Consider the following 112345-nt stretch of genomic DNA (forward strand, 5'->3'; position numbering starts at 1 on the left):
ATGGAATCGTGCCCGCCATCAGCATGGAACGCTGCCCGCGATCGCATGGAACGCCGCCCGCCATCGGCTGGAACAGCGCCCGCCATCAGCGTGGAATCGTGCCCGTCATCGGGTGGAATACGCACGAATCCATATTTTCCTCTTGCGGTTGAGTGAACAGTTCACTGGGGTGCGGGGCCCGGGGTCCATTCGCGAATGCAGGCAGCGCAACGGCAGAGTCTGTGCCCCGTCGCGTCACGGTCGTGTAGGACGGGGCCGATAGCGGTGTGGGACTTCGTGAAGTGCCCCCTTATTACACTTTCGGCCATGAACAGCCCCCACGGTCCGCGCTTCGTGCCGGCGACGCCATGAAGCTCGAGACCCCGCCTTCCGTCGCCACGCCCGCCGAGGCCACATGGGTGGAAGGCGAGCTCGTTCGCAGCCTGATGCGGACGCAGCGCACGACGCAGGCCATCGGCGCGGTGCTCATCCCGCTGATCGTGGGCGTGCTCTGGGACAAGCGCGCCTGGCCGCTGTTGCTGGGCTGGGCCGCGCTGGCGGTCGCGGCGGCCATCGGGCGGCTGTGGGCCTTGCACGTGTACTCGCGCGAGGTGCAGCGCCGCGGCGCCGTGGAGCATGTCGCGTTCTTCGGCAAGTGGCGGCACGTCTGGACGGTCAGCGCGTTCGTCTGGGGCCTGGCCACGTTCCTGTACTTCGACCGCTCCTCGCTCTCCAACCAGTTCATCTGCTGGCTCATGATGGCGGGGCTCGCGATGTTCTCCATCAACAGCCTGTCGAGCCACCTGCGCACGATGCAGGGCTACCTGAACACGCTGGCCGTCACGGCGCTGGCGGTGATGGGCTGGCGCATCGTGGTCGAGCTTGGCCTGCAGGGTCCCACCTACCACTGGTGGATCGTCGCGCTGCTCGTGATCTTCTGGCTGGTGCTGCGGCAGGCGGGCATGCGGCTGCACGTCACGCACCGCAAGAACTACGAGCTGCAGTACCGCAACAACCAGCTCATCGAATCGCTGACGCGCCAGACCCAGGCGGCGCTCGACGCGGTGGAAATCAAGAACCGCTTTCTCGCGAGCGCGGCGCACGACATCCGCCAGCCGGTGCATGCGCTCGGCCTCTACGCCGACTGGCTCGGCGCCGAGCCCGAGCTGGTCCACGAGATTGCGCCGAAGATCGTGGAGTCGACGAAGGCCGTGAACCGATTGTTCGATTCGCTGTTCGACCTTGCGCGGCTCGACTCCGGCAAGATCAAGCTCAACATCGCGGTGGTCGACCTGCAGCGGCTGATGCACGAACTGGAGGTGCAGTACCGGCCGCTTGCCGAGGCGAAGGGCTTGCGGCTGCGCATGCATGTGCGGCCCGGCACCGTCGTGTCCGACCCCATCCTGCTGCATCGCGTGGTGGGCAACCTCATCTCGAACGCGATCAAGTACACGCAGCACGGCGGCGTGCTGGTCGGCACGCGCTTCACGCACGGGGCGCGGCGCATCGAGGTGTGGGACACGGGGCTGGGCATCGCACCCGTGCACCAGCGCGAGATCTTCCGCGAGTTCTACAAGGTCCCGACGCACCCCGGCACCGAAGACGGCTTCGGGCTCGGCCTCTACATCGTGGCGCGTCTCACGCAGATCCTCGGCCACCCCTTGTCGCTGGCGTCGCGGCCGGGGCGGGGGACGGTGTTCCGGCTGGAGCTGCAGCCCACCGACCCGGTGGCGGCGGCCGAGCGGGCGGTGGCTTCGGTGGCGCAGATGGTGGCGCGGTAGGCGGGCAGCGACCCGCGAAGCGCCGAGGATCTACGCGTTCGTCTCCAGGTGCGGCTGCGCGTCCTCCTCGACGATTTCAGGTTTCCAGCCTCGGCGGGATTCCTGCACGACGATGCGCTGCTTGACGAGGCGCTCGACGGTGCAAAGCCGCTCGACGGCCTGGCGAATCGTCGCGTCGCCGTCGGCGTGTGCCAGGTAGATGAGCCGAACCAGCTTGTTGGCCCACTTCGGGACCTTGCCGGTTTTCTCCCAACGGGCAACGGACTGGGCGTCCGAGCCGATCATCTTTCCGAGCGCAGGCTGGGAAAGCAGCATGGCGGACCGCAGGTACCGAAACTCGACGCCCGACAGCAGCGCCGGCTTCTTGGTCAGCGCCAGGCAGATCGCGCGCGTCAGGCCATCGATGTCGTGGACTGCCACGCCGTCGCCATGCGGCGTCTTGCGCAGCGCGTAGCCGTTGGCGAGCCAGACATTCTTCAGGCCTCCATCGGTGTAGTGGTACATCGTCAATCTCCATTCACGTCAATGACGGTCACGATCGTGAGGTCCGGCGCGGGGTGTTCCACGTAGACGACGACAACGACTTGAATACCCGCAACGAAACGGGTCATCGAGCAGCGCAGCCCGGTCGCCCGCATCTCGGGCTCGGGCGGTCGGCTGAGGATGCCTTGCCGGAGAACGTCGAGCGCCATCGCCCGTGTGACTTTGCGCTGGCGCATTCGTTGCTCGGAATGCGGGAGCCAGACGATGTTCGACGTGTCGCCGGCGCAGGACCGGATGTGCCGCTCGAGCTGCCGGAGAGAGGGTTGCGCCACTGAGCGAATCCTATCATTTTGATAGGTCTCCGCATACAGTCCTGGAGCCCCTGCAAAGCCTCCATGCGCCGTGCATGGCGAACGCGGCCAAGAAAGAATCGGGCCGGGAGCGGAAAGGACGCCGCGCGGCAGGAGCGGGTCCCGACGACGCCACGACGGCGCCGGCTCTCGAAGGCTCAGCTCGCCAGCAAGCCGTGCGTGCGCGCGAAGTGGATCGTCTGCGTGCGGCTCTTCACGCCCAGGCGGCGGAAGAGGCGCCACAGGTGGACCTTGACCGTGTGCTCGCTGATGCCCAGCTCGTCCGCGATCTCGCGGTTGGAGAGGCCGCGGTCGAGCATGACGATCAGCTGCTTCTGGCGCTTCGAGAGCTTGTTGTCGGTCGGGGCGAGTTCCTCGAACTTGCCGTCGGCCGTCATCAGCGCGCGCAGGGCGTTGCCGATTTCGAGCGCGCCGGACGACTTCTCGATGTAGATGTCGGCGCCGGCCTCGATGCACTGCTCCTCGGCGTCGGCCGCGGGCGAGGCGGACAGGACCGCGAGCGGGGACTCGGGAAAGCGCTTCTTCAGCTCGATCACGCCCGAGGTGCCCGTGGTGTCGGGCAGTTTCAGGTCGAGGCAGATCAGGTCGGGCATGCCGTGCTGCTTGACGGCGTTTTCGATACCGCCCATGCGGTCGAGCTCAACCACGTTGGCGCCCGGGCGCATGCGGCGCAGCAGCATGACCACGGCCTCGCGCATGAGGGGGTGGTCGTCGATGACGTAAAGTGTCATGTTCTTGGGGGATCCATCCATGGGTCGAGGATAACGCCGTTCGCAACGACGTCGAATGCTCTACATCCCGAGGTTAGTCTCCACCTGTCAGCATCTGTAAGCCTTGCGAGGCTTCAGCAAGCAAAGTCGAATCCAAAGGTTCAAGCATCACCTCGGAGTGTAGCGAACTCGGGCTAGCCTTGAGGCGCGCGATCGTTTCGCCGGCTTCGCGCGGCGTGCCGAAAGCCTTGCTCTGGAGCAACACTTTCCCCTGAGGATCGACGAACTTGAAGTAGAACCGGCCGTCCGCCTCGCGGTACTGCTTGAACGAGGGCAGCGCCGTCTTCGCCGCTTTCGCCTTGCCGGCCGCAGCCGGCAGGGTGGCCAGGTTGCGCAGGCCGACCGCCTGCCGCAGCTCGCCCATGAACGGCGTGGCGCGCGTGCGCGCCTTCTCCGCGCCGGCGCGCAGGATCTGTTCCAGTTCCTGCGGATGCGCGACCAGATGCTCGTACTTCTCGCGCATGGGCCCGATCTCGGCGTCGATGCGCTCGAAGAGAAGCTGCTTGGCGTCGCTCCACGCGATGCCGTCGGCATACGCCTGCCGCAGCTTGCGCGTGTCGTCCTCGGAGGCGAAGGCCTGGTAGATCTGGAACAGCGCGGAGCCTTCGGTGTCCTTGGGCTCGCCGGGCGCGCGGGAGTCGGTGACGATCGAGAAGATCTGCTTCCTCACCTGCTCGCGCGGGCCGAACAGCGCGATGACGTTGTCGTAGCTCTTGCTCATCTTGCGGCCGTCGAGGCCGGGCAGCAGCGCCACGCTCTCGTCGACCTGCGCCTCGGGCAGTACGAGGTGTTCGCCGTACAGATGGTTGAAGCTCGCCGCCATGTCGCGCGCCATCTCGATGTGCTGCACCTGGTCGCGGCCCACCGGGATCTTGTGCGACTTGAACATCAGGATGTCCGCGGCCATCAGCACGGGGTACATGAAGAGGCCGGCGGTCACGTCGGTATCGACGTCGACCGAGGCGGCGGTGTTCTTGTCCACCTGCGCCTTGTACGCATGCGCGCGATTGAGCACGCCCTTGCCCGTGACGCAGGTGAGCAGCCAGGTGAGCTCGGGGATTTCGGGGATGTCGGACTGGCGATAGAAGAACACCCGGTCCGGATCGAGCCCCGCCGCAAGCCAGCAGGCCGCGATCTCGAGCGTGGAGCGCTGGATGCGCGCGGGCTCGTCGCACTTGATGAGCGCGTGGTAGTCCGCGAGGAAGTAGAAGTTCTCGGCGCCCGCGCGGCGGCTCGCCTGAACGGCGGGCCGGATCGCGCCGACGTAGTTGCCGAGATGCGGCGTACCGGTCGTGGTGATGCCGGTGAGGAAGCGGACGACTTGCGGTGCGGTGGCGCTCATGTCACGAGAAGAGGAATTGCAGCGGCGCGAGCAGCAGGCGCAGCACCCGGTAGCCGAGTTCGATGAGGGGGCGCAGCCAGTACGTCCCGACGACGCCGACCAGCACCAGGCCGAGCACGATGAAGAAGCCCCAGGGTTCGATGCGGCCGAACGAATAGGCCAGCCGCGGCGGCAGCAGGCCGGCGAGGATGCGGCCGCCGTCGAGCGGCGGCAGGGGGAACAGGTTGAACGCCCACATGACGAGGTTGACCAGCACGCCGGCCTTCGCCATGTCGAGGAAGAAGCGTTCGTTCACGCCGAAGCCCACGAGCGCCGCGAACGCGATCGCCCAAAGGATGGCCTGGATGAAGTTCGAAGCCGGCCCCGCGAGCGCGACCCAGATCATGTCGCGCCGCGGCTTGCGCAGGCGCGAGAAGTCGACCGGCACCGGCTTCGCATAGCCGAAGAGGAATGCGCCGGAGGTCGCGAAGTACAGCATCAGCGGCATGAGGATCGTGCCGAGCGGGTCGATGTGCTTGAGCGGGTTGAGCGTGACGCGGCCGAGCGACCAGGCGGTGTTGTCGCCCAGGTACCGCGCGACGTAGCCGTGCGCCGCCTCGTGGACCGTGATCGCGAAGAGCACGGGCAGCGCGTAGATCAGGACGGTCTGGATGAGGTTGTTGAAGTCCACGGCCGATTGTCTCAGGTCGACCGCTTCGGCCTCGGGGCGCTCACAAACCCAGCGCCGCCCAGTCGCCGCGGCCTTGCCGCACCAGCACGGCGTCGCCGCCCGCGCCCATCGGCGTGAGGTCGATCACCGTGGTGGGCTCGTCGGGGCAGGGGCCGGAGCCGATCACGCCCGCCAGCTGGTTCTGGAAGCGGTTGCGGATCTCCTCGGGGTCGTTCAGCGGCTCGGTGTCGCCGTGGGGATCGATCAGCGTCGTGGCGAGCAGGGGCTCGCCGTGGATCGCGAGCAGTTCCTGCAGGATGCGGTGGTCGGGCACCCGCAGGCCGATGGTCTTGCGCTGCGGATGGCTCACGCGCCGCGGCACTTCGCGCGTCGCTTCCAGGATGAACGTGTAGGGGCCCGGCGTCGCGGACTTGAGCAGTCGGTACTGCTTGTTGTCCACGCGCGCGTAGTTCGCGAGTTCGCTCAGGTCGCGGCACAGCAGCGTGAGGTGGTGCTTCTCGTCCACCTTGCGGATCTGCCGCAGGCGGTCGGCAGCGGCCTTGTCGTCGAGGTGGCAGGCGACCGCGTAGCTGGAGTCGGTGGGCACCGCGAGCACGCCGCCCTTCTGGAGGAGCGCGGCGGCCTGCTTCAGCAGGCGCGGCTGCGGGTTGTCGGGGTGGAGTTCGAAGTACTGCGCCATGGTCGTCCGATCGGGTCAGGCCCGTTCCCGCACGGTGAGCCACGCGCTCGCCGCGCCGCAGGCCGCGATGAGCACGATGCCCGCGACCGACGGCACGTCGGGCACGTGCCCGAAGATCAGGAAGCCGCCGAGCATGCCGAACCCGATCTGGCTGTACATGAACGGCGTGAGGGTGGAAGCCGGCGCGCGGTGGTAGGCCAGGATCAGGAAGAAGTGGCCGATGGCCGCGGCCGCGCCCATGAAGCACAGCAGCGCCCACAGGCGCCAGTCGGGCAGCCACTGCCACACGAAGGGCAGCGCGATGGCCGAGACGATGGTGCCCACCCAGCCCGTGTACAGGTGCATCGTCACCGGGTCCTCGGTGCGCGCGAGCCGGGTCGTGACGATGTGGAAGAATGCGTTGGACAAGACCACGCACAGCGGCAGAAGGCTCGCCGCGGTGAAAGCCTCGTCGCCGGGACGGATGATCAGCAGCGCGCCGGCGAAGCCGCCGGCCACCAGCGTCCAGCGCAGCGGCGACACGCGCTCCTTCAGCACCGTGGCGGCGAGGAAGGTGATGAACAGCGGCGAGATCATCACGATGGCCGTGAACTCGCCAACGGGCATGTACCGCAGGCTGGTGAATGCGACGAAGCTGCTCGTGAGCAGAAGCAGCCCGCGCAGCAGCTGCAGCGGCAACTGCCGCGTGCGCCACACCGCGAAGCCGCGCACCGGCATGACCGCGACTGTCGTTGCGATGGCCTGGAAGGCATAGCGGAACCATAGCGCCATCAGCAGCGGCACGGCGGCGCTGATGTACTTCGTGGTGGTGTCGAGCGTCGAGAAGCACGCGCATGCCGCGATCGCCAGCGCGATGCCGGCCAGTGCCTTGCCCGGCTTCACCGGATGCGATCGGCCAGCAGCTCCCACACCGGCGTGAGTTCGCCCGGCAGGTAGGGCAGCTGGCCGAGGTCGGTATGGCTCTCGTCGGGGCTGTGGAAGTCGCTGCCGCGCGAGGCGGCCAGGCCGAACTCCTTGGCCACGTCGGCGTACTTCACGTACTCGGCGGGGGTGTGGCTGCCGGTCACGACCTCCACGCCGCGCCCGCCGTGCGCCTTGAACTCGGAAAACAGCGCGTACTCCTCGTTCGCGGTGAACTTGTAGCGGGCCGGGTGCGCGATGACGGCCAGCCCGCCCGCATCGGCGATCCAGCGCACGGCGTCGCCGAGCGAGGCCCAGCGGTGCGGCACGAAGCCCGGCTTGCCGTCGGTGAGGTAGTGGCGAAAGACTTCGTTGGTGTCCTTGCACACGCCCGCCTCGACCAGGTAGCGGCCGAAGTGCGTGCGCGAGATCAGCTCGGGGTTGCCCACGTACTTCAGCGCGCCCTCGTAGGCGCCCTGGATGCCCACCTTCGCCAGCCCCTCGGCGATCTCGAGCGCGCGCGCCCCGCGTCCGCCTCGCGTTCGCACGAGGCCGCGTTGCATGTCCTCGTCGTCCGGGTCGAAGCCGAGCCCGACGATGTGGACCGTCTCGCCCGCGAAGGTGACCGAGATCTCGGTGCCGGTGAGGTATTTCATGCCGTTCGCGCGCGCGGCCGCGGCGGCGCGGTGCTGGCCGCCGATCTCGTCGTGGTCGGTCAGCGCCCACAGCTCGACGCCGTTGGCGGCCGCGCGGGCCGCCAGGTCCTCGGGCACGAGCGTGCCGTCGGAGACCACCGAATGGCAATGGAGGTCGGCGTTCAGGATGGACACCGGTCGATTCTAGGGCGCGGTGCGTGTCCATGCAGGGCAAGGGACAAGGGCCTCCGGCGGCGCCGGGTCAGCTGATCGCGCCGGCTTCCTTGCGAATGTCGCGCTCGGTGGTGAGCGCGACCTCGATGCAGACCTTGAGCCCGTCCACCAGTTCGTCGAGGCGCATCGAGGGCTGGCCCTGCTCGGGCAGCCAGGGCACGTGGATCAGGCCGCCGCGCGTGTCGCGCAGCGCGGGCTCGCTGGCGAGCTCGTGCATGAGGCCGTAGAACACCTGGTTGCAGACGAAAGTGCCCGCCGTCTGGGACACCTCGCCGTTGATGCCGCGCTCGAGCAGCGCCTTGAGCATCGCCTTGATGGGCAGCTTGGTGAAATAGCCGTCGGGTCCGCCCGGGATGACCGGCGTGTCGATGGGCCGGGCGCCCAGGTTGTCGGCGATGCGGGCGTCGTTCACGTTGATCGCGATGCGCTCGAGCGACACCGCGGCGCGGCCCGCCGCCTGTCCGGTGGCGATGACGAGCGTCGGACGATGCCTTCGCAACAAATCGCGCAACACTTGCAGGGATTGGACGAAAACGGTGGGAAGCTGAGCGCCGACGATCCGGTGGCCGAGAATGCTCTGGCCGTGAAGGGCTTGCACCGCTTGCCAGCTGGGGTTGACGTCGGCGCCTCCGAAGGGGTCGAATCCCGTCACCAGCACGCAGCGTTCCACGGGATTTGCCATGGGCGGACTTTAAATCATCAGGAGAAGAGCATGCGGTGGGAAGGCAATCGGCAATCAAACAACGTCGAGGACATGCGCAGCGGCGGGGGCGGAGGCGGCGGCTTCGGCCTCGGCGGGCGCAGCATCGGCATCGGCACCATCGTGCTGGCCCTGGTGGGCGGCGCCATCTTCGGCGTCAATCCGCTCACGATCCTCGGCATCCTGACCGGCGGGGGGGGCGCCCACCGTCCAGCAGCAGGGCCCGGCGCAGGCGCCGCCCGCCAACGACCCGATGGCGAGATTCGTCTCCACCGTGCTGGCCGACACCGAAGACGTGTGGAAGCAGCAATTCAGCCAGGGCGGCGCGACCTACCGCGACCCGAAGCTCGTGCTCTTCCGCGGCGCGGTCGGCACGGCGTGCGGCACCGGCCAGTCCGCCATGGGTCCGTTCTACTGCCCGGCCGACGAGAAGGTCTACATCGACCTGAACTTCTACGAGACGCTCAAGACCCGGATGGGCGCGCCCGGCGACTTCGCGCAGGCGTACGTGATCGCGCACGAGGTGGGCCACCATGTGCAGAACCAGCTGGGCATCACGCAGAAGGTGGAGCAGTACCGTGCGCGCGGCAATGGCCAGGCCAACGAGATGAGCGTGCGGCTCGAGCTGCAGGCCGACTGTTTTGCCGGCGTGTGGGCGCACCATGCGCAGAACCAGCGCCAGATCCTGGAGCAGGGCGACATCGAGGAAGCGATGAACGCCGCCGCGAAGATCGGCGACGATGCGCTGCAGAAGAACGCGGGCCGCGCGGTCGTGCCCGAGAGCTTCACGCACGGCAGCAGCGCCCAGCGCCAGCGGTGGTTCGCCACGGGAATGAAGACGGGCAGCGTGAAGTCCTGCGACACGTTCAGCGCGCGGACTCTCTGAGGCCGTCGTCCCCGCCGCCGCGGGGACGACGCACCCTTGCGGCACGGTTCCTGCGGGGATGCGACAATCGCCGGTTGATCTATGACCGCATCCCTTCCCAACCCTCCGGTGGCTGAGCCGCTGGCGTTCTCGAAGCTCTCCCTGGCCGAACCGCTGTCGCGGGCGGTTGCCGAGATGGGTTACGAGTCCATGACCCCCATCCAGGCCCAGGCGATCCCCGTGGTGCTCGCCGGCCGCGACGTGATGGGCGCAGCGCAGACCGGCACCGGCAAGACCGCGGCGTTCACGCTGCCCCTGCTGCAGCGCATGCTCAAGCACGAGAACGCCTCGACCTCGCCCGCGCGGCACCCGGTGCGCGCCCTCGTCCTGCTGCCCACCCGCGAGCTGGCCGACCAGGTGGCGCAGCAGGTGAAGCTCTATGCGAAGTACACCAACCTGCGCAGCGCGGTGGTGTTCGGCGGCATGGACATGAAGCCGCAGACGGCCGAACTCAAGCGCGGCGTCGAGGTGCTGGTCGCGACGCCGGGGCGCCTGCTCGATCACATCGAGGCCAAGAACGCGGTGCTCAACCAGGTCGAATACGTGGTGCTCGACGAGGCCGACCGCATGCTCGACATCGGTTTCCTGCCCGACCTGCAGCGCATCCTGTCGTACCTGCCCAAGCAGCGCACCACGCTGCTGTTCTCCGCGACCTTCTCGCCCGAGATCAAGCGGCTGGCCAACAGCTACCTCCAGGACCCGGTGACGATCGAGGTGGCGCGGCCCAACACGACCGCGTCGACGGTGGAGCAGCATTTCTTCAGCGTGCCCGAGGACGACAAGCGCCGCGCGCTGAAGCAGATCATCCGCCAGCGCGGCCTCTCGCAAGCCTTCGTCTTCGTCAACAGCAAGCTCGGTTGCGCGCGGCTCGCGCGCACGCTGGAGCGCGAGGGCCTGCGCGCCGTGGCGATGCACGGCGACAAGAGCCAGGACGAGCGGCTGAAGGCGCTCGACGCGTTCAAGCGCGGCGAGATGGACCTGCTGGTCGCGACCGACGTCGCCGCGCGCGGCCTCGACATCAAAGACGTGCCGGCGGTCTTCAACTACGACGTGCCGTTCAACGCCGAGGACTATGTCCACCGCATCGGCCGCACCGGCCGCGCGGGCGCGTCGGGCCTGGCGGTGACGCTGGTCGGCGGCTCCAACGACGCGCGCCTCGTGGCCGACATCGAGAAGCTGCTGCGCCGCAAGATCGAGATCGAGCCGGTGGAGTTCGACGACGACCGGCCGCGTGGCCGCATCAACGACGGCCGCCGCACCTGGCGCGAACGCGGCGAGACGGGCGACCCGCGCGATGCGCTCGACGCCGTGCCGCCGCGGCAGGGACGCGAGGGTGGCCGCGAGGGATATCGCGACGCGAATCGCGACTACCGCCCGCCGGCCGCGCCGCGCGATCCGTTCTTCGACAAGCCCTACGAGGCGCCGCAGACCGAAGCGCCGCCCGCGTGGGAGTCCGCGCAGAAGCCGGCCCGCGTGTCGGCGAACATCAAGACGAAGCGCAAGGTGGCGGCACTGTTCAAGGCGGATTGAAAAAAGCCCGGCTTCCGGATTCAGTCGCCGGGCGCCTGCGCCTGCTCGCACTCGACCTGCACGAGTTCGCCGCTCTCCAGGCACACGGCGCTCAGGCAGCCGCCCCATACGCATCCCGTGTCCAGTGAAAGCAGGTCCGGCCGGCGCAGGTAGCCGAGTTGCGACCAGTGCCCGAATGCGATCGGCACGCCCTCGGTCCTGCGCCCCGGCACGTCGAACCACGGCATGAACCCCGGCGGCGCCGCATCGCGTCCGCCGCTCGCCTTCAGCTCCATCGTTCCGTCCGCCGCGCAGAAGCGCAGCCGGGTGAGGGCGTTCACGATCACTCGCAGCCGTGCCGCGCCCGTCAGCGAATCGTCCCACCGCGCAGGCTCGTTGCCGTACATGGTCGACAGGAAGTCGCGCAGGTGCGGGCCGCGCAGCACGGCCTCGACCTCGGCCGCCAGCGCCAGGGTTTTCGCACGATCCCACTGCGGCAGCGCGCCGCCGTGCAGGAGCAGCCAGCGCCCCGCCTCGGCCGCCATCGGCCGGTGGCGCAGCCAGTCGAGCATCGCGTCGCGGTCGGGCGCATCCAGCAGCGCATCGAGCGTGTCGTTGCGATGCGGCGCGCGGTATCCGTGCGCCACCGCGAGCAGGCTCAGGTCGTGATTGCCGAGCAGGCACACGGCCGATGCGCCGTAGCCCATGAGGCGGCGCAGCACCCCCGCGGAGTCGGGCCCGCGGTTCACCAGGTCGCCGAGCAGATGAAGCGTGTCGCGGCTGGGTGAGAAGTCCACGCGCGACAGCAGCCGCGCCAGCGGCGCATCGCAGCCTTGCACGTCGCCGATCAGATAGGTCGCCATGCGCAGCAGTCTATCGGGGACCTTCGCGGGGGCGGCGGGCGCGGCGCGGTCGGGTACAGTGCAGCCATCCCCCACTCCCGCCCTCCATGGATTTCCTGCTGATCGCGCTGCTGACGCTGCTCAACGGCCTGTTCGCCATGTCGGAGATGGCACTCGCTTCCAGCCGCAAGGCGCGCCTCGCCGCCATGGCCGAGGGCGGCGACAAGGGCGCGCAGGCCGCGCTCGCGCTGATGGAGCATCCGACCACGTTCCTGTCGACGGTGCAGGTCGGCATCACCTCCATCGGCATGCTCAACGGCATCGTGGGCGAGGCCGCGTTCAGCGACGACCTCGCGGCATGGCTCATGGAAGTGGGCCTCGGCGAGAAGGCCGCGCCGATCGTCGCGACGACCATCGTCGTCGTCTGCATCACCTACGTCACCATCATCTTCGGCGAGCTCGTCCCCAAGCGGATCGGCCAGCTGTATCCCGAAGTGGTGTCCCGCTGGGCCGCCAAGCCCATGGGCTGGGTCGCCCGGGGCGCGGGGCCGTTCGTGACGCTGCTGTCGGCGTCGACGCGCGCCGTGCTGAAGGTGCTCGCCATCGACACCACCACGCCGCGCGGCATGACCGAGGAGGAGATCGTCCACAGCCTCGAGGAGGGCGTGGACGCGGGCGTGATCGAACAGCACGAGCACCAGATGGTGCGCAACGTCTTCCACCTCGACGACCGCGCGCTCACCTCCATGATGGTGCCGCGCTCGGACCTCAACTGGTTCGACGTCAGTTTCACGGTGGCCGAATGCCTGCAGCGCGCCGGCCAGGGCGAGGCGCACTCGTGGTATCCCGTCTGCCGCAACTCGCTCGACGACGTGGTGGGCGTCGTGAGCGTCGCGAAACTGCTGTCGCTCGGCCCCGGCGGCGCGGCGGGGCCGGTGGAGCCGCACGTGCAACCGGCGACCTTCGTGCCCGAGACCCTGTCCGGGATGGAGCTGCTGGAGCAGTTCCGCCTGCGCGCGGCGCGCATGGTCTTCGTGGTCGACGAATACGGGGTGGTGCAGGGGCTGATGACGCCGCACGACCTGCTGGAGGCCATCACGGGCGAACTGAGTCCGGGCGCGCACCTGGAAGCCTGGGCGACGCCGCGGCCGGACGGCTCGTGGCTGCTCGATGGCGTGATGCCCGTGTCGGAGCTGAAGGCGCGGCTCGCCATCCGGGACTTGCCCGAAGAGGACAAGGGGCGGTACAACACGCTCGCGGGCCTGTTGCTGGCCGTGAGCGGGCGGCTGCCCCAGGTGGGCGAGCGTATCGACTGCGGCGACTGGCAGTTCGAGGTGGTGGACCTCGACGGCAAGCGCATCGACAAGGTGCTGGCGGCGCCGGTCGCCAAGGGCGGCGACTGACGGATCCGGACGAGATCGACGACGAGGACGAGGACGAGGAGCGAAGCGGATGTCGGAGAACATGTACTACGAGAAACCGGTGCTGCTCGATCGCGACAAGCACCGCAGGCGCCGCGTGCGGCCGAGCGACAGTTTCGCGTTCGCCGCCAAGGCGAATTCGCTGTACGTCGCGGGCGTGGAGTTCAACGAGGCGTGCAAGGAGTACGCGATCGTCTTCACGCGCAGCGGCAGCCGCATCCTGCCGGTCGTGATGCTCGGGCTGCGCGCCCGGGAGAACCTGTACGTGGACGATGCGGGCGCCTGGTTGGGCCGCTACATCCCGGCATTCGTGCGCCGCTATCCCTTCGTCCTCGCGGAGTTGCCGGGCCAGTCGCTGGGCGTCTGCATCGACGAGGGTTTCAAGGGCCTGAACGACAAGGAGGGCGAGGCGCTGTTCGACGAGAAGGGCGCGAACACGCCGTTCCTGCAGAACGCGCTCGACTTCCTGCAGCAGTACCAGCGCGAATACCTGCGCACCGAGAACTTCTGCCAGCGGCTGGAGCAGTCGGGCCTGCTCACCGAGATGAACGCGCGCGCGGACCTCACCGACGGGCGCACGTTCACGGTGGGCAGCCTGCTCGTCGTCGACGAGAAGAAGCTGCTGGCCCTGCCGGACGCGACGGCCCTGTCGCTGTTCCGTTCGGGCGAGCTCCACCTGATCTCGATGCATCTCGCGTCGCTGTCGAACATGCGCGTGCTGGTGGATCGCATCTCGGCGCGGCAGGCGATTCCTATCGACCCGGCGCCGAAGCCGCCGCGGGCGAAGAAGGCGCCGGCATGAGGCGCCGCACCCACCGCCTGAGCTTGCGTGCGTCTTCCCCGCGCGTCCTCAGGCTGCCGGCGTCCAGCAGGACGAGCGCCACCGGGCGCCCCGCCGCGCGCGTGAGCATGCCCAGGCACTGGCCCGCCTCCACGATGTAGCCGGTTTTCTGCAGGGCGATCGGCCAGCCGGCATGGCGGACGAGCCGGTTGGAGTTGACGTACTGCAGGCGCTGGCCGCCCAGCGCCGCCACGTGCTGCCGCGTCGTCGAATAGGCGCCGAGCAGGGGATAGGCCGACGCCGCGAGGACCAGCGTCGCCACGTCGCGCCCCGTCGCGCGGTTGCCGTTCGACAGTCCGGTCGGGTCGACGAAGCGGCTGTCCCGCATGCCGAGCTGGGCGGCCTTCCGGTTCATGGTCGCGACGAAGGCGTCCATGCCGCCGGGGAACGTGCGCGCGAGCGCATGCGCGGCCCGGTTCTCGCTCGACATCAGCGCGAGGCGCAAGGCCTGCGAGCGTGTCAGGGTCGTGCCGACGCGCAGCCGCGAACGGCTGTGGCGAAGGGTGTCGATGTCGGCGGCATCGATGCGGATCCGCTCGGTCATCGGCACTTGCGAATCGATCAGCACCATGCCCGTCAGCAGTTTCGTGAGCGAGGCGATCGGAAGGATCGCGTGCTCGTTGCGCGCATACAGCACCTCGCGCGACTGCGCGTCGATCGCGACCGCGACGCTCGCCGTCAGGCGCAACGGGTTCGGCGCGGTGTGCAGCCCCGCGCGCCGCGCGAAGGACAGGTCGGTGTTCGCGCTCGCGAGCCGGGGCTCGTAGCCCATGGGGCCGCGCGGGGGTTCTTCGGGCGTGTCCGGATCGTCGTGCGCGAGGGCGCTCGCCGTTCGCGCCGGCACGGAGCCTGCGGGGGCGGTCGGGGGCGTCGCTGTCGAAGGATCGCCTTTCCAGTTTTCGGCCGGTACCCGGAACCAGGCGGCCACCGCCAGCGCGACGAGAAGCGGAACGAGAAAACGGAGCCGAAGCCGCGATGTATTCATGCAGGGACAAAGTGGCGTTCGACGGCCCCGCATCGCAAGGGTTCTGCGTCTCGGGGTCCGCCCTTACGCGGCGCCCCCCGGCCCTGAGGCCAGCGCGTAAGGGCGAACCCTTGGGCCGCGCCGGCATCGGTCGGATTGCGGAGTCGCGCTGTCAAACTGCTTGCTGTGTTGTCCGAGTGACCCTCAAGGTGATTTCCGTGAGCCCCAATCCCGCTTCCCTTCGCATTGCCGCCATTGCGCTCGTGCTCGGCTCGCTCGTCGCGTGCGCCAGCAAGCCCGTGGAGCCGTCCGCCCCGGCCGTGGACGCCACGGCCCGCTCGACCGTGGCCCCGTCCGCGCCCGCGACGGCGCAAAGCGCGGTCGCACCCGTGCGCGCGGCGCCGCCCGCGGCAAGCGCGGCCGCGCCCGTGTCGGCTTCGCGCATCGTGTACTTCGACTACGACAGCGCGACGATCCGCGCCGAGTTCCAGGCCGCGCTCGATGCGCACGCCCGCTGGCTCGCCACGCACCGCGACCGCCGCGTCACGATCGCGGGCCACACCGACGAGCGGGGCGGCCGCGAGTACAACCTCGCGCTCGGCAGCCAGCGCGCCGATGCCGTGCGCCGCGCGCTCCAGCTGCTCGGCGTGCAGTCCGCCCAGATCGAGACCATCAGCTTCGGGGAGGAAAAGCCGGCGATGGAGGCGCACACCGAAGCCGCGTGGTCGCAAAACCGCCGCGCCGAACTGCGCTACTGATCCCACCCTCGCGCCGCGCTCGAGCCGCGGCGTCCTGTCGGGATGAACCCTCTTCATTTCCTCCAGGTTGGAGCCTCTCGCGAGGCTCTTTTTTTTGGCGCGCGCGCGCACGCGACAATCGGCGCATGCCGAGCGAGCCCGAGCCGACCTTGCGCCTCACCCGACTCGTCTGGGACCGGTCGATGAGCCTGCGCCTGGCCGTCGCGTTCGTCGCCGCGTACGTCGCGCTCGACTGGATCAGCTTCGTCCATCCCATGCGCGGCGTGAACGTGACGCCGTGGAATCCGCAGGCGGCGCTCGCGGTCGGCCTGCTGCTCGTGACGCGCTCGGCCTGGTGGCTCGTGTGGATCGCGCCGGTGGCGTCCGAGCTCGTGGGGCGGCCCGCCGCATCCGAACTGCCCGGCGCGCTTCTCTCGGGCGCGGGGCTCGCCGCCGGCTACGTCGTCACGGGCGCGCTGCTCGCGCGGGCGCTCGGCGCCGCGCGCCAGCTGGAAGGCCGCCGCGATTTCGGGCTCTTCGTGCTCGCCATCGTCGTGGGTTCGCTGGCCACGGCCGCGCTGCACGTGGCGGGGCTCGGCGTCGGCGCGACGCAGCCCGGGCGCTTCGCGACGGCGGTGTACCGCGACTGGATCGGGCAGGCCGTCGGCCTGCTGGTCACGCTGCCCCTGCTGATCGCGCTGGCCGATCCCCGGCAGCGGGAGCGGCTCGCGGCGATGGCGCGCACGGCGGAATGGTGGCTGACGATCCTCGCGGCGGCGCTCGCCATCGCAGTCGTCTTCGGGCGCGGCGCGGCGGAGCAATTCAAGACCTTCTACCTGCTGTTCGTGCCGGTCGTGTGGGCGGCCGCGCGTTTCGGCGTCGTCGGCGCGGCGGTCGCCACATGCTGGGTGCAGGCGCTGATCATGTTCGCGCTGCAGTGGGGCGACCCCACCCCGCTCACCGTGTTCGAGTTCCAGCTGCTCGTCGCCGCGCTCGCGGCCACCGGGCTGCTGCTGGGCACGACGGTCGAGGAGCGCGAAGCGGCCGAGCGGCGGTTTCGCGAATCGCAGCGGGCCGCGGCCGCGGGCGAAGTGGCCGCCGCGCTGGCGCACGAGCTCAATCAGCCATTGGCCGCGCTCTCGGGCTATGCGCGCGCCTGCCAGCTGATGGTCGCGAAGCTCGGCAACGACGAAGGAACGGCGCCGCTCGTGGACACGGCGAGCAAGCTGGTGGCGGAGGCGAACCGCGCGAGCCAGGTGGTCCGGCGCCTGCGCGGCTTCCTGCGCGACCGGACCGCATCGCTGGAATTCGTCGCGCTCGACCGCCTGTTCGCCGACGTGGTCGAGCAGCAGAGGCCGCGCGCCGACGCGGCGGGCGTGTCGTTGCGCTGGTCGTGCGAGCCCGGGCTGGAACCGGTGCGCGTCGATCCGGTGCAGATCGCGGTGGTGCTGCGCAACCTCGTGGAAAACGGCATCGATGCCGTCGCGAACGGCGGCGCGCCGCCGCGCGGCGTCTCGATCGAAGCGCATGCATCGCACGCGCGCGTGCTCGTGACGGTGGCGGACACGGGCGCGGGCGTGCCGCCCGGCGAAGTCGATTCGCTGTTCGACGCCGGCCGCTCCGGCAAGCCCGGCGGGATGGGGATCGGCCTGGCGCTCAGCCGCACCATCGTGCATGCCCATGGGGGACGCCTGTGGGCGGAGCCGGGGCCGGGCGGCCGGTTCATGTTCACGCTGCCGCTCGAAGGGGCCGGATGAGCGCGGTGGCGCATCGGCAGACCGTCTTCATCGTCGAGGACGACCCCGCCGTGCGCGATGCGCTTTCGCTCGTGCTCAGCCTGCGCGGCTACGCGACAGCCGTGTTCGCGAATGCCGAGGATTTCCTGGGCGCGCTTTCGGCGCAATGGCGCGGCGTCGTGATCGCGGACATCCGCATGCCGGGCATGTCCGGCCTTGCGCTGCAGCAGCGGCTCGCGCAACTCGGCGCGCGGCTGCCGGTGATCATCGTCACGGGCCATGGCGACATCGACGCGGCGCGCGCGGCGTTCAAGGCGCAGGCGGTCGACTTCCTCGAAAAGCCGATCGACGACGAGCGCCTCGTCCACGCGATCGACGAGGGGCTCGCGCGAAGCATGGCGTCCGCGGGCAATGTCGATCCCGTCGCCGCGCGCATGGCCTTGTCCGCGCGGGAGCGGGAGGTGCTGCGGCTCGTGGTGGACGGGGTGGACAACCGCGCCATCGGCGAGCAGCTGGGCATCAGTCCGCGCACGGTGGAGGTCCACAAGCGGCGCGTGCTGTCGAAGCTGGGCGCGCGCAACCTGCCGGAGCTGATGCGCATCGCCGCGGACCTCGGGCTGAACCGGGCTTAGCACGTCACCGGCGCAGGCCGGGACGCCATCGCCTCACCCCACCCGCGCCAGCACGTGCGCCGTCATCGCGCGCGCGAGCTCCAGCTCGCCGACGAACACCTTGCCGGTGTTGTCGCGCTCCAGCATCGCGGCCTCGTCCTCGTTGGGGCTGCGCACCGCGACTTCGATGTCCGGGTTGAGCGCGCGCGCGGTCTCGACCATGCCGCGCACGTCGATCGACTGGGAAATCGCGATGACCAGCATGCGCGCATCGGCGATGTGTGCCTGGATCAGCGTGGCGGGGTCGGCCGCGTTGCCGAAGACCGCCGCGCGGCCTTCCGCGCGCAGACGCTCGACCACCTCGCGGTTCTCGTCGGCGACGACGAAGGGCATGCCGCGCGCGTGCAGCGCCGCCGCGATGCCGCGGCCCACGCGGCCGTAGCCGACGATCACCACCTGGTTCGCCAGGTACTTGCGGTCGGTCGACATCGGCAGCTCGGCGAGCGGGTCGTCGCGCCGCTCGAGGTCGCGCGCGAACTGCGAGCGCACCCGCAGCCAGCGCTGGAAGGGCTCGATCGCGGCGAACAGGACCGGATTGAGCGCGATGGAAATCAGCGCCCCCGCGAGGATCAGGCTCTGCCCCGCGGCGGGCAGGATGCCGAGCGCGACGCCCAGCCCGGCGAGGATGAACGAGAACTCGCCGATCTGCGCGAGGCTCGCGGACACGGTCAGGGCCGTGTTGAGCGGATAACGAAGCAGCAGCACCAGCGCCGCGGCGGCGATCGACTTGCCCACCACGATGATCGCGACCACGGCCAGCACCCGCAGCGGCTGCTCCAGCAGCACCGCCGGGTCGAACAGCATGCCGACGGAGACGAAGAACAGGACCGCGAAGGCATCGCGCAGCGGCAGCGTCTCCTCGGCCGCGCGGTGGCTGAACTGCGATTCGCGCAGCACCATGCCGGCGAAGAACGCGCCCAGCGCGAACGACACGCCGAAGAGTTTCGAGGCCGCGAAGGCGATGCCCACGGCGGCGGCCACCACGCACAGCGTGAAGAGTTCCTGCGAACCGGTGCGCGTGACCTGCCACAGCAGCCACGGGAAAAGCCGCCGCCCCACCAGCAGCATGAGGGCGATGAACACCGCGACCTGCAGCAGCGTCTTGCCGAGGGTGAGCGCGACCTCGGCGGGATCGGTCTGCGACGGGCCGGTCGCCGTCCCGCTTCCCATCAGGCCGCCGAGCGCCGGCAGCAACACCAGCACCAGCACCATCGCGAGGTCTTCGACCACGAGCCAGCCCACCGCGATGCGGCCGTTGCCGGTCTCCAGTACGCCCCCGCGCTCCAGCGCCTTCAGCAGCACCACCGTGCTGGCCACCGACAAGGCGAGTCCGAACACGACGGCAGCGGCCAGGCTCCAGCCCCATGCCAGCGCCGCGGCGGCGCCCATGGCCGTGGCGACGGCCATCTGCACCACCGCGCCGGGCAGCGCGATGCGCCGCACCGACAACAGGTCGTCGAGCGAGAAATGCAGGCCCACCCCGAACATCAGGAGCATCACGCCGATTTCGGCCAGTTCGGCGGCGATCTTCACGTCGGCGACGAAGCCGGGCGTGCTCGGCCCGATCAGGATGCCGGCGACGAGATAGCCGACGAGCGCGGGAAGCTTCAGGCGCGCGGCGACGAAGCCGAGGAGCAGGGCCAACCCGAAGCCGGCGGCGAGCGTCGTGATGAGTGGCACCGAGTGATTCATCGGTGCAGTCTAGGGCACGTTGCGACGCGGGCAGGGCAGAATCGGCAAATGTGGAAATCGTCGTGCGCCTCGGCAGCCGCGCTCGTGCTCGCGCTGTCGCTCGTGCTGCCGACGAGCGCCGCCCGCGCGGCGGTTCTCGTCGTGGGTCCGGAGGAGATCCGCGTGAGCGGCACGATCGGCGACGCCGATGCCGTGCAACTGCGCCAGCTGCTGCGCGACAACCCCGGCGTCGTGCGCGTGGTGTTCGACCGCTGCATCGGCGGCACGGTGGGCGCGGCGTTCGAGTTCGCCACGCTGATCCGCGCGCATCGCCTCGCGACGGTGGCGTCGCACCAGGCATCCTCGGCCTGCGCCATGGCCTTTCTGGCCGGTCACGAACGCCGCTTCGACGACAACGCGCCTTTCACGACGATCGTGCTGCACGCAGGCCGCCGGCCCGACGGCTCGGGGCCGTCATCGCCCGTGGTCAACCGGCGCATCCTGCTGTTCCTCGAGACCGCCACCGACGGCAAGCTCTCGCCTCGGCTGCTGCGGCTCGTGGAGTCATCGTGGTCGGAGGCCGCGGGGGTGATGTTCCTGCGCCGCCACGACGGCGGGCAGCGGCTGCACGAGGTGCGGCATTGCGACGGCACGCAGGGCAGCGACGCGGGCCTGTGCCGCACGCTGCCGGAGTTCGATCCCGTGTCGCAGGGAATCGTCACGGCGCTCTGAGCCCGGGGCGCCGAGGCGGGATGCCTCAGAGTTGCGACGCGCGGAACTTGCCCGAGTCCACGACCTCGACCGCCTCCTGCGCGACGAGCAGGGCCAGCAGTTCGTCGACCTGGCGGGCCGACAGGCGCGAGTTCGCAAGCATCCAGTGGCGGTTGATCGGCCGGTGGCTCATCACCGACAGCAGGCGCAGGACTTTGGCCGTGCGCTGCGAAGGCTGGAGCTCGGGCCAGTGCCTGAGCTTGAAGATCAGGCCGGTGGACGGGCTTGCATCTCCCGGCGCGTCGTCACGTTCGAGGTTCGACGCGAGGAAATCCGTCACCGAGCCCGTCGTCTTGCGGGCCCAGAAAAAGAACGTGTCGACCATCTTCGCCATGACAACGAGTGTCCGGCCCGCGCCTCGATTTCGCGTAGGGGGTTCAGACTGTCGAGTTAAGCAGTTCGCTTAACCCTTTGGTTCTGCCTTTTCCCGAGCTTGCCCGGCAACCCCCCAGGTGACCTTCGTCCTTCAGACCCTCGGCGGGTCCGTCTCGCGGTCGAAGTGGCGGTGTTTCGCCAGCGCCGCGATGAAGGCGGGAATGGCGGTCTCGATCTCGGCGGCGTCCGCCGAGAGCAGGCCCGTCTCGCCGGTGGCCTGGCTCTTCTGCGGGCCCGCCGGCAGGCCGGCCTTGGCGAGCAGCTGCCGCGACGCGCCGAGCGCGAGGATCGTCTTGCAGTGGCGGAACTGGTCCTTGATGAATTCCATCGTGTGGCCGTCCTGCGCGAGCGCGGCCACGGCCTCGTCGCCGTCGGGCAGCACGAGACCGTCGAACAGGAAGCCCGGCTCGTTCTCGAGCGAAGCATCCGCATCGAGCGGGTCGCCGCTCGTGGACTTCATCGGGCCGATGCGCGGGCCGACCAGTCGGCCCACCGCGCCCTGCTCGGCGAGCGCGAGCTGGATGCGTGCGATGGATTCGCCCTCCACGCCGGGCGCGACGAGCAGCGCGATCTTGCGTCCGCGGATCGAGCCGTCGCCCGGCCGCGCGAGCAGCGACAGCGCCGGCGACTTCTTCACTTCCGGCTCGGCCGGGTTCGGCAAGGCGGGCGTGAGCGGCGCGGGCACCGGATCCATGCCGAGGCCCATCGCCACCTTCTGCGCGAGTTCTTCCGACGCGTTGCGCAGCGATGCGACCATGCGCTCGCGGATCGCGGGCACGGTCACCTTCGACAGCTCGAAGCGGAACGCGTTGGCGATGTGGTCCTTCTCCACGGGCGACTGGCTTTCGAAGAAGAGCGTGGCCTGCGTGTAGTGGTCGGCGAACTTCTCCGGCTTAGCGCGCACCTTCGCCTGCTCGTCCTGCGCGTGCAAGCGCGCCGGCACGCTCACGAAGCCCTGCGCCGCGCCGGCCTGGAACGGGCAGCCGCCGGCGAGCGAGTTCGGCTCGTACGAGACGCGGCCGCGGTGGATCGCCTGGCGGTGCATGCCGTCGCGCTGGTTGTTGTGGACGGGCGCGATGGGCGAGTTGATCGGAATCTCGTGGAAGTTGGGGCCGCCCAGGCGCGAGATCTGCGTGTCGACGTAGGAGTGGATGCGGCCGGCCAGCAGCGGATCGTTGGAGAAGTCGATGCCCGGCACGACGTGCGCGGTGCAGTACGCGACCTGCTCGGTCTCCGCGAAGAAGTTGTCGGGGTTGCGGTCGAGCACCATGCGGCCCACCTTGCGCAGCGGCACGAGCTCTTCCGGGATGAGCTTCGTGGCGTCGAGGATGTCGAAGCTGAAGCCGTCCGCCTGCTCCTCGGTGAAGACCTGCAGCGCGAGTTCGTACTCGGGGAAGTTGCCCGCCTCGATGCGCTCCCACAGGTCGCGGCGGTGGAAGTCGGGGTCGGCGCCGGAGATCTTCACCGCTTCGTCCCACACGAGCGAATGCGTTCCCGCGACGGGGAGCCAGTGGAACTTGACGAACACCGACTCGCCCGCGTCGTTCACCAGCCGGAAGGTATGCACGCCGAAGCCCTGCATGGTGGCGTAGCTGCGCGGGATCGCGCGGTCGCTCATCGCCCACATCAGCATGTGCGTGGATTCGGGCATGAGCGACACGAAGTCCCAGAAGGTGTCGTGCGCGCTGCCCGCCTGCGGCATCCCGTGGTGCGGTTCGGGCTTGACCGCATGCACGAGGTCGGGGAACTTCATCGCATCCTGGATGAAGAACACGGGCATGTTGTTGCCCACGAGGTCCCAGTTGCCTTCGTCGGTGTAGAACTTCACCGCGAAGCCGCGCACGTCGCGCGCGGTGTCCTTGGAGCCGCGCTCGCCCTGCACGGTGGAGAAGCGCACGAACACCGGCGTGCGCTTGCCCGCTTCGCGAAACGGCGCGGCGCGGGTGATGTCGGTGAGGGGCTCGTAGCACTCGAAGAAGCCGTGCGCCGCCGAGCCGCGCGCATGCACGATGCGCTCGGGGATGCGCTCGTGGTCGAAGTGCGTGAGCTTCTCGCGCAGGATGAAGTCTTCCAGCAGAACCGGGCCGCGCGTGCCGAACTTCAGCGAGTTCTGGTTGTCCGCGATGGGCACGCCCTGGTTGGTCGTGAGGCGGCGCCCGGTCGCGTCGACGCGCACGCGGTCGAGCGGCTCGATCGTGGCGTTGAGACCGTCGATGGCGGCGCTGCCGGTTTTCTCGGTGCCGTGCTCTTCCGTGAGCGTGCTGCCGCCCGGCAGGCGCGAAGGCGGGCTGACGCTCGCGCCCTGGGGCGGATTCACGCCGTTGTCGAAACCGTGCTCGGCGGCCTTGTTCGGGTTCTCGGGCATCGCGGCGGCGAGCGCCTGGACGTCGGCGGCGCGCCGGGCGGGAAGATCGTCGAGTGCCGAGGGATCGACGCGGGCGGGTCCGCTGTCGGTGTTGCGCGCAGCGGCGGCGGGCGCGGCCTTCTTCGGAGTCGCGGCTGGGGGCTTGTTCTTCGGCATGGATCCTGCAGGTTCGGGTTCGTTCGGCGAGATTGCCGTCCCGAACGGTACCCAGCGGGAACTCATCGTTTGCGTAGGAGGAAACCGACAGTGCTGGTTTTCGTCGGGAAGGGCGTTTGCGTCGAAGAGCTGAAAGGCGCACATTGGAGCCCGACGGTAGACTCTCGCGTCACCGAGCCGGTTCGTCATCCCCATGTCCAATGCGCCTCCTGGCCGCTATCGCGGCGACTTCGTCGCCTGGGCCGGCGTGTGCGGCTTTCTCGGCGAAGGCGGTGGCGGCACCATCGCCGAGCATTCCCATTACGCGATCCAGCTCGCGACCGGTTTGCCGCACGGCCTTCGCGTGCGCTCGGGCCGCGACGGTCGATGGCATGCGTGCGCCGCGGCACTCATTCCATCGAAGGCGCCGCACACCATCGATGTGACGGCCTGCGAGATGAGCGTCGTGCTCTTCATCGAGCCCGAGACCCCGGCGGGCAGGGCGCTGTCGTCACGGATGGAAGGCGAGCTGGAATTGCTCGATGCCGGCGAGATCGAGTTGGCCGCCGCGCGACTCTCGCAGGCGTGGCGCGTGGAACGCGACGCTGAAGCCGTGCGCGTGGCTTGCATGCAGCTTGTCGAGCAGATCTCGGGGACGGCGCATCGTGAGCCATCCGATCCGCGGGTGCTCGCCGTCGTCGATCACATCCGTCGGCACGTGGACCAACCCGTCGGCCTGGCCGACGTCTCGCGGCTCGTCCACTTGTCGCCCGAGCGCTTCCGGCATCTCTTCGTCGAGCAGACCGGCATGCCCTTGCGCACCTATGTCCTGTGGCGCAGGCTCTTGCACGTCTACTCGCTGCTGATGCAGGGCGAAAACCTCTCGGTGGCCGCGCATGCTGCGGGCTTCTCCGATTCCGCGCATCTGTCGAGGACGGCGCGCACGATGTTCGGCTTGCCGCCTTCGTCCTTGCAGATGAGCGGACCGCTCAGTGCGCGGGCCTCTTCGGCGAACGCGGGCAAGCCGTCTCACTTCGCGTGAGCGACGGGACCCGTGAGGGCGCCGAGGAAGGCGGCGACGTCCCGCATTTCCGAGGGCGACAGGCGGATCGTCTCTCGTTCGGCATGGCGTTCGCCGGGCTGCGCCAGTTCGCTGTGGCCCAGCACGGCCCTGGGCGACGCGGCGTAGTGCTGGACCACCTGGTCGAGCGTCGCGAACTGGCCGGCGTGCATGTACGGCGCGCGCGCCGCCACGTTGCGCAGGCTCGGCGTGCGAAACGCGGCGACCTGGGATGGATCGTTCGTATTCGCGAATTTCAGCTCGGCGCAGTGTTCCGGCTTCGCGTCGCTATAGGGCCCGAGGCAGTTGAAGACGTCCTGCAGCAGCTTCTTCACCCCGTCCGCACGGCCGCGGTCGGGCCGCGCGCTGTCGAGCGGCGGCACGCCCGTGTTGTGAAATGCATGGTCGGTGAAGAGCGGTCCGTTGTGGCAGGTTGCGCACTGACCGGTCGTGAGGAACACGCGCAGGCCGCGTACCTCCTGCGGCGTCAGCGCTTCCTGCCCGCGCGCATCGCCGGCAACGATGGCCTGCGCATACCGGTCGAATCGGGACTCGCCGTAGGCGATGCCGCGCTCGAACGCGGCGATCGCCTTGCCCATGTTGGCAAAGGCGCGGTTCACCTGGTCGCGCCTCGCGGGCGCAAGTGCCGTCCACGCGGCGCGTTCCTCGTGCGTCCCCACGGGCGATGCATCGTCCGGGAGGTCGCGGAAGCGGGGCATGGGACCGAAGACGGCCTGGTACTCATCGCGGTAGTGCGATTCGAGCAGCTTGACGAAGCGCAGGCGGTTGCCGCCGTGCTCCGCGGCGTCTTCCAGCGGCCCGAGCGCCTGCGACCACAGGCTGTCCTTGCGTCCGTCCCAGAACAGGAAGGGCGAATGCGCCGCGCCCATGATCGGCATCGTGCGTCGCTGGCCGGTGGCGACACCTTGACCGAGCGCGCGGTCGTCCTGGAACTGCTTGTCGGCGGCGTGGCATGTCGCGCAGGCCACTTCGCCGTTGCGACTCAGGCGCTTGTCGTGGAAGAGGGCGCGGCCGAGGGCCACCGCTTCGGGCTTGCGTTCGTGCGCATTGGAAGGGTCGGCGGGCAGCGCGCCGGCTTCGCTCAACCGCATCGACGCGAGTGTCTCGATCTCGCGCGCCGACCAGGCGTCGCGCCGCTGCGACTCGGCACGCGGTGGCGGCCCGACGACCGTGTTGAACGTGACCTTGTCCGCACCCGCGGGCCCATCGATGGCCAGCTTCACTTCCCACCATCCGGTCATGCTGAACTTCATGCCTTCGAGTTGGTGCACGCCTGCTTCGAGTTCGCGCGTCACGCGCGGCTGGGTCGGCAGGCCGTGGCCGTGCTGCGGCATGCCGCCGTCGACGGCGAAGGTCGCGCCCCGCACGGGCGCGCCCTTCGCGGTGGCCAGCGTCACTTTCCAGCTATGCATCTGGTTCACGCCCGGCATCTGCGCTGGGGGCTGCAATGCCACGCGATACAGGCCGGCGACGGTGGGCTTGTCGAGCGCGAGATCGAGGTTGGCGGGCGGTGTCATGCAGCCGCTGACGAAAAGCGCCAGGATGGCGGCGCCGGCACGGACTCGGATGGAATGAACTTTCACGCTGTCGCTCCTGTGGTGTGCCGCGAATTCTTCGCGTCGAGCGGCAAATCGGCTTGAACGAAGCGGCTGGCGTTGCAGCCTTTTCGTTCAAGCGGCGTGGGGACCGAGGTCCTAAGCTGGGGCAACGATGAAGGAGACACGTTCCATGCGGCGACTGCTTGCGATGCTGCTTTTCGCGATGGCCGCATCGGCGCGGGCCGGCATGGGGATGATGGAACTGCCGGCCAACGATGTGTCGGGGGTCGTCACCGTGTTCTATCCGACGGGGTCGTTACCTGCGGCCGTGCGTCGGAGCGAGTTTTCGCTCGACGTCGCTTTGAACGCGCCGCCCACCGCCGCGCGCTCGCGCCTCGTCGTCATCTCGCATGGTTCACCGGGGTCGCCCTGGGTTCACTTCGAGCTGGCGCATTCGCTTGTCGATGCGGGATTCACGGTCGCATTCCCCGAACACCATGCGGACAACGCCAGCGACCCGAGCGAACCAGGCCCGCCCGCATGGCGGCGCCGTCCCGTCGAAGTCTCGCGGGCCATCGACCGGTTGTCTCGCGAGGCCGCCTTCACATCGAGGATCGATTTCGCTCGCGTCGGCATGTTCGGGATGTCCGCGGGCGGACACACGGCATTGACGCTTGCCGGCGGCCGCTGGTCGCCGTCGCGACTACGCGACCACTGCCGCGCGAACCTCGAAGCGGATTTCCATGCGTGCGCGGGCCCGTCGGTCGCGTTGACCGGCGGCGTGTTGGACGCCGCCAAGAAGGCCGTCGTTCGCGCAATCAACGATCGCAAGTTCGACGATCCGGCGTCGTACGGACATGTCGATGCGCGCATTGTCGCCATCGCGGCGGGCGTGCCCTTCGCGGCGGATTTCGATCCGGCGTCCCTGCGCGAGCCCCGAGTCGCGCTCGCCATCATTCCGGCATCGCAAGATCGCTGGCTGGTCCCGAGATTCCACAGCGACGCGATCATGGCGGCATGCCGGTCCTGCGAGCGGATTGCGGAGGCGGAATCGGGCGGCCACGGCGCGCTGCTCGCGCCGCTGCCGCCGGGAGGCGAGCGATTGAAGCTGATCGCCGATCCGCCGGGCTTCGATCGCGCCGTTCAGGTGCCGCGGATCAATGCGGGGATCGTGCGGTTCTTTCTGAAGGCGCTCGCGGCAATGTGAGGCAGGAAAGCGAGACATGTGGGACGACTGGCGCCGACTTCCCCAGGCGACCCTTGGGGGCCGACCATCCCGTTCCTCACCCGCCCCAGACCTCCTGCGCCGTCTCGATCACCAGCCGCAGCTTCTTGCGCTGATCCTCCACCGCGATGTTGTTCCCATGCACCGTGGATGAGAACCCGCACTGCGGCGACAGCGCCAGCTGCTCCAGCGGCGCGTGCTTCGCGGCTTCGTCGATGCGGCGCTTCAGGTCGTCCTTGCTCTCCAGCTGGCCGAACTTCGTCGTGACCAGGCCCAGCACCGCCGTCTTGCCCTTGGGCAGATAGCGCAGCGGCCGGAAGTCGCCGGAGCGGTCGTCGTCGTACTCCAGGAAGTACGCGTCGAGGTCCATCTCCTTGAGCAGCGCTTCGGCGACGGGCTCGTAATTGCCCTGCGCGGCGAACGTGCTCTTGAAGTTGCCGCGGCACAGGTGCATGGCGAGCAGCATGCCCTGCGGCTTGCGCGCGACGACCTTGTTGATGAAGTTCGCGTAGCGGTGCGGCAGCTCGTTGGGGTCGTCGCCGCGCTGGCGCGCCGCTTCGCGCATCTTCTCGTCGCACAGGTAGGCGAGGTTGGTGTCGTCCATCTGCACGTAGCGGCAGCCCGCGTCGTAGAGCGATTGCAGCTCGTCGCCATACGCCTTCGCGACGTCGTCGTAGAACACCGGGTCGAGCTCGGGGTACGCCTGCTTGCTGATGCCCGCGCGGCCGCCGCGGAAGTGCAGCATGGTGGGCGAGGGGATCGTCACCTTGGGCGTGAAGCCGGCGGCCACCTGCGACTTCAGGTACTCGAAGTCGGCCTTCTGGATGTCCTTGGCATGGCGCACCTTGTCGATGACGCGGATCACGGGCGGCGCGAGTTCCTCGGTTCCGTCGGGCTTCCTGATCGTGACCGGAATGTCCGTCTTCACGCCGCCCAGTTGCTCCAGGAAGTCGATGTGGAAGTACGTCCGGCGGAACTCGCCGTCGGTGATGCTTTTCAGGCCGGCGTCCTGCTGGAACTTCACGATCTCCGCGATGGCCTTGTCTTCCACTTCGCGCAGCTGCTCGGGCGTGAGCTCGCCGGCGGCCTTCTTCGCGCGGGCTTCAAGGAGGTATTGCGGCCGCAGGAAGCTGCCGACGTGGTCGTAACGGGCGGGGAGTTGCATCATGATTCGGGTTCCTCAAAGATCCAGGACGAGCACGGGCGTTTTCGCGCGCGAGCAGCACGGCGTGAACTGGTCGTGCTTCGCTTTCTCCTCGTCGGTGAAATACAGGTCGCGGTGATCGCACTCGCCTTCGAGCACGCGGGTGATGCAGGTGCCGCACACGCCCTGCTCGCACGAGGTCATGATCTCGATGCCGTTCGCCGACAGCACTTGCGTGATCGTCTGGTCCGCCTCGATGAGGTAGGTCTGTCCCGTGCTCGCGATCTTCACCTCGAAGGCGCGGTCGCCGGTCGTGTCCTGCGGCGTCGCGTTGAAATATTCCAGATGGATCTGCGACTCGGGCCAGCCCATGCCCTTGGTGGTCTGCACGACGTAGTCGATGTAGCCGCCGGGGCCGCAGATGTAGACGTGCGTGTCCGGGTCGTGCGCGCCGAGCGCGCGGGGCAGGTCGAGCATTTGCGACTTGTCGCCGTCGTCGAAGTGGAAATGCACGCGCGACGCGAAGGGCGAAGCCGCGATCTCGTCGAGGAAGGCGGTGCGTTCGCGCGAGCGCGTGGAGTAGTGCAGCTCGAAGTCCGCGCCGATGGCCTGCAGACGCTGCGCCATGCACAGCAGCGGCGTGACGCCGATGCCGCCCGCGAAGAGCAGCGTGCGCTTCGCATGCACCAGCGGGAAGTGATTGCGCGGCTCGCTGATGGTGAGCGTGTCGCCTTCCTTCAGCGCGTCGTGCATCGCGGCCGAGCCGCCGCGCGTGCCGGGGTCGCGCAGCACGGCGATGCGGTAGCGGTGCTGCTCGATCGAATCGTTGCACAGCGAGTACTGGCGCGTGAGCCCGCCGGGCACCGACACGTCGATGTGCGAGCCGGCGCTGAACGCGGGCAGGGCGGCGCCGTCGAGGCGTTCGAGCTCGAAGCTCGCGATGTCCGCGGCTTCATTCTTTTTCTTCGCGACCTTCACGGTGATCATGCGGCGAGTGTTTCCTGTCGGGGTTGTTCTGCGGCGACGAGCCGGTCGATGACGCGGCGCGACTGCACGCCGCCCGCGTCGATGTTGAGCATGAGGAGGCGGCGCGACGGCCAGGCCGACAGGTTGCGCTGCTGCGCCTCCAGCACGGCCGTGTCTTCGGCGAACACCTTCGCCTGGCCGTCGCGGATCTGCGCGGTGAGCGACTTGTCGCCCGGCATGAAGTTGCGCGCCATGCCCCAGAAATACCACATGCTCGTTTCGGTCTCGGGCGTGAGGAAGTCCGTCACCACGCTGTACACCTTGTCCTTCGGGTCCGCATGGTAGCCGCCGCGGCCGGCGAGCGCGACGCCGACTTCGATCAGCACGTGGCTCGGCGGATGGAAGTGGCACACCTGCCAGCGGTCCACCGGCTGGTCGTCGGGCAGGCCCGCGCCGCGCAGGTTGGCGCGCCAGAAGGGCGGGGCCATCACTTGGTCCATGAAGCGGCTGGTGACGACGTGGTCGCCGTCGACCTTCGTCGTCACCGGCGTCTCGTCGATTTCCTTCTGGCCGATGCTCGTGGTGTGCACGTAGGTTTCGTGCGTGAGATCCATCAGGTTGTCGACCATGAGGCGGTAGTCGCACTGGATGTGATAGAGCCCGCCGCCGTAGGCCCACTTCGGGTTGTCGGCCCATTCGAGCACATGGATGTTCGCGGGGTCGGCGCGCGACGCGTCGCCGGTCCACACCCAGATGAAACCGTACTTCTCGACAACGGGGAAACTGCGGATCTTCGGGAATCCCGCGACGCGCTGGCCCGGCATGGACACCGTCTTGCCATCGCAGCCCATCGCGAGACCGTGGTAGCCGCACACGAGCTGGCCTTCGACCACGGTGCCGAGCGACAGCGCCGCGCCGCGATGCGGGCAGAAATCCTCGAGCGCCGCGACCTGTCCGGGTGCGGGGCGGTAGAAGACGATCTTCTCGTTGCAGATGGTGCGCGCGAGCGGCTTTTCGTCGATTTCGTCGGGCGTGGCGGCGACGTACCAGGCGTTCTTGGGGAACATGGCGGAGTCCTGCGATACAGGCGCCAAGGATACCGCCGTTCCTTTGCGGGATATTTGAGGTAATAAGTAGACATAACTGCCGTCTGTCGGTGTTTACCAGAGAAAACTCATTTGCCCTTTGACATATCTCATGACGCTCGCCAGAATTCGACGTATTCCATGGGCAATTCAATGATCCATGGAAATCAACCCACGACAGGAGCCCTCGATGAGTCAAACCGCCACGACCGGCCTGCGCCGCCGCGAAGCCCTTCTTGCCGCGTCCGCGGCTCTCGCTCTGCCCGCCTGGGCGCAGCAGGCGCTGCCCCACGGCCTCAGGTCCGGCAAGCCCTACAACGGGCAGAAGCTGCGCATCCTCGCGGCCGTCGCGCCGCAGTTCGACGGGCTCATGCTTCGCAGCCAGGAGTTCACGACCATGACGGGGATCGAGGCGCAATGGGATTTCGTCCCCTTCACGGCATTGCAGGACAAGATCGCGGCGGTCGGCGTGGCCGCGGACGGCATGTACGACATCGTCAACTACTCCGACACCTGGCTCGCGCCCAACGAGTACTGGCTGTTGCGCCTCGATCCGCTGATCAAGCGCGACGGCATGGACCTCGGCCGTTATCCCAAGGCATTCGTCGAAGCCGGCTCGTTCGGCGGCAACGTGCTCGGCTTGCCGCTGCGCAGCCACGTGCAGATGTTCTTCTACCGCGCCGACGTCTTCAAGGAGCTCGGCCTCGCGCCGCCGAAGACCTGGGACGACGTGATCGCGGCGGGCAAGGCGATTCGCGCGAAGAGGAAGGACATCGAGCCGCTCGCGCTCAACTACCGCAACGACGGCACGCGCGTGAACCTGCAGCACTGGCTGCAGATGGTGTGGTCCAACGGGGGCCAGCTGTTCGATGCGAAGAACCGGCCCGCATGGACGTCCGAGGCGGCGCTGCAGGCGACCGAGTTCTACATCGGCCTGCACACGAAGGAGAAGATAGCGAACCCCGCGTCCACCACATTCGGCCAGGAGGAAGCGCGCCTGTCGTTCCAGCAGGGCAAGTCGGCCATGCTGCCGATGTGGTGGTGGCAGTACTCGCCGAGCGTGAGCCCCAAGGACAGCGTGCTCAAGCCCGAGCAGGTCGGCTTCACGAGCGTGCCCACTTACAAGGGCAAGGCCGTGGCGCTCGCGACCTCGATGCCGTTCTCGATCTCGAAGCATTCGAAGAAGCAGGACGCGGCGTGGGAATACCTCAAGTGGCTGAGCAATCCCGACCTCGACCGGCGCAACGCGATCGAACGCCAGGTGGCCGGCAAGACGATCCAGAACAACGTGGTCAACCACTGGACGAGCCTGAAGGATTCGGAGGTGAACAAGGCCAATGCGGGCGTGCCGCTCGCGGGCGTGAGCGGGCTGGAGTCCGCGGCGGTGCAGCCCAAGCTGCGCGAATGGCCCGAGGTGGGCGACATGCTTGCGGCCGCCATCGAGCGCGGCGCGGCCGGCGGCGACGTGCGCAAGCTGATGACGTCCGCGGCGGAGTCGGCGTCCAAGGTGCTCAAGCGCGCCGGCTATTTCTGAGCGGCCGCAAAGCGAAAGCGAACATGGATCACAGCAGCCCCCCGCGCCTGCCGCTTCACCAGCGGATCGTGCGCTACGCCGAGCTCGTGCCGCAGCGCAACTCGTTCATCGACAAGCGCACGCCGGGCAGCGCCGAGGAGGAGACCTTCTCCGTCATCGGCCCCGGCGTCATCGAGAACCAGACCGACAGGCACATCCACATCCGCGAGCCGCACGGCTTCAACATGGGCGGCGCGCGCATGCCGCCCGGCTGCGTGAACTCGCAGCACAGCCACGAGACCGCGGAGGTGTTCCTCTGCCACCGCGGCGCGTTCACGATGATCCTGGGCCCCGACGGCCAGGACGGCGAGTTCGACGTGAACGTGGGCGACGTGGTGTCCTTCCCCACGCGCATCTTTCGCGGCTTCCGCAGCATCGGCGTCGAGCTCGGCCATCTGGTCTCCGTGCTCGGAGAGAACAATCCCGGCCGCGTGACCTGGGCGCCGTACGTCTTCGAGGCCGCGCGAGGCCACGGCCTGCTGCTGCTCGAGGATGGGACGCTCGTCGACACGGTTGCGGGCGAATCGGTGCCCGAAGGCGCGAAGCTCGTCACGCCGACGACCGAGGACGACGTGAAGGCGTACCGTCGCGTCACCGCCGCCGACATGGGCAGCTGGGTTGTGCGCATCGCCGACCTCGCCGCTGCGCCCGGCTCGCCGCTCGCCGGCCCGGGCGTGGAGGAGTGTCCCGTGATCGGCGTCGCGAACCCGGCGGAGAACATGCCCGCCGCGCCGATCCCGCATCCGCACAATTTCCAGATGCGTCGCGTGCGCATGCAGCCGGGCGCGGGCATCCGCCGGCATACCCGCAAGGAGGTTGAAGTGCTCTTCGTCCACGGCGGCAGCGTCGACATCGAAGCGGGCGGCGAGACCTTCACGCTGAACAAGGGCGACTATTTCTCGCTGCCCGTCGGCGAGTACCGCAGCTGGGCCAACCGCAGCGGCGCGCCCAACGACGTCCAGGTCGTGCGCGGCGGCAACCATCCCGCGGCGCCGGTGTTCTGAAGGCGAAGGCTTGTGACGCGCGACGTCCTCCTCCTGCCGGGCATGATGCTCGATGCGCGCCTGTGGAACGGCACGGTCGGCGGGCTCGGCGATGCGTTCGCCTGCTCGGTCGCGGACCTCGCGTCGGCGGATTCGATCCCGGATCTGGCCGATGCGGCCCTCGCGCGAGCGCCGCATCGCTTCCATTTCGTCGGCTTCTCGCTCGGCGCGATCGTGGCGATGGCGATGTGGCGACGAGCGCCTTCGCGCATCGCGAGCATTTCGCTGCTCGGCTTCAGCCCGCATGCGGACGATCCGCTGCGGCGCACGGCGCGGGAAGACCAGATGGCGTGCGCCCTGCAAGGCGAATTGGCCGTGCTCGCACGCGAGGTGTGGGCGCCGAACTATTTCTGGCATGCGGCGCCGGCGGCGAAGCTGGAAGCCTGGACGGACGAGGTGGCCGACATGGCGTTGTCGCTCGGCGCCGACGTCTTCTGCCGTCAGACACGCGCGCAGATCGCAAGGCCGGACAGCGTGCCCTCGCTCGCGAGCATCGAGGTTCCCGCCATGATCGTGCGCGGCGAAGACGACCGCCTGGTGCCGGCATCCGATCTGGCGCTCCTGGCGAGGCACATCCCGCACGCGCAGTCCGCCACACTGCAGGGCTGCGGGCACATGATCCCGATGGAACAACCCGAAGCGCTCTGCAGCCTGCTGCGATCCTTCTTCAAGGACATTCGACATGACCACTGAACGCAAGAAACTCTCCGTCGTCGAAGGCGACGCCGCGGATGCGGCTGCCAACGCGGAGCGCGGCGACGAGACCTGGCGCGCCGAAGGCATTCCGCTGCAGCCGATCCGGCAGGCGCGCCTGTCCGAGCTCGTCGCGCAGCAGATCCGCGGCCTGATCCTCGAAGGCACGCTGCGCCCGGGCACGCGCCTGCCGACCGAGCGCGAGCTCGCCGAGCGCTTCAACACATCGCGTCCCACGGTGCGCGAGGCCATCAACGAACTCGAAGCCGAAGGCCTGCTGCAGATCCAGCGCACCGGCATGCACGTGGCCGACCCGGCGGCGAGCACCGTGACCGAGCCGCTGTCGCGCCTGCTCATGTCCGACCCCAAGGGCGTCGAAGACTACATGGAGTTCCGCCAGATCGTCGAAGGCTCCGCCTCTTACCTCGCCGCGACGCGCGCGACGGAAGTCGACCGCCGCGTGCTCACGCAGGCCTACGAGGAAATGATGGACCTGCACGAGAAGGTGAATCCCGAACGCGAAGCGGAAGCGGATGCGAAGTTCCACCTCGCGATCTACGAGGCCTCGCACAACCTCACCATCCTGCACGTGATGCGTTCGCTCTCGACGATCCTGCGCAGCTACGTGATGCAGACGCGCATCCGCCTGTACAACCGCGAGCATTACCGCGGCACGACGATCGACGAGCACAAGGTGCTGTTCGACGCCATCATCGGCGGCAAGGCCGAGGAGGCGAAGCAGATCGCGCAGAAGCACATCTTCCACGTGCGCGAGGCCATCGCCGAATTCCGCCGCGCGGACGAGCGCCTCGAGGTGTCGCTGCGGCGCCTGGGCGATCCGTCGCGGCCCATGCAGGAACTTCTCTGAAGGCCCGGTCATGACAGCCCACGTCAACACCCAGGAGGACGCGATGACCTGGTCGTCCCGTGATGAAGGCGCGAAGCCCGCGCCGCGACGCAAGCCCGGCCAGGTGCACGACCGCTGGCTGCGCTACTTCCTCGTGCTTCCCGCCGTGATCGCGGTCGCGGGCACGGCGCTCGGCCCGCTCGCCTACTCCGCCGTCCTCGCGTTTCGCGAGTGGCGCCTCACGCGCAGCCCGCGCCCCGGCGACTTCGTCGGCTTCGACAACTTCGTCCGCGCCTTCGAGTCGCCCGACTTCCTGCGCGCGCTCTTCAACACCTTCCTCTTCGTCGGCCTCACGGTCATGCTGACCACGGTCTTCGCGCTGTGTCTCGCCCTGCTGCTGCAGCGCGGCGGGCCGCTGCGGCGCACGGTGCAGGCGCTGCTGATCCTGCCGTTCGCCATGAGTCCCGCGCTCGTCGGCATCTCGTGGCGCTTCATGCTCAACCCCGAGTTCGGCATGCTCGCCGCGGTGTTCGAGTCGATCTTCCCGCCGCTGGCCGGTGTGAACTGGCTCGCGACTCCGGCACTCGCGTTCGCCGCGATGGTGATGGCGGACGTCTGGGCGTGGACGCCATTCATGACGCTCATCCTGATCGGCGGACTCGCCTCGCTGCCCACCGAAACGGTGGAGGCCGGCCAGGTCGACGGGGCGCCGCAATGGCGCGTGGTCTTCGACATCGTGATCCCGCAGCTCATGCCGGTGATCGTCGTCGTGCTCATCCTGAAGACGATCTTCGCGGTGAAGGCCTTCGACCTGATCTTCATGCTGACGCAGGGCGGCCCCGGCCGCTCGACGGAGACGCTGACCTACTTCTCGTACGTCACCGGCTTCAGCTACTACGACATGGGCTACGCCTCCGCCGCCTCGTGGGTGATGGTGGTGCCGATGCTGCTGCTCACCGTGCTCTATGCCCGCTTCGTGCTGAGGACGAAATGAAAGCCGCCCGCAACCTGACCTCCGCGCTGGCCGATGCCCTGGTGGTGCTCGCCGCCGCCATCATCCTGGTGCCCATCGGCTGGATCGCGCTTGCCGCGTTCAAGACGAACGTCGACGTGTTCCAGCTCAAGTTCTTCTTCGAGCCGACGCTCGCGAACTTCGCCCGCATCCTCGAGTCGCCGTACGAGGTGCATCGCAAGCTGTTCAACAGCGCGGCGGTCGCGCTGACGGTGGTGCTGGTGTCCATCCCGCTCGCGACCTTCGCCGCGTATTCGCTCTCGCGCTTCAAGCTGGTCGGGGCGCGGCTGATGCTCGTGTCGATCCTCGCGACGCAGTTCGTGCCGGCCGTGACCATCGTCATTCCGTTCTTCCTGATGTTCCGGGCGGTTGGCATGCTCGACACGCTGGGCGCGCTGATCCTGATCCACACCGCGATCGTCATGCCCTATGCGGTGTGGATGATCAAGGGCTTCATCGACGGCATTCCGATGGAGACCGAGGAAGCGGCGCTGGTCGATGGCTCCACGCGGATGCAGGTGATCCGCAACGTCGTGCTGCCGATGGCCGCGCCCGGGATCATCACGGCCTCCATCTTCTCCTTCATCCTGTCCTGGAACGAGTTCATGTTCGCGCTCATCATCACGCGGCGCGAAGCGGTGACCCTTCCGGTGGGGCTCGCCCTCTTCAACGACGAGAGCGGCGTGCAATGGCATTTGTTGTCGGCGACCAGTCTTCTGATCATGGTCCCGATGATTGTCCTGGCGCTGTCCGTGCAGCGCCACTTCGTTCGTGGCATGACCATGGGAGCGGTACGCTGATGGCTGAAATCCGACTTGAACAGATCGAGAAGCGCTGGGGCGGCTTCTCCGCCGTGCAGAGGCAGTCGCTGCACGTCGCCGATCACGAATTCCTCGTGCTGCTCGGCCCCTCGGGCTGCGGAAAGACGACGACGATGCGCATGGTGGCGGGCCTCGAGGAGCCCACTTCCGGCGACATCTACATCGGCGGGCGCAACGTCACGTACGAGTTGCCCAAGGACCGCGACGTGGCGATGGTGTTCCAGAATTACGGGCTGTACCCGCACATGACGGTGGGCGAGAACATCGCCTATCCGCTCAAGGTGCGCGGCATCGCAGGCAGCGAGCGCGAGAAGCGCGTCGGTGCGGCCGCGGCCAAGGTGGAGCTCGGCTCGCTCCTGCACCGCCGGCCGCGCGAGCTGTCGGGCGGCCAGCGGCAGCGCGTGGCGCTCGCTCGCGCCCTGGTGCGCACGCCTGCAGCCTTCCTGATGGACGAGCCCCTGTCGAACCTCGACGCGAAGCTGCGCGTCACGATGCGCGCCGAGCTGAAGCACCTGCAGCACGAGCTGGGTATCACCACGATCTACGTCACCCACGACCAGATCGAGGCGATGACGCTCGCGCACCGGGTCGCGGTGATGGACGGCGGCGTGATCCAGCAGATCGCGACGCCGGCCGAGATCTACGACCGGCCCGCGAACCTGTTCGTCGCCGGCTTCATCGGCTCGCCGCCGATGAACCTGATTCCCGTGCGCTGCACGGACGGCAAGCTGGTGGCCGAGGGCGTTCGCGTGCCGGCGGCGATCCAGTCCGCGACGGACGACCTCGTGCTCGGCGTGCGTCCCGAGGACGTGCGGCTCGCGGATGCGGCATCGAGCAACGTGCAGGGCCGGGTGTTCACCTGCGAGCTGACCGGCGACTCCGTGCTGGTCACCGTGCAGGTGGGCGCCTCGCGCGTGATCGCGAAGGCCGACCGAAGCTTCCGCATCGCCGACGGCGAGCCGGTCGGCCTGCACTTCGATGCGTCGCGCCTGCATCTGTTCGATGCGAAGACGAAGCGGAGGCTCGATTGAGCCTCGGCAATGCGGCAGGCGGCGGCTACGCGGCGGCGTTGCCGCGAATCCATCTTTTCGCCCTGGGCGGCACCATCGCGATGGGCCGTCGCGCCGAGGGCGGCGGCGTGGTGCCGAGCCTCGACGCGGCGGGCCTGATCGAGTCGGTGCCGGAACTCGCGTCCGTCGCGCGGCTGGAGGTCACGAGCTTTCGTCAACTGCCCGGCGCGCACCTGCGCTTCGAGGACCTGGAAGCGCTCGCTACCGCCATCGAGGCGAAGGCAGCGGAGGGCGTGCGCGGCGTGATCGTCACGCAGGGCACGGACACCATCGAAGAGACCGCGTTCGCGCTCGACCGGCTGGTGGATGCCGACGTCGCGGTCGTCGTGACGGGCGCGATGCGCAACCCGTCGACGGCCGGCGCCGACGGACCGGCCAACCTGCTCGCCGCCGCGCGCGTCGCGTCGGTCGCGACGATGCAGGACAACGGCTGCCTCGTCGTGATGAACGACGAGATCCATGCCGCGCGCTTCGTCCGCAAGATGCACACCTCACGCTGCGATGCGTTCGCGTCGCCGGATGCCGGGCCGGTGGGGCATGTGGTCGAGGGGCGGGTGCGCCTGTCGATGCGTGCGGGACGGCTTGCCGCGATCGCTCGCGCCTCCGCGCCGCGAGTTGCGACACACATCGCCAGCGTGATGCTCGCGCTGGATGACGATGGCGGGCTGATCCGGCTCGCCGTGGCGGGCGGCTACACCGGCGTCGTCGTCGCCGCGGTCGGCGGCGGCCATGCCGCGCCGGCCGCGGCCGCCGCGATCCAGGATGCGGCGAAAGACGTCGACGTCGTGCTCGCGAGCCGGGCCGGCGCGGGCGAGGTCCTGCGTGCGACCTACGGCTTCGAAGGCTCGGAGATCGACTTGCAGAAGCGCGGCGCGATCTGTGCCGGCATGCTCGATGCGGTGAAGGCGCGCGTGCTGCTTGCGTTGCTGCAGCGGCACGGTGGCGCTGCCGACATTCGCGAGGCGTTCGCCGCGTACTGAGCGAGCGGCTGCGCTCGCTCGCTCACCCCAGCGTCATCAGCGACGCGTTGCCCCCCGCCGCCGCGGTGTTGACGCTCAGCGCGCGTTCGATCACCAGCCGCTCCAGGGGAATGTGCGGATCGCCGGGGTCCAGTCGTTCGACGCCGACGATGGAACCCGCGCGGATGGCGAGCGCCTGCTGGACCTGCGCGAGTTCCTCCACGGACCCATGCAGCAGCACGGCATCGAATCGGACCGACGCGGCGGTCCAGTCGCGCGCAACGGAGATCTCGGCCTGCACGTCCTGCGGCAGGCGCTCGCGAAGCGACTGCGCGCTCGCCGGCCAGAGCGCATGGCTGCGAAGGGCGAGGACGGCGGCGAGCTGGGTCAGCCGATCGACATCGGCATCGGCGAGGCAGAGCACCTGTGGACGGGGCACGACGCTGTAGACGTTGCGCTCGCCGGTCGGGCCGGGCAGGACAAGGGCCGCCCCGGTGCGCGCCTGGGCGCGAAAGCGCTCGCAGGCGTCGACGAGCGCGGCGTCCCCTCGTGTCCGCGCCCACCGGGACAGGGCGGCCAGGGCGGGAGCGACGTCGTTGCGCCCGGCATCGCCGAAGATCCTCGCGAGCACGTCGCTCGCGCGGCCCGCGCGCAAGCGGTGCAGGTAGAGCGGCCCGCCTGCCTTCGGCCCGGTCCCCGACAGGCCCTCGCCGCCGAACGGCTGCACGCCGACCACCGCGCCCACCATGTTCCGGTTGACGTACACGTTGCCGGCATGCGCGGCCGCCAGGACGCGCGAGATCGTCTCGTCGATGCGGGTATGCAGTCCGAGGGTGAGTCCGTAGCCCGTGCCGTTGACCTGCGCGAGCAGGACGTCGATATCCTCGCGGCGATAGCGCACGAAGTGCAGGACCGGGCCGAACACCTCGCGTTCGAGTTCGGACACGCTCTCCAGCTCGATGAGCGTCGGCAACACGAACGTCCCGGCATGCAGCGGCGCGTTGCCATGTCCCGCGACCCGGTGAACGCGCCGCCCCTTCGCGCGCATCGCGGCGACGTGACGTTCGATGCGATCTTTCGCGGCGGCGTCGATGACGGGGCCGACATCCGTCGAAAGCCGGTCGGGGTTGCCCACGCGCAGTTCGGCCATCGCGCCGAGCAGCATGTCGAGGATCCTGTCGGCCGCGTCCTCCTGGACGCAGAGGACGCGAAGCGCCGAGCAGCGCTGGCCCGCGCTGTCGAAAGCGGACGCGAGCACGTCGGCGACCACTTGCTCGGGCAGGGCGGACGAGTCCACGATCATCGCGTTCTGCCCGCCGGTCTCCGCGATCAGTGGAATCGCGCGGCCCGCATCGTCGACACGGCCGGCGATCGTGCGCTGGAGAACGCGGGCGACTTCGGTCGAGCCGGTGAAGAGCACGCCCTGGATGCGCGCGTCGGCGACGATCCTGGCGCCCACGACGGAGCCGCGTCCCGGCAGCAACTGAAGGGCCGCCCTCGGAACGCCGGCCGCCCACAAGGTGCGAACGGCTTCCGCGGCGATGAGCGGCGTGGTCTCCGCCGGTTTCGCCAGCACGGCGTTACCCGCGGCGAGCGCGGCCGACACCTGGCCCACGAAGATCGCCAGCGGGAAATTCCACGGGCTGATGCAGACCACGGGACCGAGCGGACGTTGCGTCTCGACCCCGTCGTCCTGCCGAATCTCGCGCGCGTAGTAACGCAGGAAGTCCACGGCTTCGCGGACTTCGGCGATGGCGTTGGATGCGGTCTTGCCCGCCTCGCGGATCAGCAAGGCCATGAGCTCGGGCATCGCCGCCTCGAACCCGTCGGCCGCGGCTTCGAGTGCGCGCGCGCGCTCGGCGGGCGCCGTCGCGGCCCAGGCGCGCGCGCCGGTCGTCGCGCATTCCAGGGCAAGTTCGATCTCCCCCGGCGTCGCTTCGCGCACCCCGCCGACCCGGTCGCCGGAATCGGCCGGATTGTCGACCGGCTCAAGTTCTCCCTCGTGCGTGTCCTCGCCGAGCAGGGGGCCGCCACGATGCGCCTGCCGGGCCGCTTCGCGCATCGACGCCGCGAGCGCGCGAAGCTGGGATTCGTTCGCGAGGTCCATGCCGCGCGAGTTCAGGCGCAGCGGTCCGTACAGCGCGCGCGGAAGCGGGATCTGCGGATGCCCGAGACCGAGTGCGCCTTCCGCACGCGCAAGGGCTTCGATCTCCTCGACCGGATCGCGGACGAGATCCTCCAGCGGCAGCGAAGGGTCGGCGATGCGATTGACGAACGAGGTGTTGGCGCCGTTCTCGAGCAGCCGCCGCACCAAGTAGGCCAGCAGCGTCTCGTGCGTGCCCACCGGCGCGTAGATGCGGCAAGGCCGGCCGAGCTTGCCCTGCGCGGGGTCGCCCACGACCTGCTCGTAAAGCGGCTCGCCCATGCCGTGCAGGCACTGGAATTCGTATTGGCGCGGGTGGTAGGTCGCCGGGTCCGCCAATTCATGGATCGCCGCGAGCGTGTGGGCGTTGTGCGTCGCGAACTGCGGATAGATCGCGTCCGGCGCCGCGAGCATCTTGCGGGCGCACGCGAGGTAGGAAGCGTCCGTGTAGGGCTTGCGCGTGAAGACGGGATAGCCGTCCTGGCCCTCGACCTGTGCGCGCTTGATCTCGGAATCCCAGTACGCACCCTTGACCAGGCGGACCATGAGCCGGCGCTCGCTGCGCCGCGCGAGGTCGACGAGGGCGTCGACGACGGCGGGGCAGCGCTTCTGGTAGGCCTGGATGACGAAGCCCAGGCCCTGCCAGCCCCGCAGTTGCGGCGCGAGCGCGAGGCGCTCCAGCAGGTCGAGCGAAAGCTCGAGGCGGTCCGCTTCTTCCGCATCGATGTTCAGGCCGATGTCGTAGCGCTTTGCGATCTCGCACAGTCCGAGCACCACCGGGTACAACTCGCCCATCACGCGGTCGTACTGCGCCCGGACGTAGCGCGGGTGCAAGGCGGACAGCTTGATCGAGATGCCCGGACCTTCGTAGATGCCGCGGCCCGCGGACGCCTCGCCGATCGCGTGGATCGCGTTCTCGTAGTCGCGCAGGTAGCGCTGCGCATCGCGCATCGTCATGGCCGCTTCGCCGAGCATGTCGTACGAGTACCGGAAGCCCTCGCGTTCGCGCGCCTGCCCGTTGAGCAGCGCTTCGTCGATGTCCTCGCCCGTGACGAACTGCTCGCCCATCATCCGCATGGCCATGTCGACGCCCTTGCGGATGAGGGGCTCGCCGCCGGCGCTCACGAGCCGGCCGAGCGAGGCCGAAAGCCCGGTCTCGCTGTGCGTCGCCACGAGCCGCCCGGTGAGCAGCAGACCCCAGGTCGCCGCGTTGACGAAGAGGCTCGGACTCTTGCCCAGGTGCGTCTGCCACTGGCCTCTGGCGATCTTGTCGCGGATCAGCGCGTCGCGCGTGGCGACGTCGGGGATGCGCAGCAGCGCTTCGGCAAGGCACATGAGCGCGATGCCTTCCTGCGAGGACAGGGCGTACTCCTGCAGGAGGTTCTGCACGATGCCCGCGCGTCCGGCCGATGCCTTGCGAGCCCGCAGGCCCCGTGCCATCCGAAGCGCGAGCGCATGGGTCCTGGCCGTGACGTCCTTCGGCATCCGGGCGCCCTCGATGATCGCCCTGACCGCATCGGCTTCGGGCAGGCGCCACGCGGCGGTGACCGCCCGGCGCAAGCGCGTGGCCGCGTGGTCGGACGCATCGAAGAATCGCTCGAAGGCGCGGGGCGGGGGCGCGGACGGAGACGGGTCGGCAGGGTTCATGGGATCCCCGGTGAGGTTTGCGGACGATGCGACGTTGGGACGCAGCGACGCGGCGCGCTACTTCCTCGCGGCGTAGCGGTCCCGCAGCTCCCGCTTGAGCACCTTGCCGATGTCGCTGCGCGGCAGTTCGTCGAGGTAGATCACGTCGGCCAGGCGCTGCGTCTTGCCGAGCCGCTCGTTCGCCCAGGCGCGCAATTCGTCGGGGCCGGGCGCGTCCGCGGCGGGCACGACGAAGGCCACCGGCGACTCGCCCCATTTCGCGGACGGCACGCCGACCACGGAGACGTCGCGCACGCACGCATGCCCGCGCACGACGGCTTCGAGATCGCTCGGGTAGAGGTTGAAGCCGCCGCTGATGATCATGTCCTTGCGGCGGTCGAGCAGCGTGAAGAAGCCGTCGGCATCGAAGCGGCCGACGTCGCCGGTGCGGATGTAGCGTTGTCCTTCGGCGTCGAACCACTCCGCCTCGCGCGTCTTTGCGGGCTGGTTGTGATACGCGGTCATCATCGCGGGCGAGCGGCCCACCACTTCGCCGATCTCGCCGGACGGCAACTCCTTGCCGTCCTCGTCGATCACGCGGATGTCGTGGCCTTCGCCGGGCTTGCCGACGGTGTGCAGCTTGTCCGGGAAGCGGTGCGCCTCCAGCACGAGCGTGCCGCCGCCTTCGGTCATGCCGTAGGTCTCCACGAGTCCGCCGGGCCAGCGCTTCAGCACCTCGGCCTTCAATGCGGCGGAGAAGGGCGCGCTCGTGCAGAACTTCATGTGGAAGGACGAGAGGTCGTAGGCGTCGAAGTCCGGAAAGGCCATGAGGCGCTGGTACTGCACCGGCACCAGCATCGCGTGCGTGACGCGGTGCTTCTGCGCCGTCGCGAGGTACGACGCCGGATCGAAGCGGCCCTCCATCAGCACGACGCAGCCGCCGCCCGCCAGCGCCGGCAGGAAGCACACGAGCGTGGTGTTGGAGCACATCGGCGTCGCGAGCAGCGCGACCGAGCGGCGGTTCCAGCCATAGCCCCCGGAGCGCGCCACGTGCGCCCAGCGCATGGCGTGCGACTGCACGATGCCCTTGGGCGTGCCGGTGGTGCCGGACGAGTAGATGATGTTGAACGGCCACTCGGGCTGGATCTCGACGGGCCGCGGCTTCGTTCCGGCGGGCACGAGCCAGCCGTCGAGCGCGTTCAGGTCGTAGCGCCGCGCCTTCGTCTCGAACGCGGGAACGCCGCCGTCGACGAAGAAGTGCCGCGCGCCGCTGTCGTTCGCCATGCCCGCGATCTGGGCTGGCAACGAGGTTGTCGGCAGCGGCGCGACCGCGATGCCCGCGCGCAGCGCGCCGAGGAAGACGCAGGCATATTCGATGGAGTTCGCCGCGCAGACGGCGATGCTCTGTCGCGGCTCGATGCCGTCGCGCTGCAGCGATGCGGCGACGCGGTCGGCCATCGCGTCGTAGTCGCGCCAGGACATGCTGCGTTCGCCCTGCCGGAGCGCGGGCGCGTCGCCGAGCGCGGCCGCATGTTCGCGCAGCAGGTCGGGGAGGGTGCGGAAGGGGGGAAGGGCCATGATTCGAGCGCATTGTCGCCCGAGCGCCGGCCCCTGCGCTGCCGGTCGCGAACTACGTCGTGCGCGATGCCTCTCCATCGATCCCGATGGCGCCGTCCCCGGCCGCCCAGCCGTCCCCCGGCGCCATCACCTTGTCCGGCGTCATGGGGGTCGAGCGGATGCGGCGCCCGGTGGCGTGGAAGATCGCGTTCGACACCGCGGCCGCGACGCCGACGATGCCGATCTCGCCCGCTCCTTTCGCGCCGAGGCGGCTCACGATGCGGTCGTCCTCGTCGACGAAGATCACGTCGAGCGCATGGATGTCCGCGTTCACGGCCACGTGGTATTCGGCGTAGCTGTGGTTCATGAAGCGGCCGAGGCGGTCGTCCGCATGCGTTTCCTCGTGCAGCGCCTGGCTGATGCCCCAGACCATGCCGCCCAGCACCTGGCTGCGCGCCAGCTGCTCGTTCATGACGCGGCCGATGGCGGCGGCCGTCACCATGCGCGTAACGCGCACGGTGCCCAGTTCCTCGTCGACCCGCACTTCGCAGAACACCGCCGAGTGCGTCGCGCGGATGAACTTCTTCTGCTTCAGCACATCGGGCAGCATGAGGTGCTTCTCCTCGATGCTGCGGCCGCCGTGCGCGAGGATGTCGAGCAGCGGCACGCCGTCGGCGCCGCCCTTCGCGCGCACCATGCCCCGCACGAATTCGACCTCGTCGGGCTTGCGCCCCTTCAGCGGCGAGCCGGGCATGCCCTGCGCGAGCTTCAGCACCTTCTTGCGTACCTTCTCGCACACGCCGTCGACCGCCGAGCCCACGGTGGTGACGTGCGAGGAACCGCCTTCGATCGGCGCCACCGGCAGCCGCGAATCGCCGAGGCGGAAGGCGACGTTCTCCATCGGCAGGCCGAGGGCGTCGGCGGCGATCTGCGCCATCACCGTGTAGGTGCCCGTGCCGATGTCGCTCGCCGCGCTTTCCACTTCCAGGCGTCCATCCGGGTGCAGCATCGCGCGCGCCTTCGCGAACATCTGCAGCGCGTCCCACTGGCCCGTGGCCATGCCCCAGCCGACGAGTTCGCGGCCCTCCCGCATGCTGCGCGGCTCGGGGTTGCGCCGCGACCAGCCGAAGCGCTCGGCGGCCTGCTCGTAGCAGGCGCGCAGTTCCTTCGTGGAATAGGGCAGGTCTTTCGCGGCGTCGCGCTCGGCGTAGTTCTTCAGTCGCAGCGCGACCGGGTCCATGCCGAGCGCGTACGACAGTTCGTCCATCGCCACCTCCAGCGCATGCACGCCGTGCGCCGCGCCGGGCGCGCGCATGTCCATGGGGCTGTAGACGTCGAGGTCGACCAGTTTGTAGTCCATGCGCACGTTGTCGCAGCGATAGAGCTGGCCGGACCAGTTGACGACGACCTCCACGTAGTCCTCGAGCCGCGAAGTCTCGGCGATCGCCTCGTGGACGATGGCGCTCAGCGTGCCATCGCGCTCGGCGGCGAGCTTCACGCGCTGCCAGGTCTCGGGCCGATGGCCGAACGTGAACATCTGCTGGCGCGTGAGCACCACGCGCACCGAGCGCTTCAGGTGCAGCGACGCCATCACCGCGAGGATCAGGTTGTACTGAGGGCGCAGCCCCGAGCCGAACGCGCCGCCCACGAACGGGTTCTTCACTGTCACCTTGCTTTCGGACAGGCCGAATACGCGCGAGACGACCCAGCGGCAGTTCTGCGAGCCCTGCGTCTTGTCGTAGATGGTGAGGTGTCCGCTCGCGTCGCGGATGACGGTGGAGGCGTGCATCTCCATCGGGTTGTGGTGTTCGACGCCGGAGTGGAACGCCGCGTCGATCTTCACGGGCGCGGCGTCGAACGCGGCGTCGGCGTCGCCCCGCGGCTTCGGCGGCGGCGAGTAGCCCGCCTTCAGGGGCTTGGGCTTGTGGGCGTGCGCCAGGTTCCCGAGCAGGCCGGTCTCGTGCGGCTCCGCGTCGATCTCCACGCGCACCAGCGACGCGGCGTAGCGCGCCGCCTCGAACGTTTCCGCCACCACCAGCGCCACAGGCTGGCCGCTGTAGTGGATCGTATCGCCCGCGAGCGGCTTGAAGGGCGAGCCGGCGGGCGAGGTCATGTCCTTGTAGAAGAAATCCAGCTTGCGGATCTTCGGCCGGTTCTCGTGCGACAGGACGTCGAGCACGCCCGGCACGGCGAGCGCGGCCTCGACGTGGAGCTTGCGAATGCGCCCGCGCGGCACCGCTGCGTTGACCACGACGCCGTAGGTCATGTCGGGCGTGAGGTACTCGGCCGCATAGCGCGCCTGGCCGGTGACCTTGGCGCGGCCGTCGATGCGCGGCAGCGCGTCGCCCTTCGCCACGTAGCCGGTGCCTGCCGGCGCGACGGGCACGAGGTCGTCGAAAGGTTCGGTGTTTTCGCGAGCGCTCATCGGACGTTGTCCCCCAGGTTGGTCACGGTCGCTTCGGCCGCCTGGGCCAGCGCGCGCACGATGGCGCGGCGCGCAAGGGGAATCTTGAAGGCGTTGCTGCCGACGCCGACGCCCTGCGGCACGGCGCCCTCCAGCAGCGCGGCGGCCGCGCGCTCGAAGGTGGCGGCCGTCGCGGGCCGGCCCACGATCAGCGCCTCGACGCGCGGATCGCGCCAGGGCTTGTGCGCGACGCCGCCGAGGGCGAGGCGCGCTTCGCGCACGACGCCGCCGTCGATGTCGAGCGCCGCCGCCACGGACACGAGCGCGAACGCATACGACTGCCGCTCGCGCAGCTTCATGTAGACGCTGTGGTCGCGGAACTGTCGCGACGCTGGAATGTCGATCGCAACGATGAGTTCGTCGGGCTCGAGCGTGGTGTCGACCTCGGGTCGGTCGCCCGGCAGTCGATGGAATTCGCCGAACGGGATCGTTCGCTCGCCGCGCACCGAGGCGACGTTCACCGTCGCGTCGAGCGCCGCCAGCGCGACGCACATGTCCGAAGGGTGCGTCGCGATACAGTGTTCGCTCGCACCCAGGATCGCATGCTGGCGCGCCAGCCCGCCCATGGCCGGGCAGCCGCTGCCGGGCTCGCGCTTGTTGCAGGGAACGAGGCTGTCGTAGAAGTAGTAGCAGCGCGTGCGCTGCAGCAGGTTGCCGCCGTTGCTCGCCATGTTGCGGATCTGCGGCGACGCGCCCGCGAGGATCGCGCTCGACAGGAGCGGCAGGTTCTCGCGCACGAAGGGGTGGTGGGCCGTGGCCGCGTTGCGGGCGAGCGCGCCGAGGCGCACGCTGCCGTCGGGCCGGGGCTCGATCCCGTCGAGCGGAAGGCGGTTGATGTCCACGAGATGCGCGGGGCGCATCACGTTTTCCTTCATGAGGTCGAGCAGGTTGGTGCCGCCGGCGACGAACTTCGCGTTCGCTCCCGCGATGTCCGAAAGCGCATCGCCGACGGACCCGGCGGCGGTGTAGGCGAACGGGTTCATCCCGGCACCGTCCCCGGCACGATCGGCGCGTGCGCGCGTTCGCTGCGGTGTTCGCCCGCGCCCAGCGCGACTTCGGCCACGGCCTGCGCGATCTGCACGTACGCGCCGCAGCGGCAGAGGTTGCCGCTCATGAGTTCGCGCACGTCGTCGAGCGTCTTCGCCTGCCCTTCCCGGATGAGGCCGACGGCCGAGCACAGCTGGCCGGGCGTGCAGTAGCCGCACTGGAAGGCATCGTGCGCGATGAAGGCCTCCTGCAGCGGATGCAGGGCGTCGCCCTCGGCGAGTCCCTCGACCGTGCGGACCTCGCAGCCGTCGCGCATCACGGCCAGCGTCAGGCACGACAGCACGCGCTCGCCGTCGACGAGCACGGTGCATGCGCCGCACTGGCCGTGATCGCAGCCCTTCTTCGTGCCGGTGAGATGCAGCCTGTCGCGCAGCAGGTCGAGCAGGGACACCCAGGGCTGCACCTGCAGCTCGTGGGGCGTGCCGTTGATGCCGATGCGAAGCGGGCGGGGTTCGGGAAGCGGCGCGTGCGTCGAGGCACGGGCCGGGGAGGGGGCGGAATCTGTCATGCGGCTCGTTCGATGGGAGCCTGCATTCTTGGACGCTCTCGTCGCGGCGCCGTGTCGGACGCCGCGCCGTCCCTGGTCGAGCAGCCGCGTGGCGCAGGCGAAAAAAAGCCCGCCTCTTCGAGGCGGGCTCCATGAGCCTCGCGGGGCTCGCGGCCGTGCTTACGCGGCCAGCGTGAAGACGAAGTCGCCTGCCGTCACCGTGCCGGTGACGCCGCTGATGTTGATCAGCATGTCGGCTGCCGACGCGGCGGCCAGGTCGTCGTTCGCATCGACGTACAGGTACGTGCCGGAGGCCAGGCCCGCGGAAACCGTCACGATCTTCGCCGCCACGTTCGCGTCGGCGGCGGTGCCGGTCGAGGCGCCCACGCCGGCCCAGACTTGCGTCAGGGTGTCGGCGGTCGCCACGGTCACCGCGCCGCCCATCGTCACGGCCGTCGGGCCGAAGGTCAGCGCGATCTTGTCGGTGCCCGCCACGAAGTCCGTGATCTTCACGATCTGCGCCGTGCCCTGGGACTGGGCCGCGCCTTCGAAGGCGAAGCGGTCGGCGCCGTCGCCGCCGGTGACGATGTCGCCCTGGTTGGTGCCCGCGCTGCCGAAGCGGATGCGGTCCGCGCCCGCGCCGCCGGCGATCTGGTCGGCGCCATCGCTGCCGAACAGGGTGTCGGCCCCGGCGCCGCCGGTGATCTGCATGCCCGCGTTCGTGACCGGCACGCCGGCCGTGAGGCCGGCGCCGAGCGAGACACCCGTCATCACGAGGTTGCCGGTCATCGTCGATGCGTTGACGACGTCGGCCTGCACCGTGCCCACGGTCAGGTTGCGCGCGCCGCTCACGTTCAGCGTCTCGACGGCGGCCGAAGCGGCCATCGTGACGTTGCCCGTCGCGTTCGCGGCGGACACCGCGCCGTTGGAGGCCACGTTGATCGTTTCGAAGCCCGTCGAGGCGAGCGCGCCGACGGTGACGCCCGCGGTCGTGGACGTGCCGAGCGCGACGTTCAGCACGTCGGTGGTGGCGGAGCCGGCGGAGTTCACCGTGGCCGCGCCCTGGTCGGCCTGGAGGTTCAGGCCAGCCGTTCCCGCGCCGTAGTTGACGGTGTAGGCCGCGGCCGAGGCCGTGGTGAGTTGCAGCGTGGTCGCGCCGCCGAAGGCGGCCGGCGTGTAGGTGCCCGCCGCCGTGGCCGACAGGAGCGACAGGATTTCCAGGTTCGACAGGTTGGTCTGGTTGGCGCTGACGCCGACCGCGGCGAAGGTGCCCACGCCGATCGTGTCCGTGCCGGCGCCGCCGTTGACGACGTCGGCGGTGGAATAGGCCTGCAGGCCGACGTCCGTGCGGAAGAAGTTGAACGTGTCGTTGTTCGCGGTGCCCGTGATCGTCACCGCGGCGTTGGCCGTGGGGAGTTCGGGGCGGCCGGCCGAGGTGACGGACAGGGCGGCGGTGCCGGTCATGCCCGAGGCGTTGATCGTGAGCGCGTTCGTCTGGCCCTGGGTGTTGATGGCCAGCGTCGTGGTGCCCGTGACGTTGATCACCGCGCCCGCGCTCATCTGCTGCGTGCCCGTGGTGTTGGACAGGCCGATGACGTTCGTGGCCGGGCCCGTGCTGTTGATGTTGATCGTCTCGTAGCCGGGCAGCGTGAGGATGGTCGCGGTGACGTTGGGCGTGCCGACCTGGTTCAGGTTGACCGCTACGGTGTCGGCGGTGCCGTTGGTGGCCGTCGTCCCCAGGACCAGGATGCCGGCCTGCGTGTTGGACATGCTGATGGTGCTGAGCACGGTCGACAGCGACGAGATCACGACGGAACCCGCGGCCGACGTGCTGTTCGCCAGGCTCAGGTTGGCCAGGCCGGTGGAGTTCACCATGTCAATGGACGTGGTCGCCGTGCCGGTGGCGTTGATGGCGATCGTCTCGATGCTGGTCAGCGTCGGGGCGATGGACTGCGCGGCCCCGTTGTTCAGGCCGACGGTCAGGGTGTCGGTGCCGGCGCCGCCGTTGACCGTGTCGCCGCTGTTGAGCGTCTGGAAGAACGTGCCCGAGGGCGTGTTGAAGAACAGGTTGCCGTTGATGTTGTCGTTGCCCGCGGTGCCGGTGAGCAGGTCGCCGGCGTTGACGGTCAGCGGCGACGTCGTGGTGATGCCGCCCAGGGACTGGGTCTGCGTGTTGTCCTTGTTGGAGGCATACACGTAGCTCGCGGTCACCGACTGGTTGAACACCTGCGAGACGGAGCCGAAGGTCACGTCGGTCTCGAGCCCGGTGAGGATGTTCGCCAGGTTCAGCACGACCAGGCCGCGCTGCGTCGGGTAGGCGGCGAAAGCCTGCGTCAGCGCCGTCAGCAGCGCGGTGTACGAAGCGGCGGGCACCGACGTGGCGGTGATGCCCAGGTTGGTCAGGACGCTGGTGGCGAGGTTGGCGTCGCTCACCGTCGAGAACTGGTTGCCCAGCGTGAGGGCGAAGGACTGCGGCGACGAGGCCCGGATCACCTGCGTGTAGTTGACGTACAGCGGATTGCTCGGCGCTGCGCCGAAGAAGGCCTGGTACAGCTGGATGGCAATTGCTTCAGCGCCGAAGATCTGTGCGGGCATTGTCTTTACTTCCTTGTAGTTGGACGAACGAAACGTCGTTTATAGCCGAGCTTGCGCGCGCCGCGCGTCTCGCGCGTGCCGAATGTGGCGCGCAGGAGTCGCCGCCGCCGCCGCCGGGCGCTTCCTTTAAACGAAGTTCGTAAGTCGGGCAACGGGCCTGGCCGCCGTGGCATCGGGGAAGAGGGTGCTCGCGACGCGCTGCGGCGCGAGGGCGAAGGTCTCCGCGCTCGCCGCCGCCACCACCGATTCGAGCGCGAGCGTCGGCTTCAGGTCGCGGCCCTCGTGCAGGCTGGCCGCGGCAAGCCCCGGCCAGTCGGCGACGACGCGGCCGCCCTGGACCGCCCCGCCCACGAGCATCGCGACCGCGCCCGTGCCGTGGTCCGTTCCGCCCGTGCCGTTGGCGGCGACCGTGCGGCCGAACTCGGTCGCGACCAGCACGACGGTCTGCGACCAGGCCGCGCCCATGCCCTCGCGCAGGCCGGCGATGAGGTTGTCCAGGCCGCGCAACTGGAAGGCGAGGCGCGCGTTCTGCGCGCTGTGCGTGTCCCAGCCGCCGGTTTCGATCATCGCGAGCCGAGGTCCGTCCGGACGCGCCAGGAAGCCCGCGGCCATGCGCCCGAGTGCGCCGGGCTGTTGGCGGTTCGCGCCGCCGCCCATGCCGCCGCCCATGCCGCCGCCCATGCCGCCGGCCATGCCGCGCGCTTCGACCGCCGAGGACCACAGCGCATGAAGCTGCGGGTCTTTCGCGTAGAGCTGCTCGACGCGCAGCATCAGGTCGTCGTTGGCCTGGGGCAGCGACGTCGGCGCGTACGACGCGACGTCGAGCGCGCCGCGCATCGCCAGCGGGATGGCCGGCGAGAACGCGATCGCGTCCTTGCCCGCGCGCGGCAGCAGCCCCAGCAGTCGGTTCATCCAGCCGTCCTTCAGCCGGTAGGGCGCGCCGCCCCCGGTTTCGAGAACGTTCTGCGCATCGAAATGCGAACGGTCGCGATACGACGATGCGACGGCATGGAAGAAGCTCGCCTGGCCCGCGCCGTACAGCTTGTGCAGTTCGGCCAGGCTCGGATGCAGCGCGAAGGTGCCGTCGAGCTTGAGCGCCGTGGCGGCATCGATGGCGAGCCCGCCGCGCGCGGCGGCATAGGCCGGATCGGCGTAGGGAACGACGGTGTTCAGGCCGTCGGCCGCGCCGCGCTGGATGACGAAGACGAAGCGCCGCTCGGTCGCGGCCTGCGCGAACAGCATGCGGGGCGCGGCAAACAGCGCCGCGGCGCCGAGGAATCCGCGTCGGTCGAGATTCATGCTCATCTCCTGAGGAATTCGGGGGACACCAGCAGGAGCGCGAGCGCCATGCCGCCGCTTTCGGCGCGCGCCACGGCGGCCGCCGTCGCATCGCCGAGCGCGCCGCCGGGCAGCACGCGCGGCGCGAGCGCCCGGGCATCGAGCGCGTTGCCGGTCTGCGCGACGATGCGCTGCGCGACCTCCACCCGGCGCAGCAGCGCATCGGGCGCGGCCCAGCTCGCGGCCGCGTCGTCGTAGCCGGCGGGCGAGCCCGGCCGCCACACCGGCTGGCCGAGCTGGTTCATGAGATTGGTCGCCTGCATCGGCGCGATTTCGTTGCGGCCCAGGGCGCGCAGGCTCGACACCGCCCATTCCCAGGGCGTCTTGAACTTGCGTGCCTCGGCCTGCCACGCCTCGCGCCCCGCGACGAGCTCGCGATACACGCTGGGCAGATCGCCGCCGGTGCGGGCGAACGTGTCGGCGAGCCGCTGCACCAGCGCGGGCGGCGGCTCGTCGGCCACGAAATGGCGGGCGAGCTTCGTCGCGATGTGGCGCGCGGTCGCGGGGGACGCGACGAGATCGTGCAGGATCGCGCGGGCCTGGCGCTCGCCGTCGTCGGCGTAGGCGCGGCCCAGCACCGTGCGGGCGCCGGGTTCGTGCAGCGCCGGGACGAAGCGGAAGGTTTCCGTCGCGCCGCCGCGGGAGTCGACCGGCACCGTCCAGCCGGTCAGCGCGCGCGCGAGTTCGGTCACGTCCTCCTGCGTGTAGCCGCTGCGCACGCCGAGCGTGTGCAGCTCCAGGATCTCGCGCGCCAGGTTCTCGTTCAGGCCGCGGAGGCGCTGCTGCCGCTCCTGCGCGCGCAGGCCCACGAAGCTGCGCGGCCCGATGGACTGCGCCTGGTCGAGGAACAGCAGCATCGCCGGATGCCGCAGCACCGCGAGCAGCATGTCCTCGAAGCGGCCGAGCACGTGCGGGCGGATCGCATCGGTCTCCAGCGAGCCGGCCAGGCCGATGACGGCCAGCTTGTCGATGGACACCGCGAAGTGGTTCGACCAGAAATGCGTGAGCCGCTCCAGGAAGGGCGTTCCGGCCTGCAACGCGCTGCCCGCGCGCGCGCCGACCGCCGCGACGTATTCCTCGCGCGCCTTGCGCAGATAGGCCTCGCGGATGCCGGCGCGCTGGCCCTCGGGCGCCTGGCGCACGGCGCGCTGCTGCGCGTTCCACACCTCGACGAGCGCGGGCGTGCGCGGCACGGCGCGCAGGGGCGCGGGCAGCGGGTCCCAGCGGTCGAATTGCGAAAGCAGCAAGCGCTGCGGGTCGGCGGGCACGGGTTCGTCGGGCCGCGCGCCGAGGCCGAAGCGGTTCAGGGCGATTGCTGAGGCAGGCATGGTGCGCCGATTCTGCTTCGCCGCCGCGCCCAAATCCAGAGGGAAAAAGTTTCGCGCGCGTAAAGCCCGCTGGCGGCGGCCTCAGCCGGCGGCGAAACCGAGCGCAAGTTCGCGCGTGAGTGCGGCCGCCGCGATCTCCTTGCAGCCGCTCGCGTTCTGCCCCGACCACAGCGGCGAGAAGTCGCCACTGCCGCCGTGCTCCGCTTTCGCGCGGAGCATGCCGATGCGCGCCGTGGCGAGCGGAAAGGCCGGGGCCGCATCGCTGATGCCGCCGAGCTCGCGGATCGCGCGGTTGACGATGCCGCGCGCCGGCCGGCCGGTGAAGACGTTCGTCAGGGCCGTGATGCGCGCAGCCTCCGACTTCAGCGCGGCGCGGTGCAGGGCGGATGTCGTCGCCTCGGGACACAGCAGGTAGGCCGTGCCCACCTGCACGCCCGCCGCGCCGAGCGCCAGGGCCGCGGCCACGCCGCGCGCATCGGCGATGCCGCCGGCCGCGATCACCGGGACCTTCACGGCCTGCACGATCTGAGGCACGAGCGCGAACGTCGACACCTGCGTGTTCAGGTCGTCGGAGAGGAAGATGCCCCGGTGGCCGCCCGCTTCGAGCCCCTGCGCGATTACCGCATCGACGCCGTGGGCCTCGAGCCATCGCGCCTCGTCGACCGTCGTCGCGGACGACAGCACCTTCGCGCCCCAGGCCCGCACGCGCGCGAGCAGGTCGGCGGACGGCAGGCCGAAGTGGAAGCTGACCACGGGCGGCCTGAATTCGGCGAGCACGTCCGCCGCTTCGGCGCTGAAGGGGAGCCGGCCGGGGCCGGTGGGAACGGCGTCGGGATCGAGGCCGAACGCCTCGAAGGCCGGGGCCAGGGCGGCCTTCCACTTCGCATCGCGCTGCGCGTCGAACGCGGGCTGTGCGTGGCAGAAGAAGTTGACGTTGTACGGCCGACCGGCGGTTTGTTCGACGATCCTGCGCAGCTCGACGCGCATCGCGTCCGGCGCGAGCATCGCGCAGGGCAGCGAGCCGAGCGCGCCCGCGTTCGTCACCGCGATGGCGAGGGCGCTGCCCTGCACCCCGGCCATGGGGGCCTGGACCAGGGGGAGGGACGTGCCGAGCAGTTGCTGCAGAGTCATGGCGGGCGGGCTCCAGATGCACCACATCGTAGCCCCCGCGCGATAGACTGACCCAATGACCGCGCTTCCCGCGTTCGGCGCCCTCGCGCTTGCCGCGTCGACCGTTGAAATTCAATCGCTTCGCCTCGGCTGGGGGCCGCTCGTCGTCGATGTCGAGCGCTTGCGGCTGATCGACACGACCGCACGCATCGACGGGTTCGAAGCCGGGGAAGCCGAACTGTCGGGCTTGAAAGTCGCGGGGCCCTTGAACCTGTCCCGCTTGCCCGCCACCGATGCATGGCGGCTCGAGCCGCTCGCCGCCGCGAACGGCGACCTCCGCGCGCAGATCGTCGATGCGCACCTGCTCTTCGATGCGAACGTGACGGTGCCGATCCGCAACGGCGAAGTGGATTTCGGCGATGCGACGGTCGAGCACGTCGGCCCCGACTCGCGCATGGGCGCGAGCGAGCTCGGCATCTACGTCGATGCGCCGAACGGACGCAGCTATCTCTATCGGTTCCCGTCCACGCCGGTCGCCGGCGTGGCGTTCGAGCGACGAGACGCATTGCTCGGGCAATGGGTCTCGTCGCGCGGCAAGCTCCACTTGCAGGCTTTCGTCGAAGGCCTGCTGCGCCAGGGCTTGGTCGCGCCGGCCGCGGGCATCACCGACCCCACGCGCGTGCTCTTCGATCGCACGGCGGTGTCGGGCGAACTGCGACTGGCCGACGGAATGTTGATCGCCCCGGGGATAGAGGCGCAACTGTCGGGGCGGGCCGAAGGGCGCAACGTCTTGCGCGTGCAGTCGGGTGCGGTGGGGCGCGGCTTCGTCATCGAGCTACCTGCATTGCGCATCGCGAACTCGAGAATGAACGCGGGGGAAATGACGTTCGCCGCCGATGAAGTCACCGGCGAGTTGAAGGCGCAGATCCACGTCGAAGGCGGTGAGCTTCGATTCGAGGCGACCGCGCAAACCCTGAAAGTCGCCGGGCTGCGCGTTCGCCGTCGGTCATGAAGTTGTTGCCGCCGTGGCAGTCGCCGCGGCAATGAACGCGGTCGCGATGCCCGTCAGAGGTCCAGCACGAGCATCTCGCTCCGCGCTCTCGACACGCAGGGCATGATCCGATCGTTCGCGGCTTTCTGCTCCGCGCTCAAGTACACGTCGCGATGGTCGGGAATGCCTTCCAGCACGCCGGTCACGCAGGTTCCGCAGACTCCCTGGCCGCACATTGATTCGATGCGCACGCCGTGGTCGAAGAGCGCCGTGCAGATCGACTCGTCCTCCGGAATCGTGCATTCGATCTGCCTGCGCGCAAGGCGCACGCGAAAAGTGGGCCGCGGCGCGGCCAGAGACGCCGGATCCGCGGAGAAGTATTCGACGTGGACCGCTTCCGGCGGCCACGTTGCCGAAGCGGTCTGTTCCACCGTGTCCATGAAGGGGCGGGGTCCGCAGAGATAGAGATGGGCGCCATCGGGCCGGTGCCATAACTGCTTGCGCAGGTAGCCGCGAACTGCGTCCTGCTCCAGCGCGTAGTGGAAGTGAACCTTTTCGGCATACCGCGGTGCGGACAAAAGCTCGTGAAAGGCGGTGTGGCGCGGCGAGCGGCTGAAGTAGTGCAGTTCCCACGGGACGCCGCCGGAGTCGAGGTGCATCGCCATGCCGAGCAGCGGCGTGATCCCGATGCCGCCGCCAAAGAAAAGGTGGCGCCCGGCCGAGGCCAGAGCGAAGTTGTTTCGGGGCGCACCGATCTGCAGGACGTCGCCCTGCCGGACGCGCTCGTGCATGGCGCGCGAGCCGCCCCGGGACAGGGGCTCCTTCTTCACTGCAATCAGGTACGCGCCGCCGTCCTCCGGCGCGTTGGCCAACGAGTATTGCCGGGTGAGGCCGGGTTCGACATGAACGTCGATGTGCGACCCCGCGGTGAACGAAGGCAAGGGGTCGCCGCTCGCGCTCACCAGGCGAAAGGACTTGATGTCTTCCGCTTCGTTTCTGATTTCATCGACGCGGACCGAGAGGGTTGACATGGGTTGACTCCAGGCAGATACGTTATGCTAGCATATCGTCTGACGGTGATGCAATGACCCGACTCAACGATCTCGACCTCAACCTCCTGCTGGTGTTCGATGCGATCCTGCGCGCCGGGAGCGTGACGGTCGCCGCCGCGGAGGTGGGGCTTGCGCAGGCGTCGATGAGCAATGCGCTGGCGCGATTGCGCGATCACTTCGACGACCCGCTGTTCGTTCGCACGAAGGGATCGATGCGTCCCACGCCGCTTGCGGAGTCGATGGCGGCTCCGGTGCAGGGCGCGCTGAATCAGCTGCGCGCCGCCATCGAGGGCAAGCCACGTTTCGTGGCCGCCCGGTCTTCGCGGTGCTTCAGGATCTGCATGACGGAAATCGCGCAAAGGCTCTTCCTGGCCCGGCTGCTGCAGCACTTCACCGTGCATGCGCCGAACGTGCAGGTGACGACCGTGGACATGTTCCCCGACGCGACGCAGGCCGCGCTTGCCGGCGGGGACATCGACCTGGCCGTGGGTTATTTCGCGGACTTCGGCCCCGACTTCTATTCGCAGAAGTTCTTCGAGGAAACCTATGTCGTCATGGCACGCCGTGGTCATCCCGCCGCGACTTCCTCGGCGTTCGGGCGGGAGGCGTACCTCGATGCGCGGCACATCGTGTACGTGCCCTCGGCGGCCAGCCATCACAACCTCGAGGCGAGCCTCGACCGCGAGTTCCTGCGGCTCGGGCGCAAGCGCAACGTCGGTTTGAGAGTCGCCCACTCGCTGGGCGTGTCCGACGTCGTGGCGTCGACCGACCTCGTACTGACGGTGCCGTCCCGGCTGGGGCGCGTGCTTGCCGAGGTCTTCCAGCTGCAGGTGTTCGACCTGCCTCTCGCGGTGCCGGCCATCGACATCAAGCAGTACTGGCACACGCGCTACCACCAGGACCCCGCTATCGCGTGGCTGCGTGCGCAGTTCCGCGAACTGTTCCAGGCGCAAGCCCCGGCATTGATGCCGTCAATTTCCCGCATTGACCGTGCTGGCTGGTGACGAGCAAGCCAGGACCCTATCGTCCCGACCATGATCCAGCTGCACGACATTCGATATGTCCGACTCGGCACCCGCGACCTCACGGGCGCCCGCCGGTACGCGGAAAAAATCCTCGGCCTGAGCGTCGGTGCGTGCCACGGCAGGGAAAAGACATCGCGGCAGCTCTACTTCCGCAGCGACGACCGCGATCACACGCTCGTCTATTTCGACGGAGATCCCGCGGACCACACGGTCGGGTTCGAAGTTCGCAGCCAGGCCGATCTCGAAGGCGCGGCGCAGGAGCTCGAGCGGCTGCAGCATCACATCCACATCGGCAACGCGGCCGAATGCGAGCAACGCCGGGTGCGCGCCTTCATCAATTTCAAGGACCCGAGCGGCAACGCCATCGACCTCGTCGTGCAACCCCATCACAGCGGCGTGCCGTTCTTTCCGTCGCGCGATACGGGCAACACGGGGTTCTCGCATATCGGTCTGCGCACCACGAACGCAACGCGCGACGAAGCTTTTTGGACTGGGGTCCTGGGCGCAAAGGTGAGCGACCGCATCGGGGATGCGCCGCTGCTGCGCATCGACGAGATCCACCACAAGGTCGCCCTGTTTCCATCCGCAGGCAGTGGCGTGCAGCACGTGAATCACCAGGTCGCCTCGATCGACGACATCATGCGCACCTGGTACCTGCTGCAACGCGAAGGCGTCCGCACCGTCTTCGGTCCGGGCCGGCATCCCACGTCGGGCGCGATGTTTCTCTATTTCGAAGGGCCGGACGGCATGACCTACGAGTTCTCGTCGGGCGTGAGCAGAATCGCCGACCCCCACCACCAACCGCGGCAATTCCCCTTCCGGCCGGAGTCTCTGTGCATGTGGGGATCGCAGCCGGACATTCCCGAATTCAGGAGTTGAAAAACGTGATCCCGCATATCAATTGCCCGATCGTCGCGGATCGCCCGAGAAGGAGCACGATGTGCCATTAGTCTGGGGAGGCGCTGTCTCGCATTCGCCCGTGCTCTATCGACCGCGCGACCGCTGGTCGATCGTTTCGCGATTTCTCACGGGCTCCGTACCCCAGCCCGCCGCGGCGGGCGACGAGACGCCCGAACGCCTGGCCGCCGCGTCGCTGCGGATCGATGCCGCCTTTCATGCGTTGCGCGAAAGCATACTTCGCGCGAAGCTCGATTCGCTCGTTGTCCTCGTCGCGGATCGTGCGAGGACATTCGACGACGCCAATACGCCGCAAATCCATGTCCATGCGGGCGACAGCATCTGGGGAGAGACGGCCTTGACGCAGGCGGGCGAGCCGTCGGCGATCCGGCATCTGCCCTGCGACAGCGCCGGCGCGGACCTCGCGATCGAGGAGCTCTTCGATGCAGGCTTCGACGTCGCGGAATCGCATGGCGACTTCAGGCCCCGGGGAGATGCCGAGCGCGGCGCGGTGCCCGCGCTGGTGGAGCTGATGCACGGCCTCGACGCCGGCTTGCCGGTCGTCCCCTTGCACCTCAACTGCCACGTCGCGCCGGCGTTGCGCGGCTGGCGAGCGCACGAATTCGGCGGCGCACTCGGGCAAGCGCTCGCTCACAGCGGCAGGCGGTTCGGAGTGCTCGCGAGCGGAGGCATGTCGGGGGACCCGCACGGCTACATGGCGGGGTGGACGGACCCCGAACTCGACCGGTGGGTGCTGCGTCGCCTCGAGACGGGACGTTCGGCGAAAGTCGCTTCGATGTTCGACGTGCAGTCGAACGCGTTGCGCGGCAACTCCGCCGAGCTTCGTCTCTGGCTCGCCGCAGCGGCCGCGATGGAGCAGGCGGGTGGCGCAGGACGGACCATCGACTATTTCCCGCTGCACGCCGCCGCGACCGGCGTGGGCTTCTTCACCTGGGAGACCCGCTGATGCCGTTGGTTCTTGGCATGGCCACAAGCCATTTCCCCAGCCTGTTCCAGGACACGTACGAAGGCTGGCAGTACTACTGGCGCCTGATCAGTTCGGGCGTGCCGCAGCCGCCCGAAGTCGAAGCCGAGGACCGCGCCTGCGTGTCCGACTGGGTGAGTCGCAGGAAGGTCGCATTCGCGCGGATGCAGGACGAGGCGGCAAAGCACCGTCTCGACGCCCTGATCGTCGTCGGCGGCGACCAGGACGAATGGTTCGCGCCTTCGCACTCGCCCGCGCTGCTGATCTATTCGGGCAAGGATCCCGTCACGGGGTTTCACAACATCGGCGAAGCAGACTGCGATCCCCCGCTGAAGTTCTGGGAACATCCCGATCGTTTCGGCATGACCGTTCCGGTGGACCCCGACCTGGCCGCTCTGCTGCAGGACGGACTCGTCGACGAGGGCTTCGACGTCTCCATCGCCCGGGCGATACGCCCTCGCGGCCGCGTTGAACGACGGGCGCCGCACGCCATCACGCGCCCGCTGCCACTCATTACGCCGGGGCTGGATGTACCCATCGTGCCGCTCGTGATCCGGACCATCGAGCACACGCCGGGTGTGCTCTCCGGCACCCGTTGCCTCGCGATCGGCAAGTCCCTCGCGCGGATCTGCGAGCGCACCGACAAGCGTGTCGGCATCCTCGGAAGCGGGGGCATGTCGCACGATCCTTCGGGTCCGCGCTCGGGCTGGGTCGACGAACCGCTGGACCGTTGGGTACTCGACTGCATCGAGCGCGGACGGGCGGATGAACTGGCCGGCCTCTTCGGGTTCCGCTCTGCCGCGAACGCATCGGGCACCGGCGAGTTGCGAACATGGCTCGTGACGGCCGCCGCGATGGAGGGGGCGGACCCCGGCATCAAGGCACAAGTGCTCGACTATTTCCCGTCCAGGAAGGCGACCGCAGGCTGCGGCTTCGCATTGTGGAGTTCAGAATGATCGACTCAGGAGACATCAAAGTGCATTCACTCTCACGCAGGCGCCTCGTGGCTGCGGCCGCCGCATCACTCTGCGCCGCGGGCTTGCCGGCATTCGCGCAGGATTTCCCCAGCCGTGCGATCTCGATGGTCGTCGGCACCGCCGCGGGGAGCGGCGCCGACGTCCTCGTGCGTTTCATCGCCGACCGGCTACGGGCTCTGAGCGGGCAGGCCGTCGTGGTCGAGAACAAGCCCGGCGCCTTCGGCAATATCGCGGTGAGCGCCGTCAAGGCCGCCAAGCCAGATGGCCACACCGTCCTGTTCGCGCCGAGCATCGCATTCGCCGCTGCGCCTTACATGTTCAAGAACCTGCCGTTCGATCCGGTGAAGGACTTCGTGCCCGTCGGAACGATTTCGCACATGCCGTTCTTCCTCGTGGTCAGCGGGCAGAAGCCCGCGAAGACCGTGGCGGAACTCACGGCACTGTTGAAGGCCAAGGGTGCGAAGGGCAGCTACGGCGCGCCGACCGGCATTTCGCTGGCGGCAGCAGAGATGTACAAGTCGACGGCTGGGCTCGACACATCGCAGATTCCGTACAAGACCATGCAGCAGGCACTGGTGGACCTCGGCAACGGCGACATCGACTTCGTGTTCGTCGATGCGGCGACGATCATCGGGCATTTGGGCGGGGGCAAATTCCGCGTCCTGGCCGTGACGACGGAGAAGCGCTCGTCGGCCGCGCCGGCCATTCCTACGATGCTCGAGTCCGGCCTGCCGGGTTATCAGCCGGTGTCGGTGTGGTTCGCGCTGGCGCTGCCCGCGGGGACGCCGGGCGTCGTGGCTGACAAGCTCAATGGCTGGCTGAACCAGATCCTCGCGAGCGAAGAGATGGCGAAGTTCCTGCGAAACGGCGGTTCCGACGTTCTCGCGGGCTCGCGCCGCGACATGGAGGCGTTCCAGGCACGCGAGATCGCCAACTGGGGACGCCTCGCGAAGATCGCGAAGATCGAGCCTCAGTAAACCGGACTCGCGTCTACGTTCAGAACGGACCCGCGGGTCCGTTTTCTTTTGCTCCGCGAAGAGCGAGCAAAAAAAAACCCGGCGCGAGCCGGGCCAAAACCTTGAGGGGTCGATCAGAACGCGTGGCGGATTCCGAGCTCGAATCCGCTCGAGCGATTGTTGGGCCGGGGGAAACCGGCGCCGCCACTCGTACCGCCCGCCGCCGAAGCGGCAGCGCCGTTGCTGTTGCGAACCGTGGAGGCCGTCGTGAACAGGACCGTGCGCCTGGAGAGATCGTAGACGTAGCCCAGGCCGAGCTTTCGCGTTTTCGGATCCACGCCCGCCGCGCCGGTGCGGTATTCGGAATACGAAACCTTGACGGCGCCGGGTCCGGCGGGAATGACACCGCCCACGATGAAGCCACGGCTCATGTCGGCGCGAATCTCGTCGCGCTGGACCATCGCCATGAGCCGCGCCACGCGCAAGTCCCAGTAGCCGCCGAAGTTGAGCGAACGCTGGTCTCCGGTCGCATAGTTGACGCGGCCGATCGATGCGGCGACTTCGACGGGGCCACCCTTCCACCCGGCGCGCACGCCCCAGCCATTGCCATGATTTTCGGCGGCGGCCGGCGTGCTGGGGTTCTCGCCGAGAAAGTAGGTGACTTGGCCGAAGAAGCCGCCCAGCGTGGAGGGCGTCAGATAGCTGATGCCGTTGGACGCGCGCACCCCGGCGATCGTGAGGTTCGGCAGGCTGTTCGCGACCTGCGAGGCGGCGACGCCGCCGTTGTTCCAGGGGTCGTACCAGAAGATGTTCCAGTACTGCGGCGCGTAGTCGCGGCCGAGGCGGACTTCGCCCCAGCGCGCATCGGTGAGGCTCACCGTCGATCGCCGGTTGAACGTCAGGCCCGGGGGAGCCGTGCTCGCACCGGAGCCCGACGGCTGGTTGTTCGTATTCGTCGCGCCGCCGGCGCCGCTGTCGATACCGATCGCCGCTTCCAGCCAGAACCCGGCCGACAGTCCGCCGCCCAGGTCCTCCTGGCCGCGGAAGCCGATGCGCGAGCCGGTGTGCGCGCCGGAGTGGAAACGATTGAGCGTCGCGACGCCGCCGTTCGTGACGTGCTGGAACGCGATGTCGGCCACGCCGAACAGCGTGACGCTCGATTGCGCGGCGGCGCCGCCCACGACGGTTGTCGCGGCCAGGGCCATCAGGACTTTCTTCATGCAGGTATCTCCTCGGTCAGTGAATGGAAGGGTTGGGGCTTCGTGGAAGCTCCGGGTCGGTGGCGGTCATGAATTCCCACATTCGTTCAGCGATGCGGCCGTCCCAGGTCGCGCGTTGCGCGGCCGCCTGCGCGTTGGCGAAAGTTCGGTGATCGGCGCCGCCGGCGGCGCGCACCGCGAGTTCCACCCGTGCGGCGTCTTCGAGGAACCAGGCGAGCGAGAGCGCACGCGGCATGTCGGCCCCGACGGTGACGGCGCCATTGACGGCGACGACCACGGCGGGCGCATCGCCCAACGTCTCGGCCACGCCCGCGGCGGCCGCGTCGTTGCGCACGAGCGCAGGATCGTTCCACATCGGTACGCGCGGATAGAAATACGAAGAGAAGCCGTGCCGTGCCGACGGACTGCATCCCATCGCGGCCAGGGCCGTGACCTGGGGCGAAATGAAGCGGCAGATCGCGTGGACGTCCGCACGGCGGCGATAGATCTGCTGATGCATCCGCACTTCGCCAAGCACGCCCTGCGGCAGCTCGCCCTCGACGGGCGCCCGCGTGCCGGCCTCGCCGACGCCGATCGAGGCCATCGGCCGCGCGGCGCACACCAGGAACTCCTTCGCGGACAGGCGGACGCTGCAGTGGCCGAAAGCGGTGACGAGGCCCGTGCGCGCGAGCGCGCGGGCGGCGATACGCACTTGCCGCTGAAGGTCGTCGAGGGAGGGCGCGGGCCGCATCGGTTGAAGTCCTGAAAAAAAGAGTTTGACATCAGATGATATGCTAGCATAAGATATGCTGGTTGTGAATGCAAGCGCTTTTCATCCAAACCCCCTCACCGGAGGCATCGCGTCCATGAATCCAGGAACCCCCCCCATCGTCGATCTCGCGAAAGGGCTGATCCCGCGCACGATCTACTCGTCGCAGGACTGCTTCGAGCAGGAGCGCGATCGCGTTTTCTCCCGCTCCTGGATGTACGTGGGGCACGAGTCCCAGCTTCCGCAAAAGGGGGACTTCTTCGTTTCGCAGTGCGGTCACGAGCCCGTGCTGGTCACTCGCGACATGACGGGCGCGGTCAACGTCATGCTCAATCACTGCCCCCACCGCGGCGTCAAGGTGTGCCGCTACGACCACGGCAACGCCCAGCGTTTCACCTGTCCCTACCACTTCTGGTCGTTCGGCAGCGACGGCAAGCTGGTCGGCATCCCGAAGGAGGAGTGCTACGAAGGCAAGCTCGACGCCTCGCAGTGGGGACTGATGAAGGCGCGGGTGGCGCTCTTCGGGGGCTCCATCTGGGCGACCTTCGGGGCGGACGTTCCAGCCTTCGAGGACTACCTGGGCGACGCTGCGTTCACGCTGCGCGATTTCTGGGCGGGTCCCGACGGCGAGGACGACGGCTGGGAAATCGTCGAAGGCGTGCAGAAGTGGGACCTGCCGTGCAACTGGAAATTTCCCGTCGAGAATGCCGCCGGCGACCTGTATCACGACCCGAGCCACGCTTCGGTCCAGCGCCTGGGCATTGCGATGTCGGGCAAGAAGGGCCGCCATGCCTGGGACGCGGACCCCGCGAAGTTCCGCACGCTGAATCTCGGCTACCCGGGCAGCGGCCACGCCTGTCGCGCCAGCCTCTACGACGACGAAAAACGTGCATACGTGTCGATGTGGGGCCAGGACCCGGTCGTCGACGAATACTTCCGCGACGCGCATTACGAGCGGCAGCGCCGGCTCGGCGAGCGCTCGCGCTTCTACAACCGCGGCGGCGCGATCTTCCCGAACATGACGTACCTCGCCGCGGGACGCACGGCCGTGACCATCTTCGTGCCCCGCGCCCCCGGCATGAGCGAGGTGTGGCGCTGGTACTTCGTGCCGCGCAAGGCGCCGCAGGCCGTGAAGGATGCGCTGCGCCACTACCTCCTTCGCTATGCGGGTCCGGCGGGCATGACCGAGACCGACGACATCGAGAACTGGACCGGTGCGCAGCTGGGCACGGCGAGCCACGCCGCCGCTTCGAACCCGTTCAACTTCATGCTGCAGCTGGACAAGGCGAAGCCGGCCTGGCCCGTGCCCTGGTTCGGCGAGACCTCCCTGTGCGACGAAGGCATCTCCGACAACGGGCAACGATGCTTCTATGCGCGCTGGAACACGGCGATGACCGAGCCGGTGCGCGCGGCGAACGCCAGGGTCATTGCGCTCAAGGAGATCGCGTGATGGGCGCCGCCGACAACCTGCTCGAAAAGCTGATGCTGCAGCACGAGGTCGAGAGCTTCCTCTCGCACGAAGCGGAGCTGCTCGACGAGCGCCGGTTCAACGAGTGGCACGCGCTGCTGGCGGACGACCTGCGCTACTGGATGCCGCTTGCGCGCAGCTTCAAGTTCGGCCAGCCCCAGGACGAGTACACGCGCGAACGCAGGGACGCCGCGTGGTTCGACGAAGACAAGAAGACGCTGGGCCAGCGCATCAAGCAGATCCAGGGCGGAGACCACTGGGCCGAAGAGCCGGCGTCGCGCACGACCCACCTCGTGGCATGCGTCCGCGTGGAGTCGATCGAAGGCGGGGAAATCGCGGTGAAAAGCCGCTTCGTGGTCTACGCCAGCCGCAACGAGCGCGAGGTCCAGTTCTACATGGGGAAGCGGCGCGACGTGCTGCGGCGCGTGGACGGCGGATTCCGGATCGCCAGGCGCGAGATACGCCTGGACCAGAACGTCCTGCTGGCCAAGGCCATGACGATTTTCTTCTGATGGCCTCGACCCAAGGACTCCACGCCATGACATCTCCAGACTCTGTCGAGGCAGCGACGCAGGCGATCCGCGCACTGGGCGCTGCCTGGGGACCGGACGTGCTGAAGCAGACCATCGACCTCTTTCGGCCGCTGCATGAGCGTGGACCCGCCGAAGGCGTCGCACGGCATGCCGACATCGCTTACGGAACCCACGCGCGCCAAATGCTCGACGTATTCACCGGCGCATGCGCGACATCCGCACCGGCGGGCGCTCCGGTCGTCGTGTTCATCCATGGCGGCGGCTTCGTGCAGGGCGAGCGCAGCCCCGTGCCCGGATTGTTTTACGACAACGTGCCGACGTTCTTCGCGCGCAACGGTTGCGTCGCCGTCAATGCCACCTACCGGCTCGCGCCCGAGCACCGATGGCCCAGCGGCGCCGAAGACGTCGGCTGTGTCGTGCATTGGGTGCGCGAGAACATCGCCCGCTTCGGCGGCGACCCGGACCGCATCGTTCTCTTCGGCCATTCGGCCGGGGCGGCTCATGTGGCGGCATGGACGCTCGTGCAGCGCATCCACGGCGACGGCGGGCCGCGTGTCGCGGGGGCCATCCTCCTGTCGGGCGTCTATTCCGTGCAGCATCCCCGGTTCCACACGGGAGCGGCCACGCCGAACCAGCAGGCGTACTACGGCGAGGACGCCTCCGCGTGGGAGGGCATGGCAACGCTCGGCAATGTCCGGCGCGGCCATCCGCCCCTGTTCATCGGGTTGGCCGAATACGACCCTTTCCCTTTCGCCTGGCCGTCGGTGGCGCTGGCCGGGGAAGTGACGCAATGCGATCGCGGCGCGCCGCGACTGCGCGTCGTCGAAGACCACAACCACATCTCCACGGTGCTGGCGATCGACTCCGCACTGGACCCGCTCGGCCCGGATCTGCTGCGTTTCGTCGCGCAGGCGACGGTGCCCGCGTAACCCGACTTCGAGTACGGACGAATCATGTCTATCCAGGAATTCAGGAATTTCATCGACGGCGAGTTCGTCGCCACGTCACGGACTTTCGAAGACCGGGCGCCTGCGGATGGCCGCCTGATCGCCCGCGTTCACGAGGCCGGCGCCGCGGAAGTCGATGCTGCCGTCGCCGCGGCGCAACGCGCGCTCAAGGGCCCGTGGGGCCGGATGACGGTGGCCCGGCGCACCGAACTCCTTCACGCGGTGGCGGACGAGATCGACCGGCGCTTCGACGACTTCCTGGCGGCCGAGATCGCCGACACCGGCAAGCCACGCAGCCTGGCGGCGCACATCGACATTCCACGCGGCGCCGCCAACTTCAAGATCTTCGCCGACGTCGTGAAGAACGTGCCGACGGAGTCGTTCGAGATGGCAACGCCGGACGGCGGCGTCGCCATCAACTATGCGCTGCGCAGGCCCGTGGGGGTCGTGGCCGTCGTGTGCCCCTGGAATCTGCCGCTGTTGCTGATGACGTGGAAAGTCGGCCCCGCGCTTGCGTGCGGCAATGCGGTCATCGTCAAGCCCTCGGAGGAAACGCCCGCCACTGCCACCTTGCTCGGGGAAGTCATGCAGAAGGTCGGCATGCCGGCCGGCGTCTACAACGTGGTGCATGGTTTCGGCCCTGGCTCCGCCGGCGAGTTGCTGACGCGGCACCCGGGCGTGAACGCGATCACCTTCACCGGAGAAACGAGTACCGGCGAAGCGATCATGCGCGCGGCGTCCTCGGGTGTGCGCCCGGTCTCCTTCGAGCTCGGCGGCAAGAACGCGGCGATCGTGTTCGACGACTGCGACTTCGACAAGGCCGTCGCGGGCGTCGCACGCTCCGCTTTCGAGAACTGCGGTCAAGTGTGTCTCGGCACCGAGCGCGTGTATGTGCAGCGGCCCCTGTTCGAGCGCTTCGTGCAGGCGTTGAAGGCGAGGGCGGAGTCGCTGCGCATCGGTCCGCCGGAGCAGGAGGGCGTCGATCTCGGTCCTCTCATCTCGCAGGAACATCGCCGCAAGGTCCTGGGCTACTACGAGCAGGCTCGCGAGGAGGGCGCAACCGTTGTCACCGGCGGCGGCGTGCCCGGCATGCCCGGCGCGCTCGCCGAAGGCGCATGGATCCAGCCCACGATCTGGACCGGCCTGCCGGAGTCTTCCGCGGTGGTGCGCGAAGAAATCTTCGGACCCTGCTGCCACATCGCGCCCTTCGACACGGAGGAGGAGGCGGCAGCGCTCGCGAACGCGACACCGTATGGGCTGGCGACCAGCGTGTGGACCGACAACCTTGGGCGCGGGCTTCGCATGGCCGCCGCGATCGAAGTCGGCCTGTGCTGGATCAACAGCTGGTTTCTGCGGGATCTGCGGACGCCCTTCGGCGGCGCCAAGGCGTCCGGCATCGGCCGCGAGGGCGGCGTCCATTCCCTCGAGTTCTATACCGAGCTGCGCAACGTGTGCGTGAAGCACTGAGGCTTCGCACCTTCATTTCATCTTACCGAAGGAATTTTCCATGCCGCTGATTCAGATCACTCTTGTCCAGGGCCGCGACCCGGAAGCCGTCACCGAGTGCGCGCGCGAGGTCGCACGCGCCGTCCACAAGTCGCTGGGCGCGCCGCTGGAGCGCATCCGCGTCTCGGTGACCGAGGTGCCCGGCACCCATTGGCTCGTGGGCGACAAATCGAAAGCCGAGCTGGACTCGGCGGTCGCCGACGCAGGCGGAGCGGCGAAGAAATGAACCTGACGGGACAACAGCACGCGGAAGCGGCGCAGGCCTTGCGCGAAGCGACCGCGACCGCGGCCTTCATCGCTCCACTGCGGGAGCGCTTTCCCGCGATGGACGCCGACGACGCCTATGCGATCCAGACCCTCAACACGAACATGCGCACGTCCGGCGGACAGCGGATCGTCGGCCGCAAGATCGGGCTGACTTCGCTCGCCGTGCAACGGCAGCTCGGCGTCGACCAACCGGACTTCGGCGTGCTGTTCGACGACATGAGCTACGGCGACGACGAAGCGATCCCGATGAGCCGCCTGCACCAACCGAAGATCGAGGCGGAAGTCGCCTTCGTTCTCGAACGCGAAATCGCGAGCGAGAACCCAGGTCATGCGGAAGTGCTCTCCGCCATCGCCTATGCGCTGCCGGCGCTGGAGATCGTGGGCAGCCGCGTCGCGGAGTGGAACATCCGGTTCGTGGACACGGTGGCCGACAACGCTTCGTCGGGCGCCTATGTGCTGGGTGCGTCGCCGATGTCGATTCACGGGCTGGACCTGCGACTCGCAGGCATGGCGCTGCTTCGTCGGGGCGAACCCGTTTCCACCGGCGCGGGCGCGGCGTGCCTCGGACACCCGGTCAATGCCGTGGTGTGGCTGGCGCGCACCCTGGCGCGACTGGGTACGCCGCTGCGGGCGGGCGACGTCGTTCTCTCGGGGGCGCTCGGTCCGATGGTTCCCGTGCGCGCGGGCGACGTCTTCGAAGCCCACGTCAATGGCCTGGGCAGTGTCCGTGCCGTGTTCGAAAACAGCGTGAAGGAGATCGCTTGAACTCGCTCGACAACTTCGCGCGGCAGCTCGATGACGCCGCGCATCAGGGGCGCGAACTGGCCCAGATCGACCCCGACAACAAGCTCTCGATGGAGGACGCGTACGCGATCCAGAAGCGCTCCGTCGGCCTGCGGCTTGCGCGCGGCGAACGCCGGGTCGGCGTGAAGATGGGGTTCACCAGCCGCGCGAAGATGGTTCAGATGGGGCTGTCCGACGTTGTCTGGGGCCGGCTCACCGACGCGATGCAGGAAGAGGAAGGCGGCGACGTGAACTTCTCGCGCTACGTCCATCCCCGTGTCGAACCCGAGGTGGCTTTCATTCTGAAGAAGCCGCTTGCCGGACGCGTCACGCCCGCCGAGGCGCTTGCCGCGGTGGAAGCCGTCGCTCCGGCGCTCGAGATCATCGACTCCCGCTACCGGGACTTCAAGTTCACCCTGCCCGAAGTGGTTGCGGACAACTGCTCGTCCAGCGGCTTCGTGGTGGGTCCATGGCACGATCCGCGCACCGACGTCGCCAACCTCGGACTCGTCGTTTCCATCGACGGCCGTCCCGTGCAGATCGGCTCGACGGCCTCGCTTCTCGGCCACCCGGTGCGCTCGCTGGTCGCGGCGGCGCGACTCTCCGCGGCAGCGGGCGAGCCCTTGCAAGCGGGCTGGATCGTGCTGGCTGGCGGCGCCACGGCGGCCGAATGGATCCGGCCCGGCCAGCATGTCTGCATCGAGATGCAGCGGCTCGGCAGCGCGAGTTTTCACGTCGGGGAGCAGGCAGCATGAAAAAGCTCAAGGCCGCGATCGTCGGAAGCGGCAACATCGGCACGGACCTCATGATGAAGGTTCTGCGGCACGGCGGCGACGTCGAAGTGGCCGCCATGGTCGGCATCGATCCCGCTTCGGACGGTCTCGCCCGCGCGGCGCGACTCGGGGTGGCGACGACGTCGGACGGCATCGAAGGCCTGGTGGGACTGCCGTGCTTCGAGGACATCGATCTCGTGTTCGATGCCACGAGCGCCTCCGCGCATGTGAAGAACGACGCGTTCCTGCGTGTGCGCAAACCGGGCATTCGCATGATCGACCTCACCCCCGCGGCCATCGGCCCCTATTGCATCCCCGTCGTCAACGGCGACGAGCACCTGGACGCGAAGAACGTCAACATGGTGACGTGCGGCGGGCAGGCGACGATTCCGATGGTGGCCGCCGTGAATCGCGTCGCGCCCGTGCTTTATGCGGAGATCGTGGCCAGCATCGCGAGCAAAAGCGCCGGCCCCGGCACCCGCGCCAACATCGACGAATTCACCGAGACCACCTCGCGTGCGGTCGAAATCCTGGGTGGAGCCCGCAAGGGCAAGGCCATCATCGTGCTCAACCCCGCCGAGCCTCCGCTCATCATGCGCGATACGGTCTACACATTCAGCCCGGAAGGCAGCGAGGGCGCGATCGAGGAATCGGTTCAGGCGATGGCCTCGGCGGTCCGGCAGTACGTTCCGGGTTACCGTCTCAAGCAGAAGGTGCAGTTCGACCGACTGCAGGACCTCGACATCCCCGGCGTCGGGCGCGGCCTCTCCGGCGTCAAAACCTCGGTCTTCCTCGAAGTCGAAGGCGCGGCGCACTATCTTCCCGCCTACGCGGGCAATCTCGACATCATGACCAGTGCCGCGCTCGCGATCGCGCAGCGGATGGCCGTGCATCGCCGCGCGCGCGAAGCCGCCGCGGCGCAACGATAAGGACGAAGCATGAACGGCAGGAAGATCTACGTGTCGGACGTGACGCTGCGCGACGGCAGCCACGCCATCCGGCACCAGTACAGCGTGGCGCAGGTGGCGCGGATCGCGGCCGCCCTCGACGAGGCCGGTGTCGATTCGATCGAGGTCGCGCACGGCGACGGTCTGCAGGGCGGCAGCTTCAACTACGGCTTCGGGGCCCACACCGACCTGGAGTGGATCGAAGCGGTTGCCGCCACGGCGAAGCGCGCGCGCGTGGCCACGCTGATGCTGCCCGGCATCGCCACGGTGCATGATCTCAAGTCGGCTTTCGACGCCGGGGCGCGCGTGGTGCGCGTCGCCACGCATTGCACCGAAGCGGACGTCTCGCGCCAGCACATCGAACATGCGCGGCACCTCGGCATGGACACCGTCGGCTTTCTGATGATGAGCCACATGAGCGAGCCGCAGGCGCTCGCGCAACAGGCGAAATTGATGGAGAGCTATGGCGCAACCTGCGTGTACGTCGTGGATTCGGGCGGTGCGCTCAACATGAACGAAGTGCGGGACCGTGTCCGCGCGTTCAAGGACGTGCTGCGGCCGGAAACGGAAACCGGCATCCATGCGCACCACAACCTGAGCCTGGGTGTGGCGAACAGCATCGTCGCCGTGGAAGAAGGATGCGACCGCGTCGATGCGAGCTTGGCCGGCATGGGCGCCGGGGCGGGTAACGCCCCGCTCGAGGTGTTCGTCGCCGCCGCGCAAAGGATGGGATGGAACCACGGCTGCGACGTCTACAAGCTGATGGACGCGGCGGACGACATCGTTCGACCCTTGCAGGATCGGCCCGTGCGCGTCGACCGCGAGACGCTCGCCCTGGGCTATGCGGGCGTCTACAGCAGCTTTCTGCGGCATTCGGAGGCCGCGGCGCAGAAGTACGGTCTGAAGACGGTGGACATTCTCGTGGAACTCGGTCGGCGGCGCATGGTCGGCGGCCAGGAGGACATGATCGTGGACGTCGCCCTCGATCTTCTGGCGGGTGCAGACGCCGCCTCGTGAAGCGGAACGCAGAGTCGCCGCCGGGTCGAGTGCCGCCCCGAGGGGCCGGCGCTCTCATGCGGATCGCGCGGCCTCGTTCGCTGCGCCCAGCGAGGTCTCGAGCTCGCTCAGGTTGTTGTGGGCACGCTGGAGCAAGCGCTTGAACAGCTCGGATTCCTTCGGCGTGAAACCCCGCGTCAGGTAGGCGAGAACTTCGTCGCGCAGCCCCGTGACCTCCGCGGCGAGCTTGCGACCCTGAGGGGTCAGACGGATCAGGAACTTGCGGCGATCGGTGTCGTCGGCGGTGCGAAGCAGCAGGCCCGCGTGCTGGAGATTGTCGATCGCCTTGCCGATGGCGGCATCCTTGAGGCCGAGGCGTCTGGACAGTTCGCGCTGCGACATGCCGTCCTCCACGTTCAGGACGACGAGCGGGTACCAGCCCCCCAACGGAATCCCCAAGGGCTCCAGCAGGCGCTCGATCACTCCAACCTGACGCCGCCGCAAGGTCCGGATCAGATAGTCGAGCGAGTCCGCCAGGCCGGGGTCGAGGCCCGGGGCCTGAGGCGCCTCCGGTGCGGAGCGCTTTGTCCGCGGAAAGCGCGAGGGTGACGTCTTGGTGGCAGGGCCCATGGCTCGAAAAACGGAATTGTTATGCCAGCATAGTACGGCATCCATCCGCTGGCCCCGCCGGCGTCCGAAGATCCAGCCACGCCCCGAGCAACTCCACCTGCTTCCGCAGCCACGCCGTAGGAATGCTCTGCGTGCCCCACACGTCCAGCCGCCCCGCATATTCCCCGAACAACCAGAGCTGACGCACCGACACGAAGAGCGCGATGGCTTCGAAGTCGGCGTCCTCCAGTTTGCGCACGCTGCGATAGCCCTTGAGATAGGCGCGCCAGCGGTCGAGCTCGTCGCCTTCGAGCAGCTTGCCCGGCTTGCGCGGGTGCATGGCCCACAAATAGACGGCAAGCTCGAAGGCGAGGAAGCCCGGACCCGCGTCGTCGAAGTCGAAGAACGACGCGATACGCCTGCCGCCGGGGCCGTCGGTCATGAAGTTGTTGCTGCCGTGGCAGTCGCCATGGCAATGCACGCGTTCGAGGCCCGGCAAGGCGGCGATCCGTTCGGACAGGCGCTGCGCCGCCGCCGCGTAGTCGGCGCGCAGCGCGTCGTCCATCGTCGGTGCGGTATGCAGGAGGCGCACGGGGTTGTCGAGGAGAAACGGCAGTTCGAGCCGGTAGCGGCTGGGCGGCCCGTCATAGCTCGCCGCCGCGTCGTGCATCTCGGCGAGGCAGCGGCCGGTTGCTTCGATGTCGGGCAGCGAGTCGGCCGGCGGGTCGCCTTCGAGGTGCTCGAACAGCATGAGGGGGCGCGGCCCTTCGGGCAGCGCCATCGACAAGGCGGCGGACCCGTCGCGCGCCGGCAGCGACGCCGCGACGCCGACACCTGCGCGTTTCAGGTGGGCGAGCAGGGCGGCTTCGTATTCGACGTTCGGTTCGCCCCGCGGTCGGTGCGCACTGAGGCGCGCGACGAGCCGGCGGCCATCCTCGAATTCGAGGCCATAGACATGATTGAAGCCGCGACGCAGCAGAGCGCAGCGCGCGATGTCGCCGACTTCGAAACCATCGCGGACCGCCCGCGCGATGGCCTCGCCGGTGGGCGTGGTCTGCGCGATCAAGTCAGCGCGCCAGCAGTTGCGCGAAGGCGGCATTGAGCCGCGCATCGGCCTCGGCCTGCTTCATGCGCCGCTCCTGCACCCACTGCCGGTCGCGCGCCAGCGCGGCTTGCGCTTCGGCCAGCATGCGCCGCACCTCGGCCGGCTGGGGGCCGCCGATGCCGACGCGCGTCTTCACCATGGCTTCGGGCGACAGCGTGCGGCGGAAAGCCGCTTCGTCCATCGGCAGCGTCGCCGCGCCGACGTTGTACTTCGCGCGCGCCTCGGCGTAGATGCGCTGCGCCTCGCCGTAGGGGAAGGTCTTGGGCAGCAGGTTGTGTCGCCGCCCGTGCTGCACGATCTCGGAGGCGAAGTGATGGCCCACGCGGAAGGGGATGCCGTGCTCGCGCTGCAGCGTCTCGGCAAGCTCCATCGACGTCGTCCAGTCGGATTCGAGTTCCTCCAGCGCACGCTTCGGGTCGATGCGAAGCACGGTCATGACGTTCGTCGCGTCGCGCATCAGCTGCGTGCCCAGCACGAAAGTGCGCGCGCCGCCGCTCAGCCACGTGTACTTGTAGTCGATCATGCCCGGCGTCACGTTGTGCGCGCGCATGAGCACGGCCTGCACGGAGCTCACGACGTCGCTCGCGAGCCCGCGCGTGTTCTGGATCACGCCGGGGTTGGCCTTCTGCGGCATCGCGCTGCTCGTGTAGGTGCTGCCGGGCGCGAGCAGCATCCACGGCCGCGTCTGGTGATACTGCACATGGATGTCCTGCATCATCGTGCCGACGCGCAGCGCGACGGAGCCCGCGAGCTGCGCCGTCTCCAGGCCCACGTCGTACTGGCTGATCTGCGTGGCGTCGTAGCCGTTGACCGCGAGCGCGCCGAAGCCCAGCAGGTCGGCGAGCCGCTGCCGGTCGAGCGGCCAGCTCGAATTCGCGAGCACCGCGGTGCCGAGCGCGCTGCGGTCGATGCGCGGCCAGGCCTGGCGGATGCGCTCGCCGTCGCGCGCGAACGAATCGGCGTACGCGAGCAGGTAGTGGCCCAGGCTGATCGGCATCGCCTGCACGCCGTTCGTGTATGACGGCACGACCGTTTCGGCGTGTTGCTGCGCGACGTTCAGCAGCTGCGCGCGCCACGCGTTCAGCGCGTCGGTGAAGTCGAGCAGCTCGGTGCGCGTCTGCGCCATCGAGATCGTCGAATGCATGTCCTGCCGGCTGCGGCCGGTGTGGATCAGCGTCGCTTCGGGGCCGGCGACGTCGGTGATGATCTTTTCGGTCTCCAGCACGTCGCTGGGCCGTCGGCCGCCCGGGCGAACGCCCTGGTTGATGGACTGCGCGACGCCGCGCGCGATGGGGCCGGCGAGCTGCGGCGGGATGATTCCCTTCTCGACGTTGGCGATGGTCGACGCCATGTTGATGCGGCCGAACCAGTAGAAGTAATCGTGCGACTGCGCGAGCGCGCTGGTCGCGCCGCGCGGGCGCTGCGCGAGCAGCCTGTCGGCTTCGGTGCGGCAGGCTTCGGCGGTCTTGCAGTGCTCTTCGACGGTGGTCCACGGCGCGGTCTGGGCCTGCGCGGCCTGGAGGGTGGAGACGAGCAGGGCAATGGGGAGCGCGCGGCGCAGAAGCGGCATGGAAATCCTCGTGGGTGCGAACGGTGGGCCGCACTGTAGCAAGCACTTCGACGGCCAAGGTGTCGCCGCCGTTGCGCCGCAACCACCCATGACGCGCGCGGACATCGCTGCGGACTTCGGCCGCAGCGCTCAGGGTCGATTAGCCTCGCGTCATGTCCTGGACCCTGCTCGTCATCGCCGGCCTGTTCGAAACGGGCTGGGCCATCGGCCTCAAATACACCGACGGCTTCAGCCGCTTCTGGCCCAGCGTCGCGACCGCGCTCGCGATGATCGTGAGCGTCGTGCTGCTGGCGCTTGCGATGAAGGAGTTGCCGGTGGGCACCGCCTACGCGGTGTGGACCGGCATCGGCGCCATCGGCACGGCGCTGCTCGGCATCTGGCTGTTCGGCGATTCGGCGTCGGCGGCGCGGCTCGCGTGCCTCGCGATGATCGCGGGCGGTATCGTCGGCCTGAAGATCGTGTCGTGAGCCCCCGGACTCACTTGCCGCCCGCGAGGCCGGCCGCGATGTTGATCGACAGGCCGAGGATCGCGAGGTTGTAGAAGAACGCGAGCACGGACTGGCCGAGCACGGTCGCGCGCATCGCGGAGGTCCGCACCGAGACGTCGGAGGTCTGCACCGCGGTGGAGATCGTGAAGGCGAAGTACATGAAGTCGATGTACGAGGGCGACTTGAGTCCTTCGGGGAACACGAGCGGGTAGCGGTGCTCCGGCGAGGCGTAGTACAGGTGCGCGTAGTGGAAGGTGTACAGGGCGCCGATCAGCAGCCAGGAGCCGACCACCGTGAGGCTGGTGATCGAGTACACGAAGAGCGCGGACTCCCCGCTGTCGCGCCCGTGCGCGAGCTCGACCATGATCGCGACCAGGCTCAGCACCGCCGCCCCGCACATCAGCAGCATGAGGCCCGCGCTGCTCGCGTGCTCCTGCTTCGCGATGCCGCGCACGCCGTCGGCGCTGGTGCCCGTCATCAGCAGGCCGAGCGCCACGAGGTAGGGCCAGACGCCCAGGTTCCACGCCACCAGCAGGCGGGCCGCGAACGTCCACTCCGCGGGGAGGAAGAAGAACGCCACGGCGCCGAAGACCGCCGCCGCCATCAGGCGTGGCCGGTGGCGGCCAACATGGCGGAATCGGGTGACGAGCGAACTCATGCGGGGAGCCTACCACCGGGCCGGCACGGCTCAGAACCGTTCCCCCGTCGGCAGATACCGCCACTGCCCCGCGGGCACCCCGGCCATCGGCACGCGCCCGATGCGAAGGCGCTTGAGCGACACGAGCCCCAGGCCCACCTGTTCGCACATCCACGGCATCAGCTCGAGCGCAAGCCCCTTGCCCGCGATGCGCAGGCGCGCCTCGCTCTGCCAGCTCACGCGCGCCGTCGGCAAGGCCCGCCCCTCGAAGACGAGGCCGCGCCCGAGCCGGGCCAGGCCGTTCGGCGCGATCGTGCCCGTCACCTCGGCAAGGAGCTCCTGCTCGACGAGCTGCGCTTCCTCCTGCAGCTTGCGGACGATCCGCGCGTCCTGGCTGAAGACGCTCAGTCCTTCTGCGGGGAAGGGCAGCGGCAGCAGCGCGACCAGGCCCACCGCGTGACTCTTCACGCGGCGGATGCCGGAAGCATCGTCCTTCCACTGATTCGCCGCGGCGAGGAGTGCCTGCGCACCCGCCGTGTCCAGGCGCGGGGGCTTGTGCAGCAGGAAGGTGGCCGGCGCGGGCGGCGCCAGCGCGGCGCGCGAATCGACCTCCACATGCTCCTTCGCCACGCGAGCCTGCGGTTCGTCGACGACCTTCCCGTCGACGCGCACGCGCCCCTCGACGATGTACTGCTCGGCTTCGCGCCGCGAACACGGCACGAGCGCGGCCACCACCTTGGACAGGCGCTTCGGTTCTTCGGGAGGATGCGGGAGATCGGACACCGGGGGATTGTGACCGGGCCGATGTAGCATCGCCCGGTCTGCATCCCGGATGTCTTCATGCTGATCGGCACCGTGCGCACCGCGCTGCGCCGGCCTTATACCTTCGTCGTACTGGCGATCCTGCTGGTCATCCTCGGCCCGCTGGCGGCGCTGCGCATGCCGACGGACATCTTTCCCGAGATCCGCATCCCCGTCATCGCGGTCGCGTGGCAGTACACCGGCCTGCCGCCGGAGCAGATGGCGGGTCGCATCGCCACCGGCTTCCAGCGCGGGCTCACGACGACGGTCAACGACATCGAGCACATCGAGGCCACCTCGTACCCCGGCATCAGCATCGTCAAGGTGTTCTTCCAGCCGGGCGTGAACGTGGCGGTGGCCAACGCGCAGGTCACCGCCATCGCGCAGGTGGCCGTGCGGCAGATGCCCGCCGGGACGACGCCGCCGCTGATCCTCAACTACAACGCCGCGACGGTGCCCATCCTTCAACTCGCGCTGGCGGGCAAGGGCCTGTCGGAGCAGGCGCTGTTCGATCTCGGCGTGACCGCCGTCCGCACGCCGCTCGTGACGGTGAAGGGCGCGGCGATTCCGTTCCCTTATGGCGGCAAGCAGCGCATCGTGCAGATCGACCTGGACAACGCGGCCATGCAGGCGCGCGGCCTGTCGGGCCAGGACGTCGCGCAGGCGCTGGCCGCGCAGAACCTGCTGCTGCCCATCGGCAACCAGAAGATCGGCACGCTCGAATACGCGCTGCAGCTCAACAGCGCGCCGTCGGCGATCGCGGAGCTGGGCAACCTGCCCATCAAGGTCGTCAACGGCAGCACGATCTACATCCGCGACGTCGCGAACGTCCACGACGGCAACTCGCCGCAGACCAACATCGTCCACGTCGACGGCGGCCGCTCGGTGCTGATGTCGGTGCTGAAGAACGGTACGACGTCCACGCTCGACATCGTGGCCGGCATCCGCGCCAAGCTCGCGCAGATGAAGGCGTCGCTGCCCGAAGCGCTGACCGTGGCGCCGATCAACGACCAGTCGATCTTCGTGCGCGCGGCCGTGACCGGGGTGGCGCTCGAGGCGCTGCTGGCCGCGGCGCTCACGAGCCTGATGATCCTGCTGTTCCTCGGCAGCTGGCGCTCGACGGTCATCATCGCGGTGTCGATCCCGCTGTCGATCATGGGGTCCATCATCGCGCTCGCGGCGCTGGGCGAGACGCTCAACATCATGACGCTCGGCGGCCTGGCGCTCGCGGTGGGCATCCTGGTCGACGACGCCACCGTCACCATCGAGAACATCAACTGGCACCTGGAGCACGGCAAGGACGTCGAGACGGCGATCATGGACGGCGCGGCGCAGATCGTCACGCCGGCCTTCGTGTCGCTGCTGTGCATCTGCATCGTCTTCGTGCCGATGTTCTTCCTGCCGGGCGTCGCCGGCTTCCTCTTCGTGCCGATGGCCGAGGCGGTGATGTTCGCGATGATCTGCTCGTTCGTCCTCTCGCGCACGCTGGTGCCGACGATGGCGAAATACCTGCTGCGCCCGCATGCGCCGCACACGGGGCCGGGGGCGGAGACGGTCGTGTCGCGCAATCCCCTGGTGCGATTCCAGCGCCGGTTCGAGGCCCGCTTCGAGCATCTGCGCGAAGGCTACAAGGGCGTGCTGCGCGCCGCGCTCGAAGGCCGGTGGCGCTTCGTGGCCGGCTTCATGGCGGTGGTGCTGCTGTCTTTCGCGCTCGTGCCGATGCTGGGCAGCAACTTCTTCCCCGCGGTCGACAGCGGCCAGATCCTGATGCATGCGCGCGTGCCGGTGGGCACGCGCGTCGAGGAAACCGCGGCGCGGTTCGCCCGCATCGAGCAGGCCATCCGCCGCGTGATTCCGAGCGAGGAGATCGCGACGCTGGTCGACGTGATCGGCCTGCCGCCGTCCAGCATCAACCTCGCCTACAACAACACGGGCGTGATCGGCACCGCCGATGGCGACATCCAGATCGCGCTGCGCAAGGACCACGCGCCCACCGCCGATTACGTGCGCCGGCTGCGCGAAGTGCTGCCGCGCGAGTTCCCCGACACGGTGTTCTCGTTCCCCCCGGCCGACATCGTGAGCCAGATCCTGAACTTCGGCGCGCCCGCGCCCATCGACCTGCAGATTCGCGGCAACAACCTGGAGGCGAACTTCGCCTATGCCAACAAGCTGCTCAAGGCGGTGCGCGCCGTGCCGGGGGTGGCCGATGCGCGCATCCAGCAATCGAATCGCGCGCCGGTCTTCGCGGTGGACGTCGACCGCACGCGCGCGCAGGAGCTGGGCCTGACCACGCGCGACGTGACCAACAGCCTCGTGGTCAGCCTCGCGGGCAGCAGCCAGGTCGCGCCCACGTACTGGCTGAATCCGGACAACGGCGTTTCGTACTCGATCGTGATGCAGACGCCGCAGTACGAGCTGAATTCGCTCGCCGCGCTCGGCAACCTGCCGGTGACGAGCGCGGGCGGCGGCAGCACGCAGGTGCTGGGCGGCCTGGCCACCTTCACGCGGCGCAGCGGCAACGCGGTGGTGAGCCAGTACGACATGCAGCCGATGGTGCAGATCAACGCGAGCACGCAGGACCGCGACCTGGGCGCCGTCGCGGCGGACATCCGCCGGGTCATCGCGGCCCATGCCGCCGACGTGCCCAAGGGCTCCACCGTCGCGCTGCTCGGCCAGGTGCGGACGATGGACACCGCGTTCTCGGGCCTGATGTTCGGCCTGCTCGGCGCGATCGTGCTCATCTACCTGCTGATCGTCGTGAACTTCCAGTCGTGGCGCGATCCGTTCGTGATCATCACCGCGCTGCCCGCCGCGCTCGCGGGCATCGTGTGGATGCTGTTCGCGACGCGCACCACGCTCTCGGTGCCGGCGCTCACCGGCGCGATCATGTGCATGGGCGTCGCCACGGCCAACAGCGTGCTCGTCATCAGCTTCGCGCGCGAGCGGCTCGAACACACGGGCGATGCGTTCGCGGCGGCGCTCGAAGCCGGATTCGTGCGCTTCCGCCCGGTGCTGATGACGGCCCTGGCGATGATCATCGGCATGCTGCCGATGGCGCTGGGCCTGGGCGAGGGCGGCGAGCAGAACGCGCCGCTCGGTCGCGCGGTGATCGGCGGCCTCTTCTTCGCGACGGTGGCGACGCTTGTATTCGTCCCCGTCGTGTTCAGCCTGGTCCATGCGAACGACAAGCGTCGCGAAGTGGGCGCCCCGACGCCCGGAGAAGCTCCCCATGCCGCCTGACAGCGAACCCCGGCCGTCGCGCAGAACCCTGTGGCTCATCGGCCTCGTGCTGCTGTTCGCGGCCGCCGTCGTGGTCGTCGTCGGCGTGGCGTCGCGCCGCTCGCAGGCCGCGCGCCTGGGCGAGCGCGCGACGGCGCAGGTCACGCGCACGGTCAGCGTCGTGTCGCCGGCCGCCGCGGGCGAGAGCGCCGCCCTGGACTTGCCCGCGCGCATCGAGGCATGGTCGCGCGCCGGCATCTATTCGCGCGTGAGCGGCTATCTCAAGAGCTGGAAGGCGGACATCGGCACGCCGGTGAAGGCGGGCCAGCTGCTCGCCGAAATCGAAACGCCCGAGCTCGACCAGCAGCTCGCGCAGGCGCAGGCCGAGCTCGCGACGGCGCGCGCGAATGCGGATCTCTCCGCGAACACGGCGAAGCGCTGGCAGGAGCTGCAATCGAGCGGCATGGTGGCGAAGCAGGCCGTCGACGAAAAGCTGGGCGACTTGAACGCCAGGCAGTCGGCGGTGCGCGCTTCGACGGCGAACGTCGAGCGCAATCTCGCCATGAAGCAGTTCGCGCGCATCGTCGCGCCTTTCGACGGCGTGGTCACCGCGCGCAACACCGACGTCGGCGCCCTGATCGGCGTGGGCGGCGCGCCCGGCACCGAGCTGTTCGTGGTGTCCGACACGCGCCGTCTGCGGGTGTACGTGAGCGTGCCGCAGAACGTGGTCGCGCAGATCCGGCCGGGCGCGCGCGCGCAATTGCGCGTGCCCGAGCGCGCGGGCAGGACCTTCGGCGCCACGGTGGCGTCGATGTCCAATGCGATCGGGGCGACAGGCAGCATGCTCGTGCAGCTGACCGTGGACAATGCGGCGGGCGAACTGCTGCCCGGCAGTTTCGCGCATGTGAGATTCGCGCTGCCGCGCGCGCCGGGCACGCTCAGCATTCCGCCGAGCGCGCTGATCTTCAACAAGGGCGGCGTACGCGTGGCGACGGTGGGGCCGGGCGAAAAGGTGATGCTGAAGCCGGTCACGGTGCTGCGCGATCTGGGCACCGCGGTCGAGATCGCGTCCGGCCTGGATGCGAGCGACCGGGTGATCGAAAGTCCGCCCGATGGGGTGGAGAACGGGGATGTGGTGAACGTGGCGAATTCGGCGAAGGCAGCAGTGAGATGACGATGAACGAATCCCCCGCGAAGAACCCGGGCCCGCTGGCGCCCGAGGATTTCGACGCGCTCGATGCCGAGCTCGACCTGCTGCGCGAGACCGACGAGGAAATCCCGCAATGGGAATTCTGCGAGGGCTTTCTCGTGGCCCTCGTGTGCATGCGCCGCCAGGTGCCCGCGGAGGAGTACTGGCCCGTGCTGCTCGGCGACGACTTCCGGCCGATGGCGCACATGGAATTCGTGTGGCGCTGGCGTCGCCGCTGGGAGGAGATCGCCGCGGCGCTCGACGAACCGGTGGAGGTGCTGGAGGACGAGCGCACCTACCATCCCGAGGCCATCGACGTGCGTGGCGGCATCCTGTCCTTGCCGGCGGAGGAGCGCACGGAGGGCGACCTGGAGAACGTGCCCGCCTATGTGCAGGTGTGGGCGCTGGGCTTCATGTATGCCGTGGAGAGTTTCCCCGAGGAATGGGAAGCCCCGCGCGACCGGGACGCTGCGGACATGCTGGATGCGGCGCTGGAGGACATCGTCGCGCTCACGGAAGACGACACGGGCGCGCCGGCGCTGTCGATGTATGCCGAGGACGGCCCGCCGAGCGTGAGCAACGAGCGCCTCGACGCGGTGGCCGCCGCGATCTGGGCGGTGTACGACCTGCGCCAGCTATGGCGCAGCATCGGCCCGCGCATCGACCCGGTGCGCAAGGCCGCGGAGCCGGGGCGGAACGACCCGTGTCCCTGCGGCAGCGGGAAGAAATACAAGAAGTGTCATGGGGCGGGGTGAGGACGGGGAACTCCGCGGGCGTGTCGGGATTTTCGGGGAAACGCGGGGTGGTTCACGGTGCAGCCAGACCTCCGGCAGTAGCGCAGGCAGATTCGGCACCGCGTGTGACTCAAGCTCGCAGCGTCATGGCGCGCAGCAACGCGTCGATCTGCCCGAACGCATCCTGTTGCCATTGCTCGGGCGTGCGATCACCCAGCGCATGGGTGTCTTCGACGAAGCGTCTCACGCAGGTGGGGCCATGTCCCTCGAAAGCGTCAAACTTGTCGGCGATGTGCCGGAAACCCCGCTCGCCGCTCCCATGCCCCAGCAGTGGGCGACATTCCTGCGTCAACGCTTCGATGCCGCCTGGGTAGTTCCGAACGCAGTAGTAGATGTCGTAGGCGTCCTTCTGCTTGTAGCGGCCCGCCAGCGCATGGCCCTTCATCGCCAGCAACGCAGGGATGGAACACACCGCGATCTCCACGCGGTTTGTCCCTCCGTCTGGCATGGGTCCCGCCACCGCCACCATTTGACAAACCGCATCGCCAGGTCGGCACCGTCAGCCCGTTGCACGGCAAAGTCGCTGATCAGGGGAGGATCGTTCTTGACGATCTCGGCGTCGCGCGGCATCAGAAAGTCGACCACCACGTCGATCGATTCCCCGCCATCTTGCACGGGAACCTGGCGAACCAGTTGGAAACGCCTGAGCCCTTCGCGTTGGGCGTATCCGTGGCCTTGAAGCGCACCGATCAAGGTCGCGTACTCGCCGTCGCCGAGTGCTTCCGCATCCAGCCCAACGTCCACGTCGAGCGTGCCGACGTGGGGCATGTCCTCGTTGGCCAGCAGCAGCCAGGGAACCGCACCGCCGATGATGGCGAACTTGCCCTTGAAGCTGCCCAGTATCTGGCCGATCTCGATGAGCACGGACTTGACGGCGGCGGTTGTGCGGTCGTCGTATTCGGCGGCCGACTGTGGTTCCTGGGGTGGTGTCACTTGGGCCATGAGAGCTTTTCCTGGCGTAGGTGGTCGGCGGCCTCGACGCCACGTTCGCCGGCAATGGAGAGGTCGAGGTAGCTCTGAACAGGGCTTGTACAGACCGCGCCCGGTGCAGGTTCAACGGTGTCGGCAAGTAATCCCTCGTCCTTCGGCACGAGAACGATCACGTTCTCACCCTTCGAGGCCGGCGCGAGCTTCAGCGCTTCCTGGAGCTTGCGCAGGCCGTCCGTGTCGGCGAAGAAGTAGTGCGTGCCCGTGCGCGCGTAGGGAGCGAGCCACTGCGCTGCGGAAAAGGAGGCGAATACGGCACGCCCCGGGGCGCCTTTGTTTCCCAGTGCCCCGCGCGCAGCCTCTTCGAGTGCGCTGCCGTGCAATGGCGTATAGAAGCGCAGTCGCTCACCTGGGGGCGCGGTGTAGCTATCGCGCCATGCATCCAGTAGTGCACCCGGCTCTGAGAGGATCAGGCCATCGTCCGAAGCGCGTGCCCATTCGCGGTCGATCAGGCCGGTGCGCACATTGCTGACGTGCCCCAGGCTGACCTCGGAGACTTCCGACAATTCGGTGACGCGCCATGCACGGCTGGGCTCGCGCAGCATGGCGCGCAGAACCTGGGCCGACTTCGGCCTGAACAACGACTTGAGTTCACGTTGTTCGGCTGCAGGCTTGTCCGTCACGACGCGCTCGATGAACACGCCCCCGAAGGCGATCCGGGCGTTCCCCTCCAGGTCGAGATATCCCACGGCCTTCTCTTCACACAACTGCCTGACTGCAGGCGAGATGTAGGGAGCGATGAAGACGGGCGTCGCGTCGGGGGCTCGCTGCGCAACGTAGTTGCGCAGTTCCAGCAGCACGGAGCGGGCGTACCGCGGCTGCCCGTTTGATTTGTACTCGCAGATGAGCAGGTGCTGCCGGCCGTTCACGAGCAGCCGCGCGATCAAGGCTGGCGCCCAATCGTCGGACACAACTGCGGCCTCGATACGTTCCACCTGAAGGATCGGGATCTTCTCAAGCAGTTCACGGAGCGCCTGACCCGCCCGTGCCTCGGCCTCTTTCATCGCATGAAACCCTTTCAGCATCCGTTGAAACTACCATATTTTGTGAAATTCATCGAGAATTTCACCGCAGTGGCCTAATTCAACATCTGCTGAAAGCAGGCATCCGGCTCCAGCGGGCGGGACTGCCACCCCGTCACTTCGGCCCCACGCTTCCAACGGGACGGCCGCGAGGATGCTTCAACAGTTCCTGGTAGAGCGCGGCTGGCAGGACTTCCGATGCACGACGCATGGGAAGGCTGGACATGTCGAAGGCGTCCGGATCGGCGGCAATACCGCGAGCGATCTCCTGGTCTTCTTCTGGCGTGGGTCTGAGATGACCTTGCTTGAGTTTCGGCATAGAGTTGTACCTCTCCATCGCGATTTGGGAACAAAGCCTGAATGGATCGTGTGGGAACGCGCCGACGACGAGCGGCGCGCGGGTCCGCTTGTTGGCCACTGAAGAAGATCGCATCCTGATCGCATCCACCCACTCGAGAGGAACGATCATGAACAAGCATCAAGTCAAAGGCGTCGGCAAGGACGCGCTCGGCAAGGCGAAGGAAACCGCGGGTCAGTTGACGGGCGACCGTGAGCTCGAAGCGAAAGGTCTCGCCAAGCAGGCCGAAGGCAAGGCGCAGAAGGCGCTCGGCGATGTGAAGGAAGCGCTCGACAGCGACACGCCGCCGAAGCGCGACCGTTAAGGCGGCGCACCGCGCGAGAGGCGATCAGCCGGTGCTCAGCAGTGCCGCGATCGCCTCCACATGCGCATCCTTGAGCGCCTGCGGTTTCACTTCGTCTTCCGCGGCGGTCTCGTCCTCGTGGCCCTGGATCGACGCGCGCAGTTCGTCGACGGTGCGCCAGACCATCACTTCGCCGCGCGGGCACAGGTGACGCATCGTGTGATACCAGTAATAGCCGTCCGCGCCGCCGAACAGCTTGTCGATGCCGGTGAGGTCGTTCGATTTGATCTTGTGCTTCTTGAGGACGTCGTCGAGCACGTCGTGGGAGAGGATGTACGGCATGGGCCGTGATTCTACGAGCCGCGCGCCGAGCCCAGGCCCCACCACGCCGGCAGCAACTCACGCACCGCCGGGCGCGAAAACCGATCGTCGATGAGGTAGACGACGCCGCGATCCTCCTGCGTGCGGATCACCCGGCCCGCCGCCTGCACGACCTTCTGCAGGCCGGGATAGAGATACGCATAGTCGTAGCCGCGCCCGAAGACGGACTCCAGGCGCGCGCTCAGCTGTTCGTTGCGCGGATTCACCTGCGGCAGACCCAGGGTTGCAACGAACGCGCCGATGAGCCGGTCGCCGCGCAGGTCGATGCCTTCGCCGAAGCTCCCGCCGAGGACGGCGAAGCCGACGCCGCGTCCGCCCTCCGCAAAGCGGTCGACGAACTCGCGGCGACGCCGTTCGTCCATGCCGCGCGACTGTTTCCATGCGGGGATGTCCGCAAACCGCTGCTCGAACTCGGCCGCCGCCATGTCGAGATAGTCGAAGCTGCTGAAGAACGCGAGGTAGTTGCCGGGCTGCTGCTCGAACTGCTCGGCCATGAGGCTGGCGATGGGCGCGACGGATCGCGAGCGATGGTGGTAGCGCGTCGAGATCCGGCTCACCACGCGCACCTGGAGTTGCCGCGACGAGAAAGGCGACTCGACGTCGAGCCACGCGGTACCGTCGGGCAGCCCGAGCATGTCGATCTGATACTGCGGCGGACTGAGCGTCGCGGAAAACAGCGTCGCCGACCGTGCGGCGGCGAATCGCGGTTTGAGAAAGGGCGCCGGAATCTGGTTCTGGATGCGCACGAGCGCCGCGGGCTTGCCGGTGTCGTCGGGCGCATCGCTCCACTCCAGCACCGAGTGCGTGCCGAAGGTTTCCGCCAGACGCGCGAACGCGAGCATGTCGAAGTACGCGGCCTGCAGTTCGCCGGGCGACGCGGCGGACGGCTCCTGCGCGAAGTGGGACTCCATCGCGGCGCACGCCTGCCGCAAGGCATCGACGAACCGCTGAGGCAGCGCGTCGAGTTCGCCTTCGGCCTGTTCGTGCGCCTTGCGCAGCACGCTCCAGCTGCGCTGGAATCGGTCGAGCGCGGGGCGCAGGGCCGCGGGCGCGTTGCGCTTCACGCGCCGCACCGCCGCCTGCCCCATGCTCGCCGAATACATCGTCCGCGCCCGTTCCACGAGGTTGTGCGCCTCGTCGGCCAGCACGCCGACGCGCCATTCGCCTTCGAGCGCGAACGCATGCAGCATCGCGCTGCCGTCGAACCAGTAGTTGTAGTCGCCCACGACGAGGTCCGACCACCGCGTCAGCTCCTGCGCGAGGTAGTAGGGGCAGACGTCGTGCGTCGCGGCGACCGACGCGATGGCGGCCTGGTCCAGCGATGCCTCGAGCGCGACGGCTTGCGCGCGCGCCGCCGGCAAGCGGTCGTGGAAGCCGCGCGCGAGCGGGCACGAATCGCCGTGGCACGCCTTGTCGGGGTGGACGCAGGCCTTGTCGCGCGCGGTGAGTTCGAGCACCCGCAGCCGCACCGACGCGTCGCTGTCGCGGATGAGCCGCGCCGCGTCGAGCGCCATGCGCCGCCCGGTCGACTTGGCGGTGAGGTAGAAAATTTTGTCGAGCGCATGCGGCTTCGCGCCCTTGAGCATGGCGAACAAGGTGCCGACCGTCTTGCCGATGCCGGTGGGCGCCTGCGCGAGCAGGCAGCGGCCGCTGGCCACCCCCTTGTACACGGCCTCGGCCAATTCGCGCTGGCCCGTGCGGAATCCGGCGTGCGGGAACGCCAGCGAGGCCAGCGACGCGTCGCGCGCATCGCGGTGCGCGAGTTCCTGCCGCGCCCAGTCCAGGAATTCGCGGCAGCGGTCCTCGAAGAACTGCCGCAGCGCTTCGGCCGAATGGCGTTCGGTGAAGACGGTTTCTTTCTCGCTGTCGATGTCGAAGTACACGAGCGCGACGTCGATCTCGCTCAGCTCGCGCGCCTGGCACAGCAGCCACGCATACACCTTCGCCTGCGCCCAGTGCAGATGGCGGTGGTTGGCCGGCTGGCGCGCGAGGTCGCCGCGATGCGTCTTGATCTCTTCCACGCGGTTTGCCGCGGCGTCGTAACCGTCCGCGCGCCCCCGCACCGCGAGCTCGTCGAACTCGCCGCGCAGCGTCACCTCGGTTTCGTAGTCCGGCCCGCGCCGCGACGCGACCAGCCGGTGCCCGGCCGTGCCGTCCTGCGCGCTCGGCCCGGGCGTGAAGCGCAGGTCGAGGTCGCCGCGCCGGGCGGTGAATTCGCACAGGGCGCGAACGGCGACGGAATACGGCATGGCCGCCATGGTATTCGAGGAGACGACGCGTCTCGACGCTCGCTGACGTTGCCGTTGCCCGGCGTGTCATGGTGGTGACGGCGATCGTCGTGCAAGGTCGCGGCGTCTTGTCCTTCACCGGGTAGGACGCCCCCCACCGCGAAGGTCGTCATCGCCCGCTGGAGGTCGTAGCCGCAGGGCCGCACAGTGGTGTCATGCACATTGGACAAGAAGAAATGCGCGAGGTCGAGGCGCTCACGCTCGGCCCGCTTCAACACCTCTATCAGCGCCTCGCGACCGCCCGCCCGGATGAGGCTGCCCGCGCCGCGGGGGCCGACTTCCTGCGCGGAAAACTCGAAGCGCCAGGGTCCGTGCCGGACGAGCTGCCCGAACGCCCGGACGAGCTGCTGGCGTGGATGGAGGCGAACGTCGACCGCGTGCATGCTGCGTATGCGGACTACCTCGCCGGCCGTGCCGCCGGTGCGCCGCGCCGCTACTTCGGCAACCGTGCCCATGCGCTGAATTTCCTGCGCAGCGTCGCGCCCACCAAGCTCGTCGACGGCGCGTGGCTCTACGGTCTCATGCCGCATTCGGCCAATGCGCGGTTGTCGGATCTGGTGCGAACCTACGTCGAGGAACTGGGCGAAGGCCAGGCCGACAAGAACCACGTGACGCTGTACCGCGGACTGCTCGCGCGATACGCGCTCGACCCGCTGGACGACCTGCCCGACGGCGACTACGAGCAGGGCGCGATCCAGCTCGCGCTCGGCTGGAATGCCGAGGCGTTCCTGCCCGAAGTGGTGGGCTTCAACCTGTCGTACGAGCAACTGCCTTTGCACCTGCTCATCACGGCCTACGAGCTCAACGAACTCGGGCTCGACCCGTACTACTTCACGCTTCACATCACCGTCGACAACGCCGACACGGGACACGCGCGGCGTGCCTGCCAGGCGGCGCTCGACATGCTGCCCAAGCTCGACGATGGCGGCGAGTTCTGGCGCCGCATGCGCGCGGGCAGCCGGCTCGCCTGCACGGGTTTCGGCACGACGGCCGCCATCGAGCGCTTCGACCTCGAGACGGAGGCTTTGCGCATCCTCGCGCGCAAGGCCCGCGCGGGCAACGGCGCGCATTCGGACTACTGCAAGGTCGCTGGCCGCGGCATCAACGACTGGCTCTCGCAGCCCGATCGCATGGCGGACTTCGTGGCCGCGCTCGCGTCCGCGGGCTGGATCCGCTTCGGCGAGGACGCCGAGAACAGCCGCTTCTGGTCGCTGCTGCAGGGCGAGCGCGCGGAGATGTTCGGCGTCTTCAGCAGCTACGAGCTGCAGGTGCTGCACGACTGGATTCGCGGATCCGGCAGCGCCGATGGCCGTCCGTACTCGGAGCAGCCTCCGACGCGGCCCACGCGCAGGCGTGCCACCTTCCGGGCCGTGCAGCGCCACAGCGCGCCGACGGCCGCGGCCGGAACGGGCGATGCGCTGGACCCGGACGTGATGCTGTTGCGCGAGCGCCTGCGCCGGGCCGACGACGGCGAGCGCCAGGCGCTGCTGGTCGACGCGATGTCGCCCGGCATGCACTGGACGCCGGCGGGCCTGGAGGCGACGCGGCAGTTCTGGGCCGGGTTCGTGCGGTAGCGCGACGTGGACGACGCAGCCTTGGGCGACACGCTTGTGGGCATCGGTGAACACGCCGGTGCTTCCGCCATTGCGGTCGCCACCTACGACTTCGCGAGCCACGCCGCGTGGTCGCTCGATGCCGAGCGCTGGTTCCACGCCGCCAGCACGATCAAGGTGCCCGTGCTGCTGGGGGTGTACGAGGCGATCGGGCAAGGCCGCTTCGCCGGGCACTCGCGCGTTCATGTGCGCAACCGCTTCACCGGCATGGCCGACGGCAAGCCCTTCCGCGTGGGCGAGGACCGCGATGCGAATCCCGAAGTGCATGCGGCGCTCGGCCGCATGCTCACCGTGCATCAGCTTGCCGAGCACATGATCGTGACGAGCAGCAACCTCGCGACCAACCTGCTGCTCGATCTCGTCGGCGTGGACGCGGCGCGGGCCGCCTTGCAGCAACTGCATCTCGAAGGCATCGACCTGCAGCGCGGCGTGGAGGACGAGGCGGCGTGGGAGGCCGGGCTGAACAACCGCGTGACCGCCGCCGGGCTGTGCGACGCGCTTCGCCTGATCGAGGCGGGCAAGGCCATCTCGCCCCAGGCGAGCGAAGCGATGCTCGACATCCTGCACAAGCAGCGTTTTCGCAGCGGCATTCCCGCCGGGCTGCCGCCCGAGGCGCGCGTCGCGCACAAGACGGGCGAGATCTCCACCATCGCGCACGACGCGGGCATCGTCTACCTCGAAGGGCGCGCGCCCTACGTGGTCGCGATCCTGACCGAGTGGGCGCCGGAAACCGGCGGGCGGCAGGAAACGATCGCGAAGATCTCGCGGGCGGTTTACCGGCACATGACGGCGGACGTATCGTGAGCCGGCTGCCGCTTCCCGTCGTGCATGCCGACGAACTTCCGCGTGAGATGCGGGCCGTGCTGCGCCCCGGCGAGACGCTGTTCGACCGCGCGGGCACCGCGCGCGTCCTGCCCGCGTCCTTCCTGCGCATCGACTCGTGGAACCAGGCGCTCGAACTCGAGCTCACGCCGCATTTCAAGCTGTGGGAGCTGATCGGCGTCGACGTGCGCGAGGCGATGCTGCTGCGCACCTTCCCGCGCTACGTGCCCTGCGCGCTCGTGCTGCTCGCGGCGGCGCTGGAACTGCTGCGCGTCGAGGTCGGGACCACCGTCCACGTGGCGGCGAACGGCGGCTATCGCTCCCCCGCTCATGCCTTGACGCGCCACGCGTCCCGCCACTGCTGGGGCACGGCGGCGAACATCTACCGCGTGGGCAACACCTTCCTCGACACGCGGGACGAGATCGAGAAGTACGCCGCCATTGCGCGCGACGTCAGTCCCGGCGCTTGGGTGCGGCCGTTCGGCCACGAGGACGGCCAGGCCGACGACCACCTGCACATCGACATCGGCTACACGGTGTTCGATCCCGTGAAGGAGACCGGCTGATGGCGGATGCGAAGAAGCGGGAACATCCCTGCGCACCCGATCGACTGCGGCTCGCTGCGATGGGGCTGGAGGCCGAATGTTCGTTGATGCTCGACGACGTGCCGACGCGGCCGGAGGACCTCTTCGGCAGTCCGCGCGATTTCATACGCGGGCGGCTGGTGCATCGGGAGGGGACGTCCTACCAGCTGCCCACCGGCGGCGCCGTGTACTTCGACACGGGCGTGATCGAGGTGGCGACGCCGGTGGTGGAACTGGAGCGCGGATGCGCCGCGCGCGCGGGCCGCTCATTGTGGGAGGCCCTGCAGTTCATCCGCGGCGAGCTCGATGCGTGGGACGCGCGCCATGGGCGCCGCACGCGGCTTGTCGGCTTCAGCGCGCACTTCAACGTGTCGTTCGACCTGCCTCCGGGCGAGGCGGCGAACGGCCGCACGATCGAGAAGCTGGCGCTGCTGCTCGCGCACATCCTGCCCGCGCCGGTGATGCTGCTCGCGACCAACCGGCAATCGACCGGCGTGGGCGTGCGGCCGCGCAAGGACCGCATCGAGATCACGTCGGACTTCACGCCCGATGCGGCGCTGATGATCGCGGCGGCGACGCTGATCGTGGGCATCGCGCGTGAAGTGATGGCGTGGCCGAGTTACGACCTGGGCGAACTCGCGAAGCACGACATTCCCGTCATCCGCGAGTTCGCGCCGATGCCGCACACGTCGCGCAAAGGCTGGCTCGCGCGCTTCACCTGCTATGCGAACAACCCGTTCGAATGCGATGTGGACCTCGACCGCTGGCCCACCGAGCGGCACGGCGAGCTGAGCCTGCGAGCCATCGCCGCACGCATCGCGCGCCGTTTCTGGCGGCCCATCGGCCGCATCGCGGATCCTTCCACCCGGCGCCTGCTGGTCGCGGTGATGCGCGGGCATGTTCCTTCCCTGCTCGATTCGCCCGCGCGACCCGCGGCCTACGAGGACATCGGCCGACTGTGTGCATGGGACGCGCATGCGCCGTCCGCGCGACTCGCGCGTTCGCGCTACGAGCGCGTGGTGATTCGCGCGCTCTCGGGCCAGCCCCTGCAGGTGAATGGCGAGCGCCTGCTGCCGATCGGCATGAGCGGCTGGTCGGCCATTGCGTTCGAACGCGAGGAGGGCGGCCGCACGGTGATCGCCATCGACGACCTCGTTCCCCGACTGGCGCAATGGGAGCGCTAAGGGAGGCTGCAGCTCGTCGAGGCCCGTAGGACGTGTTTTCGCCTGCCGATCTATGATCGGCCATGCTCGTCACGCCGCCGAATTTCGTCCCGCTGCACGCGCCGCAAGCCGGCGCTTCCGAACACATCTTCGTCTTCCGCGGCGGGGCGCTCCTCGTCCGTGAGGACGACCTGAACCTGCCCGACGCGACCGCTTGCGCGGTCCTCGGCATCGCGCTGGCCGATGCCCGTCCCGTGGGGCTGCTGGGCGAACACTACTGCCGTGCGGTATGGACCGACCCCGCCGCGCCGCCGCCCGGCCATGGCTACGTCTTCAAGCCGCTGCGCTCGCTTTTCGGCGCCATCGACATGCAGGTGGCGTCGGTCGCGGGCCGCGCATTCCAGATCGCCGAGTGGGCCCGCACGCATCGCTTCTGCGGCGCGTGCGGCGGCGCGATGGAGGCCTTGCCGGGCGAGCGCTGCATGCGCTGCACGCAGTGCGGCCACTCGGCGTATCCGCGCATTTCGCCCGCGATGATGGTGCTCGTGAAGAAGGGCGATTCGATCCTGCTCGCGCGCAACGTGCTCGCGCCCGGCGGCCGGTTCAGCGCGCTGGCCGGCTTCCTCGAGGCGGGCGAGTCGATCGAGGACGCGGTCCACCGCGAGGTGTTCGAGGAAGTGGGACTGCGCGTGCGCGACCTGCGCTACTTCGGCAGCCAGTCGTGGCCGTTCCCGCACTCGCTCATGATCGCCTTCACCGCCGAGTACGACAGCGGCGAGATCACGGTGGACACGAGCGAGATCGCCGAAGCCCACTGGTTCGGCCCCAGCGACGAGCTGCCGCCGTTCGCGACCGGCGTGTCCATTTCGGGCGAACTGATTCGCAGCAACCTGCCGGGCCGCGCCGCCGCCGGGAGATGAGCATGTCGACGGTGGCTTCGCTCCTGTCGCATTTCGGCCTGAAGTCCGCCGGTGAAGCCGGTGCGCTTCGCGTCGTATCGCCCATCGACGGCGCGGAGATCGCGCGCGTGGACGTGCAGGGGGCGGCCGAAGCCGGCGAGGCCGTCGCCCGCGCGCGGGCCGCCTTCCTCGCCTGGCGCGACGTGCCCGCGCCGCGCCGCGGCGAACTCGTGCGGTTGCTCGGCGAGGAACTGCGCGCGGAGAAGGAGGCGCTCGGCCGCCTCGTCTCGCTCGAGACCGGCAAGATCCTGTCCGAGGGCCTGGGCGAAGTGCAGGAGATGATCGACATCTGCGACTTCGCGGTCGGCCTGTCGCGCCAGTTGTACGGGCTCACGATCGCATCGGAGCGGCCGGGCCACCGCATGATGGAAACGTGGCATCCGCTCGGCGTGGTCGGCGTCATCAGCGCCTTCAATTTCCCCGTCGCGGTCTGGGCGTGGAACTCGGCCCTCGCGCTCGTGTGCGGCAACCCGGTCGTGTGGAAGCCTTCGGAGAAGACGCCGCTGTCGGCGCTCGCCTGCCAGGCCATCGTCGGGCGCGCCGTCGCGCGCTTCGGCGCGGACGCGCCGCCGCACCTGTCGCAGGTGCTCGTGGGCGGGCGCGACGCGGGCGAGGCGCTGGCCGACGATGAACGCGTCGCGCTCGTTTCCGCGACCGGCAGCACGCGCATGGGCCGCGAGATCGGTCCGCGCGTCGCGCGGCGCTTCGGCCGCGTCCTGCTCGAACTCGGCGGCAACAACGCGGTGATCGTCGCGCCGACGGCCGACCTCGACCTTGCCGTGCGCGGCATCGTCTTCGCCGCCGCCGGTACCTGCGGGCAGCGCTGCACGACGACCCGGCGGCTCATCGTGCATGAGAGCGTGAAGGATGCACTGCTCGCGCGATTGAAGAAGGCCTATGCGGGACTGCCGGTCGGCAACCCGCTGGACCCCGGAACGCTGGTCGGCCCGCTCATCGACGCCGGCAGCTTCGAGCGCATGCAGGAGGCGCTGCGTGCGGCTCGTGCGGAAGGCGGCACGGTCACGGGCGGCGATCGTCTGTTGCAGGATGCGCATCCCCACGCGTACTACGTGCGCCCCGCGATCGTGGAGATGCCTGCGCAGACGGAGACGGTGCGCAGGGAGACCTTCGCCCCCATCCTCTACGTGATGACGTACGGCCGGTTCGAAGAGGCGATCGCCCTGCAGAACGACGTGCCGCAGGGCCTGTCGTCCTCGATCTTCAGCAACGACGTGCGCGAAACCGAATGGTTCCTGTCGCAGCGCGGCTCGGACTGCGGCATCGCGAACGTGAACATCGGCACGTCGGGCGCGGAGATCGGCGGCGCGTTCGGCGGCGAGAAGGAGACCGGGGGCGGCCGCGAGTCGGGCTCGGATGCCTGGCGCAACTACATGCGGCGGGCGACGAACACCGTCAACTACTCGCGCGATCTGCCGCTGGCGCAGGGCGTGCGGTTCGACGTCTGAGGCCGCGCGCGCTCAGATCCCGAAGGGCTTGAGCAGCGTATCGAGCACGCCCATCAGGCGACCCTCCGCGCGGCCCGGCGCACCGCGCGACGCCGGCACTTCCTGGTAGGCATAGACGCCGCGGCCCGCGAAGGCGTCGTGGAAAAGCGGCTTCATGCCGAGCAGGTAAGGCAGGAAGGTTTCGGTCCTGCGGTTCGCATAGTCCAGCCCGGCGTCGAACCCGATGGTTGCCGATTGCGCGATCCGCCGCTGCGCGTCGGGCCGCTCGACGCGCACGCCGCGGCAGCCGCGCACGATCACCGCGCCCGCTCCGGTGAACACGAGGTAGCGCAACTGGAAGGTGAGCCACGCTTGCAGGCTCCCCAGGCGCCAGACACTCCGGATCGCGATGGGCGCATCGACGTCCTGCACGACCGCGACGAGGAAGCGCGGCAGGAGCACCAGTCCGTTCGTGCGCGACAGCGACACGAGCGCGAGTTCGTCGAGCGGGTCGACGGTCGAGGACACGGTGACGGTGAGGCCGGCTGCGTCCGCCTTCACGCGAGTCAGGCCGAACATGCCCGCCGCGAGACATGCGATCGGGTAGGCGGAGCTGAGCAGCGCGCGGGTGCTCGCGCGGGCGTCCGCGGGCGAGTCCTGCAGGTACGGGTCCTTGATCAGCAGTTCCTGGCCCGGCGCGAGCGCCACGCGCTGCGAGACGGCGGAAGGCGAGATCGCGCGTTCCTGCGTGTCGGTGTCGTCGCCGCGGCCCGTCTCGATGCGGATGGGCGGCCGACGCGAGACCCAGGGTGCGACGACGAAGAAGAACAGCGCCTTCCAGGCGACGTAGAGCGCCACGATGGACGCCACTGTGGCGGTGGCCTGGAGCAGGTAGGGCGACCAGGCCTGGGCGAGCCGATGCAGCCAGTTGGACGCGATTTCATCCTCGATGGCGGCGGATGCGCCGTCGAGCGCCTGCCGCAGCGTCGACGTCACGGCCTCCAGGGACGGCGCGAACAGGCCCGGGTCCGCGCGGCCGGGATGCTGCAGCAGGGCCTTGCGCAGCGCCTCGGTGCGCTCGTGCAGGTCGCGGTGGCGGAGGATCGCTTCGTACCAGTCCTGCTTGCGTGCTTCGGCTTCCTGCGCCCGGGGGTTGCGCAGCATGAACCCCATCGCGCGTTCGACCGCACCCAGGCGGCTACGCGCTTCCCGATACACGGTTTCCTTTGCCTCGCGATCCGCGTACGCCGCATCCCGCTCGCGCACGAGCGCGGCAAGTCGATCCGCATCGTTGCGGAAGCGCCCGGCCTGCGCGAGCTTCTCCAGATACGAGAGCTCCTGCCTCCACAGTTCGACCTGCACTTCCGTGCGGATGCGGTCCAGGAGCTGGCCGCGCAGTGCCAGGAGGGCGATCTGGTGCGAAGGCAGCGTGCGCAATGCGGGTTGGCCGGCGTGCTGCGACAACTGCCGGTCGAGCTCGGCGATGCGCGCGCGAAGGGCGTCCGCGGGCGCAGTGCGGAGGCTTTGAACCCGATGCGTCGCCTGCGCCACCTCGTCCGCCGCGAGTCGCGGCAACGTGCCCTGCGCCTGCGACAGCGTTTGCAGCTGCTGCTTCGCCCGCAGGAAGCCCTGGCTCGCGAGCTCGGCGGCCGCCAGGATCAGCGTCAGCGAAAGGATGGAAAGAAAGACCCACAGCAGTCGCCGGGCCGGGGTTGCCGCAATGCTCATCGGGGTGCTTCAGCTTGCCGCCGTGCATCGACGCGGGCGGGGGTGTCGAGGTCGGGAAACGGCCGCGCGTGGGTCATGGCCGCACTGTAGTCGCAAGCGCACGCCGTCCGGCGAGCTTGGGTATGCTGGCGGCATGTTGCGCTCCCTGTTGCCGATCCTCCTTGGCGTGACGACGGCCTTCGCCGCGTCCGCGGCCGACGTCGTCTACACCCGCGGCGAGTTCCGTGGCACGTCGCGCCACGACGGCCACGATTACGCCCACATCAAGATCGTGGTGGGCAGCAAGCTCCCGTTCTCGACCCTCGCCTACCGCATCGCCGACGTCGCCGTGCCGGGCGACATCGCGAAGGGCATGAAGGTGGAATTCCGCGCCGAGCGCGTCGGGCGCGACAACGTCCTCGTCGAGATCAGGCGCGCGTCGCCCTGATGCGGGGGCGAACTGCGCGACCGGTCACTCCGGCTTGAAATTCATCGACTGGAAGAGCTCCTTCCAGACGTTGCCCTCTTCGATGTTTTCCTTGGCGAACTGCGCCGGCGACGACTTCTGCACCTTGCCGCTGAAGCGCGCCTCGAGCGGATCGGTGGTCGAGGGGTCGCTGGCGATCGCGAGCACGTCGCGCGCGATGCGCTCGACCGAACCCGCCGGCATGTTCTTCGGCGCCATGAAGCCGCCCCAGATCATGGGGATGTAGCCGTTGAAGCCGACGCCCGCCTGCGCGAGCGTGGGGACGTTGGGCAGCTTCGCGTAGCGCTCGGTGCCGATCACGGCGTACGCCGCCAACTGGCCGGCCTCGATCTGGCTCAGCACCGCGCTCGGCGTGTTGATGGCGAACTGCGCGTCGTTGCGCATCAGCGCGAGATTCATCGCCGAGACGCTGTTGAAGTCCACCGTCGAGTACTTCACGCCCATCGACTTGTTCACGACGGCCAGCGTGCCGTTGTACACCGAGGTCGGCCCGATGCCGGCGAAGAACACCGGCGCGGTTTTCGAAAGCGCCACGAACTCGCGCAGCGTCTTCGCCTTCTTCGCGGTCTCGGCGTTCGTCGTGAGGATGTGCTGGTACTCGATGAACTTGTACACCGGCACGAGGTCCGCGTACGGGTCGAAGCGCAAGGCCTTGGCCGTGAACTTCGGCAGCATCGAGCTGGTGGACGCGAAGAGCAGCGTGTGGCCGTCCGTCGCGTTCACCACGTGCTCGGTGCCGACGATGCCGCCCGCGCCGGGCCGGTTCTCGACGATGACGGGCTGCTTCCACACCGCCTCGAGCTTGGGCGCGAGCGTGCGGGCGATCAGGTCGCCGGTCGAGCCGGGGCCGACCGCGATCACGATCTTCACCGGGCGCGTCGGCCACTCCTGCGCGGCGGCCGGACCCGCGGCGAACGCGAGCGCGGCGGCGGCGCCCGCGAGGAGCCGGAACCCGTTACGGCGTGACATCTGCATCATTTGACGTGTCTCCTGTCGTGTTGGCTGGGATGGAACCTTTTTCCCGATTCCATCCTGAGCGGCCACGCGGACTTCTGTCAAGCCGCCTTGGCAAACTGTTCCCGCAATGCCGGGAACTTCAGTCCATACACCCGCGCGGCATTGCCGTGCAGCACCTTGCGGATGTGCTCCTCCTTCAGGCCGGCCAGCTCGCGGTCGATGTAGACGCTCGGCACGTCCGCGTACGAAGCCGGTCCGGGGGACAGGCTGGTCGGGTGCGGGTAGTCGGTCTCGAACATGAAGTTGTCCGGGTAGAGCTCGATGGTCCGCTTGAGCAGCTCGTGTTCGAACCAGAACGAGCCGTACACCTGCCGGCGGAAGTATTCGCTGGGCAGCATGCGCTCGGGGAACATCCTGGCCGCGCCCGCGTTCTTCCACTGCCAGTCGAGCGACTCCATGAAGCAGGGCACCCAGCTCGCGCCGCTCTCGACGGACACGAAGTTCAGGCGCGGGAATTTCTCGCACAGCCCGCCCAGGATCACGTCGGCGATGGAGTTCGCGTTGCCCATCATGAGCATCGCGCTTTCCTTCACGTACTGCACCTTGTCTGAGCCCACGCGCTTCTGGAACTTGCGCATTTCCTCGGTCGTCTTGTCGGCGAAGCCGATGTGGAAGTTGATCGAGAAGCCGAACTCCTGGCACAGCTCGAAGATCGGGAACCAGTGCTCGTCGTAGATCGGGGGCAGGCCGACCGCGGGAAAGTCGTTGCTGAGGATGATGCCCTTGATGCCGATCTTCGCGCAGCGCTTGAGCTCCTTGATCGACTCTTCCATGTTCCAGAAGGGCAGCCAGCCGATGCCGATGAAGCGGTCCGGCGCCGGCTCGGCGAAGTCGATCAGGAAGTCGTTGTAGGCACGCACGCAGGCGAGGCCCAGTTCCTTGTCCTCCATCGTCATGAACGCTTCGCTCTGGAAGCCGATGAGGTTGGGGTAGAGCACCTGCGCGTACACGCCGTACTCGTCCATGCGCTCGAGGCGCTGCTTCGCCTGCCAGCTGCCGGGGTCGGCATCTTCCAGCGTGGGCGGATGGTTCGGCGGGAAATCCTTCCAGCCGGCGAAGGCGACGGAAGCGACCGGCGGCATGCGGTGCTCGCCCATCTGCCAGCGCGGGATGCCGCGCTTGTCGATGGCGACGTGGGGGCCGTGCAGTTTCCACTTCGCCGGCAGGCGCGAGGTCCAGAGGTCCGGCGGTTCGATGATGTGCGTGTCGGCGTCGACGACGTGGTAACGGGCTGCGATGCTCATGGGGTGCTCCTGCGGTGTGTGGGTGAATTCTGGGCGCGCCCGGGCGAAACGCCAATGGGGGAGAATGTCGATAGTTCACCATGCGAACGAAAACCGACCCCGTCCCAGGTCCCGCCGCAAGCCGCTCCGGCACGCAGAGCGTCGAGCGCGCGGTCTTCCTGCTGCGTGAGCTCGCGACCCGCGGCGCCACCGGCTGGCGGCTGCAGGATCTGGCGCAGCATTGCGGGCTCGACCGGGGCACGGTGCACCGTCTCCTGAAGTGCCTGGTCGAGGAGCGGCTCGTGCAGCAGAGAGGCTCCGACCGGCGCTACGTGCTCGGGCCGATGAACTACGAACTGGCCCTCAGCGTCACGGCGAGCGTCGAGCTGGGCCAGGCCATCCGGGCCATGGTGCGCCGGCTCACGCGCGAACTGCCGAAGCTCGTGGCGATCTCCTCGTCGCTGCGCAGCGGGGACGACAGCGTGTGCGTGGCGCGCGGCGGCACGGCGTCGCACATCACCGAGGCATCGCGGCCGCGAATCGGCAAGCGCGTGCCGCTGCTGGCCGGCATCGCCGGCATCTGCATCGTCGCCGAGCTGCCCGCGCATGAGGCGCGAGCCATCCGCGCGCGCAACCTTCCCATGCTCGCGAACCTCGGCGAGGGACACATGGCGCTGGTGCAGACGCTGCTGGATGCGAGCGCGGGCAAGGGCTACGCGTTCAGCGAGGGCGTGATGTGGCGCGGCATCCATTCCATGGCGGTGCCCTTCGGCCCGCCCGGCGCGCCGCTGGGATCCATCATCGCGTCGGGGTCGGTCGACGACTATTCGGCGGCCGACCTGCACGCCATGCTGCCGCTGCTGCGGCAGGCTGCGGCGCCCTTCGCGCAGCTCGCCGGCTAGAACAGACAGTGCGGACCCTCAGGGCCACGCGTTGCTCAGCACCAGCACGCCGTTGTGCGTGCAGGGTGACCCGGTCGTGACGACCGTCGTGTTCGCCTTGCGCAACTGCCGCTCGCCCGCGCGTCCCTGCAGCTGCAGCACCGCTTCGAACAGGTGCGGCGTGCCGTGCAGCCGGCCCATGCCCGCCGCGCCGCCGGACGGATTGAGCGGCATCGCGCCCTCGAGCGCGATGCGTCCGTCCTGGATGTACTCGAAGGCCTCGCCGTACTTGCAGAAGCCGAGCAGCTCGAGCCACATGTAGATGAAGTAGGCGAAGCCGTCGTACAGGTTCGCGAAGTCCATGTCCTTCGCGCTCAGGCCCGTGTTCTTCCACAGCGCGTTCGCGACGACCTGGCCGCTCTGGCGATGGGCATCGAGCGTGATGATGGGCGAGTGGTGCAGGCGCGAGCCGCCCGTCGCGCCGCCGACGATGTGGACCGGCTTCGCGCAGAGGTCCTTCGCGCGTTCGGCCGTCGTCACGATGATCGCGCCGCAGCAATCCACCGGCATGTCGCAGTCGAGCAGCGACAGCGGCTCGGCGATCATGCGCGCCGCCATGTACTGCTCCATGGTGAGCGGCTTGCCGAAGAAGATCGAGTCGGGGTTGATGCTGCCGTTGAGGCGGCTGTTGACGACGTAGGTGCCGAGGTGCTCGCGCTTCGCGCCGTACTTCGCCATGTACTCCGAATACGCGAACGCGAAGTTCATGACGTAGCTCGCGAGGCCGTAGGGCGCCTCGAACTGCGCGGCGCCCGGCACGTGCGTGCTCGTGAACGCGCCGAACTTGCCTTGCGGATGGTGCATGCCGCGCCAGACAAGCACCGTCTCGCAGGTGCCTGCGGCAATCGCATTCATGGCCTGCACGACGCACGCGGCGATGGTTCCGTCGGTGATCGAGGCTTCCCAGCGCAGGTTGGTCAGCTGCAGGCCGCGCGAGATGAAATCGACGCCGACGAAATCGACGCCGTCCTGGCTGCCCGCGCCGATGCGCGAGGGGCTGGGGTAGTTGCAGATCCCGTCGATGTCCTCGACGCGCAGGCCCGAGCTTGCGATGACTTTGCGGCAGGCGTCGAGCGCGAGCTCGCCGAGGGACTGGTTGCCGTGGCGCGTGGCCTGCGAATAGCAGACGTCCACGAGGGCGACATCGTTGCGCATCGTTCAGGCTCCCTTCGCTGCGTTCGTCGGCGACGACGCCGAACCCGCCAGCCGGAACTGGGGCAGCGACATGCCGTCGCCGATGGGCTCGAACCACACCTCGACCGGCTTGCCGATCACCGGCTCGCCGCTCGCGTGCTCCGGCAGGTTGGACACGAGCAGCACGTCGTCCTGCTCGTCGAGCTCGACCACGATGACCGTGTAGGGCACCGCGTCGCGCAGCGCCAGCACGCTCGGGTTGTGCATGACGGTGCAGGCGCGCACCGTGCCCCTGCCGCTCACGGGCGTGAACGCGAGCCGGCCCGAGCAGCGGATGCAGAAGGGCGCGGGCGGGTGCGTGTACTTCGCGCAGCTTTCGCAGCGCTGGATTTCGAGGCGGCCGGCGCGGGCGGCGTCCCAGAAAGGCTGGGTCAGCGGGCTCGGCACGGGGATGGGGCGGGCGAGGGATGGGATGGTGCTCACGCGCGGATTGTCGAGTCCGCGGGCGCGCTTGCCAACGCGCGGCCGCACGGAAAGTTCAGGATGTGAACCAATTGGCAACGGCACGGCGACACCGCGGGCGCAACGCGGGCGACAACACGGACGAGGCGCGGCAAGGCAAGATCGGGGGATCGTCAACTCACGAGAGCCCTGCCATGCCACAGCCGATCCGCGAAGGCCAGCCCGTCCCCCAGGTCAAGTTCCGCTACCGCAAGGACAACGAGTGGAAGGAGATCGGGTCCGACGAACTGTTCAAGGGTCGCACCGTCGCCGTATTCTCTCTGCCCGGTGCGTTCACCCCCACGTGCTCGAGCACGCACCTGCCGCGCTTCAACGAGCTTGCGCCGACCTTCCGCGACAACGGCGTCGACCAGATCGTGTGCATCGCCGTCAACGACCCCTTCGTGATGGAGGAGTGGGCGAAGAGCCAGGAGTGCGACGACGTCTTCATGCTGCCCGACGGCAACGGCGCGTTCACCGAGCAGATGGGCATGCTCGTCGACAAGAGCGACCTGAACTTCGGCCGGCGCTCGTGGCGCTATTCCATGCTCGTGCGCGACGGCGTCGTCGAGAAGATGTTCGTCGAGCCCGAGGAGCCCGGCGACCCGTTCAAGGTGTCGGACGCCGACACGCTTCTGCATTACGTGAACAAGGACGCGCACGAGCCGGACCGCGTGGCGTTGCTCACGCGTGAAGGCTGTTCGTTCTGCGCGAAGGCCAAGAAGCTGCTCGACGATGCGGGCGTCACCTATGCCGAAGTGCCGCTGCCGCACAGCATCCGCACCCGCGCGCTCGGCGCGATCGCCAAGGCGGGCACGGTGCCGCAGATGTTCGTCAATGGCGAACTGATCGGCGGCAGCGACGCGGTGGAGAAGTGGGTGGCGCAGCGGCGCGGATGAGGCCACGCGACCGTCGGGGCAACTGCAACAAGATGCAGTGCGGGCCGCATCGAGCGGCTGCGATCCACGACAATGCGCGAGTCCTTCCGGTATCCATGAACACGAAACATCTCCTCCCGCTCGCACTCGCCGCCGCTCTCGCGGCCGGCGCCCTCTCCGCTCACGCCGCCTCTCCGGCGAAGGCTGCCAAGCCGGCCGCCGCCGCCGCGTCGACCTCGGTGGCCGCACCGGCCGCGGCCCCCGGGAATGGGGTGCCCGTCCTGCCCGCCAAGGCCTGGCTGCTGATGGATTTCGACTCCGGCGAAGTGCTGGCCTCGAACAATGCCGATGAGCCGCTGCCGCCCGCGTCGCTGACGAAGATGATGACCAGCTACCTGGTCGAGCAGGCGCTTCGTTCGGGCAAGCTCAAGCAGAACGACCTGGTGACGGTCAGCCAGTACGCCTGGTGCCGCGGCTCGAGCACCGAGTCGTGCATGTACCTGCCGCTCAACAGCCAGGCCACGGTCATCGACCTGCTGCGCGGCATCATCATCCAGTCGGGCAACGATGCGTCCAAGGCCATTGCCGAGCACATGGGCGGCGGCAGCGAGCAGGGCTTCGCGAAGCTCATGAATGCGGAGGCGAAGCGCCTCGGCATGACCAACACCAATTTCGTGAATGCGACGGGCCTGCCCGACCCGGCGCACAAGGCGTCCGCGCGCGACCTCGCGATCCTGGCGCGGGCGATCATTCGCGACAGTTCCGAGTACTACTCGCTCTATGCCGAGCGCGACTTCACATACAACAAGATCAAGCAGGGCAACCGCAATGCGCTGCTCTACACGGACCCCAGCGTCGACGGCCTGAAGACCGGCCACACGTCGGAAGCCGGCTACTGCCTCGTGACGTCGGCCAAGCGCAACGGCATGCGCCTGATCACCGTGATCCTGAACACGAGCAGCGCGCAGGCGCGAGCCGACGAGACTCGCACGCTGCTCGGATGGGGCTTCGGCAACTTCGAGAAGGCGACGCCCCTGCAGCCCAACACGGCGCTCGCGACGCCCAAGGTGCGCTTCGCCACGGTCGAGACGGTGCCCGTCGGCATTGCCGCGCCGTGGTCGGTGACGGTGCCGCGCGGCCAGCAGGTCCAGACGGCGGTGCAGGTGAAGCCGGACCTCGAGGCGCCGGTCGCCAAGGGCGCCGTGGTCGGCAAGGTGGTCGCCACCGCGAACGGCAAGACACTCGGCGAAGCCCCGCTGGTCGCGCAGGCGGACGTGGAGCGCGCGGGCTTCCTGCGTCGCACCTGGCAGGGCGTGACCGGAATGTTCGGGAAGTAAGCGCGACTGCCGTCGCCTACCGCGCGAGCCGCTCGACCAGGGCCTCGAGTTCGTCCAGGTCGAACGGCTTCATCAACGCGTGCGCGGTGGGGCCGAGCGTCCGGGTGACGTCCCTCACGTCCTGGCCGGAGCAGACGATCACGGGCAGCGCCGGGTTCTGCGCAAGTGCTTCGCGCGCCACGTCGAGGCCCGAACCGTCGGGCAGGTTGATGTCGGTCACCAGCATGTCCACGGTCTGTTCGCGCAGCGCCGCCCGCGCGCCGGCGCCGTCGGCCACGGGCACGACCCGGCGATCCGCCGTGGCGAGCAACTCGGCGAACGACTCCCGGACCAGGTCGTTGTCTTCGACGTAGAGGATGACGAAGGGGTTGGCGCTCATGGATGGGGGCGGGCTATCGGGTTTCCGACGACCAGGGGAAATTGATGAAATTCTCGCGCGTGTCGAAGCAGATGTTTCCGTACATCTTCAGATAGGCCGCGCGCCGCGCCGGGTCGGCATACACCGCGCCGGGGTTGGCCGTATCGCGTTCGTAGTCCGCGATGTTCCGGTGGGTGAGCGCCTTGGGCAGGATGTCCATGGCCTGGGGAATGGACTTTCCCTCCAGCCAGTCGGCCGCATGCTGGCCCATGGCATAACCGAAGATGGAGGAAGCCAGGCTGATGCTCGCCTTGTAGGGGCCGCCGCCCTTCCTGATTTCGGCAACGGCTTCCTGCTCGCCGTCGATGCCGCCCAGAAACTGGTCCGGCCGCGCCTTGCCGGCTTCGCGCAAGGCCGCCAGCGCACCCAGGACCACCGTGTCCGCGCCGAGCACCACGTCGATCGTCGGCTGCGCGAGCAGGATCGTCTTCATCGTGCGATAGCCGCCCGCCTTGTCGACGGTGGCGGGCGAAATGTCGGCCACGATCGTCACGCCCGGCAGGGTCCGCAAGGTGTCGCGCATGGCCGTGAAACGCGGCACGAGGAATTGCAGGCTGTCGTGCGTGAGCAGCACGACCTTCGCCTTCCCGCCCAGCCGCGTGCGGATGTAGTTTTCCGCCGCGTCCGCCAGGACCTTGCCCGTCAGATATTGCGGCGCGTTGAGTATCGTCGTCGCGGGCGGCGGCACGATGGCGCCCACATAGGCGCCCGCGCCGAGGACCTTCTTCAGCGCCGGTGCCAGCGACGGCGGATCGATCGGCGCCACCACGATCGCGCCCGTCCTGTCGGTGGCGAGGCCGCCCACCTGCCGGGTCATCAGCGCAGCGTCGTTGTCGGCGAAGGCAACGCCGTAGGCGAGTCCGCGCGCACGCGCCGCCGCTTCCAGCCCGCGCCCCGCGCCCTGCATGAATTCGCGCTTGTTGTCCTGCACGAAGACGAGTTTCTTCTGCAGGCCCACGGGTGCCTTGCAGGCAGCCCGCGCCGCATCGAAGGGAGGCAGCTTGACCGGCGCGGTCAGCCCCTCGGCGCCGGCGGCCAACGAAGCCTCCATCAGAAGCGCAAGCATCGCCACCGCGGCCAGGCGAATTCTCATCGCAACTCCCATCAGGCATTCGCCGTCGTCAGCACCAGCCGTGCCGCCGTGCCGGGCGCGCGGTTGATGTATTCCACATGCGTCTGCAATGCGGACGCCATCGTCTGGATGATCTTGCTGCCCAACCCCGTACCCGCACGACTGCTGTTCTGCGCCATCCCCACGCCATCGTCCTCGACCGTCAGTTCGGCCTTGCCGTCGTCCAGTCGCTTCAGCCGCACCCGCACCTCGCCGGGCATGTCCTCGGGATAGGCATATTTGAAGGCGTTGGTGACCAGCTCCTGCACGGCCACGCCCAGGCTGACGCTGGCGTCGGTGCGCAGCGAAATCGGCTCCAGATCGCACTTCAGGAAGGCCGTGTGCCCGTCCTTCTTCATCGCCGTCTCCAGGTTGCCCAGCATCGCGCCCAGATAGTCGTTGAGTGCCACGCTCGTCACGTCGCCGGAGGTGTAGAGGCTCTTGTGTACCAGGGAGATGGCGCTGATGCGCGATTGCGTCTCGACCAGGGCGTCCTTGGCCGCCTTGTCGGTGACGGACCGCAGCTGCATCCGCACCAGCACCGCCACGAGTTGCAGGCTGTTGGCCACGCGGTGGTTGACTTCGGCCAGCAGCACCTCCGCGCGTTCCCGCGCCATGGCCAGGTCGGCCGTGCGCGTCTTCACCCGCTCTTCCAGCGTCAGGTTGATGGCCTGCACTTCGTCGCGCGCCAGCTTCAGGGCCCGCCCGCTGCGGTAGATCGTCACGACCACCGCGAGCACCACCAGGACGATGACCACGGCGGCGCCGGCCGAGATCCAGCGCAGCAGCGAGGCGCTGCGTTGCTGCTGCACGCCGTTGAGCGTGCTGTTCTCGTCGGAAGCCAGGATGGCGCCGAAGAGAAAGACGTTGATTTCGTCCATCAGCATCTTGCCGCGGTTTCGCTGGAGCAGGGCCAGCGCGTCGGCATCGCGGCCGGCGCTCTTCAGCGCGATGCTGCTGTCCATCTCGGCGATCTTCTCGCCCACCGCTTCGGTGAGCCGGGGGAGCATGGCGCGGGTGGGGGCCTCCGGCTCGATCAGCCCGACCAGGGCATCGAGCTCCTGCCGCGCACGCGTCTTGGCCGTGTCGTAAGGGGCCAGGTAGATCGGATTGCCGGTCAGCAGAAATCCGCGCTGGCTCGACTCCGCGGTGCGCACGCTGTCGCGCAACTCGACCGCGGCGATGCGGATCGCGCGCTGCAACGCCGATTGCTCGAGCAGGCTGTTGCCGCGCTCCACCAGCCAGAGGGTGGTGCCCACGATCATGATCAGCGCCAGGAAGCCGACGGTCAGGCCCGTGCCAACGCCAATCGCCAACCGGCTGCGTCCGTACATCGATGAACTTTCAACGGGCTGGATGGAAGAAACAAACGCATGCTTCTCCAGGCGCCATCATGTTGGCGACCTGTTATCGATAATACTGAGTTTGCGGGCCAGCCCTGCAGGACCGGCGAGTTTCTTTGTGCGTTCGGTCACCGAAAGACGTCATGCAGGCTTCGGCTAAAGATGCGCCGATGTCCTACAGAGCCCGAGCTCAGCCGTAAGCGCCGTCGTGGCATTCTTGCCCACATGCAGATCGACCCAGGCGCCGACCCGGCACGGCAAGGGGCGTTGAGGGCACTGTTGACCGCCGTTGCCGCAACCGGCTACCGGTTCGTCGCACCCACGCCGCTCACGCATCGGCGGGTGCTCGCGCGACACGCAGACTCGCGTGCGCGAACCCTGCGGGACGTGTTCGGCTGGAGCCTGCCCTTTGAGCGGGAATTGCTTGCACCCGAACTCCTTGCGGCGCTGCAGGCCGCCGACGCGGTGCGAGTGCGTGACGGGCTGCTCGGCAGTGCCGTGCGCGTCGCGACGCTCGGGCCAGACGCCTTCGTGCATTCCGCTTATCCCACGGTTGAAGACGACGCGGTTTTCTTCGGTCCGGACACTTATCGGTTCGCACGTTTCATCGAGCAGGAGATCGATGCGGGCATCCGGCGTCTCGAAGCCGACGCGCCCGTGGCGCACGGCCAGCGCGCCGCGTCGTATAGCGTGCTCGACGTCGGCTGCGGCTCGGGGGCAGGCGGGATCGTCGCGGCGCGCGCGCTCGCGCGCCACGGCATTCGCGCGGAGGTGGTCATGAACGACATCAACCCCCGGGCACTGCTGTTCACCGCAGCGAATGCTTCGGCGGCTGGCGTGGCGGTCACCCTGGCGCCGGGCGATGCATTGCAATCCGTCGCGGGCGACTTCGACCTGATCGTCTCCAACCCGCCTTACATGGCCGACCCGCGGGGCCGTGCTTACCGCGACGGCGGTGCGGGACTGGGGCGCGCGCTCGGCGTACGCATCGCTGCCGAATCGCTTGCGCGCCTGAGGCCGGGCGGTCGCCTGCTGCTGTACACCGGCGTCGCCATCGTGGACGGCAAGGACCCGTTTCTTGCCGAAGTGGAGCCGCTGCTCAGCGCCGCATCCTGCGACTGGACGTACGACGAGATCGACCCCGACGTATTTGGAGAAGAACTGGAAGCGCCGCCCTACGACCAGGCCGATCGCATCGCGGCGGTCGGTCTGGTCGCGACGCGTTGATTCCGGCGAAGGTTTGACATGCAGGTATTTACCTGCATAATTCGAGGCATGACGACCTCGCTCCATCGAACATTCACCGGAGGCTGCGCCTGCGGCGCGACGGTGCATTCCGCAAGCCTGCCGGTGCCACGAACCGGATGACGCCGGACCAGGTCTTCAAGGCCCTGGGAGACCCGACCCGCACCCGGATCCTGGACCTCCTGTACGAGGCGAATGGCCAGACCCTGGGTCAGTTGTGCAGCCAGCTGGAGATGACGCGCCAGGCGGCCACGCAGCACCTCGGAATCCTGGAAGGGGCGAATCTCGTCTCCGTGGTGTGGCGGGGTCGGGAAAAGCTGTACTACATCAATCCCGTGCCTCTGCACGAGGTCTACGAGCGCTGGGTGCGCAAGTTCGAGCGCAAGCGGCTCGGATTGCTCCATCAACTGAAGAAGGAAATCGAAAGTGACTGATATGAATCCGACCCCATCGACGTTCGTGTACACGACGTTCATCCGTTCGACGCGCGAAAAAGTGTTCGATGCCATCGTGCGGCCCGAGGTGGCGCGACGCTACTGGGGCCACGAGAACGTATCGGCCTGGACGCCCGGCGCCGACTGGCAGCACATTCGCGCCGACGACGCGCGAACGCTGCAGCTTGTCGGCAAGGTGGTCGAAATCTCGCGACCATCGACGCTGGTCATGACCTGGGCCAACGCATCGCAGAAGGACGACCCCGCTGCCTTTAGCCGGGTGCGCTTCGACATCGTCGAGTACGAGGGAATGGTTCGCCTGACGGTCACCCACGATGAACTGCAGGCCGGCAGCGGCATGGACCAGGGCATCCGCAAGGGCTGGCCGATCGTCCTGTCCAGCATGAAGTCCTATCTCGAGACCGGCGACGCCATCGATATTTTCGCGAAGCCGCTCGTGTCGGCTTGATGGTGTCGAAGCGGGGGGACGCCCCGCATCGCGTCGAACACCAGCAGCAGATTGTTCGCCGGCATCGCGATCCGCCGCGCCAGTTCGAGCCCGTTCTTCCTTGCCTCCGCCGTCACTTCCTCGATGTGGCGGATTCCCCATGACGAATCCCGCGCCCGCAGGCTGTCGTCGAAAGCGAGATTGCTGGGGGCCGCCGGCACATCCTGCTCGAAATAGGGACCGTATGTGATCAGCACGCCGCCGGGCGCGAGGTGACGCGCCGTGCCCGCCATCAAGCCTTCGCACGCCGCCCACGGCGCGATGTGCAGCATGTTCGCGCAGAAGATCGCGTCGTACATCCCCGCCACCGGCCACGCGGCCTGCGTCACGTCCAGGCGCAGCGGAGGCAGGACGTTGTCGACGCCCGCCTGCGCGACCCGTTCCGCGATGGCGGGCACCATGTCCGGATCGAAGTCCGTCGGCTGCCACGTCCACGCCGGCAGCGCGGCGGCGAACCAGACCGTGTGTTGACCCGTGCCCGAGGCGATCTCCAGCGCCGTGCCGCGCGCTCCGAGAATTGACCGGAGCTGTTCGAGAATCGGCGTCTTGTTGCGGTCGGCGGCGGGGCTGTGGGGCAGGGCTGGCATGTGACCTCAGGATAATCCACCCATGACCGACGTCACGTTCCATCGCATCCGGGGTTGCGGCGCCTCGCGCAACACATGAGCGAACTCGCTCCCCTGCCACCCACCCCCACGGGCCGCTACAGGCACTACAAAGGCGGGGAATACGAAGTGATTGGCGTGGTCCGCCACAGCGAGACGCTCGAGCCGCTCGTGCTGTACCGCGCCCTCTACGGCGAGCGTGGCCTGTGGGTCCGGCCGCATGCGATGTTCTTCGAGGCAATCGAAGCGGACGGAATGCGCCGGCCCCGGTTCGAGCGCGTCGGCTGAATCGGGCGGACGCCCGAGACGGGCCTCACGCCCCGTCCGCGCCCCCCACCTGGAACGCCCGCGTGAAATCGCAGCATTGGCGTGCCATCCTGATGACGTCGTCGATGAAGGCGCCGCGGCGCATGCCGCTCGACAGCGCGACATAGTGGATGGCCGGCAATGCCGGGGCCACCTTCACCGGCTGAAGGAGTCCGGCCGCGATGAGCGGCTGCAGGCAATCGCGCGGGAGGTGACTGATGCCCAGTCCCGAGACCGTCATGCCGATGATGGCGATCAGGTTGTTGGACACGAGCACGTTGCCGGGGGCGATTCCGAACGACCGGAACCAGCGCTGGTAGGCCTGGCCGGCCGCGGAACGTTCGCCCTGCGTCAGCAGCCGATGGCTTAGGAGGTCCTGCGGGCGAAACCGCTTCGTTGCCGACACGAGCCCCGGCTTGCACATCCAGTCGTTCCGGACCTTGCCCACGGCCGCCTTGGCGAGCCCCGAATCCTCGGCGTGGTCGGGCACGATGACGACGTCGAGTTCATCGGCCAGCAGCTTCGCGCGCAACGTCATGCTGGCATCGACGTCGGGCTCGATCACGACGCGCGGATAGCGTGCCTGGACGAGGCCCACGAGCCGCGGGAACCACGTCATCGCACTGAGCTCGGTCAAGCCGATGCGCAAGCGGCGCTCCACGACCTCCGGCCGGGCGAACTGTTCGACCGCCGCGTCCCGCTGCGCGAGCAGCCGGCCGGCCAGCGCGTACAACTCCTCGCCCTTGTCGGTGAGACGGGCGGTTCGCAGCGACCGGTCGAACAGCGCCGTGTCGAACAGGCTCTCGATCTCCTGCACGCGCTTCGAGATGGCCGACTGCGACGTGTGGAGCTTGCCGGCCGCCGGGCCGAAGCCGCCCAGCCGCGCGACCCAGTAGATCGCCTCGAGTTGCTTGTAGGTCAGCATGCGCGCCTCGGAGATTCCATTTCAGTATCCGATTGGATCAGAAAAAATCGCTTTTTCGTATTGGATCGGGCAACCAGAATCCGCCCTGAACCCACCCGAACCGGAGCCCCGCCCATGAAGCCGATCCTCACCCGCACCGCAGCCCTCCTGGCCGCGCTCGCCCTGATGTCCAGCGCCGCGCTGGCCGACACGTTCCCGTCGAAGCCGGTCCGGTTCGTGGTCGGCTTCTCGCCGGGCGGCTCCAACGACATCGTCGCGCGCATGATGGCGCCCCGGCTCGGCGAGCTGCTCGGCCAGCAGGTCGTGGTCGAGAACAAACCCGGCGCGGGCGGCGCCATCGCGATCCAGTCCGTGCTGGCCGCAGTGCCCGACGGCCACACCGTGTCGATGTGCACGACCGGCTCGCTCTCGATCCAGCCGCACCTCGGCGCCATGCCCTTCAATCCGGAAACGGACCTCGTTCCCGTCACGCAGATCGCGAATGCGCCCTATGTGCTCCTGGTCAACGCGAGCCTGCCGGTGAAGAACGTCAGGGAGTTCATCGAGTACGCGAGGAAGAACCCCGGCAAGGTCAACTTCGCGTCGTCGGGCAACGCGACGGGCGGCCACCTGGCCGGCGAGATGTTCAAGGCCCTGGCCGGCGTGAACCTCGTGCATGTTCCGTACAAGGGCACCAGCCAGGCGATGACCGATCTGCTGAGCGGGCAGGTCCAGGCCATCTTCGACCAGCCCATCAGCAGCTTCCAGTACGTGCGCAGCGGCCAGCTCCGCCCGCTCGGCGTCGCGAGCATGCGCCGGCTCGCCGCGTACCCGGACCTGCCCACCATCCACGAGGCGGGCCTGCCCAACGTCGACCCCGTCACCTGGACCGGCGTCTGCGCCGCGAAGAACACGCCGCCCGAGGCCGTCGCACGGCTGCAGCGCGACATCGCCAGGGTCATCCAGATGCCGGAGATCTCGCGCAAGCTCGTGGCCGACGGCCTGGAGCCGGTGGGCAGCACGGCCGAGGAATTCCGCAAGTTCCTCGTCGCCGACAAGGCCAAGTGGGGCCGGGTGATCAAGCAGGCGAACGTCAGGGCCGAGTGATGACGACCCCACGCGCCATCGATCGCGGCCAGCCCTTCCCGGCGGAACTCTCGCTTCGGATCAAGGAGCGCTTTCTCCACGTCGACCACGACTTCACCGGACGCAAGCGCCTCTACTTCGAGAATGCCGGGGGCTCGCTGCGCCTGAAGTCGGTGCTGGAGACGATGGCCACGGTGGACGCCATCCCGGATTCGTCCGGCCGCATCCATGAAGTCGCGGGCTGGCTGAAGGAGGTCATGGCGAAGGGCAGCGCCGACTTGCGCCTCCTGCTCAATGCCGAAGGAGGAAGCGTCTACGCTTCTTTGACGGCGTCGGGCGCGATGTTCGACATGGTCCGGGCCATCGCGGAGAACGTGCCGGGCGACAACATCGTCACCACGGTGCTCGAGCATCCGTCGTCCTACGACGCTGCCGCGCTGTATGCGGAGCGGCTCGGCAAGCAACTGCGCGTCGCACGCAGCAACGCGGACACCGGCGGTGTCGACGTCGACGAAGTCCTTCGCCACGTCGACGCGCGCACGTCCCTGCTCGTGCTGATCTATGCCTCGAACATCTCCGGCGCCAAGCTGGACCTGCAGGCCATCGTGCGCCGCGCGCGCGAGATCAAGCCCGACCTGTACATCGTCGTCGACGCGGTGCAGCACGCCCCGCATGGGCTGATCGACCTGAAGAAGACGCCGGTGGACGGCATCAACATCGCACCGTACAAGTTCTTCGGCTGCCGCGGGTCGGGCTTCTCGTGGCTGTCCGAGCGCGCCGCGCGCCTGCCCCACCACAAGCTGGCGGGCAAGCCCGCCGACTACTGGGACCTGGGCAGTGCCGCGCCGTGGCAGTTTGCCGCGCTGACCGGTATCGTCGACTATGTCTGCTGGGTCGGCGCATCGATGCAGGCGCAAGGCGACCGGCGCGCGTTGTTCGCGCACGGGATGGAGTCCATCGGGCTGCACGAAAGGGCCTTGCTGGCCAGGATGCTCGAGGGCTCCGAGCGCGCGCCGGGCCTGCGGGAGATCGCCGGCGTGCGCGTACTGCTCGATCACGACGACCTGGCTCGCCGCGACCTCATTCTTGCGATCGCGCTCGACGGCCTGGAGCACACGCAGGCGGTGCGCGAGTACGAGAAGCGCGGCGTGATCGTCTACGAGCGCGTGGCGTCGAGCCTGTATTCCAGGCGCATGCTGCAATCGTTCGGGCTCGAAGGCGCGGTGCGGGTCTCGCCCCTGCATTGCCACGGCTTCGAGGACGTCGACCGCTTCCTCGACGTCACGCGCGAGATCGTCGAGGCCACGAGGTAGGGCAACGCAGCGGGGGGCGCCGGGCTCACCCGGCCGAGAGCAGTCCGGACAAACCGAGGCCCGCCCCCATCAGCGTCAGCACGCCGAATACCGCGAACAGGGCCGCGGCGATGAAGCGCATCTTCGACAAGGGGATGTACCGGGCCAGCCTGTAGCCCAGCAGCACGGCCGGAATGTTGGCGGCCATCATCCCCAGCGTC

General features: G+C 68.7%; 104 protein-coding genes and 2 pseudogenes (1 of these 106 cut by a window edge). 55 read left to right on the forward strand and 51 right to left on the reverse strand.

All coding sequences use genetic code 11. The annotated features are described in order from the left end of the window. Positions 1-347 precede the first annotated feature (347 nt). The gene (locus AB7E83_RS08965; protein ID WP_428568016.1) at positions 348-1760 is read left to right on the forward strand and encodes a sensor histidine kinase; all 1413 of its coding nucleotides are present in this window, start codon (positions 348-350) and stop codon (positions 1758-1760) included. A 30-nt stretch (positions 1761-1790) separates the two neighbouring features. Here the strand turns inward: AB7E83_RS08965 and AB7E83_RS08970 are convergent, their stop codons facing one another. From AB7E83_RS08970 to pcp, 9 genes are all read right to left on the reverse strand, one after another. Continuing rightward, positions 1791-2264: a hypothetical protein gene (locus AB7E83_RS08970; RefSeq protein ID WP_428568018.1), complete on the reverse strand. Its 474-nt coding sequence runs from the start codon at positions 2262-2264 to the stop codon at positions 1791-1793. A gap of 2 nt (positions 2265-2266) precedes the next feature. Then, complete coding sequence (locus AB7E83_RS08975; protein ID WP_428568021.1) at positions 2267-2575, reverse strand: hypothetical protein; 309 nt, start codon at positions 2573-2575, stop codon at positions 2267-2269. A 176-nt stretch (positions 2576-2751) separates the two neighbouring features. Then, positions 2752-3345, reverse strand: coding sequence for a response regulator transcription factor (locus AB7E83_RS08980; RefSeq protein WP_428568023.1), 594 nt, complete (start codon positions 3343-3345; stop codon positions 2752-2754). A 73-nt stretch (positions 3346-3418) separates the two neighbouring features. Further along, a complete protein-coding gene (locus AB7E83_RS08985) occupies positions 3419-4726 on the reverse strand; it encodes a tryptophan--tRNA ligase (RefSeq protein ID WP_428568026.1) in 1308 nt (435 codons plus the stop codon). A gap of 1 nt (position 4727) precedes the next feature. After that, positions 4728-5396, reverse strand: coding sequence for a site-2 protease family protein (locus AB7E83_RS08990; protein WP_428568029.1), 669 nt, complete (start codon positions 5394-5396; stop codon positions 4728-4730). A gap of 40 nt (positions 5397-5436) precedes the next feature. Beyond that, entirely contained in the window at positions 5437-6075 is a 639-nt protein-coding gene (locus tag AB7E83_RS08995; protein WP_428568031.1) for an L-threonylcarbamoyladenylate synthase, read from the reverse strand. A 15-nt stretch (positions 6076-6090) separates the two neighbouring features. Continuing rightward, positions 6091-6957, reverse strand: coding sequence for a DMT family transporter (locus tag AB7E83_RS09000; RefSeq protein ID WP_428568034.1), 867 nt, complete (start codon positions 6955-6957; stop codon positions 6091-6093). Continuing rightward, positions 6954-7805, reverse strand: coding sequence for a 3',5'-nucleoside bisphosphate phosphatase (locus AB7E83_RS09005; RefSeq protein ID WP_428568036.1), 852 nt, complete (start codon positions 7803-7805; stop codon positions 6954-6956). The genes AB7E83_RS09000 and AB7E83_RS09005 overlap by 4 nt, the downstream gene beginning before the upstream one ends. A gap of 67 nt (positions 7806-7872) precedes the next feature. Continuing rightward, complete coding sequence (gene pcp / locus AB7E83_RS09010) at positions 7873-8526, reverse strand: pyroglutamyl-peptidase I (protein ID WP_428568039.1); 654 nt, start codon at positions 8524-8526, stop codon at positions 7873-7875. A 30-nt stretch (positions 8527-8556) separates the two neighbouring features. Here pcp and ypfJ point away from each other — a divergent pair. Then, positions 8557-9430, forward strand: a pseudogene (gene ypfJ, locus AB7E83_RS09015) (KPN_02809 family neutral zinc metallopeptidase). 81 nt (positions 9431-9511) lie between these two features. Further along, complete coding sequence (locus AB7E83_RS09020) at positions 9512-10999, forward strand: DEAD/DEAH box helicase (protein WP_428568041.1); 1488 nt, start codon at positions 9512-9514, stop codon at positions 10997-10999. 20 nt (positions 11000-11019) lie between these two features. On the opposite strand, the gene AB7E83_RS09025 is transcribed toward AB7E83_RS09020, so the two are convergent. Further along, a complete protein-coding gene (locus tag AB7E83_RS09025; protein ID WP_428568044.1) occupies positions 11020-11841 on the reverse strand; it encodes a symmetrical bis(5'-nucleosyl)-tetraphosphatase in 822 nt (273 codons plus the stop codon). A gap of 86 nt (positions 11842-11927) precedes the next feature. Here AB7E83_RS09025 and AB7E83_RS09030 point away from each other — a divergent pair, with 86 nt between their 5' ends. Together AB7E83_RS09030 and AB7E83_RS09035 are read left to right on the forward strand one after the other, a co-directional pair. Next, positions 11928-13223, forward strand: a complete 1296-nt coding sequence (locus tag AB7E83_RS09030; protein ID WP_428568047.1) for a hemolysin family protein — start codon at positions 11928-11930, stop codon at positions 13221-13223. Between the two features lie 49 nt (positions 13224-13272). Next, positions 13273-14043 carry a SapC family protein gene (locus AB7E83_RS09035; protein ID WP_428568049.1) on the forward strand — a complete coding sequence of 257 codons (771 nt, stop codon included), beginning with the start codon at positions 13273-13275 and terminating at the stop codon, positions 14041-14043. On the opposite strand, the gene AB7E83_RS09040 is transcribed toward AB7E83_RS09035, so the two are convergent. Next, positions 13994-14926, reverse strand: coding sequence for a serine hydrolase (locus AB7E83_RS09040; protein WP_428568052.1), 933 nt, complete (start codon positions 14924-14926; stop codon positions 13994-13996). The two genes, AB7E83_RS09035 and AB7E83_RS09040, sit on opposite strands and share 50 nt — an antisense overlap. A 338-nt stretch (positions 14927-15264) precedes the next feature. On the opposite strand from AB7E83_RS09040, the gene pal reads away from it, so the two are divergent. From pal to AB7E83_RS09055, 3 genes are all read left to right on the forward strand, one after another. Then, positions 15265-15804, forward strand: coding sequence for a peptidoglycan-associated lipoprotein Pal (gene pal, locus AB7E83_RS09045; protein WP_428568055.1), 540 nt, complete (start codon positions 15265-15267; stop codon positions 15802-15804). 125 nt (positions 15805-15929) lie between these two features. Then, the gene (locus tag AB7E83_RS09050) at positions 15930-17540 is read left to right on the forward strand and encodes an MASE1 domain-containing protein (protein ID WP_428568058.1); all 1611 of its coding nucleotides are present in this window, start codon (positions 15930-15932) and stop codon (positions 17538-17540) included. After that, on the forward strand, positions 17537-18151 hold the full coding sequence (locus AB7E83_RS09055; RefSeq protein WP_428568061.1) for a response regulator transcription factor: 615 nt from the start codon (positions 17537-17539) through the stop codon (positions 18149-18151). Before AB7E83_RS09050 ends, AB7E83_RS09055 begins: the two co-directional genes overlap by 4 nt. A 33-nt stretch (positions 18152-18184) precedes the next feature. On the opposite strand, the gene ybaL is transcribed toward AB7E83_RS09055, so the two are convergent. Continuing rightward, complete coding sequence (gene ybaL / locus AB7E83_RS09060; RefSeq protein WP_428568064.1) at positions 18185-19882, reverse strand: YbaL family putative K(+) efflux transporter; 1698 nt, start codon at positions 19880-19882, stop codon at positions 18185-18187. A 48-nt stretch (positions 19883-19930) separates the two neighbouring features. Here ybaL and AB7E83_RS09065 point away from each other — a divergent pair, with 48 nt between their 5' ends. Then, positions 19931-20593 (forward strand): hypothetical protein, encoded by a 663-nt coding sequence (locus AB7E83_RS09065; RefSeq protein ID WP_428568066.1) that lies wholly within the window; start codon positions 19931-19933, stop codon positions 20591-20593. A gap of 25 nt (positions 20594-20618) precedes the next feature. On the opposite strand, the gene AB7E83_RS09070 is transcribed toward AB7E83_RS09065, so the two are convergent. Next, entirely contained in the window at positions 20619-20966 is a 348-nt protein-coding gene (locus tag AB7E83_RS09070; RefSeq protein WP_428568068.1) for a hypothetical protein, read from the reverse strand. Positions 20967-21098: 132 nt separating this feature from the next. Continuing rightward, positions 21099-23528 (reverse strand): catalase, encoded by a 2430-nt coding sequence (locus AB7E83_RS09075; RefSeq protein ID WP_428568071.1) that lies wholly within the window; start codon positions 23526-23528, stop codon positions 21099-21101. Between the two features lie 193 nt (positions 23529-23721). On the opposite strand from AB7E83_RS09075, the gene AB7E83_RS09080 reads away from it, so the two are divergent. Next, the gene (locus AB7E83_RS09080) at positions 23722-24549 is read left to right on the forward strand and encodes a helix-turn-helix transcriptional regulator (protein ID WP_428568074.1); all 828 of its coding nucleotides are present in this window, start codon (positions 23722-23724) and stop codon (positions 24547-24549) included. Here AB7E83_RS09080 and AB7E83_RS09085 read toward each other — a convergent pair. Beyond that, entirely contained in the window at positions 24537-26171 is a 1635-nt protein-coding gene (locus AB7E83_RS09085) for a cytochrome c peroxidase (protein WP_428568076.1), read from the reverse strand. The genes AB7E83_RS09080 and AB7E83_RS09085 overlap by 13 nt on opposite strands. A 178-nt stretch (positions 26172-26349) precedes the next feature. Between AB7E83_RS09085 and AB7E83_RS09090 the strand changes: the two genes are divergently transcribed. Beyond that, a complete protein-coding gene (locus AB7E83_RS09090) occupies positions 26350-27333 on the forward strand; it encodes an alpha/beta hydrolase family protein (protein WP_428568079.1) in 984 nt (327 codons plus the stop codon). A 76-nt stretch (positions 27334-27409) separates the two neighbouring features. On the opposite strand, the gene AB7E83_RS09095 is transcribed toward AB7E83_RS09090, so the two are convergent. From AB7E83_RS09095 to AB7E83_RS09105, 3 genes are read right to left on the reverse strand one after another with little or no spacing between them, the layout of a single operon-like run. Next, complete coding sequence (locus tag AB7E83_RS09095; RefSeq protein ID WP_428568082.1) at positions 27410-28519, reverse strand: 5-methyltetrahydropteroyltriglutamate--homocysteine S-methyltransferase; 1110 nt, start codon at positions 28517-28519, stop codon at positions 27410-27412. A 12-nt stretch (positions 28520-28531) separates the two neighbouring features. Next, positions 28532-29482 carry a PDR/VanB family oxidoreductase gene (locus AB7E83_RS09100; RefSeq protein WP_428568084.1) on the reverse strand — a complete coding sequence of 317 codons (951 nt, stop codon included), beginning with the start codon at positions 29480-29482 and terminating at the stop codon, positions 28532-28534. After that, entirely contained in the window at positions 29479-30528 is a 1050-nt protein-coding gene (locus tag AB7E83_RS09105) for a Rieske 2Fe-2S domain-containing protein (RefSeq protein ID WP_428568087.1), read from the reverse strand. The genes AB7E83_RS09100 and AB7E83_RS09105 overlap by 4 nt, the downstream gene beginning before the upstream one ends. A 208-nt stretch (positions 30529-30736) precedes the next feature. On the opposite strand from AB7E83_RS09105, the gene AB7E83_RS09110 reads away from it, so the two are divergent. The 8 genes from AB7E83_RS09110 to AB7E83_RS09145 are packed head-to-tail and all read left to right on the forward strand — an operon-like array spanning position 30737 to position 38585. Further along, entirely contained in the window at positions 30737-32080 is a 1344-nt protein-coding gene (locus AB7E83_RS09110; RefSeq protein ID WP_428568090.1) for an ABC transporter substrate-binding protein, read from the forward strand. A gap of 23 nt (positions 32081-32103) precedes the next feature. Next, a complete protein-coding gene (locus tag AB7E83_RS09115; protein WP_428568092.1) occupies positions 32104-33123 on the forward strand; it encodes a cupin domain-containing protein in 1020 nt (339 codons plus the stop codon). A 12-nt stretch (positions 33124-33135) separates the two neighbouring features. Then, positions 33136-33855: an alpha/beta fold hydrolase gene (locus AB7E83_RS09120; protein ID WP_428568095.1), complete on the forward strand. Its 720-nt coding sequence runs from the start codon at positions 33136-33138 to the stop codon at positions 33853-33855. Further along, complete coding sequence (locus tag AB7E83_RS09125; RefSeq protein ID WP_428568097.1) at positions 33845-34723, forward strand: FadR/GntR family transcriptional regulator; 879 nt, start codon at positions 33845-33847, stop codon at positions 34721-34723. Before AB7E83_RS09120 ends, AB7E83_RS09125 begins: the two co-directional genes overlap by 11 nt. Positions 34724-34733: 10 nt before the next feature. Continuing rightward, on the forward strand, positions 34734-35696 hold the full coding sequence (locus AB7E83_RS09130; RefSeq protein WP_428568100.1) for a carbohydrate ABC transporter permease: 963 nt from the start codon (positions 34734-34736) through the stop codon (positions 35694-35696). Beyond that, positions 35693-36514 (forward strand): carbohydrate ABC transporter permease, encoded by an 822-nt coding sequence (locus tag AB7E83_RS09135; RefSeq protein ID WP_428568102.1) that lies wholly within the window; start codon positions 35693-35695, stop codon positions 36512-36514. Before AB7E83_RS09130 ends, AB7E83_RS09135 begins: the two co-directional genes overlap by 4 nt. Next, positions 36514-37566, forward strand: a complete 1053-nt coding sequence (locus AB7E83_RS09140; RefSeq protein WP_428568105.1) for an ABC transporter ATP-binding protein — start codon at positions 36514-36516, stop codon at positions 37564-37566. The genes AB7E83_RS09135 and AB7E83_RS09140 overlap by 1 nt, the downstream gene beginning before the upstream one ends. Then, positions 37563-38585, forward strand: a complete 1023-nt coding sequence (locus AB7E83_RS09145) for an asparaginase (protein ID WP_428568107.1) — start codon at positions 37563-37565, stop codon at positions 38583-38585. Before AB7E83_RS09140 ends, AB7E83_RS09145 begins: the two co-directional genes overlap by 4 nt. A gap of 22 nt (positions 38586-38607) precedes the next feature. Here AB7E83_RS09145 and putA read toward each other — a convergent pair whose 3' ends face one another. The 9 genes from putA to AB7E83_RS09190 all read right to left on the reverse strand — a co-directional run bounded on the left by putA (position 38608) and on the right by AB7E83_RS09190 (position 54280). After that, a complete protein-coding gene (gene putA, locus AB7E83_RS09150) occupies positions 38608-42354 on the reverse strand; it encodes a trifunctional transcriptional regulator/proline dehydrogenase/L-glutamate gamma-semialdehyde dehydrogenase (protein WP_428568110.1) in 3747 nt (1248 codons plus the stop codon). Positions 42355-42411: 57 nt separating this feature from the next. Beyond that, entirely contained in the window at positions 42412-43911 is a 1500-nt protein-coding gene (locus AB7E83_RS09155) for a class I adenylate-forming enzyme family protein (RefSeq protein ID WP_428568112.1), read from the reverse strand. A gap of 52 nt (positions 43912-43963) precedes the next feature. After that, the gene (locus AB7E83_RS09160) at positions 43964-46315 is read right to left on the reverse strand and encodes a xanthine dehydrogenase family protein molybdopterin-binding subunit (protein ID WP_428568114.1); all 2352 of its coding nucleotides are present in this window, start codon (positions 46313-46315) and stop codon (positions 43964-43966) included. Then, entirely contained in the window at positions 46312-47337 is a 1026-nt protein-coding gene (locus AB7E83_RS09165; RefSeq protein ID WP_428568117.1) for an FAD binding domain-containing protein, read from the reverse strand. The genes AB7E83_RS09160 and AB7E83_RS09165 overlap by 4 nt, the downstream gene beginning before the upstream one ends. Beyond that, complete coding sequence (locus AB7E83_RS09170; protein ID WP_428568119.1) at positions 47334-47909, reverse strand: (2Fe-2S)-binding protein; 576 nt, start codon at positions 47907-47909, stop codon at positions 47334-47336. Before AB7E83_RS09170 ends, AB7E83_RS09165 begins: the two co-directional genes overlap by 4 nt. A 159-nt stretch (positions 47910-48068) precedes the next feature. Further along, a complete protein-coding gene (locus AB7E83_RS09175; protein ID WP_428568122.1) occupies positions 48069-50483 on the reverse strand; it encodes a beta strand repeat-containing protein in 2415 nt (804 codons plus the stop codon). Positions 50484-50609: 126 nt separating this feature from the next. After that, the gene (locus tag AB7E83_RS09180; RefSeq protein ID WP_428568124.1) at positions 50610-51782 is read right to left on the reverse strand and encodes a DUF1501 domain-containing protein; all 1173 of its coding nucleotides are present in this window, start codon (positions 51780-51782) and stop codon (positions 50610-50612) included. Between the two features lie 2 nt (positions 51783-51784). Then, positions 51785-53149: a DUF1800 domain-containing protein gene (locus AB7E83_RS09185; RefSeq protein ID WP_428568125.1), complete on the reverse strand. Its 1365-nt coding sequence runs from the start codon at positions 53147-53149 to the stop codon at positions 51785-51787. An 81-nt stretch (positions 53150-53230) separates the two neighbouring features. After that, a complete protein-coding gene (locus AB7E83_RS09190; protein ID WP_428568128.1) occupies positions 53231-54280 on the reverse strand; it encodes an NAD(P)H-dependent flavin oxidoreductase in 1050 nt (349 codons plus the stop codon). 55 nt (positions 54281-54335) lie between these two features. Between AB7E83_RS09190 and AB7E83_RS09195 the strand changes: the two genes are divergently transcribed. Further along, positions 54336-55271, forward strand: coding sequence for a hypothetical protein (locus tag AB7E83_RS09195; RefSeq protein WP_428568129.1), 936 nt, complete (start codon positions 54336-54338; stop codon positions 55269-55271). Between the two features lie 53 nt (positions 55272-55324). On the opposite strand, the gene AB7E83_RS09200 is transcribed toward AB7E83_RS09195, so the two are convergent. Continuing rightward, entirely contained in the window at positions 55325-56281 is a 957-nt protein-coding gene (locus tag AB7E83_RS09200; RefSeq protein WP_428568132.1) for a PDR/VanB family oxidoreductase, read from the reverse strand. A gap of 53 nt (positions 56282-56334) precedes the next feature. Here AB7E83_RS09200 and AB7E83_RS09205 point away from each other — a divergent pair, with 53 nt between their 5' ends. The 5 genes from AB7E83_RS09205 to AB7E83_RS09225 all read left to right on the forward strand — a co-directional run bounded on the left by AB7E83_RS09205 (position 56335) and on the right by AB7E83_RS09225 (position 61163). Further along, positions 56335-57306 (forward strand): LysR family transcriptional regulator, encoded by a 972-nt coding sequence (locus tag AB7E83_RS09205; protein WP_428568134.1) that lies wholly within the window; start codon positions 56335-56337, stop codon positions 57304-57306. Positions 57307-57336: 30 nt separating this feature from the next. After that, on the forward strand, positions 57337-58206 hold the full coding sequence (locus tag AB7E83_RS09210) for a VOC family protein (RefSeq protein WP_428568137.1): 870 nt from the start codon (positions 57337-57339) through the stop codon (positions 58204-58206). Between the two features lie 100 nt (positions 58207-58306). Then, the gene (locus AB7E83_RS09215) at positions 58307-59191 is read left to right on the forward strand and encodes a hypothetical protein (RefSeq protein ID WP_428568140.1); all 885 of its coding nucleotides are present in this window, start codon (positions 58307-58309) and stop codon (positions 59189-59191) included. After that, the gene (locus AB7E83_RS09220; protein ID WP_428568142.1) at positions 59191-60165 is read left to right on the forward strand and encodes a hypothetical protein; all 975 of its coding nucleotides are present in this window, start codon (positions 59191-59193) and stop codon (positions 60163-60165) included. Before AB7E83_RS09215 ends, AB7E83_RS09220 begins: the two co-directional genes overlap by 1 nt. 20 nt (positions 60166-60185) lie before the next feature. Continuing rightward, positions 60186-61163 carry a Bug family tripartite tricarboxylate transporter substrate binding protein gene (locus AB7E83_RS09225; RefSeq protein WP_428568145.1) on the forward strand — a complete coding sequence of 326 codons (978 nt, stop codon included), beginning with the start codon at positions 60186-60188 and terminating at the stop codon, positions 61161-61163. Between the two features lie 113 nt (positions 61164-61276). On the opposite strand, the gene AB7E83_RS09230 is transcribed toward AB7E83_RS09225, so the two are convergent. Both AB7E83_RS09230 and AB7E83_RS09235 read right to left on the reverse strand, forming a co-directional pair. Next, positions 61277-62362, reverse strand: a complete 1086-nt coding sequence (locus AB7E83_RS09230) for a porin (protein ID WP_428568147.1) — start codon at positions 62360-62362, stop codon at positions 61277-61279. Between the two features lie 16 nt (positions 62363-62378). Continuing rightward, entirely contained in the window at positions 62379-63092 is a 714-nt protein-coding gene (locus AB7E83_RS09235) for a class II aldolase/adducin family protein (RefSeq protein ID WP_428568149.1), read from the reverse strand. 115 nt (positions 63093-63207) lie between these two features. Between AB7E83_RS09235 and AB7E83_RS09240 the strand changes: the two genes are divergently transcribed. From AB7E83_RS09240 to dmpG, 9 genes are read left to right on the forward strand one after another with little or no spacing between them, the layout of a single operon-like run. Continuing rightward, positions 63208-64560 (forward strand): aromatic ring-hydroxylating oxygenase subunit alpha, encoded by a 1353-nt coding sequence (locus tag AB7E83_RS09240; protein ID WP_428568152.1) that lies wholly within the window; start codon positions 63208-63210, stop codon positions 64558-64560. Next, positions 64560-65090, forward strand: a complete 531-nt coding sequence (locus AB7E83_RS09245; protein ID WP_428568155.1) for a 3-phenylpropionate/cinnamic acid dioxygenase subunit beta — start codon at positions 64560-64562, stop codon at positions 65088-65090. The genes AB7E83_RS09240 and AB7E83_RS09245 overlap by 1 nt, the downstream gene beginning before the upstream one ends. 26 nt (positions 65091-65116) lie before the next feature. Beyond that, positions 65117-66040 carry an alpha/beta hydrolase gene (locus tag AB7E83_RS09250; RefSeq protein WP_428568158.1) on the forward strand — a complete coding sequence of 308 codons (924 nt, stop codon included), beginning with the start codon at positions 65117-65119 and terminating at the stop codon, positions 66038-66040. A 30-nt stretch (positions 66041-66070) separates the two neighbouring features. After that, positions 66071-67525 (forward strand): 2-hydroxymuconic semialdehyde dehydrogenase, encoded by a 1455-nt coding sequence (locus AB7E83_RS09255; RefSeq protein ID WP_428568278.1) that lies wholly within the window; start codon positions 66071-66073, stop codon positions 67523-67525. Positions 67526-67565: 40 nt separating this feature from the next. Next, a complete protein-coding gene (locus AB7E83_RS09260; RefSeq protein ID WP_428568160.1) occupies positions 67566-67790 on the forward strand; it encodes a tautomerase family protein in 225 nt (74 codons plus the stop codon). Beyond that, positions 67787-68596 (forward strand): 2-keto-4-pentenoate hydratase, encoded by an 810-nt coding sequence (gene mhpD / locus AB7E83_RS09265; protein WP_428568163.1) that lies wholly within the window; start codon positions 67787-67789, stop codon positions 68594-68596. The genes AB7E83_RS09260 and mhpD overlap by 4 nt, the downstream gene beginning before the upstream one ends. After that, complete coding sequence (locus AB7E83_RS09270) at positions 68593-69369, forward strand: 2-keto-4-pentenoate hydratase (protein ID WP_428568166.1); 777 nt, start codon at positions 68593-68595, stop codon at positions 69367-69369. The genes mhpD and AB7E83_RS09270 overlap by 4 nt, the downstream gene beginning before the upstream one ends. After that, positions 69366-70316 carry an acetaldehyde dehydrogenase (acetylating) gene (locus AB7E83_RS09275; protein ID WP_428568169.1) on the forward strand — a complete coding sequence of 317 codons (951 nt, stop codon included), beginning with the start codon at positions 69366-69368 and terminating at the stop codon, positions 70314-70316. Before AB7E83_RS09270 ends, AB7E83_RS09275 begins: the two co-directional genes overlap by 4 nt. Positions 70317-70325: 9 nt before the next feature. After that, positions 70326-71351, forward strand: a complete 1026-nt coding sequence (gene dmpG / locus AB7E83_RS09280; RefSeq protein WP_428568172.1) for a 4-hydroxy-2-oxovalerate aldolase — start codon at positions 70326-70328, stop codon at positions 71349-71351. Positions 71352-71405: 54 nt separating this feature from the next. Here the strand turns inward: dmpG and AB7E83_RS09285 are convergent, their stop codons facing one another. From AB7E83_RS09285 to AB7E83_RS09295, 3 genes are read right to left on the reverse strand one after another with little or no spacing between them, the layout of a single operon-like run. Next, complete coding sequence (locus tag AB7E83_RS09285) at positions 71406-71960, reverse strand: MarR family winged helix-turn-helix transcriptional regulator (protein WP_428568174.1); 555 nt, start codon at positions 71958-71960, stop codon at positions 71406-71408. A gap of 19 nt (positions 71961-71979) precedes the next feature. Continuing rightward, complete coding sequence (locus AB7E83_RS09290) at positions 71980-73005, reverse strand: phosphotransferase enzyme family protein (RefSeq protein ID WP_428568177.1); 1026 nt, start codon at positions 73003-73005, stop codon at positions 71980-71982. Position 73006: 1 nt separating this feature from the next. Continuing rightward, the gene (locus AB7E83_RS09295; protein ID WP_428568179.1) at positions 73007-74614 is read right to left on the reverse strand and encodes a lyase family protein; all 1608 of its coding nucleotides are present in this window, start codon (positions 74612-74614) and stop codon (positions 73007-73009) included. 152 nt (positions 74615-74766) lie between these two features. Between AB7E83_RS09295 and sugE the strand changes: the two genes are divergently transcribed. Then, on the forward strand, positions 74767-75081 hold the full coding sequence (gene sugE, locus AB7E83_RS09300; RefSeq protein WP_428568182.1) for a quaternary ammonium compound efflux SMR transporter SugE: 315 nt from the start codon (positions 74767-74769) through the stop codon (positions 75079-75081). A gap of 10 nt (positions 75082-75091) precedes the next feature. On the opposite strand, the gene AB7E83_RS09305 is transcribed toward sugE, so the two are convergent. Both AB7E83_RS09305 and AB7E83_RS09310 read right to left on the reverse strand, forming a co-directional pair. Continuing rightward, complete coding sequence (locus tag AB7E83_RS09305; RefSeq protein ID WP_428568184.1) at positions 75092-75760, reverse strand: DUF1345 domain-containing protein; 669 nt, start codon at positions 75758-75760, stop codon at positions 75092-75094. A gap of 30 nt (positions 75761-75790) precedes the next feature. Next, positions 75791-76522 carry an RNA pseudouridine synthase gene (locus AB7E83_RS09310; protein WP_428568186.1) on the reverse strand — a complete coding sequence of 244 codons (732 nt, stop codon included), beginning with the start codon at positions 76520-76522 and terminating at the stop codon, positions 75791-75793. Between the two features lie 60 nt (positions 76523-76582). Here AB7E83_RS09310 and AB7E83_RS09315 point away from each other — a divergent pair, with 60 nt between their 5' ends. Genes AB7E83_RS09315 through AB7E83_RS09325 form a run of 3 tightly spaced genes read left to right on the forward strand, consistent with a single transcriptional unit; the run spans position 76583 to position 81703 of the window. Continuing rightward, positions 76583-79780, forward strand: a complete 3198-nt coding sequence (locus AB7E83_RS09315) for an efflux RND transporter permease subunit (protein ID WP_428568281.1) — start codon at positions 76583-76585, stop codon at positions 79778-79780. After that, on the forward strand, positions 79770-80933 hold the full coding sequence (locus AB7E83_RS09320) for an efflux RND transporter periplasmic adaptor subunit (protein ID WP_428568188.1): 1164 nt from the start codon (positions 79770-79772) through the stop codon (positions 80931-80933). Before AB7E83_RS09315 ends, AB7E83_RS09320 begins: the two co-directional genes overlap by 11 nt. Then, positions 80930-81703: a UPF0149 family protein gene (locus AB7E83_RS09325; protein WP_428568191.1), complete on the forward strand. Its 774-nt coding sequence runs from the start codon at positions 80930-80932 to the stop codon at positions 81701-81703. Before AB7E83_RS09320 ends, AB7E83_RS09325 begins: the two co-directional genes overlap by 4 nt. Positions 81704-81812: 109 nt before the next feature. Here AB7E83_RS09325 and AB7E83_RS09330 read toward each other — a convergent pair. The 3 genes and pseudogenes from AB7E83_RS09330 to AB7E83_RS09340 form a co-directional block, all read right to left on the reverse strand. Continuing rightward, positions 81813-82684 (reverse strand): annotated as a pseudogene (locus AB7E83_RS09330) (hypothetical protein). Continuing rightward, positions 82672-83733, reverse strand: a complete 1062-nt coding sequence (locus AB7E83_RS09335) for a hypothetical protein (RefSeq protein ID WP_428568193.1) — start codon at positions 83731-83733, stop codon at positions 82672-82674. Before AB7E83_RS09335 ends, AB7E83_RS09330 begins: the two are co-directional and overlap by 13 nt. Before the next feature lie 133 nt (positions 83734-83866). Next, complete coding sequence (locus AB7E83_RS09340; RefSeq protein WP_428568195.1) at positions 83867-84220, reverse strand: hypothetical protein; 354 nt, start codon at positions 84218-84220, stop codon at positions 83867-83869. Here AB7E83_RS09340 and AB7E83_RS09345 point away from each other — a divergent pair. Next, positions 84219-84413: a CsbD family protein gene (locus AB7E83_RS09345; protein WP_428568197.1), complete on the forward strand. Its 195-nt coding sequence runs from the start codon at positions 84219-84221 to the stop codon at positions 84411-84413. The genes AB7E83_RS09340 and AB7E83_RS09345 overlap by 2 nt on opposite strands. 24 nt (positions 84414-84437) lie before the next feature. Here AB7E83_RS09345 and AB7E83_RS09350 read toward each other — a convergent pair whose 3' ends face one another. Both AB7E83_RS09350 and AB7E83_RS09355 read right to left on the reverse strand, forming a co-directional pair. Beyond that, positions 84438-84734 (reverse strand): hypothetical protein, encoded by a 297-nt coding sequence (locus AB7E83_RS09350; RefSeq protein WP_428568200.1) that lies wholly within the window; start codon positions 84732-84734, stop codon positions 84438-84440. 11 nt (positions 84735-84745) lie between these two features. Next, positions 84746-87022 (reverse strand): helicase C-terminal domain-containing protein, encoded by a 2277-nt coding sequence (locus tag AB7E83_RS09355; protein WP_428568203.1) that lies wholly within the window; start codon positions 87020-87022, stop codon positions 84746-84748. A 215-nt stretch (positions 87023-87237) separates the two neighbouring features. Between AB7E83_RS09355 and AB7E83_RS09360 the strand changes: the two genes are divergently transcribed. From AB7E83_RS09360 to amaB, 6 genes are all read left to right on the forward strand, one after another. Continuing rightward, complete coding sequence (locus AB7E83_RS09360) at positions 87238-88635, forward strand: iron-containing redox enzyme family protein (RefSeq protein ID WP_428568206.1); 1398 nt, start codon at positions 87238-87240, stop codon at positions 88633-88635. Between the two features lie 21 nt (positions 88636-88656). Continuing rightward, complete coding sequence (locus AB7E83_RS09365) at positions 88657-89478, forward strand: serine hydrolase (protein ID WP_428568209.1); 822 nt, start codon at positions 88657-88659, stop codon at positions 89476-89478. Further along, on the forward strand, positions 89475-90062 hold the full coding sequence (locus AB7E83_RS09370) for a hypothetical protein (protein WP_428568211.1): 588 nt from the start codon (positions 89475-89477) through the stop codon (positions 90060-90062). Before AB7E83_RS09365 ends, AB7E83_RS09370 begins: the two co-directional genes overlap by 4 nt. After that, positions 90062-91264 (forward strand): hypothetical protein, encoded by a 1203-nt coding sequence (locus tag AB7E83_RS09375; protein WP_428568212.1) that lies wholly within the window; start codon positions 90062-90064, stop codon positions 91262-91264. Before AB7E83_RS09370 ends, AB7E83_RS09375 begins: the two co-directional genes overlap by 1 nt. Positions 91265-91326: 62 nt before the next feature. After that, a complete protein-coding gene (gene nudC, locus AB7E83_RS09380; protein WP_428568215.1) occupies positions 91327-92163 on the forward strand; it encodes an NAD(+) diphosphatase in 837 nt (278 codons plus the stop codon). A gap of 2 nt (positions 92164-92165) precedes the next feature. Beyond that, positions 92166-93668, forward strand: a complete 1503-nt coding sequence (gene amaB, locus AB7E83_RS09385; protein ID WP_428568217.1) for an L-piperidine-6-carboxylate dehydrogenase — start codon at positions 92166-92168, stop codon at positions 93666-93668. Between the two features lie 12 nt (positions 93669-93680). On the opposite strand, the gene AB7E83_RS09390 is transcribed toward amaB, so the two are convergent. Beyond that, positions 93681-95375: a hypothetical protein gene (locus AB7E83_RS09390; protein ID WP_428568220.1), complete on the reverse strand. Its 1695-nt coding sequence runs from the start codon at positions 95373-95375 to the stop codon at positions 93681-93683. Between the two features lie 133 nt (positions 95376-95508). Between AB7E83_RS09390 and AB7E83_RS09395 the strand changes: the two genes are divergently transcribed. Continuing rightward, a complete protein-coding gene (locus AB7E83_RS09395; protein WP_428568222.1) occupies positions 95509-95802 on the forward strand; it encodes a hypothetical protein in 294 nt (97 codons plus the stop codon). A gap of 24 nt (positions 95803-95826) precedes the next feature. Here the strand turns inward: AB7E83_RS09395 and AB7E83_RS09400 are convergent, their stop codons facing one another. Beyond that, positions 95827-96819, reverse strand: a complete 993-nt coding sequence (locus tag AB7E83_RS09400) for a Bug family tripartite tricarboxylate transporter substrate binding protein (protein WP_428568224.1) — start codon at positions 96817-96819, stop codon at positions 95827-95829. A 77-nt stretch (positions 96820-96896) separates the two neighbouring features. Beyond that, positions 96897-98102 carry an amidohydrolase family protein gene (locus AB7E83_RS09405; RefSeq protein WP_428568227.1) on the reverse strand — a complete coding sequence of 402 codons (1206 nt, stop codon included), beginning with the start codon at positions 98100-98102 and terminating at the stop codon, positions 96897-96899. Positions 98103-98182: 80 nt separating this feature from the next. On the opposite strand from AB7E83_RS09405, the gene AB7E83_RS09410 reads away from it, so the two are divergent. Further along, positions 98183-98983 (forward strand): IclR family transcriptional regulator, encoded by an 801-nt coding sequence (locus tag AB7E83_RS09410; protein WP_428568230.1) that lies wholly within the window; start codon positions 98183-98185, stop codon positions 98981-98983. 18 nt (positions 98984-99001) lie between these two features. On the opposite strand, the gene AB7E83_RS09415 is transcribed toward AB7E83_RS09410, so the two are convergent. Then, positions 99002-100177 (reverse strand): thiolase C-terminal domain-containing protein, encoded by a 1176-nt coding sequence (locus AB7E83_RS09415; RefSeq protein ID WP_428568233.1) that lies wholly within the window; start codon positions 100175-100177, stop codon positions 99002-99004. Positions 100178-100180: 3 nt separating this feature from the next. Further along, entirely contained in the window at positions 100181-100639 is a 459-nt protein-coding gene (locus tag AB7E83_RS09420; RefSeq protein WP_428568236.1) for a Zn-ribbon domain-containing OB-fold protein, read from the reverse strand. 173 nt (positions 100640-100812) lie between these two features. On the opposite strand from AB7E83_RS09420, the gene AB7E83_RS09425 reads away from it, so the two are divergent. Further along, positions 100813-101556, forward strand: a complete 744-nt coding sequence (locus AB7E83_RS09425) for a glutathione peroxidase (RefSeq protein ID WP_428568238.1) — start codon at positions 100813-100815, stop codon at positions 101554-101556. Positions 101557-101651: 95 nt separating this feature from the next. Then, positions 101652-102872 (forward strand): D-alanyl-D-alanine carboxypeptidase family protein, encoded by a 1221-nt coding sequence (locus AB7E83_RS09430; protein ID WP_428568241.1) that lies wholly within the window; start codon positions 101652-101654, stop codon positions 102870-102872. 16 nt (positions 102873-102888) lie between these two features. On the opposite strand, the gene AB7E83_RS09435 is transcribed toward AB7E83_RS09430, so the two are convergent. Genes AB7E83_RS09435 through AB7E83_RS09445 form a run of 3 tightly spaced genes read right to left on the reverse strand, consistent with a single transcriptional unit; the run spans position 102889 to position 105717 of the window. Then, positions 102889-103251, reverse strand: coding sequence for a response regulator (locus tag AB7E83_RS09435; RefSeq protein WP_428568242.1), 363 nt, complete (start codon positions 103249-103251; stop codon positions 102889-102891). A gap of 13 nt (positions 103252-103264) precedes the next feature. After that, positions 103265-104383, reverse strand: coding sequence for a sugar ABC transporter substrate-binding protein (locus AB7E83_RS09440; RefSeq protein WP_428568245.1), 1119 nt, complete (start codon positions 104381-104383; stop codon positions 103265-103267). Between the two features lie 11 nt (positions 104384-104394). Then, positions 104395-105717, reverse strand: coding sequence for a sensor histidine kinase (locus AB7E83_RS09445; protein ID WP_428568248.1), 1323 nt, complete (start codon positions 105715-105717; stop codon positions 104395-104397). A gap of 252 nt (positions 105718-105969) precedes the next feature. Here AB7E83_RS09445 and AB7E83_RS09450 point away from each other — a divergent pair, with 252 nt between their 5' ends. The 3 genes from AB7E83_RS09450 to AB7E83_RS09460 all read left to right on the forward strand — a co-directional run bounded on the left by AB7E83_RS09450 (position 105970) and on the right by AB7E83_RS09460 (position 107892). Continuing rightward, positions 105970-106971: a methyltransferase gene (locus AB7E83_RS09450; RefSeq protein WP_428568251.1), complete on the forward strand. Its 1002-nt coding sequence runs from the start codon at positions 105970-105972 to the stop codon at positions 106969-106971. Between the two features lie 137 nt (positions 106972-107108). Continuing rightward, positions 107109-107423 carry an ArsR/SmtB family transcription factor gene (locus AB7E83_RS09455; RefSeq protein WP_428568254.1) on the forward strand — a complete coding sequence of 105 codons (315 nt, stop codon included), beginning with the start codon at positions 107109-107111 and terminating at the stop codon, positions 107421-107423. Position 107424: 1 nt separating this feature from the next. Next, positions 107425-107892, forward strand: coding sequence for an SRPBCC family protein (locus AB7E83_RS09460; protein WP_428568255.1), 468 nt, complete (start codon positions 107425-107427; stop codon positions 107890-107892). Here the strand turns inward: AB7E83_RS09460 and AB7E83_RS09465 are convergent. Beyond that, positions 107835-108518, reverse strand: a complete 684-nt coding sequence (locus AB7E83_RS09465) for a DUF938 domain-containing protein (protein WP_428568257.1) — start codon at positions 108516-108518, stop codon at positions 107835-107837. The genes AB7E83_RS09460 and AB7E83_RS09465 overlap by 58 nt on opposite strands. A 75-nt stretch (positions 108519-108593) precedes the next feature. On the opposite strand from AB7E83_RS09465, the gene AB7E83_RS09470 reads away from it, so the two are divergent. Beyond that, entirely contained in the window at positions 108594-108824 is a 231-nt protein-coding gene (locus tag AB7E83_RS09470) for a DUF1653 domain-containing protein (protein ID WP_428568259.1), read from the forward strand. A gap of 25 nt (positions 108825-108849) precedes the next feature. Here AB7E83_RS09470 and AB7E83_RS09475 read toward each other — a convergent pair whose 3' ends face one another. Next, a complete protein-coding gene (locus tag AB7E83_RS09475) occupies positions 108850-109767 on the reverse strand; it encodes a LysR family transcriptional regulator (RefSeq protein ID WP_428568262.1) in 918 nt (305 codons plus the stop codon). A gap of 114 nt (positions 109768-109881) precedes the next feature. On the opposite strand from AB7E83_RS09475, the gene AB7E83_RS09480 reads away from it, so the two are divergent. Both AB7E83_RS09480 and AB7E83_RS09485 read left to right on the forward strand, forming a co-directional pair. Continuing rightward, positions 109882-110853, forward strand: a complete 972-nt coding sequence (locus tag AB7E83_RS09480; protein WP_428568265.1) for a Bug family tripartite tricarboxylate transporter substrate binding protein — start codon at positions 109882-109884, stop codon at positions 110851-110853. Further along, positions 110853-112145 carry an aminotransferase class V-fold PLP-dependent enzyme gene (locus AB7E83_RS09485; RefSeq protein WP_428568268.1) on the forward strand — a complete coding sequence of 431 codons (1293 nt, stop codon included), beginning with the start codon at positions 110853-110855 and terminating at the stop codon, positions 112143-112145. The genes AB7E83_RS09480 and AB7E83_RS09485 overlap by 1 nt, the downstream gene beginning before the upstream one ends. Before the next feature lie 25 nt (positions 112146-112170). On the opposite strand, the gene AB7E83_RS09490 is transcribed toward AB7E83_RS09485, so the two are convergent. After that, positions 112171-112345, reverse strand: partial view of a TMEM165/GDT1 family protein gene (locus tag AB7E83_RS09490; RefSeq protein ID WP_428568270.1) — the 3' end only. Its footprint extends 419 nt past the window's final position; 175 of the gene's 594 nt are visible here — the last part of the coding sequence; its start codon lies beyond the right edge, outside the window; it ends in the stop codon at positions 112171-112173.

The sequence above is a fragment of the Ramlibacter sp. genome, from assembly GCF_050250995.1.
GTDB lineage: Bacteria > Pseudomonadota > Gammaproteobacteria > Burkholderiales > Burkholderiaceae_C > Ramlibacter.

Bases quoted from the DNA above. Each gene is read 5' to 3' on its own strand.
- AB7E83_RS08965 (WP_428568016.1), top strand. From the start codon at position 348: ATGAAGCTCGAGACCCCGCCTTCCGTCGCCACGCCCGCCGAGGCCACA.
- AB7E83_RS08970 (WP_428568018.1), bottom strand. From the start codon at position 2,264: ATGTACCACTACACCGATGGAGGCCTGAAGAATGTCTGGCTCGCCAAC.
- AB7E83_RS08980 (WP_428568023.1), bottom strand. From the start codon at position 3,345: ATGACACTTTACGTCATCGACGACCACCCCCTCATGCGCGAGGCCGTG.
- AB7E83_RS08985 (WP_428568026.1), bottom strand. From the start codon at position 4,726: ATGAGCGCCACCGCACCGCAAGTCGTCCGCTTCCTCACCGGCATCACC.
- AB7E83_RS08995 (WP_428568031.1), bottom strand. From the start codon at position 6,075: ATGGCGCAGTACTTCGAACTCCACCCCGACAACCCGCAGCCGCGCCTG.
- pcp (WP_428568039.1), bottom strand. From the start codon at position 8,526: ATGGCAAATCCCGTGGAACGCTGCGTGCTGGTGACGGGATTCGACCCC.
- AB7E83_RS09020 (WP_428568041.1), top strand. From the start codon at position 9,512: ATGACCGCATCCCTTCCCAACCCTCCGGTGGCTGAGCCGCTGGCGTTC.
- AB7E83_RS09025 (WP_428568044.1), bottom strand. From the start codon at position 11,841: ATGGCGACCTATCTGATCGGCGACGTGCAAGGCTGCGATGCGCCGCTG.
- AB7E83_RS09030 (WP_428568047.1), top strand. From the start codon at position 11,928: ATGGATTTCCTGCTGATCGCGCTGCTGACGCTGCTCAACGGCCTGTTC.
- AB7E83_RS09035 (WP_428568049.1), top strand. From the start codon at position 13,273: ATGTCGGAGAACATGTACTACGAGAAACCGGTGCTGCTCGATCGCGAC.
- AB7E83_RS09050 (WP_428568058.1), top strand. From the start codon at position 15,930: ATGCCGAGCGAGCCCGAGCCGACCTTGCGCCTCACCCGACTCGTCTGG.
- AB7E83_RS09055 (WP_428568061.1), top strand. From the start codon at position 17,537: ATGAGCGCGGTGGCGCATCGGCAGACCGTCTTCATCGTCGAGGACGAC.
- ybaL (WP_428568064.1), bottom strand. From the start codon at position 19,882: ATGAATCACTCGGTGCCACTCATCACGACGCTCGCCGCCGGCTTCGGG.
- AB7E83_RS09065 (WP_428568066.1), top strand. From the start codon at position 19,931: ATGTGGAAATCGTCGTGCGCCTCGGCAGCCGCGCTCGTGCTCGCGCTG.
- AB7E83_RS09070 (WP_428568068.1), bottom strand. From the start codon at position 20,966: ATGGCGAAGATGGTCGACACGTTCTTTTTCTGGGCCCGCAAGACGACG.
- AB7E83_RS09075 (WP_428568071.1), bottom strand. From the start codon at position 23,528: ATGCCGAAGAACAAGCCCCCAGCCGCGACTCCGAAGAAGGCCGCGCCC.
- AB7E83_RS09080 (WP_428568074.1), top strand. From the start codon at position 23,722: ATGTCCAATGCGCCTCCTGGCCGCTATCGCGGCGACTTCGTCGCCTGG.
- AB7E83_RS09090 (WP_428568079.1), top strand. From the start codon at position 26,350: ATGGCCGCATCGGCGCGGGCCGGCATGGGGATGATGGAACTGCCGGCC.
- AB7E83_RS09095 (WP_428568082.1), bottom strand. From the start codon at position 28,519: ATGATGCAACTCCCCGCCCGTTACGACCACGTCGGCAGCTTCCTGCGG.
- AB7E83_RS09100 (WP_428568084.1), bottom strand. From the start codon at position 29,482: ATGATCACCGTGAAGGTCGCGAAGAAAAAGAATGAAGCCGCGGACATC.
- AB7E83_RS09105 (WP_428568087.1), bottom strand. From the start codon at position 30,528: ATGTTCCCCAAGAACGCCTGGTACGTCGCCGCCACGCCCGACGAAATC.
- AB7E83_RS09110 (WP_428568090.1), top strand. From the start codon at position 30,737: ATGAGTCAAACCGCCACGACCGGCCTGCGCCGCCGCGAAGCCCTTCTT.
- AB7E83_RS09115 (WP_428568092.1), top strand. From the start codon at position 32,104: ATGGATCACAGCAGCCCCCCGCGCCTGCCGCTTCACCAGCGGATCGTG.
- AB7E83_RS09125 (WP_428568097.1), top strand. From the start codon at position 33,845: ATGACCACTGAACGCAAGAAACTCTCCGTCGTCGAAGGCGACGCCGCG.
- AB7E83_RS09130 (WP_428568100.1), top strand. From the start codon at position 34,734: ATGACAGCCCACGTCAACACCCAGGAGGACGCGATGACCTGGTCGTCC.
- AB7E83_RS09135 (WP_428568102.1), top strand. From the start codon at position 35,693: ATGAAAGCCGCCCGCAACCTGACCTCCGCGCTGGCCGATGCCCTGGTG.
- AB7E83_RS09140 (WP_428568105.1), top strand. From the start codon at position 36,514: ATGGCTGAAATCCGACTTGAACAGATCGAGAAGCGCTGGGGCGGCTTC.
- putA (WP_428568110.1), bottom strand. From the start codon at position 42,354: ATGAACCCTGCCGACCCGTCTCCGTCCGCGCCCCCGCCCCGCGCCTTC.
- AB7E83_RS09155 (WP_428568112.1), bottom strand. From the start codon at position 43,911: ATGGCCCTTCCCCCCTTCCGCACCCTCCCCGACCTGCTGCGCGAACAT.
- AB7E83_RS09160 (WP_428568114.1), bottom strand. From the start codon at position 46,315: ATGAGCGCTCGCGAAAACACCGAACCTTTCGACGACCTCGTGCCCGTC.
- AB7E83_RS09165 (WP_428568117.1), bottom strand. From the start codon at position 47,337: ATGAACCCGTTCGCCTACACCGCCGCCGGGTCCGTCGGCGATGCGCTT.
- AB7E83_RS09170 (WP_428568119.1), bottom strand. From the start codon at position 47,909: ATGACAGATTCCGCCCCCTCCCCGGCCCGTGCCTCGACGCACGCGCCG.
- AB7E83_RS09175 (WP_428568122.1), bottom strand. From the start codon at position 50,483: ATGCCCGCACAGATCTTCGGCGCTGAAGCAATTGCCATCCAGCTGTAC.
- AB7E83_RS09180 (WP_428568124.1), bottom strand. From the start codon at position 51,782: ATGAATCTCGACCGACGCGGATTCCTCGGCGCCGCGGCGCTGTTTGCC.
- AB7E83_RS09185 (WP_428568125.1), bottom strand. From the start codon at position 53,149: ATGCCTGCCTCAGCAATCGCCCTGAACCGCTTCGGCCTCGGCGCGCGG.
- AB7E83_RS09190 (WP_428568128.1), bottom strand. From the start codon at position 54,280: ATGACTCTGCAGCAACTGCTCGGCACGTCCCTCCCCCTGGTCCAGGCC.
- AB7E83_RS09195 (WP_428568129.1), top strand. From the start codon at position 54,336: ATGACCGCGCTTCCCGCGTTCGGCGCCCTCGCGCTTGCCGCGTCGACC.
- AB7E83_RS09200 (WP_428568132.1), bottom strand. From the start codon at position 56,281: ATGTCAACCCTCTCGGTCCGCGTCGATGAAATCAGAAACGAAGCGGAA.
- AB7E83_RS09205 (WP_428568134.1), top strand. From the start codon at position 56,335: ATGACCCGACTCAACGATCTCGACCTCAACCTCCTGCTGGTGTTCGAT.
- AB7E83_RS09210 (WP_428568137.1), top strand. From the start codon at position 57,337: ATGATCCAGCTGCACGACATTCGATATGTCCGACTCGGCACCCGCGAC.
- AB7E83_RS09220 (WP_428568142.1), top strand. From the start codon at position 59,191: ATGCCGTTGGTTCTTGGCATGGCCACAAGCCATTTCCCCAGCCTGTTC.
- AB7E83_RS09230 (WP_428568147.1), bottom strand. From the start codon at position 62,362: ATGAAGAAAGTCCTGATGGCCCTGGCCGCGACAACCGTCGTGGGCGGC.
- AB7E83_RS09235 (WP_428568149.1), bottom strand. From the start codon at position 63,092: ATGCGGCCCGCGCCCTCCCTCGACGACCTTCAGCGGCAAGTGCGTATC.
- AB7E83_RS09240 (WP_428568152.1), top strand. From the start codon at position 63,208: ATGAATCCAGGAACCCCCCCCATCGTCGATCTCGCGAAAGGGCTGATC.
- AB7E83_RS09245 (WP_428568155.1), top strand. From the start codon at position 64,560: ATGGGCGCCGCCGACAACCTGCTCGAAAAGCTGATGCTGCAGCACGAG.
- AB7E83_RS09250 (WP_428568158.1), top strand. From the start codon at position 65,117: ATGACATCTCCAGACTCTGTCGAGGCAGCGACGCAGGCGATCCGCGCA.
- AB7E83_RS09260 (WP_428568160.1), top strand. From the start codon at position 67,566: ATGCCGCTGATTCAGATCACTCTTGTCCAGGGCCGCGACCCGGAAGCC.
- mhpD (WP_428568163.1), top strand. From the start codon at position 67,787: ATGAACCTGACGGGACAACAGCACGCGGAAGCGGCGCAGGCCTTGCGC.
- AB7E83_RS09275 (WP_428568169.1), top strand. From the start codon at position 69,366: ATGAAAAAGCTCAAGGCCGCGATCGTCGGAAGCGGCAACATCGGCACG.
- dmpG (WP_428568172.1), top strand. From the start codon at position 70,326: ATGAACGGCAGGAAGATCTACGTGTCGGACGTGACGCTGCGCGACGGC.
- AB7E83_RS09285 (WP_428568174.1), bottom strand. From the start codon at position 71,960: ATGGGCCCTGCCACCAAGACGTCACCCTCGCGCTTTCCGCGGACAAAG.
- AB7E83_RS09295 (WP_428568179.1), bottom strand. From the start codon at position 74,614: ATGCCGCTTCTGCGCCGCGCGCTCCCCATTGCCCTGCTCGTCTCCACC.
- sugE (WP_428568182.1), top strand. From the start codon at position 74,767: ATGTCCTGGACCCTGCTCGTCATCGCCGGCCTGTTCGAAACGGGCTGG.
- AB7E83_RS09305 (WP_428568184.1), bottom strand. From the start codon at position 75,760: ATGAGTTCGCTCGTCACCCGATTCCGCCATGTTGGCCGCCACCGGCCA.
- AB7E83_RS09320 (WP_428568188.1), top strand. From the start codon at position 79,770: ATGCCGCCTGACAGCGAACCCCGGCCGTCGCGCAGAACCCTGTGGCTC.
- AB7E83_RS09325 (WP_428568191.1), top strand. From the start codon at position 80,930: ATGACGATGAACGAATCCCCCGCGAAGAACCCGGGCCCGCTGGCGCCC.
- AB7E83_RS09335 (WP_428568193.1), bottom strand. From the start codon at position 83,733: ATGAAAGAGGCCGAGGCACGGGCGGGTCAGGCGCTCCGTGAACTGCTT.
- AB7E83_RS09345 (WP_428568197.1), top strand. From the start codon at position 84,219: ATGAACAAGCATCAAGTCAAAGGCGTCGGCAAGGACGCGCTCGGCAAG.
- AB7E83_RS09340 (WP_428568195.1), bottom strand. From the start codon at position 84,220: ATGATCGTTCCTCTCGAGTGGGTGGATGCGATCAGGATGCGATCTTCT.
- AB7E83_RS09350 (WP_428568200.1), bottom strand. From the start codon at position 84,734: ATGCCGTACATCCTCTCCCACGACGTGCTCGACGACGTCCTCAAGAAG.
- AB7E83_RS09355 (WP_428568203.1), bottom strand. From the start codon at position 87,022: ATGCCGTATTCCGTCGCCGTTCGCGCCCTGTGCGAATTCACCGCCCGG.
- AB7E83_RS09360 (WP_428568206.1), top strand. From the start codon at position 87,238: ATGCGCGAGGTCGAGGCGCTCACGCTCGGCCCGCTTCAACACCTCTAT.
- AB7E83_RS09375 (WP_428568212.1), top strand. From the start codon at position 90,062: ATGGCGGATGCGAAGAAGCGGGAACATCCCTGCGCACCCGATCGACTG.
- nudC (WP_428568215.1), top strand. From the start codon at position 91,327: ATGCTCGTCACGCCGCCGAATTTCGTCCCGCTGCACGCGCCGCAAGCC.
- amaB (WP_428568217.1), top strand. From the start codon at position 92,166: ATGTCGACGGTGGCTTCGCTCCTGTCGCATTTCGGCCTGAAGTCCGCC.
- AB7E83_RS09390 (WP_428568220.1), bottom strand. From the start codon at position 95,375: ATGAGCATTGCGGCAACCCCGGCCCGGCGACTGCTGTGGGTCTTTCTT.
- AB7E83_RS09395 (WP_428568222.1), top strand. From the start codon at position 95,509: ATGTTGCGCTCCCTGTTGCCGATCCTCCTTGGCGTGACGACGGCCTTC.
- AB7E83_RS09400 (WP_428568224.1), bottom strand. From the start codon at position 96,819: ATGATGCAGATGTCACGCCGTAACGGGTTCCGGCTCCTCGCGGGCGCC.
- AB7E83_RS09405 (WP_428568227.1), bottom strand. From the start codon at position 98,102: ATGAGCATCGCAGCCCGTTACCACGTCGTCGACGCCGACACGCACATC.
- AB7E83_RS09410 (WP_428568230.1), top strand. From the start codon at position 98,183: ATGCGAACGAAAACCGACCCCGTCCCAGGTCCCGCCGCAAGCCGCTCC.
- AB7E83_RS09415 (WP_428568233.1), bottom strand. From the start codon at position 100,177: ATGCGCAACGATGTCGCCCTCGTGGACGTCTGCTATTCGCAGGCCACG.
- AB7E83_RS09425 (WP_428568238.1), top strand. From the start codon at position 100,813: ATGCCACAGCCGATCCGCGAAGGCCAGCCCGTCCCCCAGGTCAAGTTC.
- AB7E83_RS09430 (WP_428568241.1), top strand. From the start codon at position 101,652: ATGAACACGAAACATCTCCTCCCGCTCGCACTCGCCGCCGCTCTCGCG.
- AB7E83_RS09435 (WP_428568242.1), bottom strand. From the start codon at position 103,251: ATGAGCGCCAACCCCTTCGTCATCCTCTACGTCGAAGACAACGACCTG.
- AB7E83_RS09440 (WP_428568245.1), bottom strand. From the start codon at position 104,383: ATGAGAATTCGCCTGGCCGCGGTGGCGATGCTTGCGCTTCTGATGGAG.
- AB7E83_RS09450 (WP_428568251.1), top strand. From the start codon at position 105,970: ATGCAGATCGACCCAGGCGCCGACCCGGCACGGCAAGGGGCGTTGAGG.
- AB7E83_RS09455 (WP_428568254.1), top strand. From the start codon at position 107,109: ATGACGCCGGACCAGGTCTTCAAGGCCCTGGGAGACCCGACCCGCACC.
- AB7E83_RS09460 (WP_428568255.1), top strand. From the start codon at position 107,425: ATGAATCCGACCCCATCGACGTTCGTGTACACGACGTTCATCCGTTCG.
- AB7E83_RS09465 (WP_428568257.1), bottom strand. From the start codon at position 108,518: ATGCCAGCCCTGCCCCACAGCCCCGCCGCCGACCGCAACAAGACGCCG.
- AB7E83_RS09470 (WP_428568259.1), top strand. From the start codon at position 108,594: ATGAGCGAACTCGCTCCCCTGCCACCCACCCCCACGGGCCGCTACAGG.
- AB7E83_RS09475 (WP_428568262.1), bottom strand. From the start codon at position 109,767: ATGCTGACCTACAAGCAACTCGAGGCGATCTACTGGGTCGCGCGGCTG.
- AB7E83_RS09480 (WP_428568265.1), top strand. From the start codon at position 109,882: ATGAAGCCGATCCTCACCCGCACCGCAGCCCTCCTGGCCGCGCTCGCC.
- AB7E83_RS09485 (WP_428568268.1), top strand. From the start codon at position 110,853: ATGACGACCCCACGCGCCATCGATCGCGGCCAGCCCTTCCCGGCGGAA.